Annotated in this window: 92 protein-coding genes, 2 tRNA genes and 1 pseudogene; 68 read left to right on the top strand and 27 right to left on the bottom strand. The window is 30.5% G+C overall.

The features are described 5' to 3' along the window. The 3 genes from EDD60_RS07500 to EDD60_RS07490 all read left to right on the top strand — a co-directional run. Positions 1-624: DUF4351 domain-containing protein (locus tag EDD60_RS07500; RefSeq protein ID WP_132226347.1), on the top strand; the 624-nt coding region annotated here is incomplete at its 5' end. A gap of 145 nt (positions 625-769) precedes the next feature. Beyond that, positions 770-1,165 (top strand): hypothetical protein, encoded by a 396-nt coding sequence (locus EDD60_RS07495; protein ID WP_066448651.1) that lies wholly within the window; start codon positions 770-772, stop codon positions 1,163-1,165. A gap of 74 nt (positions 1,166-1,239) precedes the next feature. Then, entirely contained in the window at positions 1,240-3,105 is a 1,866-nt protein-coding gene (locus EDD60_RS07490; RefSeq protein ID WP_066448655.1) for a glycerophosphodiester phosphodiesterase family protein, read from the top strand. 20 nt (positions 3,106-3,125) lie between these two features. Here EDD60_RS07490 and asnB read toward each other — a convergent pair whose 3' ends face one another. After that, positions 3,126-4,925 (bottom strand): asparagine synthase (glutamine-hydrolyzing), encoded by a 1,800-nt coding sequence (asnB, locus tag EDD60_RS07485; RefSeq protein ID WP_066448660.1) that lies wholly within the window; start codon positions 4,923-4,925, stop codon positions 3,126-3,128. Between the two features lie 252 nt (positions 4,926-5,177). Between asnB and EDD60_RS07480 the strand changes: the two genes are divergently transcribed. The 8 genes from EDD60_RS07480 to EDD60_RS07445 all read left to right on the top strand — a co-directional run bounded on the left by EDD60_RS07480 (position 5,178) and on the right by EDD60_RS07445 (position 14,141). Continuing rightward, positions 5,178-6,314, top strand: a complete 1,137-nt coding sequence (locus tag EDD60_RS07480; RefSeq protein WP_066448662.1) for a helicase-related protein — start codon at positions 5,178-5,180, stop codon at positions 6,312-6,314. Next, on the top strand, positions 6,272-6,925 hold the full coding sequence (locus tag EDD60_RS07475) for a ComF family protein (protein WP_082787399.1): 654 nt from the start codon (positions 6,272-6,274) through the stop codon (positions 6,923-6,925). Before EDD60_RS07480 ends, EDD60_RS07475 begins: the two co-directional genes overlap by 43 nt. Positions 6,926-7,001: 76 nt before the next feature. Then, on the top strand, positions 7,002-7,775 hold the full coding sequence (locus tag EDD60_RS07470) for a DUF3658 domain-containing protein (protein WP_066448664.1): 774 nt from the start codon (positions 7,002-7,004) through the stop codon (positions 7,773-7,775). 61 nt (positions 7,776-7,836) lie between these two features. Next, positions 7,837-8,934, top strand: a complete 1,098-nt coding sequence (locus EDD60_RS07465) for a MerR family transcriptional regulator (protein WP_066448667.1) — start codon at positions 7,837-7,839, stop codon at positions 8,932-8,934. Between the two features lie 170 nt (positions 8,935-9,104). Then, a complete protein-coding gene (locus EDD60_RS07460; RefSeq protein WP_066448673.1) occupies positions 9,105-9,302 on the top strand; it encodes a cold-shock protein in 198 nt (65 codons plus the stop codon). Between the two features lie 156 nt (positions 9,303-9,458). Further along, positions 9,459-12,149, top strand: coding sequence for a preprotein translocase subunit SecA (secA, locus tag EDD60_RS07455; protein WP_066448675.1), 2,691 nt, complete (start codon positions 9,459-9,461; stop codon positions 12,147-12,149). Then, the gene (gene prfB / locus EDD60_RS07450) at positions 12,149-13,264 is read left to right on the top strand and encodes a peptide chain release factor 2 (RefSeq protein WP_066448677.1); all 1,116 of its coding nucleotides are present in this window, start codon (positions 12,149-12,151) and stop codon (positions 13,262-13,264) included. Before secA ends, prfB begins: the two co-directional genes overlap by 1 nt. Beyond that, positions 13,257-14,141 (top strand): YitT family protein, encoded by an 885-nt coding sequence (locus tag EDD60_RS07445; protein WP_066448679.1) that lies wholly within the window; start codon positions 13,257-13,259, stop codon positions 14,139-14,141. Before prfB ends, EDD60_RS07445 begins: the two co-directional genes overlap by 8 nt. A 46-nt stretch (positions 14,142-14,187) precedes the next feature. On the opposite strand, the gene EDD60_RS16435 is transcribed toward EDD60_RS07445, so the two are convergent. Genes EDD60_RS16435 through EDD60_RS07430 form a run of 3 tightly spaced genes read right to left on the bottom strand, consistent with a single transcriptional unit; the run spans position 14,188 to position 15,758 of the window. Beyond that, on the bottom strand, positions 14,188-14,589 hold the full coding sequence (locus tag EDD60_RS16435) for a DUF6120 family protein (RefSeq protein WP_066448680.1): 402 nt from the start codon (positions 14,587-14,589) through the stop codon (positions 14,188-14,190). After that, positions 14,579-14,884: a hypothetical protein gene (locus EDD60_RS07435; protein ID WP_066448685.1), complete on the bottom strand. Its 306-nt coding sequence runs from the start codon at positions 14,882-14,884 to the stop codon at positions 14,579-14,581. Before EDD60_RS07435 ends, EDD60_RS16435 begins: the two co-directional genes overlap by 11 nt. 22 nt (positions 14,885-14,906) lie before the next feature. Beyond that, complete coding sequence (locus tag EDD60_RS07430; protein WP_066448687.1) at positions 14,907-15,758, bottom strand: LysR family transcriptional regulator; 852 nt, start codon at positions 15,756-15,758, stop codon at positions 14,907-14,909. A 105-nt stretch (positions 15,759-15,863) separates the two neighbouring features. On the opposite strand from EDD60_RS07430, the gene EDD60_RS07425 reads away from it, so the two are divergent. Continuing rightward, positions 15,864-17,558 (top strand): ABC transporter ATP-binding protein, encoded by a 1,695-nt coding sequence (locus EDD60_RS07425; RefSeq protein ID WP_318026101.1) that lies wholly within the window; start codon positions 15,864-15,866, stop codon positions 17,556-17,558. Next, positions 17,558-19,297 carry an ABC transporter ATP-binding protein gene (locus EDD60_RS07420; RefSeq protein ID WP_066448691.1) on the top strand — a complete coding sequence of 580 codons (1,740 nt, stop codon included), beginning with the start codon at positions 17,558-17,560 and terminating at the stop codon, positions 19,295-19,297. Before EDD60_RS07425 ends, EDD60_RS07420 begins: the two co-directional genes overlap by 1 nt. A gap of 18 nt (positions 19,298-19,315) precedes the next feature. Here EDD60_RS07420 and EDD60_RS07415 read toward each other — a convergent pair whose 3' ends face one another. Beyond that, positions 19,316-19,804: a hypothetical protein gene (locus EDD60_RS07415; protein WP_066448693.1), complete on the bottom strand. Its 489-nt coding sequence runs from the start codon at positions 19,802-19,804 to the stop codon at positions 19,316-19,318. 125 nt (positions 19,805-19,929) lie between these two features. Between EDD60_RS07415 and EDD60_RS07410 the strand changes: the two genes are divergently transcribed. Beyond that, positions 19,930-20,658, top strand: coding sequence for an acyl-[acyl-carrier-protein] thioesterase (locus EDD60_RS07410; protein ID WP_066448696.1), 729 nt, complete (start codon positions 19,930-19,932; stop codon positions 20,656-20,658). Between the two features lie 17 nt (positions 20,659-20,675). Here EDD60_RS07410 and EDD60_RS07405 read toward each other — a convergent pair whose 3' ends face one another. Next, positions 20,676-20,966: a hypothetical protein gene (locus EDD60_RS07405; RefSeq protein WP_066448699.1), complete on the bottom strand. Its 291-nt coding sequence runs from the start codon at positions 20,964-20,966 to the stop codon at positions 20,676-20,678. A 252-nt stretch (positions 20,967-21,218) separates the two neighbouring features. Here EDD60_RS07405 and EDD60_RS07400 point away from each other — a divergent pair, with 252 nt between their 5' ends. Continuing rightward, positions 21,219-21,806 (top strand): hypothetical protein, encoded by a 588-nt coding sequence (locus EDD60_RS07400; protein WP_066448704.1) that lies wholly within the window; start codon positions 21,219-21,221, stop codon positions 21,804-21,806. Here the strand turns inward: EDD60_RS07400 and EDD60_RS07395 are convergent. After that, a complete protein-coding gene (locus EDD60_RS07395; RefSeq protein ID WP_066448706.1) occupies positions 21,796-22,701 on the bottom strand; it encodes an RluA family pseudouridine synthase in 906 nt (301 codons plus the stop codon). The genes EDD60_RS07400 and EDD60_RS07395 overlap by 11 nt on opposite strands. Further along, a complete protein-coding gene (locus EDD60_RS07390) occupies positions 22,698-23,507 on the bottom strand; it encodes a methyltransferase domain-containing protein (protein WP_066448709.1) in 810 nt (269 codons plus the stop codon). Before EDD60_RS07390 ends, EDD60_RS07395 begins: the two co-directional genes overlap by 4 nt. Before the next feature lie 86 nt (positions 23,508-23,593). Between EDD60_RS07390 and EDD60_RS07385 the strand changes: the two genes are divergently transcribed. From EDD60_RS07385 to fba, 5 genes are all read left to right on the top strand, one after another. Then, complete coding sequence (locus tag EDD60_RS07385) at positions 23,594-23,869, top strand: hypothetical protein (RefSeq protein ID WP_132226346.1); 276 nt, start codon at positions 23,594-23,596, stop codon at positions 23,867-23,869. Next, complete coding sequence (locus EDD60_RS07380; protein WP_066448712.1) at positions 23,869-24,987, top strand: tetratricopeptide repeat protein; 1,119 nt, start codon at positions 23,869-23,871, stop codon at positions 24,985-24,987. The genes EDD60_RS07385 and EDD60_RS07380 overlap by 1 nt, the downstream gene beginning before the upstream one ends. Continuing rightward, positions 24,974-25,714, top strand: coding sequence for a TrmH family RNA methyltransferase (locus tag EDD60_RS07375; RefSeq protein WP_066448714.1), 741 nt, complete (start codon positions 24,974-24,976; stop codon positions 25,712-25,714). The genes EDD60_RS07380 and EDD60_RS07375 overlap by 14 nt, the downstream gene beginning before the upstream one ends. Beyond that, the gene (locus EDD60_RS07370) at positions 25,707-26,873 is read left to right on the top strand and encodes a MalY/PatB family protein (protein ID WP_066448716.1); all 1,167 of its coding nucleotides are present in this window, start codon (positions 25,707-25,709) and stop codon (positions 26,871-26,873) included. The genes EDD60_RS07375 and EDD60_RS07370 overlap by 8 nt, the downstream gene beginning before the upstream one ends. Before the next feature lie 108 nt (positions 26,874-26,981). Then, positions 26,982-27,848, top strand: coding sequence for a class II fructose-1,6-bisphosphate aldolase (gene fba / locus EDD60_RS07365; RefSeq protein ID WP_066448718.1), 867 nt, complete (start codon positions 26,982-26,984; stop codon positions 27,846-27,848). Positions 27,849-28,076: 228 nt separating this feature from the next. Here fba and EDD60_RS07360 read toward each other — a convergent pair whose 3' ends face one another. The 4 genes from EDD60_RS07360 to EDD60_RS07345 all read right to left on the bottom strand — a co-directional run bounded on the left by EDD60_RS07360 (position 28,077) and on the right by EDD60_RS07345 (position 31,043). After that, positions 28,077-28,529 carry a helix-turn-helix domain-containing protein gene (locus tag EDD60_RS07360; RefSeq protein WP_066448723.1) on the bottom strand — a complete coding sequence of 151 codons (453 nt, stop codon included), beginning with the start codon at positions 28,527-28,529 and terminating at the stop codon, positions 28,077-28,079. Positions 28,530-28,558: 29 nt separating this feature from the next. Beyond that, positions 28,559-28,933: a PTS sugar transporter subunit IIB gene (locus EDD60_RS07355; protein ID WP_066448725.1), complete on the bottom strand. Its 375-nt coding sequence runs from the start codon at positions 28,931-28,933 to the stop codon at positions 28,559-28,561. Then, the gene (locus tag EDD60_RS07350) at positions 28,927-29,760 is read right to left on the bottom strand and encodes an alpha/beta fold hydrolase (RefSeq protein WP_066448728.1); all 834 of its coding nucleotides are present in this window, start codon (positions 29,758-29,760) and stop codon (positions 28,927-28,929) included. Before EDD60_RS07350 ends, EDD60_RS07355 begins: the two co-directional genes overlap by 7 nt. A gap of 275 nt (positions 29,761-30,035) precedes the next feature. Then, on the bottom strand, positions 30,036-31,043 hold the full coding sequence (locus tag EDD60_RS07345) for a LacI family DNA-binding transcriptional regulator (protein WP_066448732.1): 1,008 nt from the start codon (positions 31,041-31,043) through the stop codon (positions 30,036-30,038). Between the two features lie 137 nt (positions 31,044-31,180). Between EDD60_RS07345 and EDD60_RS16430 the strand changes: the two genes are divergently transcribed. The 4 genes from EDD60_RS16430 (at position 31,181) to EDD60_RS07310 (ending at position 44,295) form a co-directional block, all read left to right on the top strand. Beyond that, positions 31,181-36,166, top strand: a complete 4,986-nt coding sequence (locus tag EDD60_RS16430; RefSeq protein WP_243646653.1) for a discoidin domain-containing protein — start codon at positions 31,181-31,183, stop codon at positions 36,164-36,166. 249 nt (positions 36,167-36,415) lie between these two features. Continuing rightward, positions 36,416-37,759 carry a glycoside hydrolase family 1 protein gene (locus EDD60_RS07320; protein WP_066450095.1) on the top strand — a complete coding sequence of 448 codons (1,344 nt, stop codon included), beginning with the start codon at positions 36,416-36,418 and terminating at the stop codon, positions 37,757-37,759. A gap of 104 nt (positions 37,760-37,863) precedes the next feature. After that, the gene (locus EDD60_RS07315) at positions 37,864-38,883 is read left to right on the top strand and encodes a LacI family DNA-binding transcriptional regulator (protein WP_066450094.1); all 1,020 of its coding nucleotides are present in this window, start codon (positions 37,864-37,866) and stop codon (positions 38,881-38,883) included. Positions 38,884-38,994: 111 nt separating this feature from the next. Further along, on the top strand, positions 38,995-44,295 hold the full coding sequence (locus tag EDD60_RS07310; protein WP_132226345.1) for a galactose-binding domain-containing protein: 5,301 nt from the start codon (positions 38,995-38,997) through the stop codon (positions 44,293-44,295). Between the two features lie 44 nt (positions 44,296-44,339). Here the strand turns inward: EDD60_RS07310 and gltX are convergent, their stop codons facing one another. Continuing rightward, entirely contained in the window at positions 44,340-45,737 is a 1,398-nt protein-coding gene (gene gltX / locus EDD60_RS07305; RefSeq protein WP_066450470.1) for a glutamate--tRNA ligase, read from the bottom strand. 51 nt (positions 45,738-45,788) lie between these two features. Here gltX and EDD60_RS07300 point away from each other — a divergent pair. Together EDD60_RS07300 and EDD60_RS07295 are read left to right on the top strand one after the other, a co-directional pair. Next, positions 45,789-45,864 (top strand) — tRNA-Gln (locus EDD60_RS07300). Positions 45,865-46,105: 241 nt separating this feature from the next. Beyond that, the gene (locus tag EDD60_RS07295; RefSeq protein ID WP_132226344.1) at positions 46,106-49,147 is read left to right on the top strand and encodes an MBL fold metallo-hydrolase; all 3,042 of its coding nucleotides are present in this window, start codon (positions 46,106-46,108) and stop codon (positions 49,145-49,147) included. A 43-nt stretch (positions 49,148-49,190) separates the two neighbouring features. On the opposite strand, the pseudogene EDD60_RS07290 reads toward EDD60_RS07295, so the two are convergent. Both EDD60_RS07290 and EDD60_RS07285 read right to left on the bottom strand, forming a co-directional pair. Continuing rightward, positions 49,191-49,613 (bottom strand): annotated as a pseudogene (locus EDD60_RS07290) (LysR family transcriptional regulator substrate-binding protein); the annotation flags it as partial. Between the two features lie 18 nt (positions 49,614-49,631). After that, positions 49,632-49,883 carry a LysR family transcriptional regulator gene (locus tag EDD60_RS07285; RefSeq protein WP_066450462.1) on the bottom strand — a complete coding sequence of 84 codons (252 nt, stop codon included), beginning with the start codon at positions 49,881-49,883 and terminating at the stop codon, positions 49,632-49,634. A 6-nt stretch (positions 49,884-49,889) separates the two neighbouring features. Between EDD60_RS07285 and EDD60_RS16425 the strand changes: the two genes are divergently transcribed. Then, the gene (locus EDD60_RS16425; RefSeq protein ID WP_066450458.1) at positions 49,890-50,069 is read left to right on the top strand and encodes an RtcB family protein; all 180 of its coding nucleotides are present in this window, start codon (positions 49,890-49,892) and stop codon (positions 50,067-50,069) included. Positions 50,070-50,078: 9 nt separating this feature from the next. Beyond that, positions 50,079-50,582, top strand: coding sequence for an RtcB family protein (locus EDD60_RS07280; protein WP_066450455.1), 504 nt, complete (start codon positions 50,079-50,081; stop codon positions 50,580-50,582). 95 nt (positions 50,583-50,677) lie between these two features. Here EDD60_RS07280 and EDD60_RS07275 read toward each other — a convergent pair whose 3' ends face one another. Continuing rightward, positions 50,678-51,535: a LysR family transcriptional regulator gene (locus EDD60_RS07275; RefSeq protein WP_066450452.1), complete on the bottom strand. Its 858-nt coding sequence runs from the start codon at positions 51,533-51,535 to the stop codon at positions 50,678-50,680. Positions 51,536-51,643: 108 nt separating this feature from the next. Between EDD60_RS07275 and EDD60_RS07270 the strand changes: the two genes are divergently transcribed. From EDD60_RS07270 to EDD60_RS07250, 5 genes are all read left to right on the top strand, one after another. Beyond that, positions 51,644-52,408 (top strand): SDR family NAD(P)-dependent oxidoreductase, encoded by a 765-nt coding sequence (locus tag EDD60_RS07270; protein WP_066450449.1) that lies wholly within the window; start codon positions 51,644-51,646, stop codon positions 52,406-52,408. Next, a complete protein-coding gene (locus EDD60_RS07265) occupies positions 52,408-53,694 on the top strand; it encodes an MmgE/PrpD family protein (protein WP_165973137.1) in 1,287 nt (428 codons plus the stop codon). Before EDD60_RS07270 ends, EDD60_RS07265 begins: the two co-directional genes overlap by 1 nt. A gap of 16 nt (positions 53,695-53,710) precedes the next feature. Further along, positions 53,711-54,127: a flavodoxin family protein gene (locus EDD60_RS07260; protein WP_066450473.1), complete on the top strand. Its 417-nt coding sequence runs from the start codon at positions 53,711-53,713 to the stop codon at positions 54,125-54,127. A gap of 101 nt (positions 54,128-54,228) precedes the next feature. After that, complete coding sequence (locus EDD60_RS07255) at positions 54,229-55,059, top strand: oxidoreductase (protein ID WP_066450443.1); 831 nt, start codon at positions 54,229-54,231, stop codon at positions 55,057-55,059. A gap of 9 nt (positions 55,060-55,068) precedes the next feature. After that, positions 55,069-56,049, top strand: a complete 981-nt coding sequence (locus EDD60_RS07250; RefSeq protein WP_066450441.1) for an aldo/keto reductase — start codon at positions 55,069-55,071, stop codon at positions 56,047-56,049. A gap of 293 nt (positions 56,050-56,342) precedes the next feature. Here the strand turns inward: EDD60_RS07250 and EDD60_RS07245 are convergent. After that, a tRNA-Glu gene (locus EDD60_RS07245) sits at positions 56,343-56,418 on the bottom strand. Between the two features lie 163 nt (positions 56,419-56,581). Here EDD60_RS07245 and EDD60_RS07240 point away from each other — a divergent pair. Continuing rightward, a complete protein-coding gene (locus EDD60_RS07240) occupies positions 56,582-57,748 on the top strand; it encodes a helix-turn-helix domain-containing protein (protein ID WP_066450439.1) in 1,167 nt (388 codons plus the stop codon). A gap of 128 nt (positions 57,749-57,876) precedes the next feature. Here EDD60_RS07240 and EDD60_RS07235 read toward each other — a convergent pair whose 3' ends face one another. Further along, entirely contained in the window at positions 57,877-58,731 is an 855-nt protein-coding gene (locus EDD60_RS07235) for a DMT family transporter (protein ID WP_066450437.1), read from the bottom strand. Positions 58,732-58,845: 114 nt separating this feature from the next. On the opposite strand from EDD60_RS07235, the gene EDD60_RS16730 reads away from it, so the two are divergent. The 11 genes from EDD60_RS16730 (at position 58,846) to EDD60_RS07175 (ending at position 70,751) form a co-directional block, all read left to right on the top strand. Continuing rightward, a complete protein-coding gene (locus EDD60_RS16730) occupies positions 58,846-59,115 on the top strand; it encodes a LysR family transcriptional regulator (RefSeq protein WP_066450434.1) in 270 nt (89 codons plus the stop codon). Then, positions 59,018-59,731: a LysR family transcriptional regulator substrate-binding protein gene (locus EDD60_RS07225; RefSeq protein ID WP_165973136.1), complete on the top strand. Its 714-nt coding sequence runs from the start codon at positions 59,018-59,020 to the stop codon at positions 59,729-59,731. Before EDD60_RS16730 ends, EDD60_RS07225 begins: the two co-directional genes overlap by 98 nt. Before the next feature lie 557 nt (positions 59,732-60,288). Next, a complete protein-coding gene (locus EDD60_RS07215; RefSeq protein WP_066450428.1) occupies positions 60,289-61,554 on the top strand; it encodes a UDP-N-acetylglucosamine 1-carboxyvinyltransferase in 1,266 nt (421 codons plus the stop codon). Between the two features lie 104 nt (positions 61,555-61,658). Continuing rightward, positions 61,659-61,862, top strand: a complete 204-nt coding sequence (rpmE, locus tag EDD60_RS07210) for a 50S ribosomal protein L31 (protein ID WP_066450424.1) — start codon at positions 61,659-61,661, stop codon at positions 61,860-61,862. A 100-nt stretch (positions 61,863-61,962) separates the two neighbouring features. Then, positions 61,963-63,255: a helix-turn-helix transcriptional regulator gene (locus EDD60_RS07205; protein ID WP_066450416.1), complete on the top strand. Its 1,293-nt coding sequence runs from the start codon at positions 61,963-61,965 to the stop codon at positions 63,253-63,255. Between the two features lie 155 nt (positions 63,256-63,410). Continuing rightward, a complete protein-coding gene (locus EDD60_RS07200; protein ID WP_102135720.1) occupies positions 63,411-64,886 on the top strand; it encodes an SLC13 family permease in 1,476 nt (491 codons plus the stop codon). A 98-nt stretch (positions 64,887-64,984) separates the two neighbouring features. Next, entirely contained in the window at positions 64,985-65,902 is a 918-nt protein-coding gene (locus tag EDD60_RS07195; protein ID WP_066450411.1) for an NAD(P)/FAD-dependent oxidoreductase, read from the top strand. 14 nt (positions 65,903-65,916) lie between these two features. After that, complete coding sequence (locus EDD60_RS07190) at positions 65,917-66,228, top strand: thioredoxin family protein (protein ID WP_066450409.1); 312 nt, start codon at positions 65,917-65,919, stop codon at positions 66,226-66,228. Positions 66,229-66,280: 52 nt separating this feature from the next. After that, positions 66,281-68,137, top strand: a complete 1,857-nt coding sequence (locus EDD60_RS07185) for an aryl-sulfate sulfotransferase (RefSeq protein ID WP_066450407.1) — start codon at positions 66,281-66,283, stop codon at positions 68,135-68,137. Positions 68,138-68,152: 15 nt separating this feature from the next. Continuing rightward, positions 68,153-70,015 (top strand): aryl-sulfate sulfotransferase, encoded by a 1,863-nt coding sequence (locus EDD60_RS07180; protein ID WP_066450405.1) that lies wholly within the window; start codon positions 68,153-68,155, stop codon positions 70,013-70,015. Between the two features lie 31 nt (positions 70,016-70,046). Then, positions 70,047-70,751, top strand: coding sequence for a phosphoribosyltransferase (locus EDD60_RS07175; RefSeq protein ID WP_066450404.1), 705 nt, complete (start codon positions 70,047-70,049; stop codon positions 70,749-70,751). A gap of 30 nt (positions 70,752-70,781) precedes the next feature. Here EDD60_RS07175 and EDD60_RS07170 read toward each other — a convergent pair whose 3' ends face one another. Then, entirely contained in the window at positions 70,782-72,122 is a 1,341-nt protein-coding gene (locus tag EDD60_RS07170) for an MATE family efflux transporter (RefSeq protein ID WP_066450402.1), read from the bottom strand. Further along, a complete protein-coding gene (locus EDD60_RS07165; protein ID WP_066450401.1) occupies positions 72,122-72,706 on the bottom strand; it encodes a cytidylate kinase-like family protein in 585 nt (194 codons plus the stop codon). The genes EDD60_RS07170 and EDD60_RS07165 overlap by 1 nt, the downstream gene beginning before the upstream one ends. Before the next feature lie 127 nt (positions 72,707-72,833). Here EDD60_RS07165 and EDD60_RS07160 point away from each other — a divergent pair, with 127 nt between their 5' ends. Beyond that, positions 72,834-73,580 carry an MBL fold metallo-hydrolase gene (locus EDD60_RS07160; protein WP_066450398.1) on the top strand — a complete coding sequence of 249 codons (747 nt, stop codon included), beginning with the start codon at positions 72,834-72,836 and terminating at the stop codon, positions 73,578-73,580. Beyond that, positions 73,570-74,049 carry a 23S rRNA (pseudouridine(1915)-N(3))-methyltransferase RlmH gene (rlmH, locus tag EDD60_RS07155; protein WP_066450395.1) on the top strand — a complete coding sequence of 160 codons (480 nt, stop codon included), beginning with the start codon at positions 73,570-73,572 and terminating at the stop codon, positions 74,047-74,049. Before EDD60_RS07160 ends, rlmH begins: the two co-directional genes overlap by 11 nt. 27 nt (positions 74,050-74,076) lie before the next feature. Here rlmH and EDD60_RS07150 read toward each other — a convergent pair whose 3' ends face one another. Next, positions 74,077-74,550 (bottom strand): LURP-one-related/scramblase family protein, encoded by a 474-nt coding sequence (locus EDD60_RS07150; RefSeq protein ID WP_066450393.1) that lies wholly within the window; start codon positions 74,548-74,550, stop codon positions 74,077-74,079. A 125-nt stretch (positions 74,551-74,675) separates the two neighbouring features. On the opposite strand from EDD60_RS07150, the gene EDD60_RS07145 reads away from it, so the two are divergent. Genes EDD60_RS07145 through EDD60_RS07130 form a run of 4 tightly spaced genes read left to right on the top strand, consistent with a single transcriptional unit; the run spans position 74,676 to position 80,254 of the window. Then, on the top strand, positions 74,676-75,035 hold the full coding sequence (locus tag EDD60_RS07145) for an Hpt domain-containing protein (protein ID WP_066450387.1): 360 nt from the start codon (positions 74,676-74,678) through the stop codon (positions 75,033-75,035). Next, positions 75,032-76,120: an HD domain-containing phosphohydrolase gene (locus EDD60_RS07140; RefSeq protein ID WP_066450382.1), complete on the top strand. Its 1,089-nt coding sequence runs from the start codon at positions 75,032-75,034 to the stop codon at positions 76,118-76,120. The genes EDD60_RS07145 and EDD60_RS07140 overlap by 4 nt, the downstream gene beginning before the upstream one ends. Next, positions 76,107-78,992, top strand: a complete 2,886-nt coding sequence (locus tag EDD60_RS07135; protein WP_066450380.1) for a hybrid sensor histidine kinase/response regulator — start codon at positions 76,107-76,109, stop codon at positions 78,990-78,992. The genes EDD60_RS07140 and EDD60_RS07135 overlap by 14 nt, the downstream gene beginning before the upstream one ends. A gap of 5 nt (positions 78,993-78,997) precedes the next feature. Then, on the top strand, positions 78,998-80,254 hold the full coding sequence (locus EDD60_RS07130) for an ABC transporter substrate-binding protein (RefSeq protein WP_066450377.1): 1,257 nt from the start codon (positions 78,998-79,000) through the stop codon (positions 80,252-80,254). 32 nt (positions 80,255-80,286) lie between these two features. Here the strand turns inward: EDD60_RS07130 and EDD60_RS07125 are convergent, their stop codons facing one another. Together EDD60_RS07125 and EDD60_RS07120 are read right to left on the bottom strand one after the other, a co-directional pair. Further along, positions 80,287-81,588: a C40 family peptidase gene (locus EDD60_RS07125; protein ID WP_243646652.1), complete on the bottom strand. Its 1,302-nt coding sequence runs from the start codon at positions 81,586-81,588 to the stop codon at positions 80,287-80,289. A gap of 217 nt (positions 81,589-81,805) precedes the next feature. After that, the gene (locus EDD60_RS07120; protein WP_066450370.1) at positions 81,806-83,866 is read right to left on the bottom strand and encodes an elongation factor G; all 2,061 of its coding nucleotides are present in this window, start codon (positions 83,864-83,866) and stop codon (positions 81,806-81,808) included. 132 nt (positions 83,867-83,998) lie between these two features. Here EDD60_RS07120 and EDD60_RS07115 point away from each other — a divergent pair, with 132 nt between their 5' ends. The 13 genes from EDD60_RS07115 to EDD60_RS07055 all read left to right on the top strand — a co-directional run bounded on the left by EDD60_RS07115 (position 83,999) and on the right by EDD60_RS07055 (position 94,448). After that, positions 83,999-84,289, top strand: a complete 291-nt coding sequence (locus EDD60_RS07115) for a hypothetical protein (RefSeq protein ID WP_066450369.1) — start codon at positions 83,999-84,001, stop codon at positions 84,287-84,289. Then, positions 84,289-84,771 (top strand): peptidylprolyl isomerase, encoded by a 483-nt coding sequence (locus tag EDD60_RS07110; protein ID WP_066450368.1) that lies wholly within the window; start codon positions 84,289-84,291, stop codon positions 84,769-84,771. The genes EDD60_RS07115 and EDD60_RS07110 overlap by 1 nt, the downstream gene beginning before the upstream one ends. Next, positions 84,771-85,034 carry a glutathione S-transferase N-terminal domain-containing protein gene (locus EDD60_RS07105; RefSeq protein WP_066450366.1) on the top strand — a complete coding sequence of 88 codons (264 nt, stop codon included), beginning with the start codon at positions 84,771-84,773 and terminating at the stop codon, positions 85,032-85,034. The genes EDD60_RS07110 and EDD60_RS07105 overlap by 1 nt, the downstream gene beginning before the upstream one ends. Further along, positions 85,031-86,026 carry a UDP-glucose 4-epimerase GalE gene (gene galE, locus EDD60_RS07100; RefSeq protein WP_066450364.1) on the top strand — a complete coding sequence of 332 codons (996 nt, stop codon included), beginning with the start codon at positions 85,031-85,033 and terminating at the stop codon, positions 86,024-86,026. The genes EDD60_RS07105 and galE overlap by 4 nt, the downstream gene beginning before the upstream one ends. 54 nt (positions 86,027-86,080) lie before the next feature. Further along, on the top strand, positions 86,081-86,350 hold the full coding sequence (locus EDD60_RS07095) for an acylphosphatase (protein WP_066450362.1): 270 nt from the start codon (positions 86,081-86,083) through the stop codon (positions 86,348-86,350). Between the two features lie 218 nt (positions 86,351-86,568). Beyond that, positions 86,569-88,749 carry an anaerobic ribonucleoside-triphosphate reductase gene (gene nrdD, locus EDD60_RS07090; RefSeq protein ID WP_066450360.1) on the top strand — a complete coding sequence of 727 codons (2,181 nt, stop codon included), beginning with the start codon at positions 86,569-86,571 and terminating at the stop codon, positions 88,747-88,749. Between the two features lie 2 nt (positions 88,750-88,751). Continuing rightward, positions 88,752-89,273 (top strand): anaerobic ribonucleoside-triphosphate reductase activating protein, encoded by a 522-nt coding sequence (gene nrdG / locus EDD60_RS07085; RefSeq protein ID WP_066450357.1) that lies wholly within the window; start codon positions 88,752-88,754, stop codon positions 89,271-89,273. A 162-nt stretch (positions 89,274-89,435) separates the two neighbouring features. Next, on the top strand, positions 89,436-90,047 hold the full coding sequence (locus EDD60_RS07080) for a GyrI-like domain-containing protein (RefSeq protein WP_066450356.1): 612 nt from the start codon (positions 89,436-89,438) through the stop codon (positions 90,045-90,047). 31 nt (positions 90,048-90,078) lie between these two features. Further along, on the top strand, positions 90,079-90,837 hold the full coding sequence (locus tag EDD60_RS07075) for an exodeoxyribonuclease III (protein WP_066450353.1): 759 nt from the start codon (positions 90,079-90,081) through the stop codon (positions 90,835-90,837). Beyond that, positions 90,837-91,376 carry a phosphodiesterase gene (yfcE, locus tag EDD60_RS07070; RefSeq protein WP_066450351.1) on the top strand — a complete coding sequence of 180 codons (540 nt, stop codon included), beginning with the start codon at positions 90,837-90,839 and terminating at the stop codon, positions 91,374-91,376. Before EDD60_RS07075 ends, yfcE begins: the two co-directional genes overlap by 1 nt. A 76-nt stretch (positions 91,377-91,452) precedes the next feature. Continuing rightward, entirely contained in the window at positions 91,453-92,067 is a 615-nt protein-coding gene (locus tag EDD60_RS07065) for a GntR family transcriptional regulator (protein WP_243646651.1), read from the top strand. Between the two features lie 280 nt (positions 92,068-92,347). Beyond that, entirely contained in the window at positions 92,348-93,781 is a 1,434-nt protein-coding gene (locus EDD60_RS07060) for a PTS sugar transporter subunit IIC (RefSeq protein WP_132226342.1), read from the top strand. Between the two features lie 139 nt (positions 93,782-93,920). Then, complete coding sequence (locus EDD60_RS07055) at positions 93,921-94,448, top strand: hypothetical protein (protein WP_066450342.1); 528 nt, start codon at positions 93,921-93,923, stop codon at positions 94,446-94,448. Between the two features lie 13 nt (positions 94,449-94,461). Here the strand turns inward: EDD60_RS07055 and EDD60_RS07050 are convergent, their stop codons facing one another. After that, entirely contained in the window at positions 94,462-95,142 is a 681-nt protein-coding gene (locus tag EDD60_RS07050) for a response regulator transcription factor (RefSeq protein ID WP_066450340.1), read from the bottom strand. Between the two features lie 167 nt (positions 95,143-95,309). Between EDD60_RS07050 and EDD60_RS07045 the strand changes: the two genes are divergently transcribed. The 3 genes from EDD60_RS07045 to EDD60_RS07035 all read left to right on the top strand — a co-directional run bounded on the left by EDD60_RS07045 (position 95,310) and on the right by EDD60_RS07035 (position 98,674). Then, entirely contained in the window at positions 95,310-97,388 is a 2,079-nt protein-coding gene (locus EDD60_RS07045) for a glutamine synthetase III family protein (protein ID WP_066450337.1), read from the top strand. A 73-nt stretch (positions 97,389-97,461) separates the two neighbouring features. Then, positions 97,462-97,926 (top strand): GNAT family N-acetyltransferase, encoded by a 465-nt coding sequence (locus EDD60_RS07040; protein ID WP_066450335.1) that lies wholly within the window; start codon positions 97,462-97,464, stop codon positions 97,924-97,926. A 100-nt stretch (positions 97,927-98,026) separates the two neighbouring features. Next, entirely contained in the window at positions 98,027-98,674 is a 648-nt protein-coding gene (locus EDD60_RS07035) for a YczE/YyaS/YitT family protein (RefSeq protein ID WP_066450333.1), read from the top strand. Between the two features lie 15 nt (positions 98,675-98,689). Here EDD60_RS07035 and EDD60_RS07030 read toward each other — a convergent pair whose 3' ends face one another. Continuing rightward, the gene (locus EDD60_RS07030; RefSeq protein WP_066450330.1) at positions 98,690-99,109 is read right to left on the bottom strand and encodes a VanZ family protein; all 420 of its coding nucleotides are present in this window, start codon (positions 99,107-99,109) and stop codon (positions 98,690-98,692) included. A 58-nt stretch (positions 99,110-99,167) separates the two neighbouring features. Further along, positions 99,168-100,586, bottom strand: a complete 1,419-nt coding sequence (locus tag EDD60_RS07025; protein WP_132226341.1) for a glycoside hydrolase family 1 protein — start codon at positions 100,584-100,586, stop codon at positions 99,168-99,170. A 156-nt stretch (positions 100,587-100,742) separates the two neighbouring features. Between EDD60_RS07025 and EDD60_RS07020 the strand changes: the two genes are divergently transcribed. Then, positions 100,743-101,270 carry an HD domain-containing protein gene (locus tag EDD60_RS07020; RefSeq protein WP_243646650.1) on the top strand — a complete coding sequence of 176 codons (528 nt, stop codon included), beginning with the start codon at positions 100,743-100,745 and terminating at the stop codon, positions 101,268-101,270. A gap of 60 nt (positions 101,271-101,330) precedes the next feature. On the opposite strand, the gene abc-f is transcribed toward EDD60_RS07020, so the two are convergent. Next, positions 101,331-103,190 (bottom strand): ribosomal protection-like ABC-F family protein, encoded by a 1,860-nt coding sequence (abc-f, locus tag EDD60_RS07015; protein ID WP_066450328.1) that lies wholly within the window; start codon positions 103,188-103,190, stop codon positions 101,331-101,333. Positions 103,191-103,436 lie beyond the last annotated feature (246 nt).

Here is a 103,436-nt window from a genome sequence, read left to right as displayed (position 1 = left end):
CAATCATTTCATCCCATTCCCGTCTTGACACTTGTTTTGTATAGTGGAGATAAGCTGTGGCATCAGCCATATTCACTTATAGAGCGGATGGAAATTCCAGAAGCCTTGAAAGGGTGGGTGAATAACTGGAATGGAAATATCTATGATATCAAGAATATCAGAGTGGAATGGTTAAAGAATCCAAAGGTTAAAGCAGTCATTGAAGGTGTCCAGAGAATCTATCAATGGGATCGGGATAAAGAAAGCTTGAATGATCTGGTATTAAGTAAAGATGAAGCAATTGTAGTAGCGATAATGACCAATAGTGAAGAATTGGTTATCAGATTAGAGAAAGAAGAAAGTGAGGAGATTAAGATGTGTGAAGTGATTGACAGTTATGCAAGAGAAAGAGAGCTGCAAGGAATGAAGCAAGGAATGAAACAAGGTATCAAGCAAGGTGAATTGCAAGGGATGATGAAAGAGAAAATATCATTGCTTGTTAGACAATTGAAACAGAAACTAGGACATGTATCAAAAGAGTTGGTGATGCAGATAGAAGTCAGTCCAGAGGATAAGTTAGACCAATTGACAATCAAGATTTTTGATGTTGAAGATGAAGAAGATGTTTTAGAAATATTATCTTAATTGATATTTGAAAAGAAACCTATATATTGGGTTTCTTTTTTCTGTTGACAAGTCATCTTAATAAAATATTAAGAAATTTTTAAGTGAGAATTAGAAATTATTTAAAAGATGAAACGTATAATCTAAGAAGAAAAGGGGGATGTATATGAAAGAAAAAATAGTAATGACAATAACCTTACTTATTAGTTTATCAATGATGGCTTTTCCTTGGTTTGGAGGACAAAAAGGTATTGAAACAATATATGGTATTACACTTTTAAATAATCCCATTGCATTAACATGTATTATATTAGCTTTTGTAGGTATATGGACAAATTTTGGTAAAAATAGTGAAATTATAGGAACAATAGGATTATTAGGAATTATGACAATGGAAATTTATGAATTTTTTACTTGGCATATTCTAACAATTACTGGTCATTTTGATTTTAATTTTAGTGTACAATTATGTTATCCTGAATTTTATTATGCATTATTCTGTATGATAGGAACTTATCTTATTTATAAACATTTTTATAAATCAATAGATTCATTTGACTGATAGGATGAGGAAACTCATCTTTTTTCTTGACACTTTTTTGAAGTGGTGGTTAGATAGGGAAAAGGAGGGGAAAAATGAAGAATTTAAAATGCTATCAAGTATGTAAAGATGTTTTAAAATTTGAGTTTTTTTATAAAATTCTTATTTTGTTTTGTTTTAGTCCCTTACTAAGAAAGATTTTAAAAGAATATTTAAAGAAAAAATCTGATGGAATAGCATTTAATCAAGATATTGTTTTTGATTTTATTTCTATTTCTGGAGTAATTATTTTTTTATTATTGTTTATAACAATGATTCTCATTATTTATTATGAGTTATATGTTGTGATACAAATTATTGTGATTAGAAAAAGAGATTCAGCTTATCCTTTAAAAAATATTATTTTAAAAAGTTTTCAAAACTTAAGAAGTATTCATAAACCAACAATATTGTTAACAGGTATTTATATTGTTTTATTGTTACCTTTGGTTCATATTGGTTATTTAAATAGTTATGTTCCTCGCTGGGATATCCCACCTTTTATATTTGGAGAATTAAAATTAACAATGATAGGATATTTCCTAATATGTTTAATATATTTTCTTTATTATTCACTTTATTTGTGTATGTTATTTGTTCCACTATATATAATTCTAAAACAATGTCATATTATTAAAGCAATACAAGAAAGTGTATGTTTAATCAAAAAGATAGATATAAAAAGAAAAATAAAACTTTTATCATTGATAGCTTGTTGGATAATTATTGAATATTTAATCATGAATATCTTGCCATATCCAATATTGCATAATCGTGACTTTAATATTTATTTTCTTAAATATGTTATCAATTTTGAATCATTTCGTTATAGTGTTATCCAATATATATTATTATATTTAATTAATGTTGGAGGAATGATATTCTTTATTCAATATCTTATCAAAGTTATGTTAGCATATGAAAAAGATATCATTACTATAGACATGTTGCCAATTAATACGGATTATATGAATGAGTTACTTTTAAATTTTAGACAATCATTACAACAAATGACTGAAAATATAAAAAAACGTTTAACTCATTTAGGTATATATCGTAATCATAAACGAATAAGTCAGTTTATCATTATCACACTTATTATATGTCTTGTTTCTATTTATTTACAACAAGATTCCCTTATTCATAGACCTTGGGTTATTGGGCATCGTGGTTCAGGATATTATGTTGAAAACAGTTATGAGGCAGTGAAAGATGCTAATGATACAGGGATAGATTATGCTGAGATAGATATTCAATTATCACAAGATGGGATTCCGATAGTTTTCCATGATAATAATCTTTCCCGTTTATCAAATCGAAATGAAAGTGTTGAAGATTTAACTGCTGCCCAATTAGAAAATGTAAAATTAACAAATCATCATCATACTTCTTATATTATGACATTAGAAAATCTGATTAAGAAAATGAAAGAAGAAAAAATGAAGATAGGCTTGCTAATTGAATTAAAACCGACTTCATCAAATAGACTAGAAATGGTTGAAAAAGTCATTCAAGTTATTGAAAGGCAGCATTTTTCTTCACAAGCAATTTTTATGTCTTTGGATTATGAAAGTGTTAAGGATTTAACCCAAAAAAGACCAGAATGGTGGGTTGGCTATTGTATTTATGGGAGTGTTGGAGATATTGATAGTTCTTTATTACAAAGAGATATTGATTTTTTAGCAATTGAACAAAACCGAGCAAGTACATCTTTTATTCAAAAAGCTGTCTCTCATGTCATTCCTATTTATATTTGGACAGTTGATAGTTCTAAGAAGATGAAGCAGTATTTAGATATGGGAGTTTCTGGTATTATTACAAATTATCCTGATCTAGGTAAGAATGTTTTAGATAAGTATGAATCTACTCACCAAAGATATTACTATTACGATGGAAAAGGATATCCACATCGGGCATGGTAAAAGGACAAGAAATCTTGTCCTTAAAAATCTAATTCAATATGATAGATTTTACCCCATAAATAGATTTGATAAAAGTAAGCCATTAATTGAGGCCCCATCATTAATTGTCCAAACCAAGGGGCAGTAAAACTCTTTCCTTTACTTTCAACAAAATGGATAAGTTTTTCTTTATCAAAGAATTGATAAAGAATATTAGAAGGATCACTCAGTGATTCTTTTAATTTTTCATAAATAATATCACAATAGATTGGAGAATGTGTTTTTGGATATGGGTTTTTCTTACGATGGGCAATATCATCAGGCAAAATATCTTCAAAAGCAGCACGTAAGATACCTTTTTCTTCACCTTTATAGAACATAAATTCTTTAGGCATGTTGTAGAGATATTGCAATATTTTAACTGTAGCAAAAGGTACTCTTACTTCTAAAGAAGAACGCATAGTTTGACTATCAGCACGAGCAAGTAAGGTTTGCATAAACCATTGAATATTCAAATAAATCATTTGTTTTTTTGTATCAGTTGTAGGAATTTCTAAAAGAGATTCCTGATATCTTTGTTTAATATAATGTTCTAAATCTAAAGATTTGACTTTATCATTAAATAAATCAATCTTTTGATCTAAATCACGCATCCAAGGGAAATAGGGCTGTGTGTAAAGTTCTTCCTTATAAAACCAAGGATAACCACCAAAAATTTCATCAGCACATTCACCAGATAAGGAAACTTTATGATTTTTAGAAATCTCTTTAGCAAATAATAGAAAACTTGAATCAATATCCGCCATACCAGGCATATCTCTAGCAATCAATGATTCTTCTAAAGCATTAAGTAAATCCTCTTGTTTTAAAGTTATCTTGTGATGATAGGTTGGATAACGTGATAACATTTCTTGAATATAATCATCATCCATTGTTGTTTGATAATCATAGGCTTGAAAATATTTATCTTGATCTTCATAGGTAATACTATAAGTCGTTAGTGGATGGATATATTGACTTGTAAGTGCAGTAATAATGCTTGAGTCTAGTCCACCTGATAACATGGTTGATATAGGCACATCACCAATTAATTGTTGTTGAACACTTTCTACAACCAAGCTTTTCACATGTTCAATTGTTTCAGCTAAATCTTCAGTATGTGGTTCATCATGGACTTTCCAATAACAGTTTTTCTGACACTCACCATCATAATACATGTAATAACCTGGTCGCAAAGAATAAATTCCTTTATAAATTGTATACCCTGGTGTAAGACTAGGACCTAGTCCAAGTAACTCTTTGATACCATTTTTATCTACAATGGCTTTACCAATATAAGTTAATATACATTTCACTTCACTTGCAATAACTAAAGTCTGATCTTCATCCATATAATAATAAAGTGGTTTAATACCTAATTGATCTCTTGCAATAAATAATCTCTCTCCATCATCAATTACAAAAGCAAAACCACCTTCAAATAAATCTAAACAATGTTCTTGATATTCAATATAGCTAACAAGAATAACTTCAGCATCACTATTTGTTTCAAAAGTATAACCAAGTTCAATGAAATGATTTTTTAAATCAATCATATTGTAGATTTCACCATGATAAACAATACGATAAATCTTATCATGATAAGTATATAACATTGGTTGATTTCCATTTTTAATATCTATGACAGATAATCTTTTATGACTCATCAAACAATGAGGTGTCATAAAATATCCTTCATGATCAGGACCACGTTTTTTTATTAATTCAGTCATCCTTTTTAACTTTTCATCGTATTTCAATAAATTCTTTTGATAATTACAAATCGTTACGATTCCACTCATTATTTTCACCCCATATATTCTATGAAATTAAATAAAAAATATGTTTAAATCCATTTTCAATTCTCATAAAATTCTTATGGTATTCTCATTTTGGTTTCACTACTTTTTCATAGGTTTATAAAAAGTTATGTTTTTATCAATGTTTTTTGCGATAATAAAGATAAAATCTTGAGAAAATCAAGAGGCAAATTTGTCATCAAGTTGAGACCCACAAGGGGTAAATGTGTGTTATGATGAATTTGGGTGATGAAGATGCAATGTCCTAGATGTCATAATCAAGATGCACAAATGTTTTATCAAATTGATGGGCAATACTATTGTCGTCAATGTATTCCATTTCACAGAGTCTTTGTCAATGAAGAAAGGCAAACAGAATCAAAAGAATTTCTTTTTCATAAACCTATCTCTTATGCTTTGAATTTTCAGTTATCACCAAGCCAGCAAAAAATCTCTTTAAGATTATTAGAAAATTACCAAAATAATTTGAATTCATTAGTCTTAGCTGTTTGTGGTTCTGGAAAGACAGAAGTTGTCTTTGAATTGATTTGTTATGCCTTGAATCAGGGACATCGGGTTTGTTATTGTGTTCCACGCAAAGAACTTGTGATTGAGCTCTACCAAAGATTGAAAGAAGCTTTCTGTAATGTCACAATTGGTTTACTCTATGGTGGACATATAGAAAATGCTGATTCAAATTTTATTGTTTGTACAATGCATCAGTTATATCGTTTTGAAAATCAAATTGGATTTCAATTGATGATTGCCGATGAAGTGGATGCTTTTCCTTATTATGGTAATGATGTGTTAAATGAAATGTTTAATCGCTGTTGTGTTGGTCGATATGTAAAATTGAGTGCAACTATACCATTGCTTAAAGATAATCAAGATGAAGTGCTAATCATGAATCGTCGTTATCATGGTCATGATTTGCCAGTTCCTAAACTTTTGATTATTCCGACAATATTTCAAGGTATCGTTTGTAAATGGTTGATTTCTCACCTCCAAAAGAAAGTCATCATTTATGTCTCAAGTATAGCGTGTGTTCATAAGATGGTAACATATTTAGCCTCCTCCTTTAAAGTGGCTGGTGTGTCATCTCAACATATGAATAATCAGGAAACTATCCAAAGATTCAAAGATAATCAATTAGATGTTATTGTATCAACAACACTTTTGGAAAGAGGAATTACTATTGAGGATGTTCAGGTTATTGTTTATCAAGGAGAAAAAAGCATTTTTGATGAGCGAACTCTTACTCAAATTGCAGGGCGAGTTGGGCGTAAACCCAATCATCCTAGTGGAAAGGTTTATATTTTAGCAAGTGGCAGAACCAAAGGTATACAACAATGTATTCAAAACATCAAGAAACTAAATTCCATAGATGCTTAATTTGTTCAAAAGCTCCTTTAACAAATATATCGTTGTTTGCTTTATTACATCCTTTACCACTATGTTATAAATGCCTTCAAAAATTTGAAATCATTGACCTTAACATTGCATTTCATCATTACCCAATGCGTATTCTCTATCATTATAATGAATTTTTTAGAGGCTTGTTATTTCAATACAAAGGTCTATATGACTATGCTTTGAAAGATGCTTTTCTATGTTTATATCGACAAGAGCTTGAACAAAAATATCGAAATTATGTAATCGTTGTAGCCCCTAGCTCAAAAGAAGATAATCAGAAACGTGGTTTTTCACCGATAGAAACCATTGCACAAACTTTTTCACATCAAGTTTTTACTGGTCTTTATAAAACTCAAAAGTATAAACAAAGTGATTTATCGTATCAAGAAAGACAACAAGTTCATCAAAAAATAAATATAAGAGATGGAGAAATGTTAAGAGGGAAAAAGGTATTGATACTTGATGATGTCGTCACATCAGGCTCAACACTTTTAACTTGTTTGAACTTAGTTTTAAAGTATGCACCACAAAAGGTAGAATTTCTTGTTTTATCAACTAAACAAGATGAAGAAGGATTAAAGTTTGTCTAAGGAGAACTTTCTCCCTAGACATCCTATTTTAAAATAATAGAATAAAATTAATGAATTCATTTTAAAGGAGTTATTTATGGATAATGATGATATAGTCGATATTCTATTTGGTGATGTTTGTATTGGTGATTTGAGAATGAATCGAATAAAACTTAATTATTTGTCATTTAATTTTAACCTTTATTTGGGTGATATATCTTTAGGGTTATCAAGTTTACAGAGACGTAAAGTATATGATATGGATACAAAATATTGCGATGAGGATTATAAAGACTTTGCATATGAAGATATAAAAAAATTTGAACAAAGTATACAGAAATTTCATAAAATAAGAATTTGGGCTTCACTAAGATGTCCAGATGATTATATGAATCTATTATATCTTGTCAGTCGTTATAGTGATAAGGACATATATGTAGTTTCTATTCCACCATGTCAAAATGAAGATTATTATAATCAAACAATTTATGATAAAGTAGAATTTTGTGAAAAATTAGATAATCTCTATGATCTTGAATATCATTTGTTAACGGAATTAGAAAAACAAGAATTAAGTGAAGAATGGGAAAAGCAAGTTAAAATAAATAGTGATATAAGATTGTTAGAAAATGGGGTAATTGTGAATAAATCTTATAGTGATTATTTTTATTTGGTTTTGTCAGTCATAGATGAAGAATATTTAGATGCATGGGATATTTGTGATCGCTGTCATTTACCATTTATAACAATGTTACAAGTTATTTTAAATGAGATGGTAGATAAGCGAATTTTGGATATTGAACTTGAAGAATCTCCGTATCAAAAAGGCTGGGTAAGTGCCAGATATAAAAAGAATATAAAGCTAAATTAATATTTTATCTTGACCTTATACTTAGTCTAAGGATTATGTTTGAATAAAGGAGATGATATTTATGCAAATTAAAGAAGTAGAAGAATTGTTAGACATGACATCTTATGCATTAAGATACTATGAAAAGATGGGGTTGATTCATCCCCAAAGAGATGAAAATGGTTATCGAAATTATTCAAACCAGGATATATTAAATCTAAAAAGAATTAGATTTTTAAGAGAACTGCAAATACCTATTGAAGATATTCAAAGTATACTTAATGATTCCCAAAATTTTCAGGAAGTATTAGAAAAACATATCCAATCATTAAGCTCAAAAATTCATTCTTTAGAATATGTTCAAAGTGTATGTGAAAATCTTAAAGAAAAAGATATTCCTTTATTAGATGCTATGATAGATGAAAAGATTATTAGTGAAGAAAATATTAATCAAAAACAAATGGTTTCAGGATTAAATAAAATTGTTGAATATTTAAAACCTTCAAAAACAGTTGTTATAGGGACAAGAGTGATGCCAAGAAATTTTATAACAGGAGTTATTTTTATGATTATTGCAAGTGTCTTAACAGGAATATTGTTTGTGTTAGGTGTTTCTCGAGAGTTTCGTTATATAAATGATGTTAATAAAGTTGATTTTATGCCATCTTTTACTCCTAGCATTCAATCATATATTATAGCAATCACAGTCTGCTTTATTATTTTCTTTATGATTTTATATCTATTTACAATAAAACAGGATTATATAGAATTAACTGATCAAAGTATTTCTATTTGTAGTCGTCAATTTCAAAGCTCTACTTCAATATTCTTAGGGATGATGTTGAGACAAACAAAACAAAGAAACAAGAATTATCAATATAGTGAGTTAGAAAAAGTAGAAATTAAACTTGTATTTTCCACAATGGGTGGAGGAGCATCTGGACTATGGCGTATTTATGTACCACAGTTTATCTTTCACTTTTATGATGGAAATATATATCCGATTGAATCAGGGGTATCAATTGGTGAAAAGACAAAGGATGCTTATCAGATATTGAAACAAAAACAAATTGATATTGATACAACCAAGGATATCATTGGATATTTTGAACAAGATGAAAAAGATGGGTTTACTTATTTTGAAGATATTTATCATCAAAATGGAAAAAGAGTGAGGTAATTTAGTTTCAAGCTTTGACATATTTCCCAGGCAATAGACAGCCCTTGACAGAGTTCTTATTATAAAATATATAAATATAAAAATAAAAAGATGGGTCGACATATTATGATGAATTATTTATAAATGGATACATATAATAGAGGTGACCATGAAGTAAAGGAGTTGTTATTATGCAAGGTAAAGTAAAATGGTTTAACGCTGAAAAAGGTTTTGGATTCATTGATAGAGGAGAAGGAAAAGATGTCTTTGTACATTATAGTCAAATCGAACAAGATGGATATAAATCTTTAAATGAAGGTGAATTAGTAGAATTCGAGCTTTATCAAAGTGACCGAGGACTACAAGCAAAGCATGTTGTGAAGATTTAAAGTGAGAGATATGGTGCGTAAGCATCATATTTTTACTTTCATTGAAGAAATATATTTTCGAGAATTTAACATGTATTTTACTTGATATTTCTTTGTTTTCTTTAGATTATATGCTATAATGAAAATGTTTTAGTATGCATGGAAGGAGATTTGTTCATGGCAAGTAAAAAGCAAGAAATTAGAAAACAAATTAAAAAGAAAGAAGCAAAAGAACTAGAGGAATTAGGGCTTAATCCGGATATTGAAGTTGTTGATTTAAGTGATGATTTAGGCGAAGATATTGAAATTGAAACATTTGATGATGTTGTCAAGAAACCTTCTGCACCAATTGAATTTAATACAACACCTCAAAAAGAAAAAAGAGGATTGATTGGTTCTATTAAGAAAGCTTTTTCTCAAGATAATAAGATTTTAAAGAAACTTGAAAAACAAGCATTACAAATTATGGATTTAGAACCTCAATATCAAGCTATGAGTGATGAGGAATTAGCTCATCAAACTGAAATCTTTAGAGAAAGAATTCAACAAGGAGCAAGCTTAGATGATATATTAGTGGAAGCTTTTGCAACAGTAAGGGAAGCAGCTTTTAGAAAATTAGGATTAAAAGCATTTAAAGTCCAATTAATGGGAGCTATTTCTTTACACAATGGGGATATTGCTGAAATGAAAACTGGTGAAGGTAAGACTTTAACTTCTATATTTCCAGTTTATTTGAATGCAATTGAAGGAAAAGGAGTTCATGTTGTTACAGTTAATGATTATTTAGCTGAACGTGATAAAACAGATAATGGTAAAGTTTTAGAATTTTTAGGATTAACTGTTGGATTGAATAAACGTGAATTATCTAAGGAAGAAAAACGTAATCAACATGGTTGTGATGTCACTTATACAACTAATGCTGAATTAGGGTTTGATTATTTAAGAGATAATATGGTGACAAGATTAGAGGATAAGGTTTTAAGACCTTTAAATTATGCTTTGGTCGATGAAGTTGACTCTATCTTAATTGATGAATCAAGAACACCTTTAATTATTTCTGGTGGTAAGAAGAATACTGCTGCTTTATATGTACAAGCTGATAAGTTTGTTAAATCTTTACAAGCTGAAAATCCTAACATTAGTGAAGCTGATGAAGGTAAAGAATATAAGAATGATTATGAAGTTGACATTGAAAGTAAGACAGTTGCTTTAACAGCAAGTGGTATTACAAAAGCTGAAAAATATTTTAAGATTGCTAATCTTTATGATCCTGAAAATACAGCTTTAGTTCATCATATTAATCAGGCATTAAAAGCCAACTATACAATGACTCGTGATGTAGAATATATGATAGCAACTGAAGATGGAAGTCGTGATATTCGTAATGCGAGTATTATGATTATTGACCAATTTACTGGACGTGTTATGCCAGGACGTGCTTATAGTGATGGATTACATCAAGCGATTGAAGCTAAGGAAGGTGTTCCAATTAAAGAAGAAACTGTTACTTTAGCAACCATCACATACCAAAACTTCTTCCGTTTATTTAATAAATTAGCAGGTATGACAGGAACTGCTAAAACAGAAGAAGAAGAATTTAGACAAATCTATAACATGCGTGTTATTGAAATTCCTACAAATAGACCAGTTATTCGTGATGACAAACCTGATTTGGTTTTTGCTACACAAAAAGCAAAATATAAGGCTATTTGTGATGAAGTAGAAAAAAGACATAATTATGGTCAACCAATCTTACTTGGTACGGTTTCAGTAGAAACTTCTGAATTATTAAGTAGAATGTTAAATAAACGTGGTATTAAACATAATGTCTTAAATGCTAAGAACCATGCTAAAGAAGCATTGATTATTGAAAAAGCAGGGGTTATGGGTGCTGTAACAATTGCAACTAACATGGCAGGACGTGGAACTGACATTAAATTAGGTGAAGGTGTTGCTGAAATTGGTGGTTTAATGGTTATTGGTAGTGAAAGACATGAATCTAGACGTATTGATAATCAGTTAAGAGGACGTTCTGGTCGTCAAGGAGATCCTGGATGTTCATTATTCTTTGTTTCTTTTGAAGATGACTTGATGCAAAGATTTGCTAGTGAAAAGATTCAACAATTTACTGGAAGTTTCTTAGAAGATGAAGCGATTGAAAGTAAGATGGTTACAAAATCAATTGAGGGTGCACAAAAACGTGTTGAAGGTCAAAACTTTGATATTCGTAAACAATTACTTCAATATGATGATATCATGAGACAACAACGTGAAATCATGTATAAAGAACGTGATGATATTATGTCTCAAGAAGATTTAGGTGATATTGTTAAAGGAATGTTTGAACAATCTGTTGAATATACAATTCGTAGCTTTACAAAACAAGATGGTAAAAATGCTGTTGTTGATGTTGATGGTGCAATGAAATATATTTCTAAAAACTATATGTTATTAGCAACGCTAAAAGCTAAACATAAAGAAGAAGTAGAAAATGATCCACAAAAACTTGTTAAGAGTTTAACTGAAGTTGTTTATTTACAATATCAAAACAGATTTAACAAAGATTTACCACCTGAAATCAAATTAGATTATGAAAGACGTGTCTTATTAGGTGTTATTGATCATACATGGATTAATCATATTGATGCTATGCAAAAATTAAGAAATGGTATTTATTTAAGAGCTTATGCTCAAAAAGATCCATTACAAGAATATACAGAAGAAGGTTTCTATATGTTCGAAGAAATGACAAAATCAATTTCTCAAGATATCGCTAGAAATATTGTTCATATGGGAATTGCTCCTGGTAGTGAACAAGAACAACAAATTCCAGCAGTCCAAATTGAATTAGAGTTTAAGGCTGATTAATGGAACTATATGAAATTAAGAATGGGCTTGAAAAAGCCCGTTCTTTACTAGCAGAGTTATTTATTTCTATTGATATTGAAGGTTTAAAAAGAGAAATTGAAGGTTTAACAGTTCAAACAATGGATGAACATTTTTGGGATGATCAAGAACATGCTAAAAAGATTTATGATCAGTTAAATGAAATGAAGAAAAGTACAGATGTTTATGATCATTTGATATCATCTTTAAATGATTTAGAAGAAACATATGAATATGTGAAAGAAACAGAAGATGATGAATTTAAAGAAGCATTGGATTTGGATTATGCAAAATTTGAAGCTGAATTAAATGATTTTGAAAAGACTTTATTATTTTCTGGAGAGTATGATCATCATAATGCGATTATTGAGATTCACCCTGGAGCTGGGGGAACAGAATCACAAGATTGGGCATCAATGCTGATGCGTATGTATCAAAGATATGGTGATAAAAAAGGTTGGAAAGTGGAAGTTTTAGATTATTTAGATGGTGAAGAAGCAGGATTAAAGTCAGTGACAATGCGTTTTGTTGGATATAATGCTTATGGACATTTAAAGGCTGAAAAAGGTGTTCATCGTTTGGTACGTATCTCGCCATTTGATTCGTCTAAACGTCGACATACTTCATTTGCTTCAGTGGATGTTATGCCAGAGTTTGATAATGATATTGAAATTGATTTGGATATGAATGATGTGCGTATTGATACATATCGTGCATCAGGGGCTGGTGGTCAACATATCAATAAGACAGATTCAGCTATCCGTATGACTCATATTCCAACAAATATTGTTGTGACTTGTCAATCACAACGTTCACAAATTCAAAACCGTGAACAAGCATTGATTATGTTAAAAACGAAATTGTATCAGTTAATGTTAGAGGAACAAGCTTCTAAATTAAGTGATATTAAAGGTGAACAAAAAGCAATTGAATGGGGTAGTCAAATACGTTCTTATGTATTACATCCTTATTCAATGGTTAAAGATAACCGTAGTGGTTACGAGTCTAATAATCCTAAAGCAATTTTGGATGGAGATTTAGACGATTGTATTTATGCGTATTTAAAATCAATTGTAAAGGAGGAGGAAAATGCATAGTGTAAAAAGAGTTTTGAGAGATACTGTTCTCGTTGTTCTAGGTAATGCAATTCTTGCTTTTGGAGTCGCAGTTTTTGCTGTCCCTTCAAGCTTAATTGTTGGTGGAGCTACTGGTTTGTCGTTAATTATAGGTCATTTTATTCCAGTGAATTATGCTTCGATTGTTTTTGGTATTAATATGGTTATGTTGGTTCTTGGATTCTTTACTTTGGGTAAGAAATTTGCAGCTGGGACAGTCTTAAGTTCATTTATCTTTCCGTTCTTTTTAGCGCTATTTGAATCTATTCCTCAATTACAACATTTAACAAGTGATGTCTTACTTTGTGCCATTTATGCTGGGATATTTACTGGTGTAGGATTAGGTATTGTCTTTAGATTAGGATATAGTACAGGAGGAATGGATGTTCCACCAATCATCTTTAATAAAAAGACAGGTATTTCAGTTGCTTTGGCTATTAATGTCTTAGATACGATTATTTTAGTTGGACAAGTTTTCTTCTCTAGTTTTGAAGGTATTTTATATGGGATTATCACAGTCTTTATTTCAACATTTGTTCTAGATCGTGTTATTGTCATGGGTGAAAAGAACTTACAGGTTCTGGTTATATCTTCAAAACATGAAGAAATTGCTGAAGCAATTTTTAAGGAAATTGATCGTGGCTGTACATTTGTTAATGTCACAACTGGTTATTTCCATCAACAACAAAAAGCTGTTTTATGTGTACTCAATAATCGTGAATATGCTAAAATAAATGATGTTGTTATGGAGATTGATCCAACTGCATTTATTATTGGTAGTGAAATACATAGTGTTAAAGGTAGAGGTTTTACTTTACCGAATGTTGATCTTGATAAACAAATGAGAGATCATTTATAAGATAGCTTGGCTATCTTTTTAAATTAAAAAAATCATTAAAGATTCTTTAAGAAAGTTCTTCAATGACTTCTTCATAATAATAAATATCTTCATTTTGTAAAGCTTGATAAGCTTTATATGATGTGTATATCAAAATCGTACCAAAAATAATAGTGATACAAATGAGTGTAAGACTTCCATATTTTAAGAATTTTCTTATTTTCATATGCGAAATAATATATTCACTTTCAATATGTTCATAAAATGCGGAAACAACTTCTTCAGGACTTCCAAAATATTCAATATATTGTTGATAAGTTAGTTCAGGATGTTTTTTTTCATTATATTGTAAAGATTCTTTAAAATATTGTAAGAATCTTTTTTCTTCTTTACCAAACAATGGAAAACACCGATGAATTTGTTGATAATATTTTTTTGTTTCTTTATTTGTAAAATGTTTATTTTTCATGATTTAAGATCACCTCAATAGCTTCTGTGGTTTGCTGGTATTGACGTTTTAATGTGTCTAAGCGCACTAAACCAGATTTTTCAATATGATAATAAATATCATCATACATGTCATATTTAGAAATTAAATGTGATTCAAGAAAAAAATATAAAGAAGTTAAAAGTTGACCTTCTTTGATATTTAAAATATTTTGTGATTGTAAAGAAGCAAGTAATTCTTCACTAGATGCATCGTGTTGACTAAGAATAGCCAAAATTAACATTTCAAATTTAAAAAAACGATCATTAACTATCATATTCTCAGCCTCCTTGTGATTATTATAACATTTTTTGACAAAAAGATTGAATAAATTGTTTAACTTTTAAAAGAATTGCTTCATCTTTACGGGTAATGAATGTTACACTTGTCAATAGTCCTTCGTCTTGTAAGGGAACTTGTATAAGTGAAGTATTTTGAATTAATAAAAGGGCGCTGGTTGGCACAATTGCAACCCCTAGACCACTACTTGCCCAGATTAAAGATGTTCGACAATCATCACTAATCATTTTTACTGAGGGATTAAAACGTAAATTTAGGCAATAATCACTAATAAGGGGCAGATATCTTTGATGAATGATTAAAGGAATATCTTTATAATTTTCTATTGAAGTCATATCAGGGGTTAAGTATTCTTTTGTTCCAACAGCAACCATTGGCTCAGGTTCTAAGGAATAAGCATTGACTTGACTTTGATCAAAGGGAGTTCTCACTATTCCTAAATCAATGTTATGAGAAAGAAGTAAATCAATCATTTCATAGGTTGTTCCTTCATAAATACGAAAAGATAATGTTGGATATTGATTAAAAAAATCCTGAGTTTTTTTAATCAATGCTGAATTAGAAGAAGTAATACCAATACGTAAAGTTTCATTTTGGGTTTCTTTCATTTCATGAAGGGTAATTTCTGATAAAGAAATGATTTGTAAACTTCTTTTGTAAAAGAGACGACCGGCTTTGGTTAATTCAATCTTTCGATGTCCTCTTTTTAATAATTGAACACCTAGTTCATCTTCTAGCTGTTTTAATTGCATAGATAAAGGAGGTTGTGCCATATGTAAAACTTGAGCTGCTTTAGAAATCGTTCCTGCTTCTACAATTGTTTTAAAATAAATCATTTGTTTAATATCCATAAGTATCTCCTATATGTTAAAAGTATAAAAAACATATAATATATATATTATACATATAATAGCATTTCCATTATAATAAGACAAGAGAGGGTGAATTGTATGTGGATGAAATATATAAAACCATATCGAATACAAGCGATGACAGGTTTTATTTTTAAAATGATTGAAGCTTTTTTTGAATTAATTGTGCCTTTGGTTGTTGCTGATATTATTGATAATGGGATAGCAAAAGCCAATAAGGATTATATTTTAAAGATGGGAGTTGTGCTTTTTTTATTAGCCTTAATAGGTTATAGTTGTGCACTTGTCTGTCAATATTTTGCTTCTAAAACATCACAAGGTTTTGGAACATATTTAAGAAATGACATGTTTAAAGCGATTAATGCTTATGATTATGAGAATATTGATGATATTGGGACTCCATCGTTAATTACGCGTATGACGAATGACGTGAATCAATTACAAGTTGCTGTAGCAATGGCTATTCGTCTTGTTTCAAGATCTCCTTTTTTGATTATTGGTTCATTGTTGATGGCTTTTCGTATTAATGTGCAGATGGCTTTGATTTTCTTAGTGAGTGCACCTTTATTAGCATTATCTATTTATTTAGTCATGTCACATTCTTTGCCGCTATATATGCGTATCCAAAAACAATTGGATTATGTTTCACTTGTTTGTCGAGAAAATTTATCTGGTATTCGTGTTATTCGGGCTTTTTCTAAACAAATACAAGAAAGAGAACGTTTTTCACAAGCTACTCAAAAACAAAAAGATATGCAAATTAAGGTAGGTAAAATTTCAGCTTTGTTAAATCCTTGTACAAGTATTATTGTGAATTGTGCAATTATTTTAATTTTATATGTTGGTGGATTGAAGGTTAATGTAGGAAGTCTCAGTCAAGGTGAAGTTATTGCATTAATTAATTATATGAATCAAATTCTTCTTTCGATGTTTGTTTTTGCGAATGTTATTGTGATTTTCAATAAGGCAAGTGCTAGTTATAAACGTGTCAAAGAAGTCTTAGCAATTGAGCCACATATTCATTCTGGTGAATTAAAGGTTATGGATAGTCAGGAAACATTTATACGTTTTGAAGATGTGAGTTTTTCTTATCAAAAAAGTATAGCTTTAAAGGATATCACTTTTTCTGTTGAAGCGGGAGAAACAGTTGGAATTATTGGAGGAACAGGTTCAGGAAAAACAACCTTAATCAATTTATTACCACGTTTTTATGAAGCAACTTCAGGACAAATCTTAATTAAAAATGTACCTATTCAAAAATATAATTTATCATCACTTAGACAAATGATTGGAATTGTTCCTCAAGAAGCTATTTTATTTACTGGAACAATTAAAGATAATATTTGTTGGGGTAAAAAGGATGCAACGGATGAAGAAGTTGAACATGCTTTAGCACTTGCCCAAGCAAGCTTTGTTAAAGAAATGGATGAAGGTATATATAGTCCTATTCATCAAGGTGGAAAGAATTTATCTGGGGGACAAAGACAGAGATTAACAATCGCAAGAGCGTTAGTTAAAAACCCAGAATTATTAATCTTAGATGATAGTGCCAGTGCTTTGGATTTTGCAACGGATGCAGCTTTAAGAAAGACATTAAAGACATTACCTCAAACAACATTTATTGTCTCACAGAGGGTAAGTAGTATTATGCATGCTGATAAGATATTGGTTTTAAGCCATGGCGAACTTGTTGGTATAGGTAAACATGATGAATTAATGAGAGATTGTGTTGTTTATCGAGAAATTACAAAATCTCAATTATCTGGGGAGGTGGTATAATGGATACGAAAACAATAAAAAGATTGTTGTTATTTTGTCGACCATATATGAAGTATTTATATTTAGCATTGTTTTGTTCAGCATGCCAGATTATTTTTACTTTATTAACTCCGGTGTTAATTGGACAGGCAGTGGATCATATTATTGGTAAAGGACTTGTTGATTTTGATCAATTGTTTAGAAAGATGTTTTTAATTATAGGAAGTGTTTGTATTGCTGAAGTCTTTGATTGGCTAGTTATGCGATTATCGAATACAATGACTTATTCGATTACTAAGGATTTACGTAATCAATTGTTTATGAAGTATTCGACTTTATCATTAAGTTATATTGATGGACATTCACATGGGGATTTATTGAGTCGTATGGTTAATGATATTGATTTAATTGGTGATGGGTTATTACAGGGGTTTACTCATTTATTTAGTGGTATAGCAACAATTATTGGAACAATTGCTTTTATGCTTTATATTAGTGTTCCCATTGCTTTGATTGTTATTGTTTTAACGCCTTTATCACTTGTTGTTGCGACGATAATAGCAAATAAGACATATAAATATTTTCAAGAACAATTGGCTTTACGTGGTGAATTAGGTGGCTATGTTGAAGAAATGATTGGGCAACAGAAAATTGTTAAAGCTTTTGGATATGAAGAAGAAAATCAACAACGTTTTGAAGAAATCAATCAAAGAGTTTATGTTAGTGGAGTCAAGTCACAATTCTTAGGTGCATTAGCGAATCCTAGTACCAGAGTTGTCAATAATATTGTTTATGCAAGTGTTTGTATTGCCGGATCTTTATATGTGGTTATGGGAAATATGAGTGTTGGGGCTTTATCTAGTTTCTTAAGTTATGCAAATCAGTATACCAAACCATTCAATGAAATTTCTAATGTTTTTACCGAATTGCAAACAGCATTTGCGAGTGCTGCAAGAGTCTTTAAACTTTTAGATACACCAAGTGAGAATATTATTGAGCAGCCACAAACAATTCAAGATGTTCAAGGACATGTACAAATACAAAATCTATCTTTTGCTTATGAAGAAAATCAAACTTTGATTGAGAATTTAAACGTTGAAGCAAAACCAGGACAAACCATAGCGATTGTTGGTCCTACCGGATGTGGAAAAACAACATTAATTAATCTATTAATGCGTTTTTATGACCCAAAAGCTGGTCGAATTATGATTGATGGGGTTAATACTTTAGATATGGAAAGAGAATATGTAAGAAGTCTTTATGGAATGGTTTTACAAGATTCTTGGCTCTTTTCTGGAACGATTAAAGAAAATATTGCCTATGGTTGTGAAAATGCTAGCGATGAAGATATTATTGAAGCTGCTAAAAATGCTCATGCACATAAATTTATTATGCAATTGAAAGATGGATATGATACGCTTGTTAGTGAAGATGGTGGAAATCTTTCCCAAGGACAACGTCAGCTATTATGTATTGCCCGTATTATGCTTGTTAAACCACCAATGCTTATATTGGATGAAGCAACATCTTCAATTGATACACGTACGGAAAGACAAATTCAAGATGCATTTGATCAAATGATGCAAGGTAGAACAACATTTATTGTTGCTCATCGTTTATCTACAATTCAAAAGGCTGATCAAATTCTCGTTATGAATCATGGACAAATTATTGAACAAGGACGTCATGATGAATTATTAGCTAAAAAAGGCTTCTATCATCATTTATATTATAGTCAATTTGATTTAAGTCAAAATTAAAAAGCCACTTGTGGCTTTTTATTTAGAAATGATTTTTCTTAGTTGTGTCTTATCTACAAAACGAGTAGAGAAACTATAATCTTTTTGTGCATAGACAAACGACATTTTATTGTTATAGGTAAAATTAACTTTCTTTAATTTTCGATAATCAATCATCATTCTTCCTACCATCATATTTTTTCTACCAATCATAACAATAGTAGAACCAAAATAAGCAAAGACAACACTTACAAATGCAGCAATATTTAAACCATTACGATAGAAGTTAATACTATCATTAAGTAATCCGTAGATCATGGCAATAATTCCACCAATAAATCCAACAACATAAACGATAAGTAAAAGACTATAAACAATTTTACCTGTGGTATTAAAACAAAAACTTAATGAATGATCAAGTTTTTTACAACGATAAATTGTTACAAAAATATTGGCAGTTGTATAAGTGAACCAAAGAATGACAATCAATAAAAGAAATGAAAATATTGATAAAATAATTTCTTGCATAGATTTAAACTTCCTTTCATATGTTATTATTATACATATATTTTTCCTTTTCGCATAGAAAAAAATGAAAATATGTGAAATTCTCAGTGAATTAGTATATAATAGCTAGCGAGGATGTGAAAATAATGAAAGATTTGATGACTTATGAAACAAAACAAATAGAAATATGTGATGTTGATTATATGGGACAATATCAATTATGTCATTTGTTAAATAGATTTGCTGAAATAGCAACCATAAATGCTAAAGAAATAGGATTATGGAATGAGGCAATGATGAATCAATATGGTTGGGTTGTTGCCAAACAAGCGATTCATTTAGATGAACCAATCTATCATAAAGATATCATAGAGCTATCTACTATTGTTGCTAATGGTTCTTTTGTGGCTTTTCCACGTTATTATTTTATTAAGAAAAATGAAAAAATGATTGGTCACTGTTCATCAATATGGACACTTATAGATATTGAAAAAAGACGTATTGTTTCACCTAAAAGGATTGGGATTGAAGTACCTAAAGTTGAACATAACTATAAATTAGAACCACCCCATGATATCCAGATTGATCAACCTTTTAGCTTTGTTACAACAAGAAAAGTCTTATATAGTGATGTTGATATTAATCAACATATGAATAATACAAGATATATTCAATGGGCTATGGATGTGATTGATTTAAAAATACATCAAGATTATTTTGTAAGTGATTTAAATATTCAATATAAAAAAGAAATTCGTCCATTAGAAGATGTTTCTTTATATCTTGCAAGTGAAAACGAACGATATGTTGTAGAAGGTCGCATTGATGATAATGTTTATTTTGTTGTAGAAATTCAATTTACAAAACGAAAATAACTCAGGATTTCCCCGAGTTATTTTTTCATTAAGTATTTTCTTTTAAAAGCTTTTAAACTTTCCATTAATTGATTTTGTTCACCAACTGTAATCTCTTTATCTTGTGAGATTTTTTTAATAATAAGTTCATTTTTTGCCATTAACTTATCAATATCACTCATTGTTTCTTTTTCTGTATTGGTTAATTTCGCTAAATATTTATATAGCTGATCATAAAGATCATCACCAGCAAATATTTCCCATTCACGACAATGCTTAACATCCAATATATTGATAATATTTCTACTAATTAATTCTCTATCTTTCATGATTATCACCGTCTATGATTATAACATAGAAATTTTACAAATACACTTCATTTTTCATAACAATAAATTTTCAAAATATGAAAACTTTCATAAAAAAATTATGCTATTATGTATTCGTCCCAAATATCTATAATAGTATTCGTTTTCCCGTATAAGAATACAAGATATGGAAATGCTACCTTTATGGTAGTTTTTTCTTTTCTTATTTAAATAATAGACTATAATTGTATTAAATAGTTTGGAGGTTAAGCGATGAAAGAATTACAAATGCCAATCATTTATGATCAACAACAAAGAATTGGATATGGTGGGAATCAAGATTGGTTTCATGATGAATGGGCACAAAAGGCTGGCTGCGCAAGTGTTTTAGCAAGCAACCTCTATGCTTTTTATCAACAACAAGAAAAATATAACAAGGATGAATTTTTAGGTGTGATGGAGGAAATGTTTAATCTAATGACACCAGGAAATATGGGATATCCGTTTTTATATAAATTTGCCAGAACTTTTATAGCCAGAATGAAACAAGATAATTGTTATTTAAAGCCGGTTTATCAAAAGAAATCAAAGAATTATAAACATGCTTTAGATTTTGTTTTAAAGAGTATTGATGAAGGACATCCGGTAGGAATGTTGATTTTGCATCATCGTGCTAAGGAATTAGAAGAAGATAATTGGCATTGGATTTGTTTAAGTGGTTATATTGAAAGTGAATCTCATTATCGGATTGTTTTTTCAGATTGTGGTATGCGTCGTGAAATTGATTCAAGAATCTTATTTGATACACATCATCATAATGTTTTTAAAATGGTAAGAATGCAAAATGACCCTACAAAGTAGGGTCAATAGAATGAATAATTGAAAGAATATCTTGTGGTGGATGACAGATTAATGTCATCTTTTCTTTTGTGATGGGATGAATGAATTGTAATTGATAAGCATGTAAAGCAACGCGATTAATCAGTGGTGAAGCTTTGTGATAAAGTTTGTCACCAAGAATTGGTAAACCAACGGATGAAAGGTGAACCCGGATTTGATGTTTTCTACCAGTTTCTAATTCACAATTTAATAATGATAAATGATTTTTACTAGCAATACATTGATAATGTGTACAAGCTTTTTTACCAGCTGATGCCACAATCATTTTTTGATTATGATGACGGTTTTTCCCAATGGGTTTATTAATATAATGAACTTTATGATCTAATACTGTACCTTCAACAATTGTTAAATAATCACGTTTAATAGCTTTTATAGACAGTTGATAATCAAGCAAAGGTTGAACAAATGCACATTTACAAAATAAAACAATCCCACTTGTTTCATAATCTAAACGATGAATAAAACGCACAGGTATATCATAGCCACATTGATGATAATAACCACTGACTCTATTAGCTAATGAATCAGTATGTTTTTGATCATCAGGAAAGACTTGGATAAAAGGTGGCTTATTGACTGCTAAAAGAAATTCATCTTCATAGATGATATCTAACTCTTGATAATTGGGTGGATACATACCATCATCTTGATGAAAAGCCTTGATTGTTAATTTATCACCTTTAATTAAAATAGTTGAAGGTGAAACATATCTTTGATTAACAGTATATTCTTTGTTTTGTTTTAATAAATGAATTGTCTTTTTAGAAAGATGAAATTGTAAAAATAATTCTTCTATTGATATAGGTGAATCAATGATTAATGTTAAATAGGGGTAATGAACTTGGTATTTCATGACATTTTATAAACTGTAATACGAATATCAATGGTTACATCAAATTCACCTAATGTATCTAAAACATGACGACGATCTTTTTTGATATGATAATAATGTGGTGTCATCTTTAAAAGATTTAAAGTATCTTCACGATTTCTTAAATGAATCGTCTTTTTAAAATCATAGCTCTCACTTACTTCAAAAGGTAAACGAATAAATTGATCAGATTTGACTTTCACTTCATCATAAATAAGTTCTTTAAATTCAATGAGATGTTTATTATTTGCGGTAACATGAATCATATAACCATCTTCTTTTAAACATCTTTTAATTTCGGAATCCTTAACAACAGTAAATAAAGCAGTAATAACATCTAAAGAATGATCAACAAGAGGAATATTCTTAGAATTTCCTACCATCCAATAAATATCTTTTGTATATTTAGAAGCCATTTGGATTCCATCTTTAGAAATATCTAAGCCATAAATAATCGAATCATCATTTAATTCCTGTTGCATACGATATGTATAATAACCTTCACCACAACCTAAATCTAAAATCTGCATTTGAGGATGACGATGAGCTTTAATATAGTTAACCACTTCATTTAAAATTACATCATAATATCCTTGATTTAAATAATTTTTACGACACATTAAACTTTCTTTATTATCACCAGGATTATTTGTTGATTTATCTGGATTTAATAAAAGATTGATATATTGACTTTTAGCAATATCATAACAATGATTGTTTTGGCATTTATATGTTTTTCCATCAAGAATTAATGGTTGATGGCATTTTGGACACGCTAGTTTATGCATAATCTCACTCCTTTGTTGCATTATAACATGTTTACTTTTCATTGCAAATATTGATATAATAGAAAAAGCAAAGGAGGATGGAATTTATGGGTTTATTTTCTAAGAAAAAGAAAGAAAAAATAGATTTTGATGCAGTTTTTAAAGAACAGTATAAATCTATTAATCAATTGATGATGCAAGCAAATGATGAATTGGATTTTGTGATTAAAGAATCTTTATTAAAAGTTGTTGTAGAAAAGTATGATGAGTTATTGATGTTGATTGATCAAGGGGCACAATTTGATAAAGCACACTTTCAATCATTAAAAGAAAGTGCTGTTCATCAATTAGAATCAGTTCATCAGATTAATCAGGATTGTTAATGGATATTCGTATTATTCAAAGTGTGCTTGATGTTTTTGAACATTATGGGGACACAATTCGATTTGATTTTGATCGTTTTGAAGAAGCGATGAATGATGAAGCACCTGATTTATTAGATGAATGTTATTTGGTTGTTTTAGGAATGAAATTAGGTGTTTTTGATGCAATGGTTTTTGATGAAGATGTTGATTTGAGAGGTTATGTTGATTATTTAGTGAATGCTTGTGAGCTAAATGAAAAAGAGGCATTATTTTTAGTGAGTGTTTTTGAAGTATTAGTGGATGAAGTTGGATATTATTTTGAGATTCCTAATATGGATGAGTTATTGCAGGATGCTTATCAAAGAAATGATTTTGAACATTTATTTGTAATTGGAAAGACTTATTTTTTGGGCTTTGGGGTTACTCAGGACTATGAAAAAGCTTTTGAGATTTATTCATATTTATATGGACATGGAGATGATCGAGGAGCTTATTATTTAGGCTATATGTATGAACATGGATATGGGATTGAAATGGATATCGAAAAGGCTTTGATGTATTATGAAAATACATCGGATGATTTAACCTGCTTACGCTTAGGACTTTTCTATATGTTAGGAAAATATGTTCATAAAGATTTAGATAAGGCACTTTCTTATTTTGAGTCATCACATGAGAAAGAAGCTTATTTATATCAAGGTTTGCTTTTAGAGGCTAAACGAGAACATGCTCAGGCATTTGAAGCGTACTTACGTGGAGCAAGACTTTTTCAAAAAGATTGCTTATATAAAGTTGGTATATGTCTTAAATTGGGACTGGGTGTAGATGTGAATATGCAGGAAGCATATCGTTACTTTGAGTATGCTTATGATTTGTTGCATGAAGAAGGGGCCTATGAACTTGCTATGATGTATTTTGATGGCTTAACTGTAAAAAAAGATGAAAAGAAAGCAATTCATTATCTTATTCAAGCAGCAGCACTTAATAGTTTAGATGCTAATTTGGCATTAGCTCGATTTTATGAATTAGGACGTTATGTTGAAAGAAATCATCGTCAATCATTGTACTATTATCAAAAAGCTCAACAAATCAATGAATATCATAGAAACAAGGAGATAAGTCATGAAGATATATAAAAAAGGGGATGAAACATCTTATACTTTAGGTGTTTTTCCTACAATTGAATTATTAAAAACAAGACCACAGGATGTTGTAAGAGTGGTTGTTCATTCATCAATTGAAAAGAATAAAGGATATCCTTTAATTCAAGAGTTATGTCAAAAACATCGTATTCATATAGATATCCATGATAAAACAATTGATAAATTAAGCCCTAAAAGTAATTGCTTTGCAATAGGTATATTTAAAACCTATCAATGTGATTTAACGGAAGGAAATCATGTCGTTTTAGTTCATCCAATGGATATGGGAAATATGGGAACAATCATGCGTACAATGCTAGGTTTTCACTATACAAATTTAGTGATTATAAAACCAGCAGTTGATGTTTTTGATCCTAAGGTTGTACGTGCCTCAATGGGGGCTATCTTTCATCTTAATGTTTGTTATTATGATGATTTTGAAACTTATTATCAACAATATAAACATCATGAATTTTATCCACTTATGTTAAAAGGTGCTAAAAATATTCATCAAGTAGAAAGTTTATCACTTCATTCATTGGTTTTTGGTAATGAAAGTAGTGGTTTAGATGATTCTTATTTAAATTATGGACAAAGTGTTTTTATTCCTCATAGTGATCAGATAGATTCATTAAATTTATCTATGGCTTTAGGTTTAACTTTGTTTCATTTTTCAGCAAATCAATTTAAAGAAAAAGAGGTATTAAGAGAAAATGTATAATTTTGATCAAGTTATTAATAGAAAGAATACAAATAGTGTAAAATATGATGGAGATAAAATGCAAGATCCACAAATGATTCCAATGTGGGTTGCCGATATGGATTTTGAAACATTGCCAGAAGTTAAAGAAGCATTAGTCAAACGTGCTGAACATGGAATCTTTGGATATGCAAATCCAACAGATAGTTATTTAGAATCAGTTGTACAGTGGATGCATACAAGACATGATTTTGATATTGAAAAAGAATGGATTGTACCAACTCCAGGTATTGTGACTGCTTTGAAATTAGCTGTAAGAGCACTTACTAAGGAAAATGATCATATCATGATTATGAAACCTGTTTATTATCCTTTTGATGCATCTATCAATACGAATAAGCGTCAAATTGTAGAGTGTCCTTTGATATTGGAAGATGGGGAATATCATTGTGATTTTGAATTGTTTGAAAAAACAATTGTAGAAAATGATGTGAAGATGTTTATTTTATGTAATCCACATAATCCAATTGGTAAAGTTTGGTCTAAAGATGATTTAAAACAAATCGGGAATATTTGTAAGAAACATCATGTTTATGTTGTAAGTGATGAAATTCATATGGATTTTGTTTATCAAGGACATACACATACACCATTTTATAATGTAGATGAATCTTTTAAAGAGTTTACTTTAATTTGTACAGCTCCATCAAAGACATTTAATTTAGCCGCTTTACAAACATCAAATATTATTATTGCTGATGAAAAGATGAGAGAAGCATTTATCAAGGAAAAAGATGCCTCTGGGGTGAATAATCCAAATATTTTTGGTCTTGATGCTTGTGAAGCAGCCTATACTTTTGGAGCAAAATGGGTGGATGAATTAATTGAATATTTATCAGGGAATATTGATTATATGATTCAATTCTTTGAAGAAAGATTACCAGAGATTAAAGTGATTAAACCTGAAGGTTTATATTTGGTTTGGGTTGATATGCGTGCTTTGAATATGAATCATGAAGAATTAGAAGATTTTATGTTAAATCAAGCTCATTTATGGTTAGATGAAGGTTATATTTTTGGAACTGGTGGAGCAGGATTTGAAAGATTTAATGTTGCTTGTCCACGTAGTATTTTAAAACAAGCTCTTGTTCAATTGGAAAAGGCAATTAAAGAAAGATAATTTGGAATGTAAGGGTTTTATTATTTAAAAAATATGAATATCTATGGAAATTTGAGCAAAATAAGTGTATGATAGAGTTGTAAAAAATTTGAAAAGGAGATTATACATATGGGATTAGTTTCAGCTAAAGAAATGCTTGATAAAGCAAAAGCAGGTCACTATGCTGTTGGTCAATTTAATATCAACAACTTAGAATGGACTAAATCAATTTTATTAACTGCAGAAGAATTAAAAGCACCAGTTATCTTAGGAGTTTCTGAAGGAGCTGCTAAATACATGACTGGATTTAAAACAGTTTCTGCTATGGTAAGTGCTATGGTTGATTCTTTAGGAATCACTGTACCAGTTGCTTTACATTTAGATCATGGTAGTTATGAAGGAGCTAAAGCTGCATTAGAAGCTGGTTTCTCATCAATCATGTTTGATGGTTCTCATTATGGAATCGAAGAAAACATTGAAAAAACTAAAGAAATCGTTGCTTTATGCCATGCTAAAGGTGTATCAGTTGAAGCCGAAGTTGGTTCAATTGGTGGAGAAGAAGATGGTGTTGTAGGAGCTGGTGAAGTTGCAGATCCTAAAGAATGTAAAATGATTGCTGATTTAGGAATTGATTTCTTAGCAGCAGGTATTGGAAACATTCATGGTAAATATCCAGCTAACTGGAAAGGTTTAGATTTTGATGCATTAGATGCTATTCAAAAAGAAACAGGAACTATGCCTTTAGTATTACATGGTGGTACTGGTATTCCAGCTGATATGATTAAAAAAGCTATCACTTTAGGAGTTTCTAAAATCAACGTTAATACTGAATGTCAATTATATTTCCAAGAAGCTACACGTAAATATATTGAAGCAGGTAAAGATTTAGAAGGTAAAGGATTTGACCCTCGTAAATTATTAGCTCCTGGAGCTGCTGCAATTCAAGAATGTGTTAAAGAAAAAATGGAATTATTCGGTTGCATTGGTAAAGCTTAATAATTTTGAAAGAATTAACTTGTTATTCAGGTTGATTCTTTTTTTTTACAAAAATAAAAATCTAATAAATCAACTGATATTAAATAAATGTTTCGTTTCTTAAAACAAAAGCAAGATATAATCATAAATTATCTTTGATAGTATTAAAAAGAAAGGGGCTGTAATGAAATAACTTTTTAGAAAGTTGATTCATTATAGCCTCCTTTCTTGAAGGATATATTATAGAATTTATGTCTTGTTATGGAGTGATATTGAAACAGATTCTAAATATCTGTTTATATTTTTAGTGAATGTTTCTACATCGGTTTCATTTTTAAGAATCATCACAATATGCTCTTGATCATCATGAGTTGTTATAGTTACTGTTTTATGTTGTATGATAGCTTTTTGAATGTCAGTTATAATTTTTTCAAGTTGTTTTTTTGCATCATTATCTTTATAAATAGACTGTGAAATATATTGTGATAATGATGTCATAGAAATGGTGAAATCAGAATGTTTTGGATTTCCAAAAACACGCTGCATTGCTTCATATGTTGTTAACCAGACATCCCCACTTTTACGAATTTCATTTTCTTGAAATCTTTTTCTTTCAACAGCTTTTCTTATTGTATTTCCATTGGCTAATCCCCATTTTTCAGCAGCTTCAGTAAAGGTCATAACTTGGCTTAAGTCTATCATATATATCAACTCCTATTGAGGAAATTGTATCATAAGTTATTAAGAATGTCATCTAAAGCTTTTTGCCCATTCATGGTTCCAAAAGCACGCATATCAATAAGGTGAACAGGAATATGATAATTATTAAAAACTTTATCAACCATTTCTTTTAAATAACGAACTTGTGGTGCTATCCAGATGCTGGCAATTTTTTTATCGAGTTGCCATTCTTGAACAGTTCTTTTATTAAGAAATTCTACAGGACCATAAGCCAAAATCATATCATACGAATCCATCAGTGTATCTAAATTTTTTAAGACTGAAAAAATATCTTCAACTAAAACTTTTTGTGAAGAAGCTTGACCAATTTTTTGACAAAATAGACTTGAAGTCGCTCCTCCAGCACAACAAATATAAACTAACATTGTTCATTCCTCCTTATAAATTCAGTTATTGTTTTTACAAAATCTTCTTTGCAATCACAGAATATTTCATGACCACAGTTTTCATAGAGATGATATTCTCTATTTTTAAGATGAGAGACTTCATTATCGATATATTGATATTGACAAATAGGGTCATCTTCTCCTTGCATGATTAATAGTGGCAAAGAAAGGTGAGTAAAAAAATTATGAAAATGGTGTTGAAAAAACCAATCTGACATCGCACAGATATGCTGTAAAGAATGTGATGGATTGTTTACACTAAAGATAAATTCTCTCACATCATCTTGTTTAAAGAAATCTTCAGGCGATAAAGATATTGATTGAAGAAAATGATTTTCTCCCAATCTTTGATTATATTGAGATTGCATAGCTTGATAAAAAGATAAAGCTTGTTGACGATGAAAAGTGATTGCAGGACTACTAAGAATAATTCCTGATAATTCATTGTGAAATTTTTCTAGACATAAACATGCAAGATATCCTCCAAATGAACCACCCCATAGATAGAACTTTTGAATATGAAAACGTTGCAAGCTATCTTGAATAACATGTAAAACATCACTAGTAATCTGTTCAATAGATAATCCTTTCTTTAAATCATATATTGAATCTCCACAACCTCTTTGATCAAAATAAAGACAATGAAAATTTTGACTTAATAATTGAAATGCTGGTAATCCCATAAGTGCCATTGCACCACTACCTGGTCCACCATGTAAAAATAGTATAGCAGTGTGACTTTGTGCAGGGTTAATAGAATAAACTTTCAATTGACATTGATCAGTTTCTAAAAAATATTGTTCCATAAAATCTCCTCTCTTTCTTTACTGTCGCTATATCGTGACAAAACAATCGTATCATAATTTTTATACAATAACAATCTTTACTTGAAAGTTTTTATTTTTTAAGTAAACAAGGTTTATTATTGTGTTAAATTGTTTACATAATAAAAATTGGATTTAAAAGGAACATAGTATTTTAAAAAAATTATTTATGTAATCAAAGAACAATGCATAAAGAGAGTCATACTTAAATGAAGAAACGGTATTTTTTTGTTTACAAAAAAAAACTTTACGATTTCTCATAAAGTTGATTCTCTTTCTATAACTTGTGGTGATAACATAATTGTTTCTGGGATAGTGTTTTCATGAATCATTTCATGGATTCTGCGAATTACTTTTTTTGCAATTGTTTGTCGATTGACTTCTAAGGTTGATAATGCTGGATAATGAGATTTAGAAAATTCCATATTATCATATCCAATAATTTTAATATCTTCAGGTATTTTATATCCATTATATTGTAATGCTTTAATTACAATTGCAGCATTTCGATCATTAACACAAACAAATGCTTGAGGCATTTGCCGATAAGTTAATAACATTTTTTGAATATAACGATAATCATTGTTTAAAACCGCCTTTTCAATACCTTTAGTTAAACATATGAACTCATGTTTTTTAGGATGAAAATGATTAATCATACATTGACGATAACCTTGATATCTCTCCTTAAAATTTTTCGAACTTTCTACTTCACCGACAAAACCAATGTTTCTATAGCCTTTTTTGATCAGGTATTCACAGCTTACATAACCACCTAAAAAATTATTGGTAATAATTGTATCAACATTGAAATATGGGATAGAATGATTTACACATATAATCTTTTGATTATATAATCGTAAAGCATAAATGATTTCATCACTAATTTTTCCTAAAACAACGATGCCAGCTACATGGTATTCACTAATACATTTTGGTGTAACAAAGTTTTTAAAGTTATAAAATTCAGTGAAAATACGATAACCAAAGATATGCGCTTCATCAATAATATATTTTAATAAATCGAGATAATAATGAAGATCATCTCTTTTTTTATCTTCAATCATAACAACAAGAGTTTTATTTTTTAAAGTATCTTTGACATTTAACTTTTTAAAAGGGTAATTCATTTCAGTAGCTGCTTCTAGAATTTGCATCCTTAATTCAGTAGAAACACCTTCTTTATCATTCAAAGCAATCGATACAGCATTAATAGAAACATTTAATTTTTGAGCAATATCTTTCATTGTTACAGTGTTCGACATTTTTTTCACCTCGTTTATTCGATTATAGCATCTCATTATAAGAAAAACTATATCATTCAAGTAAAATGATATGGTTTTCAAGTAAATGCTAATTGTTTAGATTATCAAATGTTGAAATAATAGAAGGTAAAGAAAGGATGATTAAATTGAAAGGGAAAAAAATATTAAGTACAATTTGTGTAACAGCTATTGCTTTAAGTCAAGTAACAATGTGTTATGCAGAGGAAACGAGGCAAGGGAGAAATTTAAAACAACAGAGTATTGATACAATTGAAAAAATGCCTAATTCTCCAAGCAATTATAAAATTATTGACTGGTTAAAAAGAGGAAAAGAGTTAAATGATTTTATTTTTGATTATACAGCAACAGATTTCTCGAAAAAAACAGAGTTCTCAGTCAAAAAAGGTAGAACATTTTCTACTATTTATCGTGATGATAAATATGGTGGATATATGATTCCAGCATTTTATGGTGAGAATAGACCTTTGGTCAATAGAGTTCATGATGGTGAAGATGATCAAGAATCTATCTCTGTTACAAGTGCATTGATTGCTGCATCATTAATGGGGATTGATATGAATAAACAATTACCTCAAGAATTAAAAGCGCAAGTGTCAAAAGATGTTGTTGATGAAGTCGGAAAATTGGATTTTGAATATGAAACTTATTTAGATAATGCATTAAAGTTTTTTTGGACAGTGGATGGAACAAATATTTTTACAAATGTTCCTAACGGTTCTATGAGTGAATTACAAAATATGCCAGGTGCATATCAAGCATTTGACGATTTTTGGTATATGTTAATAGCTAATCAAAATTTCTTTAGATTAGCTGAATTAAATCCTGATTGGCGACCTGAATTAGTTTTGGATTTACAAAAGAAGGTAGCCGATAAAATGTGTAAGATGGTTGAAAATTTAGGAAATGGTGATCCTAAAAAATGTGATTTTAATATTCAAGGTTACAATTTCAAGGATATGAAACCAGTAAAAAATCCAGGGCAGGGAAGGGTTCAACCAGATGCAGCAGTAGGAACAGCAAATATTCTTTATTATGCTTATAAAATTTTTAAAGATACTGATTCTAAAAGTGCAAATCATTATTTAGAGTATTCAAAATATTGCATGGATTATCTAGAACAACTAGAAAAAAATCCATATTATGAAAATATGTTAATTGATGCTGTTTATTTATCAACAATGATGAATGCAGAACAAGGAACAAATTATGATACATCTAAATATATTAAATGGATAACAACAAATAGCAGCAGTTCAGTAAGAAACTGGGGTGGTGTCAATTATTCACAAGATGGTATTGACGTTTATGGTATGACTGGTGAACCAAATAATGGGTATTCATATTTCTTTAATTCAGCATACCCAATGACTTCTATTTTACCAGCTGCAAAATATGATCCTAGCTATGCAAGAATGGCTGGTAAATGGGCTAATAATATTGCCAATAACTGCAAATACTTCTTACCAAGTGAATGGAGTGAAGAACATCAAACAGATGGTGATTATAAAGGAAAAAAAGAAGAAAATGTTTTGGCTTATGAATCATTAAGAAAAAATGATCATGGACAAAATTTCTATGCAACTGGAGATGCTAAAGCTAATGCAACAAGTGGTTGGATGGCTGGAGAAAATACAACGAACTTTGGTCTGTATGGTGGTTTCTATACTGGCTTTTTAGGAGCGTTAGTACATCAAACAAATGTTGAAAATATTTTACAATTAGATTGTAATAAAACAGATTATTATCAAGATGATATGTATCAAAGTTATTTATATTACAATCCTAATATGGAAAGTTGTAATGTTGAAATAGATTTAGGAAATAAATCTTATGATTTATATGATTCTGTAACTGGAACTTATTTAGTTAAAAATGTAACTGGAAAACAAAGTTTTAAGATGTTGGCCGATTCAGCACGTGTGATTGTTTTAGCACCTGCTAATAGTCATGTAACTTATGATGGAGAAAAAACTTTTATAAATGATGTTTTAGTTGCTAGCTCAAGTGCTGAAATTTTACCTGATGCAGGAACTGAATTAATTAGTAGTGTGATGATTGATGGCGTGGATGTGATTAATCAAAAAGATCAAGTTGAACAATATCATGCGATTATTCAGCCACAAAATGTTATGGATTGTCGAATTATTTGGGCAGTAGTTGATGAATCTGGAAATTCTACAGATAAGGCAACAATGACTAAAGATGGGCTTTTAACAGTAAAGAAAAATGGGAAAGTAAAAATTATAGCAAAAACAATTGATGGAAGTGGTGTTGTTGGAGAAAAGATTGTAACGATTACTGGTCAGACTCTAGCAAGTTTGTCTCAAGATAAAAAAGTTGTTACATCTTCAGTTGGTGACAATCATCAAGGTTCATTAGCTGTTGATGGTGATGTTACAACACGTTGGATAGCAAATAGTTCAGAAGCACATCCTTGGATTTATGTTGATTTGGGGTCAATAGCTGATGTGAACACAATTGTTTTAAATTGGGAAGATGCACGTCCACCTCAATATCAAATTCAAATATCAGATGATGCGGATAAATGGGAAACGATTAGTACTATTAAAGATGAAGGAAATTCAAAAAAAGTTGTTCGATTTGAATATGATGAAGCTAAATCTGCAAGATATGTTCGTATTTATACTGATGAAAAATCTCATTATGGATGTTCTCTTTATGAATTTGATGTTTATGGAAATTATCAAATTGATCAAGCAATAACATCAATTGAAATAACTTCAGAAAACTCTGAAAATAAAATTACAACTAAAGATCGACCATTACAATTAACAGCTCATATTCATCCTGAAAATGCAACAGATCAAAGAGTTGAATGGTATGTTTATGATGAATTAGGAAAAGAAACTCAATTAGCTGAGATTACATCTTCAGGAAAGTTAATTCCTCATGCTAATGGGAAGGTAAAGGTTGTTGCTAAAGCAGTTGATGGTAGTCAAAAACAGGGTGAACTTCTTGTTACAATTGAAAATCAAGATAAAGATAATTTAGCATATCAAAAAACATGTTTTGCTTCTAATCAAGAGGGTGCAAATCCAGTGAAAAATGCTTTTGATGGGAAAGTAGATACGCGTTGGGCATCTGGTATCCAAAATGATAATCATTGGATCACTGTGGATTTGGGAGATGTTTATAATGTTAATAAAGTTGTTTTATATTGGGAAGCTTTTCCATCAAAATATAAAATTCAAGGTTCGTTGGATAATGTGAATTTTACTGATTTGTATGTTGAAAAAGATGGGAAAGGACAAATTGAAGAAAAAACATTTGAACAAAAACCAGCTCGTTATGTGAGAATGCAATGTGAAAAAAGAAGTGGACAATATGGAAGTTCATTGTGGGAGTTCCAGGTTTATGGAAATCCATATGAAAAGACATATGTTCAAAACATTCAATTGTCATCAGATTCTGATAAAAATGAAATTACAAAGAAAAATAAACAATTACAATTATATGCCAAGATAACTCCTGAAAATGCAACGGTTAAAGATGTTATTTGGAATGTTTATGATGTGGATGGAAAAGAAACAGATATTGCGACTATTTCTCAAAATGGTATCTTAACTCCAAAAAATAATGGTACTGTCAAGGTAGTTGCTAAAGCAACAGATGGTAGTGGTAAAGAAGGCGAATTATTTGTTACGATTTCAAATCAAGATGTTGAAAATATCGCACTTAATAAAACTGCAACTGCATCAAGTCAAACTGATAGTAATAATCCTAAATATACAATTGATGGAAAACTGAATACGAGATGGGCATCAGAAGCAAAAGATACTGAATTTATAACAATTGATTTACATGGATTGTATACAATAGATCAAATTACATTAAATTGGGAAACAGCATATGGTAAAAAATATTTACTTCAAGGTTCATTAGATGGAGAAAATTTCTTTGAATTATATCACCAAGAAAATGGACAAGGTCATATTGAAAATATTTACCTAAAAGAAACAACAGTTCGCTATGTAAGAATGCAGGGTATTCAAAGAGGAACAGGATATGGGTATTCACTTTATGAAATTGAAGTTTATGGAAAATCGTGTAAAGCAAATTTACAGTCATTGTATGAAAAATATCAGGCTTTAGATGAATCACTTTATACACCTGATAGTTATAAAGATTTTGCCTTGATTTTAGCTCAAGTAAAAATAGTTTTAGAAAATGAAGCAGCTACTTTGGATGAAATTCAAACAGTTTCTCAAAGTTTAGAAATGACATATAAAAATTTGATTTTAAAAGCTGATAAAACAGTTTTAAAAAAGGTTATAGATGAGGCAGAAAAACTTGATTCTTCTTTATATACTTCAACAAGTTATAAAGTATTGATAAATGTATTGAGTCAAGCGAAGATTGTATTAGAAGATGAAAATGTATCTACTGAAGATGTCACAAAAGTTTTATCACAATTACAAACGAGTATGACATCATTAGTCGAACGTGCTGATACTGCTCTTTTACAAACAATTATTAATCAGGCAAAAGCAATTGATAACAAATTGTATACTAAGGTAAGTATTCAAAAATTAAATATGGTTTTATCTCAAGTAGAAAAGATATATGAAAATAAAGATGCAACACAAAAACAAGTTGATAAAGCTGTAGAAGACTTAAATGCAGCAATCAAAGCATTAGTCAAGAAAGCTGATAAGAAAGCTTTAGAAAAAGCTATTCAAGAAGCAAAAGCGATTGATACAAAATTATATACAGATGAAACAGTAGAAGAATTGACTGCAGTATTAAAAGAAGCAGAAGAAATCTATAAAGATGAAACTGCAACACAAGAAACAGTAGATACAATTGTAAAGAAATTACAAGAAGCAGTAGAAAAATTAGAAGAAAAAGAAGTGGATATTGTTGTAACACCAGATAAACCAGATGAAAACAAACCAGATGAAAACAAACCAGATGAAAATAAACCTGGAGAACCTGAACAAAACAACAATCAACCAACAACAGAAGAAAAAGTAGAAACATCAGACAATACACAATATCAAATGTATATAGGATTATTAGGTATATCAATGTGTGCTATGGCATTACTTATCAACAAGAAAAAGAAAAGAAGTAAGGTTTAAACTGATTTATATTTTGAAACATAAAATGACGCTTAGGTAGGCGTCATTTTATATAGGTAATATTTAAGAAGAAATAAAAGTGTTTAAAAAGAGATTTGAAATAAACATTTTGATAAATTCAAGTATAAACGTTGTTTTTTCAAGTAAATGAGACTTGTTATTCAAGTGAAGTATTGACATAATAAGCGTGTAGTTAAAAATGTAATGAAACTATAAAACTTATTTGTTATGGACAAAGGAGAAAAAGTGATGTTAAGAAAAGATTTTTTATGGGGTGGGGCAGTAACTGCTCACCAAAGTGAAGGTGGATATAACGAAGGTGGAAAAGTTCCTGCTGTTTGTGATTTAACAACAACTGGTGAATTTTCTGATTTTAAAGATGGTATAGATACTTATCATAGATATAAAGAAGATTTTGATTTATATCAAGAAATGGGATTCAATGCTTATCGTTTTTCAATTGATTGGTCTCGTATGATGAGTGATGAAAAGACTTATAATGAGGCTGGATTTGAATTTTATGATGAATTTATTGATGAGTTATTAAAAAGAGGGATTGAACCAATTCCAACATTATATCATTTTGAAATGCCAGTTTATTTACAAGAAAAGTATAATGGTTTTGCAAGTCGAAAAGTTGTGGATATTTTCGTAGAATTATGTAAAAAGATTGTAGATCGTTATGCTTCAAAAGTGAATAAATGGATTATCTTTAATGAACAAAATGGAATTTTACAAAAAGGTCCAAAGATGTTTTTTGGTGGTATTTGTCCTGAAGGGATGAATCCTCAAACTTTTGATAATCAAATTATGCACAATACCTTAATTGCTCATAGTTTAGTTAATGAATATATTCATCAAAAAGGATGTAAAGTTATGGGGATGGCCACAGTTGTTCAAAGCTATCCAGAAACATGCCATCCTTTAGATACTTTAGAAAGTATGAAAGCTCAAAGTGAAGCTTATGTATTCTTAGATGTTTTTGCGAGAGGTCATTATAATTCATATTATTATGCAAATATGAAAAATGAAGGAACATTACCAGAAATATTAGAGGGTGATTTTGAAATCTTAGAAAAAGGGAAAACTGATTATTTATCTATTAGTTATTATATGTCAACAATTTCTCATTATGGGGAATTAAGCTTAACTAATGAAAAAGATGTTGTGATTAAGAAGAATCCATATTTAGAAATGTCTGAATTTGGATGGACTGTTGATCCAATTGGTTTAAGAATTACTTTACGTCAATTATATGATCGTTATGAAATGCCAATCTATATTGTTGAAAATGGTTTTGGATATGATGATCAGATGAATGAAAATGGTGAAATTATTGATGATTATCGTATTGATTATATGAGAAAACATATTGAGCAAATGAAACTTGCGATTGATGAAGGTGTAGATTGTCGTGGCTATTTATCATGGGGACCTATTGATATTTTAAGTAGTCGTGCACAAATGAAAAAACGTTATGGTTTTGTTTATGTCAATAGAGATAATAAAGATTTAAAAGATATGAAAAGAATTAAAAAGAAATCATTTGAATGGTTTAAACATGTGATTAAAACAAATGGAGAAGAATTATAATAAGTATTGGATTGTAGATGTGTTAAGTCAATAGGATAAATGAGGGTGTCTTATTGACTTTTATGTTATAATGGGAAGGACAAAAATATGAGAGGATTAATATCATGAAAATAACAATGAAAGATATTGCTAATCGTCTTGGTATATCAATTAATGCAGTTTCAATAGCGTTGAATGATAAGCCAGGGGTAAGTGATGAGATGCGTTTGGAAATTTTACGTACAGCGGATGAAATGGGTTATATTAATCAGAAAAGAAAATATTTGTCTGTATTTTCTAAAACAAATATTTGTGTTTTAATGCAAAGTTATTATGCTGATACAGGACATTTTTATTCGATTGTTTTGCGTTCAATTGTGGAACAAGCTAAGACTTTTGGATATTTTTCGATATTGAATTATTTTGAGGATAATGAATTTATTATTCCAGAATGTATTGATGAAAGAAAAGTAGCTGGTATTTTGGTGGTTGGTAAGATATCTGATGATAACTTATCAACTTTAAAAAAGACAGGTATTCCTGTAGTGTTAGTTGATTTTACGTCATTAGGAGATTCATGTGATTGTGTTTTAACACATAATAAACAAGGTGGATATATGATGACAAGTCATATTATTAAAAAAGGTTTTCAAAAGATTGGCTTTTTTGGTGATTTGAGTTATTCATTTAGTTTTCAGGATCGTTTTATGGGATATAAGCAATCTCTTATTAAAAATCAAGTTGTTAATATGGATGATATTGATCAATATATCAATGAATATTCTTTTACACAAGATATAGAAAAATATATTTTGTCTAATAATATTTTAGAGATTGTAAAAATACTGAGTTCAAAGCAATTACCAGAGGTTCTTGTTTGTGCTAATGACTCTAATGCTTTTGCAGTTATACTTGCTTTGACCCAGATGGGAATAAAGGTACCAGAAGATATAAGTGTTGTTGGTTTTGATGATACACCTCTATGTGTTAAATCAGTTCCTCAAATCACAACCGTACAGGTTCAAAAAGAACTAATGGGACAGGTAGCTGTATCTAATTTAATGGATCGTATACATCGTAAGGATGATGTCCCTATGACACGTTTATTAAGTGTGAAAATTGTCGAAAGAGATTCTTTAGGTTAAAGAAAGAATCTCTTTTTTTGAATTTTCAAGTAAATGAGAATTGAAATTCAAGTAATTTTCATTAAAAATGTATATGTAAGGTAAGCGATTACACATATGGAGGAAAAGGATATGTTAAAAAAGACGAATAAGATTATTTTAGTTTTAACACTTATTTTAAGTCTTATTTTTGGTCAGGGAAGTGTTGTGAGGGCAACATCTCAAACTGATATGAACCTGATTAAAAGTAGATTGAAAGAGTATTTCTTAGCACTTGATACAATTGATGATGGTGCTAAAGTAGAAACATGCTATGTGAGTCAAGCTGAAGATTATCTTAAGCTTATCAATGAGGAAGGAGCTTTTGAAGATGTAGATTACAATGCTCACAACAATGCAGCTAATGGAGCCGCTTGGTCACCATATTTAGCATTGGATAGATTACAAGCAATTGCTATAGCTTACCATAAGGAAGGCAATGCTTTGTATCACAGTGAAGCAGCTAAAAATGGACTTGACAAGGCTATTAAATATTGGTCAACTCAGGGAAAACGTGATAACAAACCTGATGGACCATATTCTAAAAACTGGTGGGAAAATGAAGTTGGAGTGCAATTACGTTTTTCTCGTATTGCTTTATTCATGGATGGAATTATTAGTCAAGAAGCACAAGATATAATGCTTACTAAACTTTTAGAGAGAGAACCTGTAAAATATGGTACTGGTCAAAATGAATTATGGCGTGATCAAAACTGGGTATATCATGCATTGTTGACTAATGATGCTAAAAAGTTAAAAGAAATGGTTACTGACTATTTAGATTATTGTTTATTAACTCAAGAAGATGATGTAACAGCTGAAGCAGTACAAGTAGATAACAGTTATTATATGCATGGACGTCAATTCTATTCAAACGGATATGGAATGTCTATGTTTAGAGATATGAGTTTCTGGATTTATATGTTACGTGGAACAGAGTTTGCAATCAATCAAGAAGTTGTGACAAGAATGGGTAACTATATGCTCAATGGAACAAGCTGGACAATCAGAGGAGATATCATGGAATTATATCTTGGATATCGTCCATATAAATATGAAGTTGGATATAAGAATTATGCGGCTGAATATATTGAACCATTAAAGAGAATGATTGATTCAGACCCATTAAGAGCCAATGAATATCAGAAAGTATTAGATAACATTGAAGGAAAAACAACATCAAATGGCAAAGATGGAAACTATTACATGTGGAGATCTGGTTATGCATCTCATATGAGAGATGGCTATGGTGTCAATATCAAGATGGATTCTAAGAGTGTCATTGGTGGAGAATGGCGTGGAAGTTGGCCAGCTGGAAAAGATGAAGGACAACTTATTTACTGGACATCATCAGCTGCTTCAACAATTACAGTTGATGGTGATGAATATACAAATGTTTTCCCAACTTACGATTGGGCACATTGTCCTGGAACAACAACAGCAGCTCGTATTGTTAAGGATTATGCAAACTCAGGACGTTTTACAAACGGAACTGATCATATGATTGGTGTAACAAATGGGAAATACGGTGCTACTTCTTATGCAATGAATAAGAAAAATACCCAAGCATCGAAAGGATATTTCTTCTTTGATGATGAATTTGTTGCATTAGGTGCAGGAATTACTTCTAAAGAAAGTGTTGCGATTAATACAACATTAAATCAAAGTGAAGCAGATAATGTCATTGTAAACAATCAAAAAGTGGCAGAAGGAACAAAGAAAAAAGAATATACAACAAAGTGGTTATATAATGATAAAGTTGGTTATGTTTTCCCTAAAGAAGAAAAAGTTGTTGTAAGTAATGCATTACAAGCAGATAACCCATCATTATGGCCAGAGGATAAAAAGAAATCAACACCTGCAACTTTCACTGCGTGGTTAGATCATGGTGTGAAACCAGTAGATGCAAGTTATGCATATATTGTTGTACCTAATACAACAGCTGAAAATGTAAGTGAATATGCTAATGATATCCCAGTGACAATTGTAAGCAATACTAAAGAAATTCAAGCAGTTCGTCATGATGGATTGAAACAAACACAAATCAATTTCTATAAAGCAGGTACTTTGGAATACAAACCAGGTTATACAATTACAGTAGATCAACCTTGTAGTGTAATGATTGATGAATCAAAACAACAAAGAGAAATCACAGTAGCTGCCAATGATTATGTTGCTCATAGAACAGTTCATGTTGATTTATCTTATGATGAAGTAAATACATCAACTGTATTTACAACACGCGCATTACCATATGCGGGTCAATCTATCACTCTATCTGAAGGTGAAGATGCAAGATATGTAGCAAGCAGCTACACAGAAGGACACTCACCTAAATATGTTGTAGATGAAAATACATCAACATATTGGGAAAGTCAAGGAAACAAAGATGAATGGGTTTCTGTATTTACAGGTACAGATCAATATATCAAAGACATGAACATCTTATGGGGTGATCAATATGCAACTGAGTATGATGTTTATATTTCTCAAGATGGAGAAGATTATCAATTAATCTCATCTGTTAAAGATGGAAAAGGAAAAGAAGAAACAATTAATATTGGTAAGATTTGTCATTATGTAAAGATTGTCATGAAATCTGCTAAGGACAAACATTATCAAATTAAAGAATTAACATTTAATGAAGGAAAACTTCTTTCATTAAATCAACCAACTACGACAAGTTCTATTTCTAATGTTGATTCATCACTTGTTGGAAGTTTAGCAGTAGATGGTGATACTTCTACAAGATGGGCATCAAAACGTGATTCAAATGATGAATGGATTAGTATTGATTTAGGAAAAGAATCAAATATGAATGCAGTTGTCATTAATTGGGAAGCTGCATGTTCAGATAATTATCAGATTGAAGTTTCATCTGATAATAAAAATTGGAAAACAGTCAAATCTTCATTAAAAACTGATCAAACTCTAACTGATGAAATTAATTTTGATGAAGCAGTGACAGGACGCTATATTAAAGTCCATTCACTTAAATCAAGAATTGTTAGTGGAAAGAACTATGGAATTAATATCTTTGAAATCAAGGTTTACGGTACAGCATCTAATATTGCTTTAAATAAACCTGCAAAAGCACGCAGCGAATATAGCAGTTCCCTATCAGCAAAAAATGCCTTTGATGGAAGTGTAGAAAAAACGAACAGTTTCCAATCAAGATGGGCATCAGATCGTAAACATAATGATGATTGGATTTATGTTGATTTACAAGCATCTTATGAAATTAGTAATATTGTCTTGAACTGGGAAGATGCATATGCTAAAGAATATAAACTCCAAGTATCAGAAGATGGAGAAAACTGGACAGATATCACACATGTGACTGAAGGTAAAGCTGGAATTACTGAATTTAATTATGAAGAACCAACTACTGGTAGATATGTAAGAATGTTGGGAGTAGAACCAGTAAATAAATTTGGATATTCAATATGGGAATTTGAAGTTTATGGAGCACTTGTAGGAGAACAAAGTGAACCAGAACCAGAAGAAATTAATATTGCTTTAAATAAACCTTCAAAAGCAAGTTCAGAATATATTGATGGAGGTAAACAATATTATTCATCATTAGCTTTTGATGGATCATCAGCAACAATTAATGGAAAACAATCAAGATGGGTATCTAATCGTGATTATTCAAATGATGAATGGATTTATGTGGATTTGGAAGATACTTATGATATTTCAAAGATTGTCTTAAATTGGGAAGGAGACAGTAAACACGAGTATAAGATTCTTGTTTCTGATGATCAAGAAACATGGCAAGAAGTTATCCATCGAACAGATGGAATAGGTATTCAAGAAATTAAGCTAGATGAATTAATCACTGGAAGATATGTTAAGATGCAAGGTGTTAAAGTTGGCGCTAAGTATGGATATTCTTTATGGGAATTTGAAGTCTATGGTGAATTAACAGAAAAACCTAATACAACAAATATTGCTTTAAACAAACCTTCAAAAGCAAGCTCTGAATTTATTGATCCAAAAGATGGAAATAAACAATATTATTCATCATTAGCCTTTGATGGAAATACTGATAAAATTAATGATCAACAATCAAGATGGGTATCTAATCGTAAATCAAATGACGAGTGGATTTATGTTGATTTACAAGATAATTACTATATTTCAAAGATTGTGTTAAATTGGGAAGGAGCATGTGGTAAGGAATATAAGCTTCAAGTTTCTAATGATGGGGAAAACTGGACTGATATCACACATGTAACAAATGGATCAGCAGGTATTAAAGAATTTAAGTATGAAGCTGACACTATTGGTAGATATGTAAGAATGTTAGGAATTCAACCAGTAGGAGAATTTGGATATTCTTTATGGGAATTCGAAGTTTATGGTGTGTCTTTAAAAGGTGACTTAAAAGCATACTATGATGAAAATAAAAATATCGATACAAGTCTTTATACATCAGCAAGTGTTTCTAAATATCAAGAAGCATTAGAAAATGTAATTGCAGTTTATAAAAATAAAAAAGCAACTCCAGAAGAAATTCTTGATGCTAAGAAACAATTGAAAAATGCAATTGAAAGTTTAGTTAAAAAAGCAGACAAGAAAGCTTTAGAAGAAGCTATCAATAAAGCACAAGAAGTAGATAAAGAATTATACATCCAAGATACAGTAAAAGAATTAGAAAAAGTATTAGAAGATGTAAAAGCAATCTATGAAGATGAAACTGCAACACAAAAACAAGTTGATAAAGCTGTAGAAGACTTAAATGCAGCTATCAAAGCATTAGTTAAGAAAGCTGATAAGAAAGCTTTAGAAGAAGCTATCAATAAAGCACAAGAAGTAGATAAAGAATTATACATCCAAGATACAGTTAAGGAATTAGAAAAAGTATTAGAAGATGTAAAAGCAATCTATGTAGATGAAAATGCAACACAAAAACAAGTTGATAAAGCTGTAGAAGACTTAAATGCAGCCATCAAAGCATTAGTCAAGAAAGCTGATAAGAAAGCTTTAGAAAAAGCTATTCAAGAAGCAAAAGCGATTGATACAAAATTATATACAGATGAAACAGTAGAAGTATTGACTGCAGTATTAAAAGAAGCAGAAGAAATCTATAAAGATGAAACTGCAACACAAGAAACAGTAGATGCAATTGTAAAGAAATTACAAGAAGCAGTAGAAAAATTAGAAGAAAAAGAAGTGGATATTGTTGTAACACCAGATAAACCAGACGAAAACAAACCAGATGAAAATAAACCTGGAGAACCTGAACAAAACAACAATCAACCAACAACAGAAGAAAAAGTAGAAACATCAGACAATACACAATATCAAATGTATATAGGATTATTAGGTATATCAATGTGTGCTATGGCATTACTTATCAACAAGAAAAAGAAAAATCAAGTGAAATAACAAAAAGAGGAATGGTCGTATAAATTATACTTCCATTCCTTTTGTTATTGTTGTAAATCAATAATTGCTTGATCAATTCTTCTCAATGTTTCTTCTTTACCTAAGATATGAGCAATTTCAACTGCTCCCCCAGGAGTAAATGACTTATTTGTTAAAGCAACACGAACTGGCCACATAATACGACCATTCTTTAATTCTTTTTCCTTAGCAAGATTAACAAAGAAATCACTCATTGCTTCATCATTATCAAATTCATTAAAGTTTTCAATTCTTTCTCTAACAAGTAATAATGCTTCTAAAGAATTTTCTGGATTTGTTTTCATTTTTTTATGTGTATAAATACTAGCATCAAATGGATGTGGTTCATTAATAAAATCAATACTTTCTTCAACATCAGATAACTTTTCTAATCTTGGTTGTAAAACTCTTGATAATTCTAATAAATCAACATCTCTAGTAATAGATTGATAATAAGGTAACAACAATTCATGGAATTGTTCTAAAGACATATTTCTTAAATAAACACCATTCATCCATTTTAACTTATCAATATCAAAAATAGCAGGTGATTTAGATATATGAGCAATATTAAACTGTTGAATTAAATCATCTAAAGATAAAATTTCTTCATCTTCTGGAGACCAACCAAGTAAAGCAATATAATTTAAAATAGCTTCTTTTAAATAACCTTGTTTCTTTAAATCCTGATAAGAAGCATCTCCATTACGTTTACTTAACTTATGGGTTTCATCTTTATTAACAGGTGGTAAATGAATATAAGTAGGAATTTGCCAATCAAAAGCATTATAAATTAAATTATATTTAGGGGTACTTGATAAATATTCATTTCCTCTTACAACATGAGTAATATTCATCAAATGATCATCAATAACATTTGCAAAGTTATATGTAGGATAACCATCACTTTTAATTAAGATACCTTCATTTAATGTTTGATTTTCTACTTCAATATGTCCATAAACTTCATCATCAAAAGAAGTTGTTCCAGTTGTTGGAATTGTTTGTCTAATAACATGCAGAATACCTTCGTTTAACTTTTCTTGAATTTCTTCTTGTGATAAATGAATACATGGATCTTCGCCTTCTAATTCACCTTCACAAAAACAATAGTGAGCACCACCTAATTCTATTAATTTTTGAGCATATTCATGATAAATAGGTAATCTTTGAGATTGAATGTATGGTCCTACACCACCATCTTTATCAGGACCTTCATCATAATAGAGACCAGTTTCTTCCATCACTTGATAGATTAAGTCAATAGCTCCCTCAACTTCTCTTTGTTGGTCAGTATCTTCAATTCTTAAAATGAAGTCACCACCATCATGTTTAGCAATCAAATAACAATACAAAGCAGTTCTTAAATTTCCAATATGCATATAGCCAGTTGGACTAGGTGCAAAACGTGTTCTGATTTTCATATACTTCTCCTTTACTTCTTGAAAAAAAGGTTCTATAATATAGTAGATGATTGGGGTATAGCCAAGCGGTAAGGCATCAGACTCTGAATCTGACATTTCCTCGGTTCGAATCCAAGTACCCCAGCCAGATAGAAACCTAACCACGAAAGTGGTTTTTTTATTTTATTTATTGATTCTATCATATTTATTGAATATTTCAACAAACATATTTTTCTTCTTAATAAAAATATACTAATGTCTCAAAAAATGAGACATATTTTTTTATCTGATATTTGTTTCAAAAGACGTTGTTCATTTATTTTTACAAAATATCAAAGCGCTTACAATAATGGTAAAATAAGTGTAGTTACAGTAAGGGAGGAAAAAATATGAAAAAAGATTTTGTTAAAACAATCGCAAAAGCTTTTGTTGCAACTGCACTAACATTGTCTTACATACCTATGAACAGTGTTCATGCTATCGAGACATCAAACATTAAAATTAGCGCAGTAAGTGATGTAAGTTGGTGTGGAGAAATTCCAGGTTTTGGAACTTATCCACAAAGAGCATTATCTTCAATTACTTTAGAGTATGACGAAGATGTTAATGGTAAAAATTTGAAGAAAGAGGACTTTGTTATACAAGATATCTTATATCCAAATGAAAAAATAGAAGTTGAAGATATCGACGTGAATGGTAATAAAATCGTTTTAGATGTTGATACACATTCTGCTGCAGGAGTCTTAACGGCTCCAGGTGGAAATTTTAGAAGATATGTTAGTGAGTTTAAAGTGAAACAAATGGTAGATATTGTTGCTACAAATGGTAATATCTTGAGTTCAAAGGATACAGAAAAAACTTTTAATCAGGATAACATTCGTAATATTGCTTCTGATGAGTTTAAAGATTTGAAATTAGATAGTCAAACATCAGATAATAAAATTTATGTAAAATATTATTTACCAGAAAATTATTCGAAAAATAAAAAATATCCTATGGTTGTTCATTGTACAGGAGGAGGACAACAATATCGAACAAATACACCTGACGAGAGATTATATGGAAAAGATAATTTTGGGGTGGAATTAGATATTGATTTAACACCAAAAACGTTTTCTACTAACGCACCTGAAGATACGATTATGGTGACGATTCAATGTTTAGGTGAAAACCAACCAAATAAATATAATCCTGGCAAAGACATTGATCAAACTGTTCAATATTTTATTGATCATTATGCAGTTGATACAAATAGAGTTTATGCAGTAGGTAACTCACAAGGTGGAGTATTTATGTCATCAGCTGTTTATCAAGCACCTCAACTATTTACTGCTTATCTACCATGTAATACATCAATTGTATCTGGTGATAAATCAAGTGAAGATAAAGAAGCGTACAAAACAATGGTGGAATACTGTCAAACATATGTTGATAATGATATTTCTATTTGGTTCCATAGAGGTGAAAATGATTTTACTGGTCCTTATACAGAAGTGACAATTCCTTATGATGTACTTGTTAAAATGTATAAAGATAAAGGATATAGTCAATTAGATATTAATAAAAAAGTAAAACAAACCAAATATTCTGATGATGATTTTAAAACAGTAGGATCTACTTATTATCATGGTGCAACAGGATTAATGTGTTTAAATAAAGATGCTATTGATTGGGTTTATAAACAAACAAAAGATGATAGTGTTCAATTAACAGCAAGTTATGATAAAGCTATTAATGAAGTTATTATTCCTAGATATGAAAAAGATGGAACAAAAACAAACCAAAAAGTCTCTGAATTATTAAAAGCTCATTTAAATACAAAGGATTTAATGGCAACTAAAGATAGTAAAGAAAAAGCATTAACAGTTGATATTCAATTAAAAGATGTTTATTTAAATTCAGAATATCTAAATGGAAAATCAGAAGCAGGTATGAGTTATTATAATATGCTTAACTTCTATACAAATGTAAAACAAGTGAAACAATTATTAGATGCTAATCCTGGATATAGTGTGATTGATAGTCAAAAGAATAAACTTGATAAAGTATATATTGATGAGTTATTAGGATTATTAGATCAAATTAATGATATGGATCCAAAAACAAATTTAAAATATGATATGGATTCTGTTTATGATTCAAAAGTATTTAATCAAGAAACGACTCGTGGTGGAACAGATGTTATTGCAACAAGTCAAGAAGGAAATGTATCATTGAAATTCCATATTGATTCTCATGGATGGTGGGGATATGATTTAGGGGCTGATGATTCTATTACATCATTAGTCATGGGATTTGATCAAAAGGCTATTGATGCAGATAGAGCAGAACGTGAAAGTCCAATTACAAAACAATATGGAAACTTCTTTGTGATTGAAATGGAGAATGCTGGTAAAGGAAAATGGTACATGTTAAATGGTACTGATTTGGAGAATCCAATTATCTATGTAAGTAGCGATGGAAAAGAAGCATTTATGATTGATGTTGATTTCTATGGTGAAAATGTGATTAATCAAGTGATTAAGAGTGTGATTGGTGATAAATGTGAATCATTAAAGATTTTCTTAACACATAATCATGGTGATCATGTGAACAATTTAGCTCAGATTGCTAAGGATGAAAGGTTAAAAGAAATAACAACACTTGTTTGGCCAGAAAATGAGCCACATACAAAATTAAATGGAGTTGATTTAGTAGAGTTATTTGATTATACAACAATCAAAGATATGCAAACAATAATTGTTGCGGATAATACTTTCCAATTTATTGAAATTCCTGATGAACATACACCAGGAGGAGGGCAATTGGCTGATTTAACAAATAAAGTTCTTTATAGTGGTGATACATTGGGAGCACAAGTGCATTTAGGTGGTGGAACTGTCATGATGTCAAAGATTGATAGTTGGTTAAATGGTGCTTTAAAGTCTGCAAAATATATTGAAGAAAATGATATTCGTTATAATATTGGTGGACATACACCATATTTGAATAATCCACAATTTGCATCTTGGGTTGCTAAAGCTATTCAATATGGTAAAGAACAATTAGCTAGTGATCCAGCTTGGAAAGGTGGTTTGGTCATTGTTGAAAATGGTAAAATTGTTGATTCAACAAGAATGGGTGAAATTTTTGCTAAAGGATTATCAGATAGAGATGAATTAAATATTGCATCAATTAATTTCATCAATGATCTTGATCATAAAGAAGATTCTGATGACAATCAAGTACCAGATAGCAATGATAATCAAACACCTAATAACAATGATAACCAAACTCCAAATAATAATGATAAGAAACCAATTGTTGATAATCAACAAACAACAGTTGTAAAAACAGAAGATCAAAGCTTATTAGCTGGATTTGCTTTAACAGCATTAATGGCTTTCGTCGTAGGTGTTGTAGTCTATAAAAAAAGAAAAGAAAATGAATAAATAAAAAAGGCTATATCAAATGCATAAACTATTTTTGCATAATCTATTTTGATATAGCTTTTCTATTTTTTAAAATGGATTCAAAGTGTGAAATCAGTTGATTATAACGATTCTTATGATACATCATATAAATATCGCGACCTTGAGTTGGTTTTAATGGAATGATAGAAACATAAGAACGGATATTTTGTTGAATGACAAATTCATGGACAATTGCTTCTCCTAGATTACAAGAAACTTGTAGAAGTGCCCCTTCTAATTCAATATTTGGCTGATTATCTTTTTCTTGTCTGATATCATAAATCAGATTTTTTAAATCATCAGCACAGATGCTTTGTTTAGAAGCTAGTGGATGTTCTTTATAGACCACAGCAACTAATGGGAATTTTCTCATAAAGACTTTTGTAAAGTCAGGAGTATCTAAAGCATCTATACTTAAAATGATATCTAATTCACCAGACAATAATAATGATTCTAAAGTTTTTCATGTATATCCACCTAATTCTAATTGAATATGAGGATACTTTTGATGAAATTCAGTTATAAACTCTCTTAATAATTCAAAATCAAAATCTTTTAAAAAACCAATTTTTAATGTTCCTCTTTCTCCTCTTTGAAAAGCTTCTAGATGTTGATAAGAAAGTTCAACTTGTTTTAATATATTTTGAGCCCCATAATAAAAGAGTTGACCTGCTTGAGTTAATGAAACATGTTTTTTATCTCTTTGAAAAAGCAATTATGGATGGAAACAGAGGCAATAAGACAACTTGAAAATATTGAAAAATATCTAGGCGTTGTTGATTGTGTTGGTTTACCAGATTTACATCCAGCTAAAACACCAGTAGGAACAACCATTGTTACTAAGAATGTCATTTATCCAAGTTTGATAGGAAATGATATTGGTTGTGGGATTGCTTTATAAGATACTGATGTGAAGTTAAAGAAAATTCATATTGAAAAGGTTAAAAAGAAACTTGAGGGAAGTTGTATTTGTGGTGAAAATTCTATTGGTCAAGGAAATCATTTTGTTGAGATGACGCAAATTGATAAGCTTTATCAAGATATTGAATTAGACAAGAATCATTTGTATTTATTGATTCATTCTGGTTCAAGACAAATCGGTGAAGCTATTTATCAAAAATATAGGGGTTATCAAAATTTACAAGTAGGTACAAAAAAATTTGATGATTATTTATTGGGTCATCAACATGCTGTTGAGTTTGCTTATACAAATAGAAAGCAGCTTGCCAATATCTTTATGAACTTATTACAAATGAAATATTATAATCATCTTATTATCGATTGTGTACACAATACCTTAGAAATAATAGATAATTATTATTATCATCATAAGGGAAGTATTTCAACATTGATAAATCAATATGCAATTATTGCTGGTTCAAGAGGAAGTTATTCATATCTTGTGAAATGTTAAGGAGATCCTTTTAGTTTATAGAATATAGGAAAATAGAATTATGTTATTTAATAATAAAGCCCCATAACTATATAATTATAGCTATGAGGTTTTTATTAGTAATCATAATAATTCTCTATTTTATTGATGAGTTTTGCATATTTATTTTTATCGCTTTTTAGTATTGATAGATAGAATGATACTCTTGCTTCATCGTTAGAGAAAGGAATAGTAACTTTATCTTTTATTTCTCCTTCTCGCTTGATAGAAAGATTAGATGTAAATGAAGGAAGTGAAGATGATTTTACTATTTCTGTAAATGCTTGACGATCTTCTTGTACTAAGAACTTAGTCTTGGGCATAGTGCGTTTATGTAGCTCTGCCCAAAAACCAATATTAGAATAAAGAAGCATAGTTTCATTTTCTAAATCTTCAAAAGATATCATATCTTTATTATGAAGTGGGTGATTTTTAGGAACCGATAAATATATTTCTTCATCTAAATAATGTGTACATATAATATCAGAATCATTAACTTCAAAAGGAGTGATAATTAGATTTGCATTTTTATTCTTTAATGCTTTTACTAATTCTTGTTTATCTTGTATTAAAGAGATAAAGCTCAACTCACCATATAAAGATTTCATGATGGGTTCTATATCCCAAATAGGAGCTGGAGTGCAAGAAGCAATAGTAACTGATTTAAATGATAAATCATGATCTTGAACATCTTTTTTCATCTTTTCAACTCTATTAAGGATATCTTTTGCACGTTTAACAGCCAATTCACCATTTTTATTGAGTACAACTTTATTCTTGTAGTGATCAAATAGTTGAACATTAAAGTCTTCTTCTAACCTTTGCATTGAACGACTTAACGCAGGCTGAGAGATTAATAGTTCTTGTGCTGCATTAGAAATAGTCTTTTTTTCAGCAATACATACTAATTGTTCTAATTGATATAATTCAATCATATTGATACCTCCACTATGTGTTTATATTATAGCACAATTCTATATTGGTATTGTACTTTTATCAAATAAGTTTCTATAATTGTGGTGTATATTAGAGGAGGAAACATTATGAGATTAGATGGAAAGATTGCTTTAATTACTGGTGGAGGAACAGGTATCGGATTAGATATCGCTAAGAGATATGTAGAAGAAGGTGCCTATGTTTACATCACAGGAAGAAGAGAAAAGAAATTGCAAGAAGCAGTAGATTTAGTTGGTAAGAACATTGTCTATATAGTTGCAGATGTTACGAAGAAGGAAGATAACCAAAAAGTAGCTGACAGAATAAAAGCAGATAAAGGGCATCTAGACATTGCGATTGCAAATGCTGGTGTAGGCAATTATATAGCAATTGAAGATGTAACAGAAGAAGAATTTAATCGTGTTATGTATACAAACGTATTAGGAACATATTACTTAGCACAAGCATGTCTACCAATTATGGAAGAAGGGTCAACATTTATCTTAAATACATCTGTGACAACTTCATTAGGTTTACCTAAATTTAGTTTATATATCGCTGCTAAATCAGCAATGAAATCATTCATCCATACATGGACAAATGAATTAAGAGATAGAAAAATAAGAGTTAATGCTTTAGCTCCTGGTATTATTCCTACTGATGCAGCTGGACAAGAATTAGGGAGAGATCCTAAAGAAGAACAAAATGTTCAACAGTATCGCTCCACATTAATTCCTGCTGGAAGGGTTGGGAATGTCAAAGATACATCAAACGCAGCTGTATTTCTAGGATCTGATGAATCGAGTTATGTTAATGGGGTAGAATTACTAGTTGATGGTGGATTGGCTGCTATTTATCCGGTTAAATTATGATGAAAGATTTAGAATTAGTTATTAATGAACTCATAGAATTCATTTTATTAAATCATGTAGAAAGTATTCCTGAATATTATTATGATGTCTTTCTAAATTATTTGGGAGTAACTTACTTAGGGTCAAAGAATTCAGATATTGATGTAGTGATTAATAGTTTATTAGACGATCATAGTGGTATTTACAGTCCAATAGGTAGAAAGGAAAAGATGTCTTTAAGTGATGTTGCCTTGATAGATTGTTATGCATCAGCTATTTATGCATATGATGATATTCATTTTGAAACAACTTCTCACCCAACCGGACCAGTTATGAGTGCACTTCTAGCAATTGCAAGAACACAAAGTATTTCTTTAAAAAAAATATTAACAGCCTTATGTATTGGAATGGAAGTTGAATGTAGAATGGGAGTATTATTATTTTCAAATAACAACACTTATAAAGGTTATTATACAACAGGAATTATTGGTGGATTTGGTGTCGTTGCAGCATTAAGCTATGTATTAGAATTTAATAAAGAACAAATTTCTAATGCTCTTGGCTTAGTAAGTTGTTATGCCAGCGGGAATAGAGGTAGTCATGGATCGATGGCAGGAAGTTTTATTCCAGCTATTGCTTGTAAAAATGGATTAGATGTATGTAATCTTGTTAAACATGGGATGACTTGTTCTATCAATGCATTGATAGGAACTAATGGTTTAGTTAATCAAATTACTACTAAACCAAATGTGAATGAAGCTAGGCAAGGTTTAGGAGAAATATATATATCTATGAATACATCATGTAAACCTTATCCTTACGGCTTTATATCTTTTGCATCGATTGCTTTATTAAAACAGTTATCAATTAGTGAAATGTTTGATTCTATAGAAGTAGAAGTATTCTCATGTGTTTATGAATTAGGATGTAAAAAGGAACTTAATAATAAATATGATGCAATTGTATCATTACCTTATATACTATCACGTGTCATTGTTGTTCCTGATAATGCCTACTGTCCTATAACAGATGATATTGTAAGTGAAGAAATTACAAAGATGATGGAAAAGATTAGTATTATTGAAAATCAAACATTAAATGATGATGAAGTTTATATGACAATCAATAAGAAAAGACATCATTTAAAAGATGCTCCAGGCTCTATTAATAATCCTATGAGTCATAACGATATATTGAATAAATTCAAAGTCATAACAAACATTCAAATATCCAATCAAATAATTTATAAAATATATAATGAAGATATAAATGACATATATGCTTTTATTAAAGAATATATGTCATAATGAAAAGAGGAAGATTATGAAAACATTATTTATCAACGGAAGTCCAAATAAAGACGGAAACACAGTAAAACTAACAAAACAGTTTTTAATAAACAAAAACTATGAAACTATAAATCTAGTAGATTATAAGATTTATGATTATGGTCAAAAGTTTAACGATGATCAGTTTGAAGAAGTCGTAAAGAAAATGAGTGAAGCAGATGAAATAATTATTGGTTCCCCTCTTTACTGGCATAGCATGTCTGGAATGATTCGTAATCTTATTGATCGTTTTTATAATAATGTAGATGAATCATTATTAAAAGGTAAAGATATGTATTTTGTATTTCAGGGATATGCACCAACTATTGAACAACTAGCAGCTGGTGAATATACAATGAAAAGATTTGCTAGTTTATATGGTATGAATTATAAAGGAATGATTACTAATTAGTATGCATGAAAGTTATAGATGAATACAATTATGGTATTGTACATTTATGAATAAAGAAACTACAATAAGATTGTAAAATAAAAGAAAGAAGGAAAGCGAAAATGAAAACTTGGTTAATTACAGGATGTAGTAGTGGTATTGGTGCAGGTATTGCAAAAGCAGTATTAAAGAGTGGTGACAATGCAGTAGTTACTGCAAGAAATGCTGGTAAATTAGATGATTTAGTAAAAGATTATCCAGATAATGCGTTAGCAGTTTCATTAGATGTTTGTGATAAAAATAGTATTAAAGAAGCAGTGAAAGCTGCAAACGAAAAATTTGGAACAATTGATGTATTAGTAAATAATGCTGGATATGGTTACCGTTCAGCAATTGAAGAAGGAGAAGTAGAAGAAGTTCAAAAGCTTTTCCAAACAAATGTCTTTGGTCCAGTAGAATTAATAAAAGCAGTTTTACCTAAGATGAGAGAACAAAAATCAGGATATATTTTAAATGTTACATCTATTGCTGCTGCAAGATCCGCAGTAGGTTCGGGATATTATGCTTCTTCAAAAGCTGCATTTGAATTATTAACAAATGGTTTAATGAAAGAAGTTGCTCCTTTAGGTATTAAAGCAATGGTTGTACAACCAGGTGCTTTTAGAACAAGATTCTATGACAGTGAATCTTTACAAGGTACAAAGGTGAGAATCTCTGATTATGAAACAACAGTAGGTAAATCTAGACCTGGTAATTTTGAAAATAAACATCAACAAGCAGGAGATCCTGATAAAGCTGGTGAAGTTATTGTCGACGTAGTAAATGGTGATGATTTACCAGAAATCCTTACATTAGGTGCAGCTGCAGTAGATGCAGTCATTGATACATTACAAGGAAAAATAAATGAATTAGAGAAATGGAGAGAAGTCTCAAATAAATGTGACTTTGAATAGGAGAAAAAAATGAAACAAATAAGACTAGGAAAAACAAATATGTATGTAAATCGTGTGGGGTTTGGATGTATGGGATTTTCTCATGCTAGTGGGGCACCAACACCTAAAGAAGAAGCTATACAAGCATTACGTGAAGCTTATAAAATAGGCTATAACTTTTATGACACTGCTGAGTGTTATACAGGTGTAAATAGTGATGGAAGTATTAATTATAATGAGGAACTTGTTGGTGAAGCAATTAAACCATTTAGAGACAAAGTTATTTTATGTACTAAATTTGGAGTTACTCATAAAGGAGATCACTTAGAATTTGATAGTTCTCCTAAAAAGATCAGAGAATCGATTGAAGGATCACTAAAAAAACTACAAACAGATTATATAGATATATATTATCAACATCGTATCGACCCTAATGTAGAACCAGAAGTAGTGGCTAGTGTTATGAAAGAACTAATTGAAGAAGGAAAAATAAAAGCATGGGGTATATCTGAAACAACTGAGGAATACTTAAGAAGAGCTCATGCAGTATGTCCTGTAACATGTATTGAAAATAGATATTCGATGATGGCTAGATGGCATGAATCTATTTTTGATACTTGTAAAGAATTAGGAGTTACTTATGTGGCATTTTCGCCAATGGCTAATGGGGCTTTAACTGGTGTTTATAAATCTAATAAAGAGTTTAAAAATGATGGTTCTGATTTTAGAGTTAATATGCCTCAATATAGTGATGAAGGTATTAGAAAAACAAATGAATTATTAGAAGTAGTAAATGAAATTGCTGATAAGCACAATGCTACCCCAGCTCAAATATCTCTTGCTTGGATGATTTGTAAATATGATTTTATTATTCCTATTCCAGGATCTCGTAAGATTGAAAGAATTCAATCTAACTTCGATGCTGGTAATATTGAATTAACTAAAGAAGAAATAAATAAACTGGATACTAAATTATCTTCCATGGAATTTAAAGTATTTGGTGGACATTAAAAGACCATTTTAGTTCAATGTCATTAAGTTAACAATGACGTAAAGAAAGCTAAGATATATATAATTAATATATGTCTTGGCTTTTATATTTTATAGAAGCTACAATAGTGTAGTTTGGACACTTAATAAGGGAGCGTATCAAAGAACTCATATTTAGAAGTCCATATTACCTAGTGTTTTCATATAGTAGTATAGGCTTTTATATACTTTCATTTAGTATTATTGAGAATAATCTTCTCAAAATCTTCTCAACAAATAAAAAAAGCCTTATTTTATAAGGCGTTTTGACATATTGGTAGTCCGTACGGGGTTCGAACCCGTGAATGCTAGGATGAGAACCTAGTGTGTTGACCACTTCACCAACGGACCATATTGTATATATAAGTATAACACTCCTTGCAAAAGTGTAAAGAGTGTTTTTTGAATTTTTATATAAAAAATAAAAATTGTTAAACTTAATAGCAAAATGTTAACTAAAATTGATAGTCATTTTTTTTAAAAGATGTAAAATAAAACTGAGGAGGGAAGACTTATGAGTATTGGGAAAAGGCTCTTATCATTACGTCAACAAAAAGGCATGTCACAAGAAGAACTGGCTAATCAGTTACATGTATCAAGACAAACGATTTCTAAATGGGAATCAGATCTAAGTTTACCAGATATGAAAACAATGTTAGATATTAGTGATTTTTTTCAAATTTCTATCACAGAATTATTAGGAATAGAGGAAGATAATCATAATCATTCAATTGAGCAAATATATGATCAAACTAAAATTGTATTAGATAATTTACAGAAAGAGAATCAAAGAAGAAAAACCCGTGATTATATTATTATTGGAGTATGTGTTGCTTGTATGGTTTTGGTTAGCTCTTTATACTTTTTAAATTTAATAAAACCCCGTACAGTTTCAAGTAAAACAACAGTTCATGAATATGTAATTAATAATTCATCAAGTGAGGAGGAACGTTATATAGATTTATCGCATTCATCTTTTGAAACGAAAAGTTATGATTTGGAAAATTTAAATGTGACGGTTGATTATCAATGTGCATTAAAAGTTTATCATAACCAAAAAGTTGAATTGGTTTTTGTTGATGAAAATCATCAGAATTATATTTATCCAATGATATTTCAAAATGAAAAATATGTTTATCAAGGAACAATTCCACTATTGAATTATTTAGAAACCAAGATAACTATTGAAGAAGAAAATCAAGAAAAAAGAGTTGAATATATTGAAAGTAATCAAAAACTATTAAATCAAGTTTTGCAATATAAGATTTATTTATGCTTTGAAAATCTTGATGATAATCATATAGGAGTAAAAAGATTACGTTATTATCCACAGGAAAATAACTCTTCAGAAATGGAAAAAGCGAAAGGAGAATTGCCAGGAAAGCTTTATGTACAAGTCGTTTCAGGAAATGAACAATTAGCCAATACCAATATACCATTAAATAAAGCATCATATATTCCATTAAAGAGAAGATTGGAAAATAAAGAAGTCGTTACAATCAAGAGTAAAGTTGTTATTGGGGAAAAAACTTATTATGAAACAGAATTTGAAAAACAAATTATGTATGGTAGCTTTAGTAGTATTATATTACCTAATGAAATGCTAATGTTACATAAAGAAGCAGAGATAAATAAGTCAAGAACAGACCGCCCCACTATTCCGTTTTTAACAGTAAGTTAAATTTTTTAGCTGAAATAAATGATATTTAGTGCTAACAAAAAGACAAATTGCGGGTTTACAAAGAGAAAATGGGCATTAGTATATGGATTTGCTGTCAAAGATTGTCCTTATATATAATACCCATTTCGTTATTTCTGAGGTTTATAACAAATATTTGCACACATGACACCGAGTAGAATCAGTAATGCACCAATGTTGCCCATCAGATTCAGTCGCTCACCCAGAAAAGCAAATGCAAATACCGCAGTAAAGACAGGTTCTAAAGAAAACATAAATCCCGTTGTTTCAGCGCTGACAAATTTCTGCACATAAGCCTGCATGACAAAACCGTAAGCAGAGCAAATCAAGGTTAAACCAAGTAAACTCGCCCACTGGATTCCCGTTTGAGGAAGAACTGGCGTTTCAAAAATGAAGGTTGCTATGGTGGCATAGATACAAGCAAAAAGCATTTGCCAGATGCCCAAGGAAATGCTGTCTACTCGTTCCACAAAGGATTTGCTGACCACAATATGAACAGCATACACAAAAGCAGAAAACAGCATGATACCGCTTCCGATAGAAAACTGTCCAACACCGCCACTGAGCAGGAGGAGACCAGCTGTAACAGCAATAACACCAATCACGATTTTAGTTTCCGGCATACGCTTGCGGAGAACGGCCATGATAATAGGCACAATAATGACTGTCGTGCTTTGCAGAAAACCTGTTTCTGAGGCAGATGTATATTGTACACCCAACAAAAGACACAGGAAAACCGTTGCCAGTAATCCTCCGCATATTGCACTTGCTTTTAAGGTTTGACGATCCGGGCGGCACACTCTGCGGAAAAAGAGAGCAAACATGACCAGAAAGGCGATTCCTGTGCGGAGGGCAACAATGGTAACCGGCGGAATCCCATCCATTAGATAAGCCATAAAAATATAGGAAGTACCCCATGCAAGCGGTACAGTGAACGCTAAAAATGTTGCTTTTTGTTTATTCATCGTTAGACTCCTTGTTTGTTTTTCTTTTATTATAGCTGCGCCCTTGCTATTTGTAAAATTAATAGATATAATGTGTGTATTAGAAAACACGATACAAGGAGGGCGGTTGCAACAATGATCCAAACATCAAAATACACGGTGTTTTGTCGTGTTGTTGAATTAGGCAGTTTCAGTTTAGCGGCGGAGGAATTAGGATATACGCAAAGTTCAGTTAGCCAAAAAGTTTTATCTCTTGAGGAGGAATTAGGGGTAACATTGCTCCTGCGACAGAAAAAACCGTCTGGAATTGACGTCAGATGGCGAAAATCTCTATCCCTTTATTCAAGCCATTTATGCGGCGGAAAAAAACCTTTCCGGGAAGAAAAAAGAAATCGAAGGTCTTGAAAGTAGTGTTGTATCCATTGCAGCTTGGTCGAGTGTAAGCAGGTTATATCTACCCATCTTGATGAAAACTTTTCAAGAGAAATACCCTTCTGTAGAGTTCAAACTGCTACAGGGTGGATATGAGGTAAATGCAGCGGCAGTCAGAGCAAGAGAAGCTGATTTGGGATTTATCAGTACAGATACCGCAGAGGATTTGGAATATGATATTTTGTATGAGGATGAATTGCTTGCGGTATTGCCATCTAATCATCCTTTGGCAGAAAAAGATATTGTTTCTGTGAAAGACCTTGCTAAGGAACCTTTTATCCTTATGGATGAGTTGGGGTATTCATATCCACTGGCGGCATTCAAAGATGCAGGTGTGCAACCTCGGAATTTGAAACTGACAGTTTATGACGATTATGCAGTTATGGAAATGGTTCGTCAGGACTTGGGGGTGTCTATGCTATATGAGCGCATCCTGAGAGGCTTTGATGACGGTTTAATTATACGTCCGATAAAAGAAAGACCGAAGCGTAATGTTGCAATCTGTTGGAAAGACAGAAAAACACTATCTCTGGCGGCAAGAAAATTTCTTGAACATGTCGAAGATTCAAATATATTTGTATTCAACTGATATGAAATAACTTTGAGAGATTTTTGGGAAGATGTAAATTCCAGTTTTCACTTTAATCTCCCATTGAAAAATTAAATACCCATCGCCCACCACAGCGGCACACAAGCAGTAAGTCTGAAAAGATTTGCTGCTTTTTTTTGCGCCCATTTTTGGAAGAACGGCACCCGCAGACAGGACATAGAGATTTATTACAGCTTTGTCGGCAAGATTGACTTGCCGGAATAACCGCCCGACCTATCCGACGTAATCGCGAAACGCCGGATAGGAACGGCAAAATTTTTTACATTTCTATTACTTCTTTATCGCACATCAACAAATGTATCAGGATTGAAGTGACTTGCTGCTGGTGAGTTATATTGATATAATAAAGATGTAAAAATAATGAATATATCGGATGATTTATGTTATCTTTAAAAGAATAATGAAAGACATGAAGAAGTTTTTTGAAATTCTTTTGATATTTATAAGATTCCCGTGTATAATCATTATGAAATGAAATGACAGTGTATATTTTTGATACATTTTTATATATTAATATTGAGAAAGGAAAGAAACTGATGGCAGAAGTAATTGCAATTGAAGGTGGTTATAAATTAAATGGAACAGTAAGAATTAGTGGGGCTAAAAATGCAACAGTCGCATTGATACCAGCTGCTGTTTTATCTGATGGTCCCGTTGAAATATTGGGTGTTCCAGAAATTTCTGATGTTGAAGCATTAGCAATTTTGTTGGAAGAATTGAAATGTAAGGTAGAGGTTGATGGAGAACGGATTAGAATTGATCCTACACATATGGAAGATATTCCACTTGTGAGTGATGCAGTTAATAAATTAAGAGCTTCCTATTATTTTATGGGGGCATTGCTTGGTAAATATAAAAGAGTAAAGATTAAAATGCCAGGAGGGTGTTATTTAGGCCCTCGTCCAATTGATCTTCATTTAAAAGGATTTGAAGCATTAGGAGCAAAAATTACTTATGAAAATGATACGTATTTATTAGAGGCTGAGGAACTTGTAGGAACTTCTATTTATTTAGATTTTGCCTCTGTTGGGGCAACTATTAATATTATGTTGGCAGCTGTAAGAGCAAAAGGAAAAACAATTATTGAGAATGCAGCAAAAGAACCTGAAATTATTGATGTGGCCAATCTTTTAACAAAGATGGGAGCAAAGATTAGAGGGGTTGGAACTGATACAATTACGATTGAAGGGGTTGATTATTTAGGTGGAACTTTCCATGAAATCATTCCAGATCGTATTGAAGCAGGAACATTCTTAATTATTGCCGCAGCGGCTGGCGAAAGAGTGATTATTCAAAATATCATTCCTCAACATTTAGAAGCCTTGATTTCAAAGCTTAAGGAAATGGGTGTTAAAATGGATGTTGTTGGTGATAGTATTGTGGTTTATGGAGCAAAAGAAGGTTTAAAACCAGTTGATATCAAGACTCAAATTTATCCAGGGTTTGCGACTGATTTACAACAACCACTTACAACGTTATTGACTCAAGCACAGGGAGTTTCTCATGTTAAAGAGACAATCTATGTTGAACGTTTTAAACATTGTGGACAGCTTAATAAGATGGGAGCAAATATTGAGGTAGGAGAGGCTTCTAGTATGATTTCTGGAGCAACCCCATTGCATGGAGCACGTGTTGAAGCAACTGATTTAAGATGTGGAGCAGCTTTAGTTGTTGCTGGATTAATAGCAAGTGGTAAGACAGAAATTACAAATGTTTATCATATTGATCGTGGTTATGATAATATTGATAACAAATTAATTACTTTAGGTGCACACATTACTCGTTATGAAATAGAAGATTAAATAAAAATAAAAAAAGTATTGTATTTATGGTAAAGAAATGATATTATAATTGAGCAACTTACTTTGAAGTAGCAAATATTTCAAGGCGGAAGGAGAAAAGAAAAATGAAAAAAGGAATTCATCCAGATTATAAAAAGGTAAAAGTCATTTGTACTTCTTGTGGAGCTGAATTTGAAACTGGATCAGTATTAGACGAAATTCGTGTTGATACTTGTTCAAATTGCCATCCATTCTATACTGGAAAACAAAGATTTGCTAGTGCAGATGGTCGTGTAGATAAATTCAACAAAAAATACGGACTTAAATAAAAAGACGAAAGAGCAGAAATGCTCTTTTCTTTTTGGATTTTATTCTTTAAAAATAGTGCAACATATGAGATAATGACTACAGAAATAGGGTGGTTTATAAATGAAAAGAATAATAGCAGAAATGATGCAGATTTATTCACAAAAGGCTCATTATCATGAAGAAGAATTAGAGATTATTTTAGTCTTAAAAGGAAGTATAACAATCCATAAAATTCAACGCAGTGTGACAATTCATGAAAATGAATTGACTTTTATTAATCGTTTTATTGCACATCGTATTGAAAGCCAAGGAGCGTATATTTTATCAGTTAAAATAAAGTTGTCTGAGTTTAAGGATATTTTTGATAAGATTGAATATGTTGAATTTTTGAATAATGATGAATTAAGACCGTTAGAAAGACCGCTTAAGGAAAGATTGAATGCTATTGTTGTTGATTTACTGATAAAGCTTTATCATGAAGAAGATAGTGAAGAAAGAAGATTTGATGAACATAATTTAATGCATATGTTATTTACGTCATATCAGTTGATTTCACATACTAAGACGCAGGAAGAATATTTAACTTTAGATCTTCAACAACGTTATTATAGTATTGTGGAATATATTATGGTGAATATGAATCAAAAGATTGGGGTCGATGATATTTTAAAACGTTTTTATATGAATCCGGCATATTTCTCTCAATTTATGAAGAAAATTAATGGAGAAGGATTTAAATCTTTTGCTTCTTATCGAAAATTGATTAGAATTATGGATTATTTATTAGATGATGAATTATCAATGAGTGAAATAGCCAATGCTGTTGGAATTTTGAATATGAAATCTTTTTATGCTTTGTTTAATAAGTATTTTGCTGAATCTCCTATGAAGTGGAAAGAAAGAATGAAAGAGACATCAGATCATTATCAGATTATTGATAATCAAAAAATCTTACAGGCTTTCATTAAAAAATATCGTGTTGATAAACATCGTGATAATACTATTTATAAGTTATATAAATATTTAGTTGTTGTTAAGGCAAATAGAATTGATATGGAAAATGTTGATATTGTCTTAAATCCTTATTTAGATATGGGTGAAGATATTGATGAAGATTATCAGGTTTATAAATTTTTAGATGTACTGGTTGAACAAATAAAATTGTCTAATGCACATTTTAAGCTTGTTTTTCCTTTTCGTTATTTAAAAGATAGTAATCAAAAACAACTTTTATATGATGCGATTCGTTTACAAATTCTTCAATATGGAATCAATGAAATAAAGAAGTGGAAGATTTGTTTCTGTATTGAAAAATTATCTGATTTAAAGCCAGCTTTTAAGTTAAAAGAGGAGTTGGAACAACGCTTAGGAGCGTTAAATATACAAATTGCTTTAGATGCATTAGGTGGGTAATCCCACCTTTTTTTGTTTCTTTTTCTTTGTCTTTGTTGAATTGTAAATCTAAGTTATTGCCATTAACAAGCGCTTACATATTTTGTATAATAGAAGTGTCGGTATGAGAAAATATTAACAAGAATACGGATAATAAAATAGGAGAGGTAAGATTTATGAAAAAGAAAATCAACAGCTCGTACATCCATTTTATCATAGGAATGATTATCATGCTTGGATTTAGATTCGTTCCAATGGGTGTCTTGCCAAATGTTACAAAAATCGGATTACAAGTTATGGGGGTATTTATTGGAACTATTTATTTGTGGTCTACAATTGATCCTTCAGTAGCGAGTTTAACAAGTATTGTTATGTTGGCGTTTACTGATTTTGCACCTGCAGGAAATATTATGATGTCAGCTTTTGGGAATCCAACAGTTGTACAAATGTTCTTCTTAATGATTTTCATGGGTGGTTTAACAAATAGACGTTTAACGGTTTATATTGCACGTTGGATTATGACAAGAAAAATGATTGAAGGAAGACCTTGGATATTTACTTTGGTTATGTTACTTGGAACATATGTTATGTCAGTTTTCATTGGTGCTTTCGCTCCAATCTTCTTATTCTGGCCAGTTCTTTATGGTATTTTTGATGAAGTAGGATTCAAGAAAACAGATGCATATCCTAAAGTTATGATTGTTGGAATTGTTATTGCAGCTTTAATTGGTTTCCCTGTTCCACCATATATGGCTAATGGATTAGCGTTACTTGGAAACTATCGTGGGTTATTAGCTAACTTCCCAGCTTTGGCTTCTATGGATGGTGTGATGATTTCTAATGCATCATACTTTATTGGATGTTTTGTTATTGGGTTATTATTAATTGCAGTAACTGTATTAATTATGAAATTTATCTTTAGACCTGATGTAGAACCTTTAAAGAAAATTAGTATTGAAATGTTAGAAAAGAATCCATTGCCACCAATGACAATGTCTCAAAAAACATATGGTATTTTCTTATGCATTTTCATCTTTGTGATGTTAGTACCAAGTTTATTACCAAATTTACCAATTTTAAACTTCTTAAATGCTAATTCATTGATTATGCCAATGGTATTAGTAACTATTTTGGTATTATTAAGCTTTGAAGATGGACCAGTCTTAAAGTTAAATGAAGTTATGGGGAAAGACTTTGCTTGGCCAACTTATTTACTTTGTACTTCAGCAATCTTACTTGGAAGTGTTTTAACAAATGAAGCAACAGGTATTACAGCTTTCTTAAATACTGTTTTATCACCAGTCTTTGCTGGTATTTCAGGTGGTATGTTTACAATTGTTTTATTGTTATTTGCAATTGTCTTAACAAATATTTGCAATTCACTTGTTATTGGTATGATTTTACAACCAGTTGTTTTAACTTATTGTGTTAATACAGGCGTTAATCCTGCCCCAATTATCACATTGTTAATCTTCACAGTTTTATTAACTGCGGCTTGTACACCAGCGGCTTCACCATTTGCAGCAATGATGTTTGGTAACAAAGAATACTTAACTTCTGGTGATGTTTATAAATATTCAACTGTCTTTGTTGTGATTGAATTTATTGTTATTATTATTGTGGGTATTCCATTTATTAATCTATTAGTTTAGTGGCTAAATATTAGATATAAAAAAAGATAAAAAACTTAAAAATATCTATTACTAATTATGCTCATAAGGAGTAAAATGATAGTAAAGGAGGTATGTATATGGATACATATTATGATTTAGTGATTATTGGTGCTGGTCCTGCTGGGATGACAGCTGCTATCTATGGAGCACGTGCTGATTTAAAGGTCTTAATGTTAGATAAGCTTGCTCCAGGGGGACAAATTATTAATACAAATGAAATTCAAAACTATACAGGTATGGGAACAATCAATGGGGCTGAACTTGCAATGCAGATGTTTAACCATACACAAGAGTTAAATGTTGCCTTCGATTATGGAACAGTTAATAAAATTGAAGATAATGGAGACACAAAGAAAATCTATATTGAAGAAGATGCAGATAAAGTGATTACTGCTAAAGCAATCATTTTAGCTACAGGAACAACACCTAGAAGATTGAATATTCCTAATGAAGATAAATTCATTGGTAATGGAATTAGTTTCTGTGCAATTTGTGATGGTGCATCTTATCGTGATAAGGATGTTGTTGTTATTGGTGGAGGAAATTCTGCTGTTGAAGAATCAATTTATTTAGCTGGAATTGTTAAATCATTAACAATTGTAACGATGTTTGATTTAACTGCTGATCCAATTGCTTGTGATAAGTTAAGAGCACTTGATAATGTTACAGTTTATCCATATCAAGATATCTTAGAATTTGTTGGTGATAGTTCACTTACCGGAGTACATTTTAAATCAACAAAAACTGGTGAAGAAAACACAGTCAATTGTGATGGAGTCTTTGAATATATTGGATTATCACCAGTGACTGATTTCTTAAAAGATTTAGGTGTTTTAAATCAATATGGTTATATTGAAGTTAATGAAAAAATGGAAACAAAGATTCCAGGTATCTATGGTGCTGGGGATTGTATTACAAAGAATTTAAGACAAGTTATTACTGCTTGTGCTGATGGAGCTATTGCGGCTCAAGAAGTTTCAAGATATACAAAATAAAAGGAGGATCTATCATGTTAAAAGAAGTAGAGAGTACAGAATTTAATGAATTAGTAGGGAATGGTTTAGTGTTGGTTGATTTTTTCTCAACAACTTGTGGACCATGTAAAATGTTAGCTTTTGTATTAAATGATGTAGAAAAAGCATTAGGGGACAAAGTAACTATTTTAAAATTAGATTTTGATAAAAATAAAGAATTAGTTGATCAATATGAAGTTAAAGGTTATCCAACTTTAATTTTATTAAAAGATGGTCAAGAAGTAAAACGTATGCAAGGATTACAACAAAAACCTGCTATTATTAAAATGATTGAAGAAAACTTATAAGATAATTGCGCATTTTGCGCAATTATTTATATAAATAAAAGGAGGAAGAAAAATGAGTGTTGAATATAAAAAAATAGAACATTGGATTCCATTACAAAAAGAATCTGAAGAAAAAATGTTAGCTGAATTTGAAAGTGGAAATTATACTGTTGAAAATCCATTAGTTAAAACAAATGTGTATTTAATTAATCCATTATCTGCAGTTGTATGTTTTAAAACAGAAGAAGAAACTGCTGTAACAATTAGAGTAAGAGGAAAAACAAAGGCTGCTGACATTGTGCACACTTTTCCTAAAGCAAAAACACATGTTTTACCAGTTTTAGGTTTATATGCTAATTATAATAATACTGTAGAAATCACTCCATATCGTGGAAATACAACAACAATTCACATTGAAATTGGTGATGTATGTGATCATAGTGTTGTTGAATATATTCAAACAACACCAGAATATTTTGAAGATAATATTATGTTCTTGACACCAGCTGGTAGTGAAAAATCTATTGGAGTTGACTTTGCTGGAGATATTCGTTGGCATTTAACAGCATTATGTGTATTTGATGTTAAACGTTTAAGAAATGGAAATTTATTAATTGGAACTGACCGTTTAATTAAATTACCTTACTATATGTCTGGGTTATATGAAATGAGTCCAGTTGGAAAGATTTATAAAGAATTCCGTGTTCCAGGTGGATATCATCATGATCAATTTGAAATGCCTGATGGAAATTTATTATGTTTAACTGAAGATTTAACAAGTGATACAGTTGAAGATATGTGTATCTTATTAGATCGTAATACTGGTGAAATCTTAAAGACTTGGGATTATAAGAAATTCTTGACTCCTGGTGAAGGAAAAGGTTTATCTTATACTGATGAGGATTGGTTCCATAACAATGCTGTTTGGTATGATGCTAATACAAATTCTTTAACTTTCTCTGGTCGTCATATTGATTCAATGGTTAATATTGACTTTGATAGTGGAGAGTTAAACTGGATTATTGGTGATCCTGAAACTTGGCCAGAACATATGCAAAAGTATTTCTTTAAACCAGTTGGAAATAATTTTGAATGGCAATATGAACAACATGCTAACTTAATTACTCCTAATGGTGATGTTATGTGTTTTGATAACCATCATAACTCAACAAAGGTAGAAGAAAAGAAAGTACCTGCTTATAATAACTTCTCAAGAGGAGTTCGTTATAAAATTAATACAAAAGATATGACAATTGAACAAGTATGGCAATATGGTAAGGATCGTGGAGCTGAATTCTTCTCACCATATATTTGTAATGTTGAATATTATAATGAAGGTCATTATTTAGTTCACTCTGGTGGTATTGCTTATGATAAAGATGGTATTCCTTCTGAAGCATTAGGACCATTTGCAATTCAAACAGGTGGATATCAACAAGCCATTACTGTTGAAGTTGTGAATAATACAAAAATGTACGAATTAAAGACAAATAGTAATTTCTATCGTGCTGAAAAAATGAAATTATATGTTGAAGGAACAAACTTAGAATTAGGTGAAGGAAAAATTTTAGGTTCTATGGGTGTTACAAAAGAATTTGATACAGAAATTCCAGCTGAAGCATGTGGTGAAATGTTACCAGAAGATTGCAATGCTCGAATTGAAGATGAAATGGATAAATTTACATTCTTCTGTCGTTTCATGAAGGGTGATTTAGCAATGATGTTATTAGAACAAGGTGATGAAGTTCATCGTTACTATATTCCTACAACTGCAAAACCAGCAACAGCTATGTGCTGTGGTTCATTCTTAGATACAGATGATCGTAATACAAGAACTGGTGTTAATAAATCTGGTTTAAAAGGAACTTATGATGTAAGAGTTATTATTAATGATAAAAAATATGAAACAGGCATTCAAATCGAATGCTAGGAAAAGAGGTACAAAATGGCTATTGAATATACTTTCACAAAAAGCTTGGTTGATCGTCAAACTGAAGCTGAAAAAGCAATGTTAGATGAATTAGAAAATGGAAATTATACATTGGAAAATCCACTAGTAAAATTAAATCCTTACTTTATTAATCCATTAGCTGCAGTTATCTTATTTAAAACAGAAAAAGAAGTAGCAGTAACAGTTAGAGTTTTAGGAAAAACTCCTGAAGCAACAATGGAACATACATTCCCTAAAGCAACAACTCATATTTTACCTGTTTTAGGTTTGTATGGTGGATATGAAAACACTGTTGAAATTGAATTATATCGTGGAGCTAAAAATACAGTTAAGATTCAAACTGAACCTTTATCTAATGATGTTCCTGAATTAGTTCATATGAATACAACTTATCATTATTTAAGAGATGAGTTAATTATTGTTTCACCAGCCTTAACTGATTTAGCAACAGGTTTTGACTTTGCTGGTGATGTTAGATGGCATTTAAATATTCCTACAGTATTTGATATTAAACGTGCAAGAAATGGGAATATTTTAATTGGTACACATCGTTTATTGAGACTTCCTTACTATATGTCAGGAATTTATGAAATGACAATGGTAGGTAAAGTTATTAAAGAATTCACAATTCCAGGGGGTTACCATCATGACCAATTCGAATTAGAAAATGGAAACCTACTTATCTTAACAGAAGATTTAACAAGTGAAACTGTTGAAGATATGTGCGTGATGGTTGATCGTAACACTGGTGAAATCATAAAAACATGGGATTATAAAGATTTCTTAGATCCAGCTAAAGTTGCAAGAAGTGGTAGCTGGACTGAAGAAGACTGGTTCCATAACAATGCTGTTTGGTATGATGAAAATACAAATTCTCTGACTTTCTCTGGTCGTCATATTGATAGTATGTGTAATATTGATTTCGATACTGGTAAACTCAATTGGATCATTGGTGACCCTGAAATGTGGCCTGAAGAATATACACCATATTTCTTTAAACCAGTTGGTAATGATTTTGATTGGCAATATGAACAACATGCTAACTTAATTACACCTAATGGTGATGTTATGTGTTTTGATAACGGACATTTCCGTTCTAAAAATCCTGAAAAACGTATTTTAAATAAAGATAACTTCTCAAGAGGAGTTCGTTATAAAATCAATACTGATGATATGACTATTAAACAAGTATGGCAATATGGTAAAGAAAGAGGACAAGAATTCTATTCTCAATATATTTGTAATGTTGAATATTATAAAGAAGGACATTATATGGTTCACTCTGGTGGTATTCAATATTATGGTGATGATGCATCTGAACAATTTGCAGCTTTAATGCAAGATGATCCAATGGTTAGAACACGTTCTATTACGGTTGAAGTTTTAGATGATGAAGTGATGCTAGAATTAGAAGTAAAAGGTAATTTCTATCGTGCTGAAAAATTAAGCTTGTATCATAATCAAGATAATTTACCATTAGGTGAAGGAAAACGCTTAGGACATATGGGAGTAACAAAAGAATCTGATACATTAATTCCTATGGATTGTTGTGGTGAAGAACTTTCTCATATCTATGAAGCTTCTATTGAAGAAGAAGATGATCGTTTCAATTTCAAAGCAACATTTGAATCAGGACAATTGGTTATGTTGATGTTAGAACAAGGTGAAGAACAACATGGTTACTTCATTTCAACTGCAAAAACACCATTTGCTGCATTATGTTGTGGTACATTTATTGAAAAAGATGCAAGAAAAGTTACATGTTCAGTCAATAAAGCTGGATTAAGTGGAACTTATAAAGTACGTGTCATTGTTGATGATAAGAAATATGAAACAGGTATTGAAATCACTTGTTAACATTTCTCTCACATAAAGAAAGGAGTAGAATATGAAAGAACAAATCAGAATTCCTTCTAAGGAAAATGATAAATTGGTATTAAAAGTAACACCTGGACATTTTTCAAGTGACCGTTTCCATGTTAATTACTATATTGATATGTCATCATTAAAAATGAGACAATCTGAAGCAAAATTGGTAGCTAAGGTAATGGCTGAAAAATATGTTAGAAAAGTAAAAATTAATGCGCATCTTAAAGGCTATAATTTTGAAAATCTTATTGAAACAGGAGCAAATCGTACACCTGTTGATACAATTATTTGTATGGATGGATGTGAGGTTATTGGGGCTTATTTAGCAGAAGAATTAACTGCTGGTGGATTCCCTTCAAATAACAAACATAAATCATTCTATGTTATTACACCTGAATTTGATAACACTGGTCAAATGGTTGTTAGAAACAATATTCAACCAATGATTAAAGGAAAGAATGTTTTAGTTGTTTTAGCAACAGCTATGAGTGGTCATACAATTTCTAAAGCAATAGGTACAATTCTTGCACATGGAGGAAAAGTTACTGGATTGTCAGTTATCTTTGCGAATGTGGATAGAGTTGATGAATATCCAGTATATGGGGTATTCACACATGAAGATTTACCTAACTTTAAATTATCTGATCCACATCATTGTGAAGATTGTGAAGCAGGTATTCCATTGGATGCAGTTGTTAATTCTTACGGATATCAAATGTTATAAAGAAAAAGGTCAAACGTTGAGTTTGACCTTTTATATTGCGTTAATATGTTTTTTGATTTTTTGAAATAAGATTGTTGATGTTGTTGCAGAAGCTAATTCAGCAATTGGGAAACATAACCAGATAAGGTCTATATTACCAAGTAATGATAAAAGATAAGCACAAGGTAATAAGACAAATAATTGACGAATTAATGATGTCAATAAACTGTATGTTCCTTTTCCAACTGCTTGGAAAACAGCACTACAAACAATTGAATAACCAGCCATCAAAAAGTGAATCGCAATGATTCTTAAAGCGGGTGTTCCAATTTTAATCATTGCTTCAGAAGCATTAAAGAAGCTTAATAAGACTTGAGGAATACTTTCAAAAGCAATAACCCCTATAACCATCATTCCAGTCGCATAAATCATTGCGAGTTTAATTGTATCAAACATTCTTTCTTTTTGTTTAGCTCCTAAATTATAAGCAATAATTGGAATCATTCCATTGTTTAATCCAAACACTGGCATGAAAACAAAACTTTGAAGTTTAAAGTAAACACCAAAAACAGCAGTCGCTGTTGTTGAGAAAGTAATTAAGATAGTATTCATTCCAAATGTCATGATACTTCCAATAGATTGCATAATAATTGATGGAATCCCCACAGAATAGATTTGTTTAATAATTTGAAAATTAGGTTTAAAGCCCTTAAAATTAAAATGAATATCATGATTAAATTTAAGATTGAAAATTATAGCAAGTAGACAGGCAATAATTTGACCTGTAATGGTTGCAAGAGCTGCTCCTGCAACACCCATTTTTGGCATACCAAATAAGCCAAAAATAAAAATAGGGTCTAAAATAATATTAATAATGGCTCCTAGTCCTTGTGTAACCATTGTATGTAATGTTCTTCCGGTTGCTTGTAAGAGTCTTTCAAATAAAAATTGGCAGAATAAACCAATTGAACCTCCTACAACAATCATAGAGTATTGTGTTCCCGCTGTAACAATTTCAGCATTATTAGTTTGAACATTAAAGAATACATTTGATAGTGTTAAACCACCAACCATGAATATAAGTGCAGTTATTAAGAAAATAAAAATCGAATTGACTGCAGTTTGATTAACATGGTGTTGATTCTTTTCACCTAAACTACGTGATAATAATGCATTCACCCCAACAGCTGTTCCCCCTGCAAAAGCAATCATCAGATTTTGCAAAGGGAAAGCTAATGAGACAGCAGTTAAAGCATTTTCGCTGATTTGAGCAACGAAGATACTATCTACAATGTTGTACATGGCTTGTACAAGCATTGAGATAATCATTGGTAAGGACATAGAGATTAATAGTTTGTTGACGGGCATAACGCCCATTTTATTTTCTTCCATTACTTCTCTTTCAATTGATACAATTGAACAATGATATCAGCGACTTCATCAAGTCCTACATCACTGTTTATTGTTAAATCAAAATTTGTAAGTTGACCCCATTTTTTAGTTGTATAGTAGTTATAATAATGACTTCTTGCTTTATCTTTTCTTGCTACAAATTTTTCATAATCATCATGTTCTTCTTGATAATCTTCTTTTACACGTTTAACTCTTGAATCAAACGGTGCATGAATAAAAACTGTTAAAACATCATCATAATCTTCTAAAATATAATCAGCACACCCATTAACAATAATACATGTATCATGTTTAGCTATATGACGAATAATTTTTGATTGCATCGCAAACACTTGATCATTTAAAGGAAGTGTAAATGCAGATGATGACATGGTATACATGAAACTAGATGTTTTTTCTTCTGATGCTTTACGAATTGTATCAACATCAATTCCTAGTTCTTTTGCTGCAAGATCGATAATTTCATTATCATAATAAACAATACCGAGCTTTTCAGCAACTTTTTGGGCAATGATTCTCCCGCCTGAACCATATTCTCTGGCAATTGTAATAATTCTAGGCATAATATAACCCCTCCTTTACAATCTTATTCTAACATATTTGAAAAGATGATGATATGTTTTTCAAAATTAAATTATGTTGTTTTTCATCTTTTAAATTTGTATAATAGAGTCATAAAGGAGTCGAATTATGGAATTTCATGTTTTAGCAAGTGGATCAAAAGGCAATGCAACATTTGTATATGAAGATGGCTGTGGTATTTTAATTGATTGTGGAATCACAAGAAAACAGCTTTTATACAAATTAGAACAATTAGGTTTTAATGATTCTGATATTACTTATGTATTTTTAACTCATGATCACTATGATCATAATAAAAATATTCATATTTTTGATACTGATAAAATCTTCAGTGCCAAAAAGAATATTGAGAATTTAGATGAATATCATACATTAATTCCTTATACTCATCGCCAATTTGGTGTTTTTGATGTCTTAACACTTAAAACAAGTCATGATGCAAGTGATCCAATTGGTTTTGTTATTTCAACAGATGAACAATTATTATATATGACTGATACAGGTTATGTTTCACAAAAAAATCGTCAATATATGAAAAACTTAGATTATTATATTATTGAAAGTAATCATGATATTGAAATGTTAATGGCAACAAAACGACCAATGTTTTTAAAGAATAGAATTCTTAATGATGTTGGACATCTTAACAACGAGTATAGTGCTCAGCTGATGAGTGAAATGATAGGTGAGAATACAAAAGAGATTATTCTTGCACATTTATCTCAAGAAGCTAATACTAAAGAAAAAGCAATAGAAACATACAAACAAGTTTTCAAGGAACATAATATTCAATTTGATCAAATTAAAGTCGCGAGTCAAGTTGATGTCATATCAGGAGGAAAATATGAAGATTAAAATTATTTGTGTTGGAAAATTGAAAGAAAAGTATTTAGAAGATGGAATCAATGAGTATTTAAAGAGATTATCAGCATATGGAGATGTAGAAGTCATTGAAGTTGCTGATGAACGTATTCCAGAAAAAGCATCATTAGCTCAAGAAATGATGGTGAAAGCTAAAGAAGGAAGAAGAATCTTAGATAAAGTCAAACAAGATGATTATATGATTTTATTAGATGTGAGTGGACAAGCTGTTGATTCTATTCAATTTGCTGAGAAAATAGAGAATTGTATGATTAATGGCAAGAGTACCATTGATTTTGTTATTGGAGGTTCATTAGGACATGGGGAAGAAGTACTAACTCGTGCTAATCAACGTATTAGTTTTTCTAAAATGACATTTCCTCATCAATTAATGCGTTTAATTTTAGTTGAACAAGTTTATCGTGCATTTAAGATTATCAAGCATGAAACTTATCATAAATAAGCAAAAGGACAAGAGAAATCTTGTCCTTTAGTTTTGTCTTGAGCATTTTTCTGCATCAATAGCCAAAACAATCATTAAAACATAAATAGCGTTTTGAGGAAGAATAATATCTAAAACATAAGTATCCGTTAAATGGAAAACTTCTTTAGATACAGTCGCAATAAGTTGACCTTGAGATGTAACGATTTGATAATCCCATTCCAACCAATCCCCTTGAATTTTCCAGTCATTACAATCAAGATGAAAGACGGGTTTAAAAAAAGAAAATTCTTTATAGATTTTACCAATATATTGTTCCCCTAAATACATATTAAATTTAGGTAGAAAAGTAAGCACTTCTTCCTTAATTGTACCAATGTGATTTTGTGTTTGATCATAAATCTGTAAACAATGTCCCCAACTTAATTTTCCTTGTACATGATAAACTGGTAGATTGTTTTCATCATAAATATCATAGCTATCAAACCATGAAAATAGTCTTTGTTTAAATAATAATTTCATAAATCCTCCTTAACTTTATTATAACGAATCATGAAAATGTCACAAGTTTTTATTTTATGACAAGTAAAACTATGAATTATTTAAAAATAGTTTATAATAGGAGGTGAATAAAAGGTGGGATAAACATGCGAGAGGAAATGTTAAAAATAGGAATAGATTATGATGATTTATTGTCGAGATTAGCCAATCATGAACAGTTGGCTTTAAAATTATTAAAAAAATTTTTAAATGATGAAACAATAAATACAATTAAACAAGCTTATTTAAACCAGGATTACGATTTATTATTAAAATCTGTTCACACGCTTAAAGGAGTTTCTGGTAATTTAGCAATGAAATCTTTATTTTGTATCACAAAGAATTGGGTTGATGATTTACGTAAAGAAAATCATGCTACAACAGATGAATTTTATCAACAATGTCTCAAAGAATATGATTTTATTTATAATGGTCTAAAGACAATTTTTGATGAGGGATCACAATGAATAAGAATATCATTTTAGTTGTTGATGATATAGAATTAAATCGTGATATTCTTTGTAACTCTTTTGAAGATAAATATGAAATTAAAGAAGCGTCTAATGGCGTGGAAGCTATAGAAATTATTGAAGCATATAAAGATAGGTTGTTAGCTGTTTTATTAGATATTGTAATGCCAGAAATGGATGGTTTTGAAGTGATGAAGGAAATGAATAAACGTCAATTGATGAAATACATACCTGTCTTTTTAATTACTTCAGAAACAGATCCAAGCTATTTACAAAAAGGTTTTGATTTAGGGGCCGTTGATGTCATTACAAAACCATTTGCGATTTCTTTTATTAAACGTCGCATAGAAAATATTATAGAACTATATAAACATAGATATTCTTTACAACAAATTGTTAATCAACAGATTCAACGTATTCAATACCAAGAACGTGAACTTTATGATGCAACACGTTCCATCATTGATACTCTATCCACCGCAATTGAATTTAGAGATTGTGAATCCGGTGATCATGTTAATCGTATTCGTAAGATTACGCGAGCCTTATTAAATGAACTTGTGAGAAACAATGAATATCAATTTACGCCTAGACAAATTGAATTAATTGGTGATGCAGCAGTTATGCATGATGTCGGAAAAATTGCTATTTCAGATCAAATTCTTAATAAACCAGGACGTTTAACAAAGGAAGAATTTGAAATTATGAAAACCCACACGATTCGAGGATGTGAATTATTAGAAAATATTGAACAATTAAAAAAGAGTGATCTTTATGAATATTGTTATGATATCTGTCGACATCATCATGAGCGTTATGATGGAAATGGATATCCTGATGGGCTTAAAGGTGATGAAATTTCAATTTGGGCACAGATTGTTTCGATTGCCGATGTTTATGATGCTTTGATTAGTATCCGTATTTATAAACCTGCTTTCCAATATGAAGAAGCTATGAAAATGATTAATGATGGAGAATGTGGCGTATTTAATCCATTATTATTGAAATATTTTAATCAAGTTGCTTATGATCTTTATCAAAACTATTATCAGAATATAGGAACTAAAAATGAAAAAGAATAAGAAAATAATTATCGCCATTAGTATTACTTTTATTTTTATTATTGGAATGTTAGGTTTTACGATTATTAATATTAGAGAGAAAATGGATAGTAGTGCTATTGATTTAACCCAAAATCTATTGGATAATATAGCGCATCAGATAGCTAATTATAATGATCAGGATGAAGCTTTTGTAAAAAAATATAGTTCAAATTTTAAGAATTTAAATACTCAACAAATTCAACAACAATTAAATGTTTTAGTTGAACATTATGGTTATTTAAATGCTATTTATTTCTTGAATAATGAAGGAATTGACAGTCATGGAAATAAGGTAACACATGCTGATTTACCTTATCAAGATTTTAAGAATAAAGATTCCACTTTTTCACCAGCGATTAATGGAGCTTATGGGGTTTGGGAAACAGTTTTACAAATGCCTGTAGAAAATGGTGGTATGTTATATGTAGAAATTCCTTTTTCTAAATATTCTCAAGGAACAGATTTAACGTTTTATAATAAAACTGGTTTTGCTTGTTTAATTGATTCAGGTTCTAAGAAGATTGTTTTGACTTCTAAAACCCCAAATGTGATTTGGAATTATATGCAAGATGCTGATGAATTATTAAAAGAAGTTGGATTTAATGAAAAAGAAATTAAAGAAAATATTTATAATTCTATTGAAAGTAATGAATCAGTTGTTGTGAAAGGATCAGTCCAAGGAGAAACTGTTTATTTATCATTACGTTCTGTTCAAGAAGATTGTGACTGGTATTTATGTGGTGTGATTCCTGTAAGTGCTATTCAACAAGAATCAAATTTAGTATTAGGGATGTTGTTTGTAGCTTTTGTTTTGATGATTCTAAGTTTAGCTTTAGTAATTGCATTGGTATTATATGAGATATATCAGAATATGAAAAAAGAAAAACGTCGTTATGAAAAGACACAGTTAGAAAATGCCATTTATGATGCGACGGCAGAGGCAAGTGATTTGTTTATTTGTTTGTATGATAAGACAAGTCAAAAATTAGAAAGAGCATTTTGTAATAGTGAAGATATACTTGGATTAGAAAATGAAACTTTGGTAGAAAATGAAGATATTTTCATGCATTTATTAGATAGCTTTTTTGTAGGGTTGTCTGAGCAAATTAAAAATAATGAAATTGATCAAACATGTACATATGAAGCACAAAGGGTGCATCCATTAACACAAGAAAAACAATATCTTCGTTTGATTATTAAGAATATTAATGTGGTGGGTAAAGAAAAATATATATTCTTTATTGCGAATATTACGAATGATGTTTTGATTCAAGATTCATTAAAGATGGCTGCTTTGGATGCAAAACAAGCAAATCAAGCAAAATCTGATTTCTTATCAAAGATGAGTCATGAAATTAGAACACCAATGAATGCAATTATGGGAATGAGTGAAATTGCTAGCCATTATTTGGATAATCCAGAAAGATTAAAAGATTATTTGAAAAAAATATCACAGTCATCTTCACATTTGTTAAGTTTAATTAATGATATCTTAGATTTATCAAAGATTGAAAGTGGAAAGATGGCATTGTATGAGGAAAAGTTTGTTTTATCAGATTGTATTAGTGATGTTTTTGGAATTATTGATATGCAAGCTAAGTCTAAAAATCAACAATTACAGATTTTAAGTGAAGAAGTTGTTCATGATATTCTTTATGGAGATATGATGAAGCTTAAACAGATACTTATTAATTTATTGAATAATGCAGTGAAATATACACCAGTGGGTGGTCGTATTCAATTGGTTATTCATGAAATAAAATCTGTTAATAAAAAACTTGTTAATTTTGAGTTTTTAATTAAGGATAATGGAATTGGGATGAGTCAAGAGTTTTTAGACCGCATTGGACAGCCTTTTGAACAAGAGAAAAATCAATTCTATGGTCAAGAAAATGGAACGGGATTAGGTTTGTCTATTGTGAAGAATATTGTTTCAATTATGGGTGGAACAATGGATATTAAGAGTCAGTTAAAGAAAGGAACGATGGTTCGTATTCAGTTATCTTTTAAAGAGGGCGAACAGGATGATTATAAAGATAAGGATAAGCTTAAAGATATGCGAGTTTTCTTGGTTGATGATGATCCTATGGTTTTACAGGATGTTGGTGCTATTTTAGAAGAATTTATGATTCATGTTGATACTGCTTTAACAGGCTTAGAAGCTTTTCATCAGATTGAGGATGGTTTTAAACAACAAAATGATTATGATGTTGTTATTATTGATTGGAAATTACCGGATATTGATGGTGTTCATTTAACCCAGATGATTAGAGAAAAAATTGGTAGAGAGATTCCAATAGTCTTTATTTCTGCTTATGATTTTAGTGAAATTGAGGAAGAAGCTTATGCTGTTGGAGTTAATGATTTTATTGAGAAACCATTGTTTAAATCAAGGTTGTACCATGCCTTAGTTTCTTTGAAGAATGAAACTCATGAAGAAAGTTATAATGATTCATCTTTAAGTAATCAAAAGATTTTATTAGTTGAAGATAATGAATTGAATTTGGAGATTGCTAAGGAATTATTAGAAATGAAAGGTGTTACTGTTGTATGTGCTCGTAATGGAAAAGAAGCGGTTGAAATCTTTAAAGGTTCTCAATTAGATGAATATCAGGTTATTTTAATGGATATTCAGATGCCAATTATGAATGGCTATGAGGCAACACAAGCAATTCGTCTATTAGAAAGAGATGATGCTTTACGTATACCAATTATTGCAATGAGTGCAAATGCTTTTAGTGATGATGTTCAAAGATGTTTAGATGTTGGAATGAATGGACATATTGCAAAACCTATTAGCTTGACAAGTATAACACAGACAATTATTGAAGTTTTAGAAAAAGGGAGGTAAGAAAGATGAGAGGTAAAAATTTATTAAAGTTAATGGCTTGTTCTTTATTGATTGCAGGATGTCAATCATCTAAACCAGAGATTGTCCAAAAGAAACAAAACAATGATGCTATTTCTATTAATTTTTTAACAGGTTCATTGCAGAAAGATGTTATTGATTATTTTGAGGAAATTATGAAATCATTTCATGAAGAAAATCCGACTATTGATGTTGCTTATGAAGGGTATCAACAACTTGAAAATACGAATAAAACATTAGCTGATTTGATTGGTGAGCGTTTAAAGAACAATGAAGCAACGGATGTTGCTTGTATGGATGTTAAGAATATTTTTGATTTTGTTAATCAAGATAAGCTTGTAGATTTAAGTGATGTTCCATTTACTGATAAATTAATTGATATTGCGAAAAAAGATTCAACAGTTAATGGTAAAATTTATTCAGTACCGGCTGCATTGGTTGCATATTGTATGACTGTAAATATGGATATGTTAAAGACATGTGGGTTAACAAAGCCAACGAATTGGAGTGAGTTCTTGCATTGTTGTGAAGTTCTTAAGAAAAAAGGATATCAACCAATTGTAGGAACACAAAAGTTTATGAAGTTGATTATTTATGCAGGTGGGTTATCACAGATTTATTTTAATGATCGTAGTGAGGAATATATTAAAAAATTAAATTCTGGAGAAATGAAAATTAGTGAATTTGCAAGACCAGGATTTGAGATGTTAAAGACTTTGATAGATAAAGGATATTTGGATGCTAAAGAAGCTTTAAAATATAAGCCTAAAGATATAGTGAAAATCTATAATCAAAAAAAGAGTTGTTTTGCCTTTACTTATTCATCTATGATATCTCCTGATAGAATTGATTTTTCTTTTGAATTCACGGGTATTCCGATGAAGAAAGGAAATGTATTATTGATTGCATCTGATCGTAGAATGTCAGTTTTTACTAAGAGTCAGCATGTAGAAGAATGTAAGAAATTTGTTGATTATTTTTCTAATAAAGATGTTCAAAAAAAGACATTAGAAACTTTTGGGAAATTACCAGCATATAATAATATTAATGTGACATTGGATAAAGAAATGAGTGATTTACAGGATGTGATTTCAAAAGGAAATACAATGTTGCTTCAAGATTATAATTTAAAATTTGAACAGTGGGCTAATCTAGATGATTTATGTGATGGATTATTGGCAGGAAAGACTGTTCAACAACAATTAGATGCTTTTGATGCCATTCAGGCAGAAGCTATTAAATAGCAAAAAAAAGAAGTTTCGATTTGAAACTTCTTTTAATATAATCTTCGGCAAGTATACCATTCTTTTTGCCAATAGTTATAGCTTAGATTAGCAACTGAAATTGGTGAACCAGTTGTTGGAGCATGAACCATTTGATTATTTCCAATATAAATACCAACATGATGAACACCACCAGAAGTACCATTACTACTAAAGAGAATAATATCTCCCGCTTGTAAATTATTTCTAGAAACACTCTTTCCTAAGCCAACAAGTGAACCAGTATATTGAACACCAATATTAACACCCGCTTGATAATGTGCCCAATTGACAAGACCAGAACAATCAAATTGTGTCCAGTTTGGATTGGTAATACTACTCATAGAGTGACCTCCAGCCCACACATACATGTAGCCTAAGCGACTTAATGCTTTGTTAGCTATCTTTAGTCCTAGTTCTTCATTTGACGTTAAATCGTCGTTAGAAGGAGTTCCTTGAGGGGTAGTATCAGGTTTTTGTTGATTTGTATCAGGTTTGGTAGATGGTTTGCTAGGTTTCTTATTAGGTGTGGCATGAGTTACATTAGAAACCTTTGATTCATTAGCAGCTTTTTGTAAAGCAGCTAAATTAGCTTGAATCTTTTCCATTGATTCTTGGTTTTTAGAAACCTGAGATGAATTACTTGCAATTGTTTTGTTTTGTTCAAGTAGTTTAGCTTGGAATGTTTTTTGTAAACTTGCTTGTTTGGTTTTATCGGTTTCTAAAGAATTCTTTAATTGTTTTAATGTTGATTCTTGTTTTTTGATTTCATCAAGATTTTCATTTAGTTGTTTAACTAAATCATGTTCGTAACTTGTAATTTCTTTAAAATTAACAACACGACTAATAAAATCAGTAAAGCTTTCTGCTCCAAAGATATACGTTACAAATAAATTAGAATTCATAGTTGTTTGCATTGTATACAAACGTTCTTGTAATTGTTGATTTTGATTTGTAACTTTCTTTTGTAAAGCAGTTATATTTTTTTGAACATAATTCAGTTCACTTTTCGCTGATTGTATTTTTGTATCAATCTTTGAAATTTCTTGAGCAATGTCATCGATTGATTTTTTTGTTTCTTGAACATCTTTTTTTGTATCTTTAGCTTCTTTGGCAAGTTTTTTATTTTTATCATTTAAGTATGTATTAAACTGTTTACAAGTTTTTTGTTGCTTACTTGTTAATTTAGATGAAGAACAAAGCTTAATATAGTGACTTTCTTGACCAGCAAAATCCTCAGCATGAATAGGCTGATAAGTAAGTGTTGCGATTAAACATAAAGATAAAAGAGACATACATATTCTTTTATGTGACAATATTCTTTCCTCCTTTACAATTCATCTTCTACCATCTATTCTAAACGCTTTTTAATAAGAGTCAAATAAAATATAAAGAAAAAAGCGTAAAAGCATAGAATATTTATCTTCTAAAATAGTTAATCAGGCTGTGTTGTTGTGTGTTAAAATTGAATACTTGTAAAAAAAGAGTCAACAAGAAGCGATTGCTTAAATTGACTCTATAAAATAAGTGATTTTAATTTTTATGTTCTTCAATGATTCTATTAGTAACTATCTCAGGGGCAAATTCATATCCTAAAAATTCCATTTCAAAGAATCCTTGACCTTGAGTCATTGATCTTAAATCAACTGCATAGTTCATAACTTCAGCTTGAGGTGCTTCAGCAGTAATCTTTAACATACCATCCTCTAAGATATCACTACCCATAACACGAGCACGTTTCTTATTAAAATGTCCCATGATATCACCAGTATATTCTTCATCAACATAAACATGAAGGGTTACAAATGGTTCTAATAGTACTGGTTTAGCTTTAGGAATTGCTTCTTTAAAACACATGATAGTTGCAGTTTTAAATGCCATTTCTGATGAATCAACACTATGATAAGATCCATCCATTAATGTAGCTTTGATTCCTAATGTTGGATATCCAGCTAATACACCTGTCTTTGTTGCTTCGACTAAGCCTTTTTCAACAGCAGGGAAATAAGCTCTAGGAACTGCTCCACCAAACACTTTTTCTTCAAAAACAAAAGGAACACTATAATCATTAAGTGGTTCAAAAGTGATTTCAACATCACCATATTGACCATGCCCACCAGATTGTTTCTTATATTTATAACGATGTGTTACACTTCCACGAATTGTTTCACGATAAGGAATAATAATATCATCTAAAGCAACATCAATTTTAAATCTTTCTTTCAACTTAGCAACAACAGTTTCAATATGAATATCACCAATACCATAGAGACATTGTTGTTTTGTTTCAGGATTATTCTCAAAGATTAACGTTGGATCTTCTTCTAATAATTTTGTTAAAGCATTTGCAATCTTTTCTTCATTAGCCTTACCAACTGGTTTAATCGCTTTACCAAAATAAGGATGAGAGAAAGTAATTGGCTCATAAACAACACGATAATCTAAAGTACATAAAGTATCATTTGTTTGTGTATATGTTAATTTAGATAAAGCTCCAATATCTCCTGCATTTAAAGTATCAGTTTCAATCAGTTCTTTTCCTTTCATGATATAAAGCTTATTGACTTTTTCAACTTCTTTTTTATTCACATTATATAAAGACATACCTGTATGAACAGCGCCTGTACAAACTTTAAATAAAGAAATTCTTCCAACAAATGGATCAGCAATTGTTTTAAAAATAAATAATGATGTTGGTAATGATTCATCAAAACCAATCAAATCATCTTCACCAGTTTCTTCATTTTTAACAACCATAGAATTTACCATATCTCCAGCTGCACTAAAGAAAGCTACCATTGAATTTAAGACAATTTGAATACCAATCTGATTTGTTCCACATAAAACAGGAATTAAAGTATGATTCATAACTCCTTGACGTAAGGCCCAAGAAATTTCTTCCTTAGTAAAAGGTTCTTCATTAATATATTTTTCTAATAAATCATCATTTGTATTGGCAACAGCTTCATCAATCATATTTTTAATAGGGGTAATTTCATCCCACATATTATCAGGAATAGGGCAAGGATGAGTTTGTTCACCTTCAAAATAACGTCCTTCCATTTTAGCTACATTGACATATCCAACCATTTTATTGCCTTCCATGATAGGGACTTGGATAGGGGCAATAGCTTTTCCGTATGTCATTTTTAGTTCTTCTAACTTTTGTTTATAAGCTGCATTTGGATAATCTAAACCACTAATATAAATCATTTTTGCTTTATCATGGGCTTTATGCATGGCTTGTTTTGTTCCAACACTAATACCTTCAGTAGCTGGAACAACAATTAAAGCACTTTCGGCAACTTTTAAAGCCGCCTCAACTTCACCAATAAAATCAAAAGAGCCAGGTGTGTCTAATATATTGATTTTACATTCATTCCATTCTAATGGAATAACTGATAAACCAATTGATGTCTGTCTCTTAATTTCTTCAGGGGAATAATCGCTAAGCGTATTTCCATCCTGAACTGTTCCAATTCTTTTTGTGATACCAGCACGATAGGCCATAGCTTCTATGACGCTGGTTTTGCCACTCCCAGAGTGACCTAACACGACAACGTTTCCGATTTCGTTTGAGTGATAAGTTCTCATAATATCACGCTCCTTTTTAAGATTTCTTTCTTATATTTTATCACATCTTGATTTTAATGAAAACGGTTACAGCATAATTATAGTGAAATTTATTGAAAAAAATGATATGATGTTTTTACAGGAGGGCAAAATATGGAAGTAGGATTAATTATTTTATTATTTGTATCGAATGCTTTAGCATTAGATTGCCTTTATAATCATCGAATTAAAACAACTGGAGCTTTATTGATTTTAAATTTATGTTTGACAGTTGCTTTAGCTTATCAATTTAAGCAAATGGAGAAAATCGTTTATATATTATTAGGGCTAATTGGTGTTATTGTCTTGTTTTTTGGTGTAAGATTCTATATCAAGAAGAAAAAAGAAGCACCAATTATTATCGAAGATGCAGATCGTATTATTGAGGAGAAAGAGGAGAAATAATGGAAACAATTAAATTTGAAATTGAAATGCAAGATGGAAAAATAATGAAAGGTGAACTTTATCCTGAAGTTGCACCTATAACAGTAAAAAATTTTGTGGGATTAATTCAAGATCATTTTTATGATGGTTTAATTTTTCATAGAGTGATTCCTGGATTTATGATTCAAGGTGGAGGTATGGATGCGACTATGAAAGGTAAAGAGTGTCCAGCTATTCAAGGTGAATTTAAAAGTAATGGATTTAATAATGAACTTTTACACACAAGAGGTGTTTTATCAATGGCACGTACAATGATTAAAGATTCAGCAAGTTCACAATTCTTTATCATGCATGAAGATGCACCTCATTTAGATGGTGAATATGCAGCATTTGGAAAAATAACTGAAGGCTTAGAAGTCGTTGATGAAATTGCAAATACACCAACTAATTTCCAAGATTGTCCATTAACACCAGTTGTTATTAAGACAATGAGATTATTATAATGAAGCTCTTTTATTTAGAAAATTGTCCACATTGTCGACGTGCTAGAATGTGGATTGAACAGTTGTATCAAGAAAATCCTGAATATAAGGATATCCCTCTTGAGTTGATTGAGGAAAGTCAACAAGCCGCGCTTGCTGATACTTATGATTATTACTATGTCCCTTGTTTTTTTGATGGTAATCAAAAATTACATGAAGGTGTTGCAAGCAAGGAGATTATACAAAATATTTTCGATGATTATTTAAGGAGGACGGGAAAATGAAAATATTAGTAACTGGTGGTGCTGGCTATATTGGAAGCCATATTTGTGTTGAACTTATTCAAGCTGGACACGATGTTGTTGTGATTGATGATTTTTCTAATTCACAGCCAGAAGTTTTAGATCACATTAAAGAAATTACAGGTAAGAGTGTTAAATTTTATGAATTTAACATCTTAAATGAAGCTAAGACTGAAGAAGTTTTTAAAGACAATGAATTAGATGCAATTATTCATTGTGCTGCTTTTAAAGCAGTTGGTGAATCTGTTTCAAAACCAATTGAATATTACACAAACAATTTAATGACAACATTAGTTGTTACGAAGATGATGCGTGATTATCATGTCAATAACATTGTTTTTAGTTCATCAGCAACAGTTTATGGTGATCCTAAAGTTGTACCTTTAACAGAAGATTGTCCACTTGGAGAAACAACAAATCCATATGGAACAAGTAAAGCAATGATGGAAAGAGTTTTAACTGATGTACAACATGCTTATCCACAAATGTCAGTCACATTACTTCGTTACTTCAATCCAATTGGAGCTCACGAATCAGGATTAATTGGGGAAAATCCAAAAGGGATTCCAAACAATTTAATGCCTTATATTATGAAGGTTGCTACTGGTGAGTTACCATGTTTAGGCGTTTTTGGTGATGATTATGATACACCTGATGGAACTGGTGTTCGTGATTATATTCATGTTGTGGATTTGGCTAAAGGGCATGTGGCAGCTATTGAAAAATATAATAAACCAGGTGTGCATATTTGTAATTTAGGAACTGGTCAAGGATATAGTGTTTTAGAAATTGTCCATGCTTTTGAAAAAGTCAATGGCGTGAAAGTAAAATATGAAATCAAAGAAAGAAGACCTGGTGATATTGCAACTTGTTATGCAGATCCAACTCGTGCTAAAGAGGAACTTGGATGGGTTGCTCAAAAGACTTTAGAAGATATGTGTCGTGATACTTGGAATTTTGCGAAGAAACATTAAAAGAGCATTTGCTCTTTTTTTGTGCTATAATAAGAACAAAGGATGTGAAGCGATATGGTAAGAAAATATTATATTTTTAAAGGACGTGTCCAAGGTGTTGGCTTTCGTTTTACAATGTATCGTGAAGCAACACGTTTGAACTTGACAGGATGGGTCAAAAACCTATATGATGGAGATGTTGAGGCGTGTATTCAAGGTGATGAGCAAAGCATTAATCGCTTATTAAAAGCAATGCAGAGTGGACATTTTATTAGAATTGAATCAATGGACGTAGAGGAATTGGAAGTTTTACCAAGTGAAAGTTCATTTGAAATGAAGAATTAACATTCAATAAAAAATATAATTCAAAAAGTGTTGAATTAATCAATGCTTTTTGTTTTGTTTGCCAAATGTTAAAAAATAAAACATGACCAATGAATCATATTGCTTTATAATAGAATAACCGTGTGTTAGAATGAAATCACAATCCTTAAGAGAGATAGTTGTTTATTTCATTAAGTTTTATTATTTTAGTTTTAATGTTAAGGGAGGAAAAAAGGTACATGAAAATTATTAAGCGTAATGGGACAGAAGTACAGTTTGATGAATTAAAGATTACTGCTGCCATTGAAAAAGCCAACAAAGAAGTTGTTGAGACAGAGAGATTATCTGAAGAAGATATTGATAACATTACTAATAATGTAAAGTATCAATGTCAAAAGATGAATCGTGCATTGAGTGTTGAAGAAATTCAAAACTTAGTAGAAGATGAAATTATGAAATTAAATGCTTTTTCAGTTGCGAGAAAGTATATTACATATCGTTATAAAAGAGCACTTGTGCGTAAAGCTAATACAACGGATGAACAAATCTTAAGTTTAATTGAATGTGATAACGAAGAAGTGAAACAAGAAAATTCTAACAAGAATCCAACTGTTAATAGTGTTCAAAGAGATTATATGGCTGGAGAAGTAAGTAAAGATATTACGAAACGTTTATTGTTACCTGAACATATTGTGAAGGCTCATGAAGAAGGAATTATTCATTTTCATGATTCTGATTATTTTGCTCAACATATGCACAATTGTTGTTTAGTTAACTTAGAAGATATGTTACAAAATGGAACAGTTATTAGTGAAACAATGATTGAAAGACCAAAGAGTTTTTCAACAGCTTGTAATATTGCTACACAAATTATTGCGCAAGTGGCAAGTTCTCAATATGGTGGACAAAGTATTAGTTTAGCTCATTTAGCTCCTTTTGTTGATGTAAGTCGTCAAAAATTAAGAAAAGAAGTACGTGAAGAATTTGAACAGGAAGGTATTGAAGTAACTGAGCAACAAATTAATGAATTAGCAGAATATCGGGTTCGTAAAGAGGTGAATCGTGGTGTTCAAATGATTCAATATCAAGTCATTACTTTAATGACAACAAATGGACAAGCTCCATTTGTGACAGTTTTCATGTATTTAAATGAAGTTCCTGAAGGACAAACAAAAGAAGATTTGGCTTTAATTATTGAAGAAACATTGAATCAAAGAATCTTAGGGGTTAAAAATGAACAAGGTATTTATGTGACACCTGCATTCCCTAAATTAATCTATGTTCTTGAAGAAGACAATATTCATGAAGATAGTAAATATTGGGAATTAACAAAATTAGCTGCTAAATGTACTGCTAAACGTATGGTTCCTGATTATATTTCTGAAAAGAAAATGTTAGAGTTAAAGATTGATAAAAATGGTGAGGGACATTGTTATACATGTATGGGATGTCGTAGTTTCTTGACTCCATATGTTGATCCTGATACACAACGTGCTAAATATTATGGACGTTTTAACCAAGGGGTTGTAACGATTAACTTGGTTGATGTGGCTTGTTCATCTAAGGGTGATTTAAAAGAGTTCTGGCGTATTATGGATGAAAGATTGGATTTATGTAAAGAAGCTTTAATGTGCCGTCATAATCGTTTAAAAGGGACTCCTAGTGATGTGGCTCCAATTTTATGGCAATATGGTGCTCTAGCAAGACTTAAAAAAGGTGAAACTTTAGATAAATTATTATATGGTGGATATTCTACAATTTCTTTAGGATATGCTGGACTTTGTGAATGCGTCAAATATATGACAGGAAAGTCTCATACAGATCCAGAAATTACACCTTTTGCTTTAGAAATTATGCAGCATTTAAATGATAAATGTGCACAATGGAAAGCTGAAGAAAATATGGACTTTAGTTTATATGGAACACCAATTGAATCAACAACTTATAAATTTGCTAAATGTTTACAAAAACGTTTTGGTAAGATTCCAGGTGTTACTGACAAAAACTATATTACAAATAGTTATCATGTGAATGTTACTGAAGAAATTGATGCTTTTACAAAATTAACATTTGAATCTCAATTCCAACAATTATCTCCAGGTGGAGCCATTAGTTATGTAGAAGTTCCTAATATGCAAGATAACTTAGATGCCGTACTAGCAGTTATGCAACATATTTATGAAAATATTATGTATGCAGAATTAAATACAAAATGTGATTATTGCATGGAATGCGGATATGATGGTGAAATTCAAATTAAAGAAGATGATGATGGTAAGTTAATTTGGATATGTCCTAACTGTGGAAATACAGACCAAGATAAGATGAGTGTTGCCAGACGTACTTGTGGTTATATTGGAACACAATTCTGGAATCAAGGAAGAACACAAGAAATTAAAGAACGTGTTCTCCACTTATAAAAATGTACTACGCAACGATAAAAAAGGTTGATATAGCAAATGGAACAGGAGTGAGGGTCTCACTCTTTGTTTCAGGCTGTACCCACCGCTGCAAAGAATGTTTTAATGAAGTGGCTTGGGATTTTCATTATGGACAACCGTTTACACAAGAGACAATTGATGAAATTATGGAAGCATTGAAACCAGTCCATATTAAAGGGTTATCTTTACTTGGTGGGGAACCAATGGAGCCAACTAATCAAGAAGGATTATTGCCTTTATTAAGACAGTTTCATCAAACTTATCCAGATAAGGATGTTTGGTGTTATACTGGCTATGTCTTAGAAGATTTATTGGCTGGTGGACGTGTTCATTGTGATGTTACTGATGAGCTTTTGAGTTATATTGATTATTTAGTCGATGGACCTTTTATTTTAGATAAGAAAAATATTCGTTTGAAATTTAGGGGTTCAGAGAATCAAAGAATTATTGATATGAAAAAATCAAAAAGTGAAAAAAGTCTTGTTTTATGGGATGAAAGCTAATCTTTTAGAGAAATCTAAAAGATTTTTTTGTGAAAAACGATAATTAATTTGTGTTAAAAATGAAAATTATTGTGATAAAAAATAAAAAAATCCTAAATTTAGCTGGAAATTTCTCTTTAAATTATATATAATGGTAGGGCAAGTGAAAGGAGGAATTCCTTAGTGAAAGAAGGCATTAGGAAAGAATATAAGAAACAATACGATGCTTCAACAAAAAGAATTGATGTTGTTGATGTGCCGGAATTCAATTTTGTTATGATTGACGGAATTGGGAATCCGAATGTAGAAGAATTTAAATTGAAGTCTGATGCTTTACATATATTATCAAAAGCTATAAAAGATTATTTTAAACAAGAGATGGATCTTTTATATTTAATTTCACCATTAGAAGGATTATGGGATACTTATGATAATAGTCAGTTTGATGTTACAAGAAAAAAGATGATTAAGTTTACATTGATGATTGCCCAACCTAAGATTTTAGATGAAAAAACATTTGAAATGATTAAAGAGTATGTTGCTGCTAAAAGAGATAATCCATATATTGTTGATGCTTATCTTAAGAAAATGGAAGAAGGCCGTTGTGTACAGATGATGCATAAAGGTGCTTATAATACAGAGATTGATACAACAAAACAAATTATGGAATATATCACAGTTCAAGGAATGAAACTGATTGGTTTGCATCATGAGATTTATTTAAATGATCCAGAAAAGGTTGCAACAGAGAAATTAAAGACAATTGTCAGATATGCAATAGAGGAGGGGGTTTAACCCCTTTTCTTGTCTAAAGGAGGAATAAGTGATGTTATGTGTATCTTGGAACGTAAATGGATTAAGAGCTTGTGTGAATAAAGGTTTTAGTGATTTTTTTAAAGAAGTGAATGCTGATATTTTTGCTATACAGGAGACAAAGTTACAAAAGGGACAGATTGATTTAGAATTTGATGGGTATACATCTTATTTTAATGATGCTATAAAGAAGGGTTATAGTGGGGTTGCTATTTATACAAAGAAACAACCATTGCATGTCACTTATGGCTTAGGTATTGAAGAACATGATCAAGAAGGTCGTGTGATTACTTTAGAATTTGAGAAGTTCTATTTTATCACTGTTTATACCCCTAATTCTAAAAGAGAGTTAGAAAGATTAGACTATCGTCAAGTCTGGGAAGATGCTTTTAGAACATATGTTAATGATTTGAAAAAGAATAAACCAGTTGTGATTTGTGGTGACTTAAATGTTGCTCATCAGGAAATTGACTTAAAGAACGATAAAACAAATCATAAGAATGCTGGTTTTACTGATGAAGAAAGAGCAAAATTTACAGAATTACTAGATTCTGGATTTATTGATACTTTTAGATATAAGTATCCTGATAAGGAAGTTTATTCTTGGTGGTCTTATATGTTTAAGGCAAGAGAGAAGAATGCTGGATGGCGTATTGATTATTTTGTTGTTTCTCAGGATTTAAAAGATAATATTGAGGATGCCTATATTTATACTGATATTATGGGTTCTGATCATTGCCCGGTAGGAGTGCAATTGGAGGGGTTGGAATAATGAAATGGATGATTATTTCTGATATTCACGGGTCTTTAGATGATTTAAAGAAAGTGATTGATATCTTCGGAGAAGAAAAGATGGATCGTATGATATTGCTAGGAGATTTGTTGTATCATGGTCCAAGAAATCCTTTACCAAAGGGGTATCAACCTAAAGAAGTTGCAATATTATTAAACCAATATAAAGATAAAATTATAGCGGTAAGGGGAAATTGCGATGCAGAAGTTGATCAAATGGTCTTAGATTTTCCAATGCGAGCAGATTATAGTGAACTTTATATTGATGGGCATCATTTCTTTATGACACATGGTCATTTGTATGATGAAGATCATATGCCTTTACTTCAATCAGGGGATATCTTGATGTATGGACATTATCATAAACCAATAGCTAAGAAAAAAGATGGAATTGTTATTTTTAATCCATCTTCTATCTCTTTACCAAAAGTGGGAGGAAAGAGTTTTGGAGTTTATGAAAATCATGAATTAAAGATTTTTTCATTAGAAAAAACATTGTTACAAAGTATAAAATTATAAAATAATTAAAAAAATATAAAAAAACCGTGAAATTAAAGTAAAAGTATGGTATTTTTATTATGGTGAGGTGATATTCATGGCTAAGTACAAAGATATAGCTGATGACATACGGCAAAAGATTAAAAGTGGTGAATATACTTTTGGACAAAAATTGCCATATGAATATGTTTTATGTATGAGCTATCACTGTAATAAAGAAACAATGAAGAAGGCTTTGGATATTCTTGTCAAAGAAGGATTGATTATTCGTCGTCGTGGGGCAGGAACGTTTGTTAAAGATTATGATCCATCTTTGGAAAGCTCAACAAATAAATTTGCTAGAGGATTAACGGCAAAGTATGCAGGAATTAAAGAAGTAACAAGTGAAGTTTTAGAGTTTGAAGTCATTCCAGCTGATGAACATCTTTCTAAGAAACTACAGATTGAAGTAGGAGATTTTGTTTATCATATCATTCGTTTGCGTTTTTTAGATCGTAAACCACATCTTTTGGATATTAGTTATATGCCTATTGGGTTAATTCCTAATTTAAAATTAGAACATTTAAAGGGTTCTATTTATGAATATATAGAAAAAGTTTTAAAGTTAAAGATTCAAAGTTGTCATTTAACAATTAATGCTGCTTTATCTACTCCTTTAGAACAACAATATCTTGGTTTAAAAGAAAATGAACCCTATATTCAAGAAGAATAAATTTCATATTTAAGCAATGGTTCGATCTTTGAATACACATTAGCAAGACATCATTATGCTGAATTTGAGTTTCAAACAATCGTTGTACAACAGTAAAAATCATGAAAATTTCATGATTTTTTTCATATTTTAAAAAAATGTCGAAAAAAATGAATAAAAAAAATGCCCTAAAATGGTACTTTTTTGAAAAAGTACCATACTTTTAAATTAAAAGCATTGACTTTTTGTTAAATAAATCTTATACTATTAGTGTCAAAAATATTTTAAGGGAGGAAAAAATATGGACGCTTTTGCTGATAAGCTTGGACGCGTTGGTGCTTGGTGTGGTCAAAACAAATATTTAGGATCAATCAAGAACGCATTCCAAAACTTCATGCCAGCAACTATCGCAGGTGCTATTGGTGTTCTTTGGACTAACGTTTTAGTTAATGATAACGTTGTCAACGGGAACGCTCAAGGTCTTGGTGGTATCTTTAAACCAATCATGGCTTTAGCTCCAATTAACGATGTGTTTGCTGCAATTCAATTTTGTACTATCTCATGTATTTCTATCGGTATCGTAATGCTAGTAGCTCAAGAAATCGGAGAAGCTAATGGTGAAACAGGTGCTTTCCCTGCAGTTTTAGGTTTCATGGCTTGGGCAGTTGTTACTCCTACAGCTCATTCTGTAACAGGTTTAGCAAGTAGCTTAACTAATGCCGCTGGAGATGCTATCTCAATCGGAGATGTTTTAACTAAAGGTGGCGTAGCTGACTTAACTAAAGTTGGAACATTCACTGGATTTAATGGTGATTACTTAGGAGCAACTGGGTTATTCACTGCATTAATCGTAGGTATCTTAGCTCTTGAAATTTATGGTATGTTCCGTAAAATGGACGCTTTAAAAATCAAGATGCCTGAACAAGTACCTCCAGGTGTATCTCGTGCATTCGAAGTTTTAATTCCAACATTCTTAACATTAGTTGTAGTTGGAACAATTGGTTGGTTAGTACACATGACTACTGGTCAATACTTCAATGACTTAATTAAAACAGTTATTCAACAACCATTAGTTGACATTATTGGTGACAACATCGTTGCAGTAATGTTCATGTATGTATTAATTTCATTATTCTGGTTAGTTGGTATTCATGGTAACAACATGTTATCTGCAGTTAAAGAACCAATCTTCCGTCCAATGTTATATGCAAATACTGCAATATTCACAGAAGGAAAAACAATCGCTTTAACTCCAGATATCAAAGCTCATGGATATTACACAATGAACTTAACTATGATGCAAATGTTTGCTGAATGGGGAGGTTCAGGGGTAACTTTAGGTTTAGTTATTGCAATCTTCATCTTCTCTAAACGTGAAGATAACCGTGCAATCGCTACATTATCTATCGTTCCAGGATTATTCAATATCAATGAAACTGTAACATTCGGTATCCCATTAGTATTAAACCCAATCTTAGGTATTCCATTTATCTTAGCTCCAGTAGCATGTATCTTCGTAGGTTGGTTATTAGTAACTATCGGATTCTGTCCACCAATCGTAATCGAAGTACCTTGGACAATGCCACCATTATTGTTAGGATTCTTAGCAACAGGTGGAAGCATCATGGGTGCTGTATCACAAATTATTGTAATTGCTTTATCAACAGTAATTTACATTCCATTCTTAATTGCATACGAAAAATATCAAAACAAACAAGCAGCTGCTGCTGAATAAGATATTTAAGTACAATATGAATGTTAAAGGGCGGTTATTAACCGTCCTTTTTTTAAAGAATTAATCTTCATCTATTATCATTGTGAGATTGTCAAAGAAATGAAATTCATGTATAATAGAGAAGAAAGTGAGGCATTTTATGGAAATCAAAGAATTCAAAGTAAGAATGAATACGGCGACTCTTATCTTTTTAATCGCGTATGCATTGTATACACTTTTTACAATCTTTACACAAGACACTTCTACAATTATTACAATTATTGTTTTTGGTGTTATTTGTTATGCTTTTTTCTTAGGGTGTAGACCATATAAATATTCAATTGAGAAAAGAACTTTAACAATCCATTATCGTTTATGGAAGAATAGTCATGTTGATTTAATGGAATGTGAAACAATCTGTGATCCTGTTCCAAGAATGGCAGATTTAGTGACTCGTCCACATGCAATTGAAATTTATACAAATACTAAAAAACGTTATTGTTGTTTTCCTGTTGGTAGAGTTGAATTTGTTGATGCTGTAGTCAAAGCAAATAAAAGAATTCACTGTACAGTTAAGGAATACACAGATGTTCATAGAAAATTAGAAAAGAAAGCACGTAAAGAAAAAAGAAAAGCTGAGAAAAGAGAAGCAAAAGAGAAAATGCAAAAGGAATCAGAAAATGATTAATTTCTGATTCCTTTTAAAATGCCATTTTATAGTTATCTCTACCAAAACGTTTAATATATTCTTCTTCATTATTTGCTAATCTTAATTTCATAATGAGATTGCTGACAAGTGCAGGAATAGATGTTCCATCTTCATAGATAGAAGATCCCCAAACTTGTTCAAATAAATAAGAAATACTAAATGGTTGGTATGGATGTGATATGAGTATTGTTAAAAGTTTAAATTCGTTTTTGGTAAGGTTGAGAGGTTTCCCATTACAAGAACAAGTTCTTGATGTTGTATCTACAACAATATCTTTAAAACGATAAATACGTCTAGGTCTTAAGATTCCATTTTTATAGACTGATTGTATTTTGGTATCTAAATCTTTTAAATCATATGGTTCAACTAGATAATCATCAGCTCCTGCATTTAATAATGATTCAAGATAATCTGGTGAAAGAGTATCTGTTAAAACAATAATTATTGGTTGTCCTTTTAATTTAGCTTGAACAATGAATTCTTTGGTTTTAATACGTGGAAATTCATCTTCGATAATAATGCAATCATAAGTATGATTTTCATAATAATCAGCAAATTCTTTAAATTGACTAATTTGATTACAAAGATATTCTTTATCTTCTAGGTAAGTCTTTATTTGATTGTTAAATTGAGAATTGCTATGAATAATTAATGTATTAAATTGACTAAACATTTTTTCACCCCTCTATAAGTATAGACCTTTGTTAAAAAAATACAATCTTTTCGATCATTTCTTTGTTAAGAATTTTATCATTATGATAAAATTAAATAAGATTTTTTATAGACATGACTAACAGAAATTGATACAATGGGTGCAAAGATAAGGGGGATTTGAATTCAATGGAAATGAATAAATTACTAGAAGAATATGGTTGTTTAACATTTAGTGATGATGTTATGCGTGAACGTATTCCTAAATCTACATATAAAGCTTTTCATGAAGCCTTAGCAAAAGGAGAACCTTTAGCAAAAGAAACAGCAACTGTTATTGCCAATGCAATGAAGATTTGGGCTGTTGAAAATGGGGCAACACATTTTACACATTGGTTTACACCAATGACAGGGTTAACTGCTGAAAAGCATGATGCGTTCTTAGAACCTGATGGTAATAAAGCCGTTTTAGAATTCAGTGGAAAGACTTTAAGAAAAGGGGAACCTGATGCATCTTCTTTTCCTTCTGGGGGTTTACGTGCGACTTTTGAAGCAAGAGGATATACAGCATGGGATTGCACATCTCCAGCCTTTGTAAAAGATGAAAGTTTATATATTCCAACATTATTTTGTTCATATACAGGTGAAGCATTAGATAAGAAAACACCACTTTTAAAATCTGTTGATGCTTTGACAAAGGCATCATGTCATTTGTTACCATTGTTAGGAATGGAAGGTATTACACGTGTATCAGCATCAGTAGGAAGTGAACAAGAATATTTCTTAGTTGCTGATGAGTTTTATCAAAAACGAATGGATTTAAAATTAACTGGGCGTACTTTATTTGGGGCAATGGCTCCAAAAGGTCAAGAGTTAGAAGATCATTATTTTGGTAGCTTAAAACGGAAAGTATCAGCTTTTATGAAAGATTTGGATAAGGAGTTATGGCGTTATGGTATTCCTTCAAAGACAAAGCATAATGAAGCTGCTCCTGCTCAACATGAAGTTGCATGTGTTTATCGTAAAGTAAATATTACGACAGATAATAATCATTTGCTTATGCAATTGATGCAAGATATTGCTAAAAAGCATGGATTAAGATGTTTGTTACATGAAAAGCCATTTGCTGGAGTGAATGGTTCAGGGAAACATAATAACTGGTCAGTTGTTACAAATACGGGTGTGAATTTATTTGATCCTGGTGATAATCCTGTGGATAATTTACCATTCTTAGCAACTTTGGCTTGTACAATTAAAGCGGTTGATGAGTATGCTGATTTATTACGTATGACAATTGCAACAGCTGGTAATGATCATCGTTTAGGAGCTAATGAAGCACCACCAGCTATTATTTCAATGTTTTTAGGTGAAGAATTAGATCATATTATTGAATCTATTACTGATCGTAAAGAATTGGAAGATACAAGTTCAGAGAGATTCCAAACTGGGGTATCAGTTATTCCTGATTTTTCTAAGGATAATACTGATCGTAATCGTACATCTCCTTTTGCTTTTACAGGGAATAAATTTGAATTTAGAGGGGTTGGTTCTTCACAATCTATTGCTGGACCTAATACGATTTTAAATGCGATTTTAGCAGCTGAAATGGAAGAAATGGCTGATTTAATTGAGAGTGGAAAGACACCAATGGAAGTTATTAAAGACTTTATGGCTGAGCATAAACGTATTATTTTCAATGGTGATGGATATTCAGCTGAATGGGAAGCAGAGGCACAAAGAAGGGGCTTACCAAATCGTAAGAATACTGTCGATGCTATGCTATGTTTAAAAGATGAAAAGAATATTGAAATGTTATCTCGTTTAGGAATTTATAGTGAAGTTGAACTTGATTCACGTTATGAAATCTTACTTGATAATTATAATAAAACAATTCAAGTTGAAGCTTTAACAGCTTCAAAGATGGCAAGAAATGAAATTTATCCAGCGGCTATTCAATATTTAAGTGATATTACAAAAACCGCATTAGAAGTCAAACAAGCTGGCGTTAATAATGAATTTTTGATGGAAGATGTTCAATATTTATCTGAATTATTGGCAGAAATGAAGAAAAAAATGGATGAATTAGATAGCTTTATTAAAGAAGCTCAAGATTGTCATCAGGATATCTTACAACAATCTATTTTATGGCGTGATCATGTCTTTGCCGCAATGAATTCATTACGTGAAACTGTTGACGTTATTGAAACAAGAGTAGATGCTAAATACTGGCCAATTCCAACATATTTAGACTTATTATTTGGAATCTAGTAAGAAAGGAATAGACTTCCTTTCTTATTTTTTTTGATTATGCTATAATATTTTATACAGAGGAGTGATATTTATGAAAACAAGACTATATAAACCGACAGATTTACAAGAAGTTTTACAGTTATTTTATGAAAACATCCATAATGTATGTGTTAATGATTATACGCTTGAACAATTAGATGCCTGGGCACCAAGTGATCCTGATATTTATCGTTGGGAAGCTTCTTTAAATAAGAATCATACCCTTGTTGTTGAAAAAGATGGAAAGATTGTTGGCTTTGGCAATGTTGGTGAGACAGGATATTTGGATAGATTGTATGTTCATAAAGATTACTTACACCAAGGAATAGCCACTCTCATCACTAAACAATTAGAAAAATATGCGAAAGCAAAGGGAATTGTTTATATGAATACAGCTGCTTCTATTACATCAAGACCTTTCTTTGAAAGACAAGGATATCTTGTTTTGGAAGAACAAACAGTGGAAAGAAGGGGCATTCGTTTAAGACGTTATTTAATGGAGAAAAAGATAAATTAATGGTAAGTCAAAAAAGACTTATCATTTTTTTCAATTTATGAAATTTAATTTTCAAATTAAAATTTTCCGATATAATAGACCTCACTATGGAGGGAAAGAGATGAATAAAAGTATTAAAAGATATATATTGATAGTTTTAGGGTTTATGACTGTAGGAATTGCTTGTGCATTTACTTTAAAGGCAAATATTGGAGTAGGAGCTTGGGATGCACTAGCTAAATCATCTTCTGATATTTTTGGGATTGAAGTAGGAACAATGGGAATTGTTTTTAATTGTTCATGTGTTGTTGGACAAATAATTATTTTAAGAAAGAAGTTTAAACCAATTCAATTATTACAAGTTCCATTAAGTGTTTTACTTGGAGTAGTGATTAATTTTGTATTGTATGAGGTACTTACATTTGAATTCAATTCATTTGTTGGTGGAATTTTGATGTATATTGCAGGAAGTACAGTCTGTGCATTTGGAGTATCTATTGTTATGCTACTAGATGAAGTGACTTTTGCATTAGAAGGTTTTTGTATGGCTTTGACGAATGTTATTTCTGCTAAATTTCATGTTGTAAGACAAGGTGCTGATATTTTAAGTGTTATTGCAGTTGTCATTTTAACGCTTATTTTTAAGATATCATGGTCAATTGGGGTAGGAACAATTATTGGTATGTTAACTTTTGGACCAACTTTAGGAATATTTATGAAAATATTTAAACCTATTTTGAAAAAACATAACTTATTAAATTACGAATAAAAAACTCACTTTCAATTAGTGAGTTTTCTTTATATATGGATGAATAAAATAATAAATGATTGAAGCAATCACGCCACCACTTGTATCTATCAAAACATCTCTCCATTGACCAGCACGTCCACCAATAAATAATTGATGCGCTTCATCACTACATGCATATAAGAAAGTTGCACATAAAGAGAATAAAAGAATTTGTTTAAGTGAGTAATCACAGTGATAGAAACCATAAATAAAAGTACTAGTAAGCAAAGCATATTCACTCATATGAGCTGCTTTTCTAATAAGAAATTCAGAAATTGTTATATGTAAATGAGTTTGTATCCATACAACAATTTGACTACTTAATCCAGAAGATTCTTCACCTGTTTGTTGAGAAAAGGAAAAGATAATTATCATTAAAATAATAGCTGGAATAAAATATTTTATTTTTTTCATAGAACCACCTCTTTGTGGTATTATAAAAGAACTTGTCGAAAATGACAAGTTCTACTTTTTAATCTGATAAATCTTCCCCATTTGTTGCAATGACTTTTTTATACCAATAGAATGAATCTTTTCTATATCTGTCTAATGTCTTTAAGTCAAATTCTTCTCTATCTACATAGATGAATCCATATCTCTTAACCATTCCTTCATGTGTTGAAATTAAGTCCACTGCACTCCATGGACAGTATCCCATCATTTCACATCCATCAGAGATTGCTAATTGTACTTGTTCAATATGTTTTCTTAAGTATTCAATTCTGTATTGATCATGGACTTTTCCATCTTCTGTTAATTTATCATAAGCCCCTAATCCGTTTTCTGTAACGATCATTGGCAAACGATATCTTGAATACATTTCACGAATAGTTGCTCTGAATCCCATTGGATCAATTTCCCATCCGAATTCTGTTGTTGGTAAGTTTGGATTCTTGAATCCCTTGAACATTCCTGCTTCTCCACGTGCTGTCTGTTGATCAGCAAAAGTAGAAACTTTCTCACTGCCATCATCCCATTGACATGTTGCAGTGTTGTAATAATTGAATCCAATAAAATCAGGATGACCACTCTTTAATGCTTCTTCGTCTCCTTTGGCAAATTCTGGTGTTGCATCATGTTCTTCTAACCATGCCCATACTAAGTTATTATAAACACCATAGACTGCCATATCTAAGTATAACCAGTTTCTAATAGCGTTATAATTTTGAGCTGCTAGATTATCTTCTGGTTTACAGCTTGCTGGATAAACTAGAGAAATATTTGGGGCTGGTCCAATCTTAGCTCCTGGTAACATTTCATGGCATAATGCCATAGCTTTCGCTTGTGCGACTAACATATGGTGATTTTGTTGATAGATTTCTTTTAATTCATTTGTACACCCTTCTGGTAAATGTAATGTTCCAATCACTGGTCCTGATAATGTTAAAACATTTTGTTCATTGATTGTTAACCAATATTTAACTCTGTCTCCGAAGTTTTCATACATAACCTTAGCAAAGTTTAAGAACCAGTCTACAGATTCTCTGTTAGACCAAGATCCTTTTTCATCTAAGGCCGCAGGCATATCAAAGTGGAACATAGTTACGATTGGTTCAATTCCATATTTCAAACATTCATTGATGACATTGTTGTAGTATTCAATTCCTTTTGGATTGACTTCACCAATTCCTTGAGGCAAGATTCTTGTCCAAGCAATTGAAAAACGATAAGCTTTAAATCCCATTTCTGCCATTAAGGCAATATCTTCCTTATATCTATGATATTGATCAGCACAGACAGTTAAATCTGAAGTTCCTTCTGGCACTTCCTTAACATCCTGACAAGATGGACCTTTTCCATCTTCTAGGTTAGCTCCTTCGACTTGATAAGCTGATGTACTTGCTCCCCAAAGAAAATCTTGAGGAAATGCTTTTAATTTTTTGTGTAACATTTGACACTCTCCTTTATTTTATGATTATTATCATTATAATAAATAATGAGTTGTTTGTGATTATTTTTACAAAAGTTGAAAAAATAAAAGTTATATTTATTGAAAAAAAACATAACTTTATATACAATGATATTGGAACAAGAGAGGGTGATAATTGTGTACTATGATTTACCAATGGGATTATTACTTGAACATGGAATTGATATTTTAAGTTCACAAAACATGTTAAGAGAAAAGAGTTTTATTCAACATGGTGGATTAAGTTGTTATGATCATTCGTTGTTTGTTGCTTATATGAGTTTAGTTATTGCTAAAAAAATGCGGTTAAATGTTGATGTAAGAAGTTTAATTAGAGGGGCTTTATTACATGATTATTTTTTATATGACTGGCATGTTCCTTCATCATCAAATCGTAATCATGCATTTAAACACCCACATTATGCTTATGAGAATGCAAGAGTGGATTTTAATCTTAATGAAAAAGAACGGGATATTATTTTAAAACATATGTTTCCTTTAACGGTTAAGCCACCAAGATTTAAAGAAAGCTATATTGTGATGTTAGCTGATAAATATTGTGCTGTTTATGAAACATTGGCTGTTAATCGAATGAAAATGAAAGCCGAAATATTAAACAGCTATTTAGAAAATACAATTAAAATTACAAGAGAAGAAAGGGAATAATTCATTATGGATTATTCTTTTTTGATAAAAAAAGAAATAGCGCTTGTCTATTTCTTTTCATTAAATCTGTAATTCTTCCCAGGATTCCATTAATGTTTCTAATTTTTGATTGGCTTCATCAATGTTTTTTACAATTTCATTGTATTTTTGATAATCATTTAAAATTTCTTCTTGATGTAGCATTTCATTGTATTGTTTGATTTGTAATTCTAAATCAGATATCTCTTTTTCTATCTTTTTGATTTGATTTTGTTGTTTTCTTAATTCAGATTGTATTTTTTTACTTTCTAAATAAGAAACATTTTTTTCTTTCTCTACTTTATTAACTTGTTTATTTTCTATGTATTGACTATAGTTACCACTATAAGTATGACTACCATGAGAACTCATTTCAACAACTTTTGTTGCTAATTTATTAATGAAATATCTATCATGACTAATAAAAAGAATGGTTCCTTCAAAGTTCATTAATGCATCTTCTAAAACTTCTTTTGATTCAATATCTAAATGGTTAGTCGGTTCATCAAGAATTAAGAAATTACATCTTGATAATAATAATTTCATTAAAACAACACGACCTCTTTCTCCACCCGATAACATATCCATTGTTTTAAAAACATCTTCACCTTTAAATTGAAAAGAAGCACAGGCATTTCTAATTTCAGTATTATTCATTTGTGGATAAGTATCACTAATTTCTTGAAAGATTGTTTTTTGGAAAGATAAAGATGTGTGTTCTTGGTCGTAGTAACCAATCATGACTTTACTTCCTAATTTGATTTTTCCATGTTGAGGAATATAATCACCTAAAATCATATGGAATAATGTTGTTTTTCCAATTCCATTAGGACCAATTAATGCAACCCTTTCTTGTTTGTTGACTTCAAATTGAACATTTTCAAATAATGGTTTATCAAAGCTCATAGCTAAATCTTTGACTTTTAAAACATCATAACCAGATTCTACAAGTGGTTGAAATTGTATACGAATTGCTTGTGGCATAGCATCAGGTTTTTCAACTTTTTCCATTTTCTCTAATGCTTTTTCTTTACTTTCTGCACGTTTGACTTGTTTTTCACGATTAAATGATTTTAATAAATCAATACTTTCCTGCATTCTTTTTATTTCTTTTTGATTATCTATATAATGCTTTAATTCTACTTCACGATTATGTTTCTTTAATAAAGCATATTGATCATAAGAACATTTATATAGTGTTGATTTTCCATTTTCTATTTCAATGATTTGATTTGTTACTTGATCAATAAAGTATCTATCATGAGAAACCATAATGATTGCATGTGGATAGTTTTTTAAATAGTTTTCTAGCCATTCAATAGATTCTACATCAAGATGGTTAGTTGGTTCATCAAGCAATAATAAATCAGGTTTTAGTAATAAGAGTCTACCTAAAGCAATACGTGTTTTTTGTCCACCTGAAAGGATTCCAATATTCATTGACCATGTTTCTTCACTAAAGCCTAATCCTTTGAGAACACCTTTGAGCTGACTTTCATAACTATAACCACCATCACGTTCAAATTCATAAGTTAATTGATCGTATTCTTTCATAATGTTTTCTAGTTGTGAAGAAGATGCCATCAGGGCTTCTAATTCTCTAATTCTTTTTTCTTTTTGAATTAAAGGTTTAAAGACATCTAAGAGAGCATCATAAATAGACAGTGTTGGATCTAAAGTATTATGTTGAGATAAGTAACCAATCACAACATCTTTAGATTTAAAAATATCTCCACTATCATAACTTTCTTCTTCACAAAGTATTCTTAGTAAAGTTGTTTTTCCAGCACCATTGACTCCAATAATTGCTATTTTATCATGATCTTCAATTTTAAATGTAATATCTTTAAGTAAATCATTTCCTTGAAATGATTTTTTTAAAGATGAGCATGCTAATATCATATTTTATCACCGCAACTATTGTATCATATTTCATTATTTATTCAAAATATTAATTGATTGATGATAGGATAGAATCATAAAAAAGAGTAAGTTAGTCAATTTTTGAGACTATACTTACTCTTTTTATATGTATTAAGATAAAATTTCTATAAGTTCTTCTTCACTTCTTGCATCAATAATCTTGATTGTTAAAGCATCTATCTTATCATCTGAACTTTCTTCTATCTTCATAATCAGTTCCTTTGA

This window comes from Longibaculum muris (assembly GCF_004343035.1).
Taxonomy (GTDB): Bacteria; Bacillota_I; Bacilli_A; order Erysipelotrichales; family Coprobacillaceae; genus Longibaculum; species Longibaculum muris.
This window is presented reverse-complemented; position numbering and strand designations above follow the sequence as displayed.

Excerpts from the sequence above, each read along its gene's own strand:
- EDD60_RS07495 (WP_066448651.1), top strand. The coding sequence starts at position 770 with ATGAAAGAAAAAATAGTAATGACAATAACCTTACTTATTAGTTTATCA.
- EDD60_RS07490 (WP_066448655.1), top strand. The coding sequence starts at position 1,240 with ATGAAGAATTTAAAATGCTATCAAGTATGTAAAGATGTTTTAAAATTT.
- asnB (WP_066448660.1), bottom strand. The coding sequence starts at position 4,925 with ATGAGTGGAATCGTAACGATTTGTAATTATCAAAAGAATTTATTGAAA.
- EDD60_RS07480 (WP_066448662.1), top strand. The coding sequence starts at position 5,178 with ATGCAATGTCCTAGATGTCATAATCAAGATGCACAAATGTTTTATCAA.
- EDD60_RS07475 (WP_082787399.1), top strand. The coding sequence starts at position 6,272 with ATGTATTCAAAACATCAAGAAACTAAATTCCATAGATGCTTAATTTGT.
- EDD60_RS07470 (WP_066448664.1), top strand. The coding sequence starts at position 7,002 with ATGGATAATGATGATATAGTCGATATTCTATTTGGTGATGTTTGTATT.
- EDD60_RS07465 (WP_066448667.1), top strand. The coding sequence starts at position 7,837 with ATGCAAATTAAAGAAGTAGAAGAATTGTTAGACATGACATCTTATGCA.
- EDD60_RS07460 (WP_066448673.1), top strand. The coding sequence starts at position 9,105 with ATGCAAGGTAAAGTAAAATGGTTTAACGCTGAAAAAGGTTTTGGATTC.
- secA (WP_066448675.1), top strand. The coding sequence starts at position 9,459 with ATGGCAAGTAAAAAGCAAGAAATTAGAAAACAAATTAAAAAGAAAGAA.
- prfB (WP_066448677.1), top strand. The coding sequence starts at position 12,149 with ATGGAACTATATGAAATTAAGAATGGGCTTGAAAAAGCCCGTTCTTTA.
- EDD60_RS07445 (WP_066448679.1), top strand. The coding sequence starts at position 13,257 with ATGCATAGTGTAAAAAGAGTTTTGAGAGATACTGTTCTCGTTGTTCTA.
- EDD60_RS16435 (WP_066448680.1), bottom strand. The coding sequence starts at position 14,589 with ATGAAAAATAAACATTTTACAAATAAAGAAACAAAAAAATATTATCAA.
- EDD60_RS07435 (WP_066448685.1), bottom strand. The coding sequence starts at position 14,884 with ATGATAGTTAATGATCGTTTTTTTAAATTTGAAATGTTAATTTTGGCT.
- EDD60_RS07430 (WP_066448687.1), bottom strand. The coding sequence starts at position 15,758 with ATGGATATTAAACAAATGATTTATTTTAAAACAATTGTAGAAGCAGGA.
- EDD60_RS07425 (WP_318026101.1), top strand. The coding sequence starts at position 15,864 with ATGAAATATATAAAACCATATCGAATACAAGCGATGACAGGTTTTATT.
- EDD60_RS07420 (WP_066448691.1), top strand. The coding sequence starts at position 17,558 with ATGGATACGAAAACAATAAAAAGATTGTTGTTATTTTGTCGACCATAT.
- EDD60_RS07415 (WP_066448693.1), bottom strand. The coding sequence starts at position 19,804 with ATGCAAGAAATTATTTTATCAATATTTTCATTTCTTTTATTGATTGTC.
- EDD60_RS07410 (WP_066448696.1), top strand. The coding sequence starts at position 19,930 with ATGAAAGATTTGATGACTTATGAAACAAAACAAATAGAAATATGTGAT.
- EDD60_RS07405 (WP_066448699.1), bottom strand. The coding sequence starts at position 20,966 with ATGAAAGATAGAGAATTAATTAGTAGAAATATTATCAATATATTGGAT.
- EDD60_RS07400 (WP_066448704.1), top strand. The coding sequence starts at position 21,219 with ATGAAAGAATTACAAATGCCAATCATTTATGATCAACAACAAAGAATT.
- EDD60_RS07395 (WP_066448706.1), bottom strand. The coding sequence starts at position 22,701 with ATGAAATACCAAGTTCATTACCCCTATTTAACATTAATCATTGATTCA.
- EDD60_RS07390 (WP_066448709.1), bottom strand. The coding sequence starts at position 23,507 with ATGCATAAACTAGCGTGTCCAAAATGCCATCAACCATTAATTCTTGAT.
- EDD60_RS07385 (WP_132226346.1), top strand. The coding sequence starts at position 23,594 with ATGGGTTTATTTTCTAAGAAAAAGAAAGAAAAAATAGATTTTGATGCA.
- EDD60_RS07380 (WP_066448712.1), top strand. The coding sequence starts at position 23,869 with ATGGATATTCGTATTATTCAAAGTGTGCTTGATGTTTTTGAACATTAT.
- EDD60_RS07375 (WP_066448714.1), top strand. The coding sequence starts at position 24,974 with ATGAAGATATATAAAAAAGGGGATGAAACATCTTATACTTTAGGTGTT.
- EDD60_RS07370 (WP_066448716.1), top strand. The coding sequence starts at position 25,707 with ATGTATAATTTTGATCAAGTTATTAATAGAAAGAATACAAATAGTGTA.
- fba (WP_066448718.1), top strand. The coding sequence starts at position 26,982 with ATGGGATTAGTTTCAGCTAAAGAAATGCTTGATAAAGCAAAAGCAGGT.
- EDD60_RS07360 (WP_066448723.1), bottom strand. The coding sequence starts at position 28,529 with ATGATAGACTTAAGCCAAGTTATGACCTTTACTGAAGCTGCTGAAAAA.
- EDD60_RS07355 (WP_066448725.1), bottom strand. The coding sequence starts at position 28,933 with ATGTTAGTTTATATTTGTTGTGCTGGAGGAGCGACTTCAAGTCTATTT.
- EDD60_RS07350 (WP_066448728.1), bottom strand. The coding sequence starts at position 29,760 with ATGGAACAATATTTTTTAGAAACTGATCAATGTCAATTGAAAGTTTAT.
- EDD60_RS07345 (WP_066448732.1), bottom strand. The coding sequence starts at position 31,043 with ATGTCGAACACTGTAACAATGAAAGATATTGCTCAAAAATTAAATGTT.
- EDD60_RS16430 (WP_243646653.1), top strand. The coding sequence starts at position 31,181 with ATGATTAAATTGAAAGGGAAAAAAATATTAAGTACAATTTGTGTAACA.
- EDD60_RS07320 (WP_066450095.1), top strand. The coding sequence starts at position 36,416 with ATGTTAAGAAAAGATTTTTTATGGGGTGGGGCAGTAACTGCTCACCAA.
- EDD60_RS07315 (WP_066450094.1), top strand. The coding sequence starts at position 37,864 with ATGAAAATAACAATGAAAGATATTGCTAATCGTCTTGGTATATCAATT.
- EDD60_RS07310 (WP_132226345.1), top strand. The coding sequence starts at position 38,995 with ATGTTAAAAAAGACGAATAAGATTATTTTAGTTTTAACACTTATTTTA.
- gltX (WP_066450470.1), bottom strand. The coding sequence starts at position 45,737 with ATGAAAATCAGAACACGTTTTGCACCTAGTCCAACTGGCTATATGCAT.
- EDD60_RS07295 (WP_132226344.1), top strand. The coding sequence starts at position 46,106 with ATGAAAAAAGATTTTGTTAAAACAATCGCAAAAGCTTTTGTTGCAACT.
- EDD60_RS16425 (WP_066450458.1), top strand. The coding sequence starts at position 49,890 with ATGGAAACAGAGGCAATAAGACAACTTGAAAATATTGAAAAATATCTA.
- EDD60_RS07275 (WP_066450452.1), bottom strand. The coding sequence starts at position 51,535 with ATGATTGAATTATATCAATTAGAACAATTAGTATGTATTGCTGAAAAA.
- EDD60_RS07270 (WP_066450449.1), top strand. The coding sequence starts at position 51,644 with ATGAGATTAGATGGAAAGATTGCTTTAATTACTGGTGGAGGAACAGGT.
- EDD60_RS07265 (WP_165973137.1), top strand. The coding sequence starts at position 52,408 with ATGAAAGATTTAGAATTAGTTATTAATGAACTCATAGAATTCATTTTA.
- EDD60_RS07260 (WP_066450473.1), top strand. The coding sequence starts at position 53,711 with ATGAAAACATTATTTATCAACGGAAGTCCAAATAAAGACGGAAACACA.
- EDD60_RS07255 (WP_066450443.1), top strand. The coding sequence starts at position 54,229 with ATGAAAACTTGGTTAATTACAGGATGTAGTAGTGGTATTGGTGCAGGT.
- EDD60_RS07250 (WP_066450441.1), top strand. The coding sequence starts at position 55,069 with ATGAAACAAATAAGACTAGGAAAAACAAATATGTATGTAAATCGTGTG.
- EDD60_RS07240 (WP_066450439.1), top strand. The coding sequence starts at position 56,582 with ATGAGTATTGGGAAAAGGCTCTTATCATTACGTCAACAAAAAGGCATG.
- EDD60_RS07235 (WP_066450437.1), bottom strand. The coding sequence starts at position 58,731 with ATGAATAAACAAAAAGCAACATTTTTAGCGTTCACTGTACCGCTTGCA.
- EDD60_RS16730 (WP_066450434.1), top strand. The coding sequence starts at position 58,846 with ATGATCCAAACATCAAAATACACGGTGTTTTGTCGTGTTGTTGAATTA.
- EDD60_RS07215 (WP_066450428.1), top strand. The coding sequence starts at position 60,289 with ATGGCAGAAGTAATTGCAATTGAAGGTGGTTATAAATTAAATGGAACA.
- rpmE (WP_066450424.1), top strand. The coding sequence starts at position 61,659 with ATGAAAAAAGGAATTCATCCAGATTATAAAAAGGTAAAAGTCATTTGT.
- EDD60_RS07205 (WP_066450416.1), top strand. The coding sequence starts at position 61,963 with ATGAAAAGAATAATAGCAGAAATGATGCAGATTTATTCACAAAAGGCT.
- EDD60_RS07200 (WP_102135720.1), top strand. The coding sequence starts at position 63,411 with ATGAAAAAGAAAATCAACAGCTCGTACATCCATTTTATCATAGGAATG.
- EDD60_RS07195 (WP_066450411.1), top strand. The coding sequence starts at position 64,985 with ATGGATACATATTATGATTTAGTGATTATTGGTGCTGGTCCTGCTGGG.
- EDD60_RS07190 (WP_066450409.1), top strand. The coding sequence starts at position 65,917 with ATGTTAAAAGAAGTAGAGAGTACAGAATTTAATGAATTAGTAGGGAAT.
- EDD60_RS07185 (WP_066450407.1), top strand. The coding sequence starts at position 66,281 with ATGAGTGTTGAATATAAAAAAATAGAACATTGGATTCCATTACAAAAA.
- EDD60_RS07180 (WP_066450405.1), top strand. The coding sequence starts at position 68,153 with ATGGCTATTGAATATACTTTCACAAAAAGCTTGGTTGATCGTCAAACT.
- EDD60_RS07175 (WP_066450404.1), top strand. The coding sequence starts at position 70,047 with ATGAAAGAACAAATCAGAATTCCTTCTAAGGAAAATGATAAATTGGTA.
- EDD60_RS07170 (WP_066450402.1), bottom strand. The coding sequence starts at position 72,122 with ATGGAAGAAAATAAAATGGGCGTTATGCCCGTCAACAAACTATTAATC.
- EDD60_RS07165 (WP_066450401.1), bottom strand. The coding sequence starts at position 72,706 with ATGCCTAGAATTATTACAATTGCCAGAGAATATGGTTCAGGCGGGAGA.
- EDD60_RS07160 (WP_066450398.1), top strand. The coding sequence starts at position 72,834 with ATGGAATTTCATGTTTTAGCAAGTGGATCAAAAGGCAATGCAACATTT.
- rlmH (WP_066450395.1), top strand. The coding sequence starts at position 73,570 with ATGAAGATTAAAATTATTTGTGTTGGAAAATTGAAAGAAAAGTATTTA.
- EDD60_RS07150 (WP_066450393.1), bottom strand. The coding sequence starts at position 74,550 with ATGAAATTATTATTTAAACAAAGACTATTTTCATGGTTTGATAGCTAT.
- EDD60_RS07145 (WP_066450387.1), top strand. The coding sequence starts at position 74,676 with ATGCGAGAGGAAATGTTAAAAATAGGAATAGATTATGATGATTTATTG.
- EDD60_RS07140 (WP_066450382.1), top strand. The coding sequence starts at position 75,032 with ATGAATAAGAATATCATTTTAGTTGTTGATGATATAGAATTAAATCGT.
- EDD60_RS07135 (WP_066450380.1), top strand. The coding sequence starts at position 76,107 with ATGAAAAAGAATAAGAAAATAATTATCGCCATTAGTATTACTTTTATT.
- EDD60_RS07130 (WP_066450377.1), top strand. The coding sequence starts at position 78,998 with ATGAGAGGTAAAAATTTATTAAAGTTAATGGCTTGTTCTTTATTGATT.
- EDD60_RS07120 (WP_066450370.1), bottom strand. The coding sequence starts at position 83,866 with ATGAGAACTTATCACTCAAACGAAATCGGAAACGTTGTCGTGTTAGGT.
- EDD60_RS07115 (WP_066450369.1), top strand. The coding sequence starts at position 83,999 with ATGGAAGTAGGATTAATTATTTTATTATTTGTATCGAATGCTTTAGCA.
- EDD60_RS07110 (WP_066450368.1), top strand. The coding sequence starts at position 84,289 with ATGGAAACAATTAAATTTGAAATTGAAATGCAAGATGGAAAAATAATG.
- EDD60_RS07105 (WP_066450366.1), top strand. The coding sequence starts at position 84,771 with ATGAAGCTCTTTTATTTAGAAAATTGTCCACATTGTCGACGTGCTAGA.
- galE (WP_066450364.1), top strand. The coding sequence starts at position 85,031 with ATGAAAATATTAGTAACTGGTGGTGCTGGCTATATTGGAAGCCATATT.
- EDD60_RS07095 (WP_066450362.1), top strand. The coding sequence starts at position 86,081 with ATGGTAAGAAAATATTATATTTTTAAAGGACGTGTCCAAGGTGTTGGC.
- nrdD (WP_066450360.1), top strand. The coding sequence starts at position 86,569 with ATGAAAATTATTAAGCGTAATGGGACAGAAGTACAGTTTGATGAATTA.
- nrdG (WP_066450357.1), top strand. The coding sequence starts at position 88,752 with ATGTACTACGCAACGATAAAAAAGGTTGATATAGCAAATGGAACAGGA.
- EDD60_RS07075 (WP_066450353.1), top strand. The coding sequence starts at position 90,079 with ATGTTATGTGTATCTTGGAACGTAAATGGATTAAGAGCTTGTGTGAAT.
- yfcE (WP_066450351.1), top strand. The coding sequence starts at position 90,837 with ATGAAATGGATGATTATTTCTGATATTCACGGGTCTTTAGATGATTTA.
- EDD60_RS07065 (WP_243646651.1), top strand. The coding sequence starts at position 91,453 with ATGGCTAAGTACAAAGATATAGCTGATGACATACGGCAAAAGATTAAA.
- EDD60_RS07060 (WP_132226342.1), top strand. The coding sequence starts at position 92,348 with ATGGACGCTTTTGCTGATAAGCTTGGACGCGTTGGTGCTTGGTGTGGT.
- EDD60_RS07055 (WP_066450342.1), top strand. The coding sequence starts at position 93,921 with ATGGAAATCAAAGAATTCAAAGTAAGAATGAATACGGCGACTCTTATC.
- EDD60_RS07050 (WP_066450340.1), bottom strand. The coding sequence starts at position 95,142 with ATGTTTAGTCAATTTAATACATTAATTATTCATAGCAATTCTCAATTT.
- EDD60_RS07045 (WP_066450337.1), top strand. The coding sequence starts at position 95,310 with ATGGAAATGAATAAATTACTAGAAGAATATGGTTGTTTAACATTTAGT.
- EDD60_RS07040 (WP_066450335.1), top strand. The coding sequence starts at position 97,462 with ATGAAAACAAGACTATATAAACCGACAGATTTACAAGAAGTTTTACAG.
- EDD60_RS07035 (WP_066450333.1), top strand. The coding sequence starts at position 98,027 with ATGAATAAAAGTATTAAAAGATATATATTGATAGTTTTAGGGTTTATG.
- EDD60_RS07030 (WP_066450330.1), bottom strand. The coding sequence starts at position 99,109 with ATGAAAAAAATAAAATATTTTATTCCAGCTATTATTTTAATGATAATT.
- EDD60_RS07025 (WP_132226341.1), bottom strand. The coding sequence starts at position 100,586 with ATGTTACACAAAAAATTAAAAGCATTTCCTCAAGATTTTCTTTGGGGA.
- abc-f (WP_066450328.1), bottom strand. The coding sequence starts at position 103,190 with ATGATATTAGCATGCTCATCTTTAAAAAAATCATTTCAAGGAAATGAT.